Origin of the sequence: Pseudarthrobacter sp. 1C304 (assembly GCF_052245515.1) — a bacterium.
In the GTDB taxonomy this organism is placed as follows: Bacteria; Actinomycetota; Actinomycetes; order Actinomycetales; family Micrococcaceae; genus Arthrobacter.
The window spans coordinates 1-112735 of record NZ_JBQQCH010000003.1 but is presented as its reverse complement, the minus strand read 5'-3'; the positions used below and the strand labels follow the sequence as shown (position 1 = coordinate 112735).

Sequence of the window (112735 nt, the reverse complement as noted above, 5' to 3'; positions counted from 1 at the left end):
GGACCACCGGCGCGAACTTGGCTTCGCGGTAGTAGGACTCATCGGGCAGGCCCAGTCCGCCCTGGCCGGTGTACAGCAGCACGCGGTCCGGGTTTCCGGCGTCGGGCGCGGGATAGATGTAGAAGAGCCCGCCGACGTCGGCGCGGAACAGCCGCCCGGCCAGCGCCACGAGGGCTTCGGGCGACTCCGTGGCGAACACCTCGGCGAGCCGCCCCCGGATCGGGTCCAGCCCTTTGGCCTCCACCGCGGCCTCGTCCATGAAGCTGTTGAACAGGTCCCCGATCTTCTGCTCGATTCCAGTGGATTCCGCGCCGCGGGCGGCCGCATCCTCGATGATCTCCTTGACCGCGAGCTCCGCGCCGTCCCGCAGTGCGGTGAAGGTCCCCTCCAGGGGCCGGTCGTCCGGGATGTCGGTGCTGTTGAGCCAGGTGCCGTTGACATGCTGGTACAGGTCATCCTGCGGCCGCACACTGGAGTCGATGTTGGACAGGGCGATACCCGAAATTGGCACGGATGCTCCTTTGGGAAGCAGCCCGGCTGCCGCTGAATCAGGGACTGCCGGTCTGCATGGTGGACGTTACGGAGGTCTGGCTCCTTCATCTTACGCACCCGTGTTACTGTGAAAAGGTGCGCGCAGAACTGCTTCTTCTTAGCTGCCGCGGCGAGGCTTCAGACGCTATCTAGCGCAAGGCCCACCCTCGCTGCGGAGTTTGTGTTGCCCGGCCACCCTTTCACCAGGAATCACAGAAAAGGCCCCGATTGTAATGCGAAACGCACAGAAGCCCTCAGGAATGCCCGTCCACCGCTACGTCCCGTTCCAGGACCTCATCACGGTTGAGCTGCCGGACCGCACCTGGCCGGACAAGGTCATCACCGAGGCCCCCCGCTGGTGCGCCGTGGACCTCCGCGACGGCAACCAGGCCCTGATCGACCCCATGAGCCCCGCCCGCAAGCTGAAGATGTTCCAGCTGCTGGTCCGGATGGGCTACAAGGAGATCGAGGTCGGGTTCCCCTCCGCCTCGCAGACCGACTTCGACTTCGTCCGGCAGCTGATCGAGGGCAACCACATCCCCGACGACGTCACCATCCAGGTCCTCACCCAGGCCCGCGAGCACCTGATCGAGCGGACCTACGAGTCCCTGGTCGGCGCCAAGCAGGCCATCGTGCACCTCTACAACTCGACGTCGGTCCTGCAGCGCCGCGTGGTCTTCAACCAGGACGAGGACGGCATCCTGGACATCGCCCTGCAGGGCGCACGGCTGTGCAAGAAGTACGAAGAGACCCTCCAGGACACCCACATCACGTACGAGTACTCGCCGGAATCCTTCACCGGGACCGAGCTGGAGTACGCCGTCCGCGTGTGCAACGCCATCGCCGACGTGTTCGAGGCCTCCGCCGACAGCCAGGTCATCATCAACCTGCCGGCGACCGTGGAGATGGCCACCCCGAACGTTTACGCGGACTCCATCGAGTGGATGAGCCGTAACCTGCACCCGCGGGAGGGCATCATCCTGTCCCTGCACCCGCACAACGACCGGGGCACCGGCGTCGCGGCCGCGGAGCTGGGCTACCTCGCCGGCGCGGACCGGATCGAGGGCTGCCTGTTCGGCAACGGCGAGCGGACCGGCAACGTGGACCTGGTGACGCTGGGCCTGAACATGTTCGTCCAGGGCATCGACCCGATGATCGACTTCTCCGACATCGATGAGGTCCGCCGCACCGTGGAGTACTGCAACCAGCTGCCGGTGGCCGAACGCGCGCCGTACGGCGGGGACCTCGTTTTCACAGCCTTCTCCGGCTCGCACCAGGACGCCATCAAAAAGGGCCTGGAAGCGTTGCAGAAGGACGCAGCCGCGGCCGGCAAGGACGTCGCGGACTACCCCTGGCAGGTCCCGTACCTGCCGGTCGACCCGAAGGACCTCGGCCGCAGCTACGAGGCGGTGATCCGGGTGAACTCCCAGTCGGGCAAGGGCGGAGTCGCGTACCTGCTGAAGAACGAGCACAACCTGGACCTGCCGCGCCGCGCGCAGATCGAGTTCTCCGGCGTGATCCAGAAGCAGACCGACACTGTGGGCGGCGAAGTCAGCGGCGCACAGCTGTGGCAGGTCTTCCAGGACGAGTACCTGCCCTCCGGCGCGGCGGACCGGCAGTGGGGACGTTACGCCCTCGGCCCGTTCAGCACCGAGACGGACGAGGACGGGTCCATGACCCTGCACGCCACGCTCAAGATCGACGGCACCCAGGTCCACCGCACCGGCACCGGGAACGGCCCGATCGCAGCGCTGCTGAGCATCCTGCGGGAGGACGGCGTGGACGTCCGGGTGCTGGACTACAGCGAGCATGCCCTGTCCGAAGGCGGCAGCGCCCTCGCGGCCGCCTACGTTGAATGTGCCGTCGGGGAACGTGTGCTGTGGGGCGTCGGCATTGACGCCAACACCTCCACGTCCTCGCTGAAAGCCGTCATTTCGGCCGTGAACCGCGCCATCCGGGACGCCCGCGCCTAAGCCGTCAGGCGCCGCGCCGCCGGGATTTCCGGCGGCGCGGCGCTGCCGGACGGTGGCACGCTGAACTGCGGCGTTTCCCGAAAAGCGGAGTTTCCTGACATGCAGTGCGAAGATTAACCGTGGCCCAACCCTCTTCCTTTGCTTCCCGCGCGTACCGTGACGACGGCGTCGTGCTCCGTACGCACAAGCTCGGCGAGGCGGACCGCATCATCACCATCCTCACCAAGCATCACGGCCAGGTCCGGGCGGTGGCCAAGGGCGTCCGGCGGACGTCCAGCCGCTTCGGCGCCCGGCTGGAACCCTTTATGGTGGTGGACCTCCAGCTGATTTCCGGCCGCACCCTGGACATCGTCACGCAGGCCGTCGCCAAAGGCGCCTACGGCGGCGCCATCGCCGCGGATTACGGCCGCTACACCGTTGCCGCCGCCATGACGGAGACGGCGGAAAAGCTGACCGACGTCGACGGCGAAGCCGGCACCGCGCAGTACAACCTCCTGGTCGGCGCGCTGGCCTCGCTGAGCCGCGGTGACCACACCCCCGAACTTATCCTCGACTCCTACCTGCTGCGTGCCCTTGCCACCGGCGGCTGGGCGCCGAGCTTTACCGACTGCGCCCGGTGCGGGTTGCCCGGGCCGCACACCGCGTTCGCGGCGCCGCTCGGCGGCATGGTGTGCGCCGACTGCCGCCCGCCCGGTTCCCCCGCCCCTGCCGCCGAAACCGTGCTGCTGCTCGGGGCGCTGCTGACGGGGGACTGGGCGACGGCGGACGCGTCCGTTCCCATACACCGCCGCGAAGCGGCGGGCCTGGTGGCGGGCTACCTGCAGTGGCATCTGGAACGTGTCCTTAAATCCCTCAAACATGTGGAGCGAACGTAACTGTGGCGTTGGGAAAGTCTGTGTCCTTGGGAAAGAAGAATCCGGTCCGGCAGCGGAACACCCCCGTGGTGAGCCCCTACCCCCACCCCTCCGGAGCCGTCCCCCCGGCCATCCCCGCGGAGTTCATCCCGCGGCACGTCGCCATCGTGATGGACGGCAACGGCCGCTGGGCCAACCAGCGCGGCCTGCCCCGGATCGAAGGCCACAAAGCCGGGGAGCCGGCGCTGCTGGACGTGATGGCCGGTGCGATCGAACTCGGCATCGAGCACGTGAGTGTCTACGCGTTCTCCACCGAGAACTGGCGCCGCTCGCCCGAGGAGGTCCGCTTCCTCATGGGATTTAACAAGGATGTGCTGCGCCGGCAGCGCAACCAGCTCGACGAGTGGGGCGTCCGGATCCGCTGGTCCGGTCGGCGGCCGAGGCTGTGGGGCTCGGTGATCCGCGAGCTGGAGGAGGCCGAGGACTTCACCCGCGGCAACAGCACCTGCACGTTGAACATGTGTGTTAATTACGGCGGGCGCGCGGAAATCGCCGACGCCGTCTCCGCCATCGCGGAAGAGGTCGCCGCCGGGCGGCTCAAGCCGGGGTCCATCACCGAGAAGACCATCCAGAAGTACCTGGACGAACCCGACCTCCCGGACGTGGACCTCTTCCTGCGCAGCTCCGGGGAGCAGCGGCTCTCCAACTTCATGCTCTGGCAGTCGGCCTATGCCGAGTTCGTTTTCCTGGACACGCTCTGGCCGGATGTGGACCGGCGCACGCTGTGGGACGCCGTCGAGATCTACGCGCAGCGGGACCGCCGCTACGGCGGTGCCGTGGACGCGGCGCCGGCTGCGCCAGGGACGGTTTAGCGGCCTGAGCGGGGGAGTACCCGGCGCTCAGGCGGTGCCGGCGTCGTCCAGGACGTACGCGCGGAGCCAGCGCGCCAGCCGGGCATAAGCGTCGGCGCGGACGCGCGGGGCGGACAGGAACACGTCATGGAGTGCGCCGTCGATCCGTTCCAGGGTGACGGTGCGGCCCAGGCTGAGGGCGCGGAGCGCGATGGTGTTGACGTCCAGCACCGCGTCCGTGCGCCGCATGGATTCCTTCCAGAACATGCCGTTGGCGCTGGCCCCGGAAATCAGCACCAGGATGGGGACTTCGATTTGCAGTCCGCGCGCCACCCGCGACTGGCCCGCGAGGACCGCACTGAGCCAGCCGGCACGGACGGGGAACGCCCGGGGCGGGCGGTACGTGTCATCGAGCGTCCATTCGCCCTCGGCGGCACTGCTGATGCTCCGCCAGTAGAAGGAGCGTTCGGGAAGGCGGATCACCGCTTCGGGCCGGAACCGGGCGAGCGGTTCCACCATGGTGCGGGCCGCGCGGCGGACGGCAGGGCTGCCGTGCATTTCCAGCCACGGGCTGTCGAGGATCAGCTGCGAGACCAGCCCCGGGTGGCGGTTGGCCCACAGCGCGGCGATCAGCCCGCCGGTGGAATGACCCATGAGCGCCACGGTCGGGGCGGGTTCCGCTGCCGGATGCAGCGCGGTGATGATGCCGATCGCCGCGGTGATCTCGGCGTCGTAATCGTCCAGGTCCGCCACATAGCCGCCGTGGGTGCCGGCGGACAGGCTCCTGCCGTGGTTGTGCATGTCCAGGGCGTAAAACGCGAAGCCGCGGCCGGTCCAGAAGTCGGCGAGTTCCACGTTGAAGAAGTAGTCGCTCCAGCCGTGCAGGAACAGCACCGCCCTGGGCCGCCGCCCGCCGGGCACATCCCGGTCGGCGTCCGGGGCGGCTGGAGCATCAGTTTCGCCGGCGGAACCGGGGGCAGCGGGGCCGGGAAGGTGGCGGACCAGTGTTGCCGTCCGTTCGACGCCGTCCGGCCCGGCTGCCGGGAACGTGCAGGCTTCGAAGCCGTCGCCGAGGATATCCGGGACCCATCCGTCGCTGGTCATGGCTTCATGCTAGCCCCCGCAGGAAGGCGGGTTTGGTCTGGACCGCCGGAACCGGAAAACTAGAGCCATGCGCGTATATCCCACTTTCTTCCGGCTGGCCTTCTCATGGATGGACGCCGAACGCGCCCATAAAATCGGTTTCAAGGCCATCAGGGCCGTCCACAGCTGCGGCGCCGGGCGGCTGCTGCAGAAATTCACGGCCCCTGCGGCGTCCTTGCAGACACAGGCGTTCGGTCTCACGTTCCCGTCCCCGTTCGGCCTCGCTGCGGGCTTCGACAAGGAGGGCCTCGGCATTGAGGCCCTGGCCGAGCTGGGTTTCGGCCACGTGGAGGTGGGCACCATCACCGGACAGGCCCAGCCCGGAAATCCCTCCCCGCGGCTTTTCCGCCTGATCGCGGACCGCGCCGTGATCAACCGCATGGGGTTCAACAACGACGGCGCGGCAGCCGTGGCGCCCCGGCTGAAGTCCGCCCGGGCTGCCCTGCAGCGCCGCAACCCGGGGGTCCGCCCCGTCATCGGCGTCAATATCGGCAAGAGCAAGGTGGTGGAGCTCGAGGACGCGGTGGCGGACTACCTGGTGAGTGCCCGCAGCCTGGCCCCCGCCGCCGACTACCTGGTGGTCAACGTCAGCTCCCCGAACACACCCGGGCTGCGGCTGCTGCAGGACGTGGAGACCCTCCGCCCCCTGCTCACCGCGGTGGGGGAAGCCGCGGACACGGCTGCCGGCCGGCACGTCCCGCTGCTGGTGAAGATTGCCCCGGACCTCAGCAACGAGGACATCGACGACGTCGCCCGCCTCGCGCTGGACCTGAAGCTGGACGGCATCATCGCCACCAACACCACCATCGCCCGCACCGGTTTGTCCTCAAGCCCGGAGCAGGTGGAGGCCTGCGGCGCCGGCGGGCTCTCCGGGGCACCGCTGAAGCGGCGTTCGCTGGAGTTACTGGCCCGGCTGAAGGAGGCGACCGGGGGGAAGCTGGCCCTCGTGTCAGTGGGTGGCGTGGAAACCGCCCAGGACGTGCAGCAGCGGCTCGACGCCGGCGCCACCCTGGTGCAGGGATACACGGCCTTCCTCTACGAAGGTCCGTTCTGGGCCGCACGGATCAACAGGCTGCTCGCCAAGCACCCGTCCCGGCGCTGAGCCGCCGGCCCGCACGGGTCCGTACGGCCGTACAACAAAGCCCCCGGCAGTCCACTGGACTGCCGGGGGCTTTGTTGTACGAGTCGGGGGATCAGGCGGGGTATTCGCCGCGCTTGACGAGCGGCTTGGGAAGGCGCAGGCGGCGGAACTGCAGCGAGCGCATGGAGCCGTACCAGACGGTGCCGCGCTCCACGTCGCCGAACTTTTCGGTCAGCCGCTTCCTGAGCTTGCGGGAAAGAATGAACACGTCGACGAAGACGGCCAGGAACATCACCCAGAAGCCGCCCAGGACGTACACCATCTGCTCGCTGGACGCCGGAACCACCAGGGAGACCACCACGAAGATGAGGGCGCCGAACATCAGGTACTCGCCGAGGCTGAAGCGGGCGTCCACGTAATCGCGGGCGAAGCGCTTCTGGGGACCTTTGTCCCGCAACGGGAGGAACTTCTCGTCGCCGGTGTCCAGGGCCTGCCGCATTTTGGTCCGCTGCTCCTGGACGGCTGCACGCTCTGCGGCCTTGGAAGCCTTGCGGTCCTCCGGCACCAGCGGCCGCTTGCGGGCCGCCTCCTGGGCGCTGCGCTTGGGCGTGGGAACGCCCTTGCCGACGGCGGAGTCCCGGGCTGGTGCCCCGGCTGCCTGCTGGTCAACTATGTCCTGCGCCGTTGGCGCTTCTTTTTTACGTCCAAACACCCCTACAGAATACCCCGGGGCAGGGTGCGCGAGACCCGGACCACACGGTGCAGCCCACCCGATGCAGGACCACCCCTGCGCGGTTTGAGGTGATCCGCGACACGGGTAGTGTTCAGGCCATGACACCAACACCTGCGGGGAACCCGCAAACCGCTGCCGCCCGGACCCGGGACGTCGACACCGAGGCGCTCCGCCAGGCCGTCACCGAAGCCTTCGACACAACGATCGCCCAGTTGAAAGAGCTCGTCGCCATTCCGGGCATCGCCTGGCCCAGCTTCGACCCCGCCCCGCTCAATGCCAGCGCCGACGCCGTGGCCCGGCTGGTGCAGGCCAGTGGGTTCGGCGACGTGCAGATCCTTCGCTGTGACAAAGAGGACGGAACCCCCGGCGGCCCCGCGGTGGTCGCGCGCCGCCCCGCCGCGGCAGGCAAGCCGACCATCCTGCTGTATGCCCACCATGACGTCCAGCCCACCGGCGACCTGGCGCTCTGGGAAACGGAGCCGTTCACCGCCGTCGAACGCGACGGGCGGCTCTACGGCCGCGGCGCCGCCGACGACAAGGCCGGGATCCTGGCGCACATCGCCGCCTACTCCGCAGTGTCCCGCGTCCTGGGCGACGATCTTGGCCTGGGCGTCACGTTCTTCTTCGAAGGCGAAGAGGAAGCGGGCTCGCCGACGTTCCGCACGTTCCTGGAAACCCACCGCGAACTGCTGCGCGCCGACGTGATCGTTGTGGCCGACTCCAGCAACTGGAAGGTGGGCATCCCGGCGCTCACCACCAGCCTCCGCGGCCTGGTGGACGGCACCATCGAGGTCAAGGTCCTGGACCACGCCGTACACTCCGGCATGTTCGGCGGCCCCGTCCTGGACGCGCCCACCCTTCTGGCCCGGCTGATCGCCACCCTGCACGACGACGACGGGAACGTTGCCATTGAAGGGCTCGTCAGCCGCGACGACGCCACCGTTGACCTCTCCGAGGAGGAATACCGCGCCGACGCCTCCGTGCTCGACGGCGTCCGGCTCGCCGGCACCGGCACCATCGCCTCCCGGATGTGGACCAAACCGGCCCTGTCCATCATCGGGTTCGATGCCCCCGCCGTGGAGGTTGCCTCCAACACCCTCCTGCCGCGGGCCCGGGCCAAGTTCAGCCTGCGGCTGGCGCCCGGCCAGGATCCGGCCGCCGCCATGGACGCCGTCCGCCGGCATGTGGAAGCCAACGCACCGTTCGGCGCCCACGTGGTGTTCACCCCGGGGGAGAGCGGCAACCCCTTCCTCACGGACACCTCCTCCCCGGCTGCCGGCATCGCGATGTGGGCCCTCGGTGAAGCCTGGGGCGTGCCGGCGGTGGAAACCGGGATCGGCGGTTCCATTCCCTTCATCGCGGACCTGACCGAGCTCTACCCGGACGTGCAGATCCTGGTCACCGGCGTCGAGGACCCCGATTCCCGGGCGCACAGCGCCAACGAATCCCTCCACCTCGGCGACTTCCGGAACGCCATTGTGGCCGAAGCCCTCATGCTGGCCCGGCTCAACGCGGAAGGCCTGGCCTGAGCGGAGGGGCAGGCCCCCGCCCTCCCGGCTTCCCGGGGAACATCCGGCAGGCCGGGAGGGTTACGTCAGGAGTTAGAGCTACACGTCTGATCGACGTAGCATGTAGCTATAGCCCGTACCGTACAAGTAGGGGCGGGTGCCGCCACGGCGGTGCCGCCACCACCGTCGTTAGAAGGTAGGCCATGAGCACTACAACCAATGAAAACAGCACCGACACCACCGCCACGGCGGGCGGGGAACTGCCCACGCACGAGGTCCAGTTGACCGACGTCGCAGCCGGCAAGGTCCGCAGCCTGCTCGAGCAGGAGGGCCGCACCGACTTGCGCCTCCGCGTCGCCGTGCAGCCCGGCGGTTGCTCCGGCCTGATCTACCAGCTCTACTTCGACGAGAGGCTCCTCGACGGGGACGCCGTCCGCGACTACGACGGCGTTGAAGTTGTGGTTGACAAGATGAGCGTGCCCTACCTCAGCGGTGCCAGCATCGACTTCGAGGACACCATCTCCAAGCAGGGCTTCACCATCGACAATCCCAATGCCGGCGGCTCCTGCGCCTGCGGTGATTCCTTCCACTAAGGCCGGGCAATCTGCCCGGCCTTAGTGCCGCAGGAACCATAACGAGCGGACCCGGTAAAAAGGTCCCGACGCACGGCGCGGACATGTGGGCGAAAACTCGCGGGGAGCGGTAAGCTCTACACCGAGTAGTAAAACTTTTCGTGTGCCCAGACCGCCATTTGCGGCCCGGGCAACAGCAACAAGTAGGAAGGGCCGTCTGTGAGTTCGCAGAACCGAACCGGCAGCCGACGCAAACAGATCACTACGATCACTGGCTTGGCACTCGCCGGCGCGTTGGCTTTGACTGGATGTTCACCAGAGGTACAGAAAGGGTGGCTGCCCACTGAACGCGGCACCACCAACCACACTGACCGCATCATGGACCTCTGGGTCAACTCATGGATTGCCGCCCTGGTTGTCGGTGTCATCACCTGGGGCCTGATGATCTGGTGCATGGTGGCCTACCGGCGCCGTAAGGGCACCGTCGGGTTCCCCCGCCAGAACAGCTTCAACCTGCCGCTTGAGGTCTTCTACCTGACGATCCCGCTGTTTATGGTCCTGGTGTTCTTCTACTTCACCGACCGCGACCAGCAGGCGATCGACAACCGCGCCGAGCCGGCCGACGTCGTCGTTGACGTCCGCGGCAAGCAGTGGGCCTGGGACTTCAACTACAAAAAGGGCGACGTCATCCGCGAGGATGTCTACGAGGCCGGCGTCCAGGCGAACCTGAACGGCGAGGAAGTGGACAAGGAAAAGCTGCCCACTCTGTACCTGCCGGTCAACAAGTCGGTTGACCTGGAGCTCAACGCCCGCGACGTCATCCACTCCTTCTGGGTCCCCGCCTTCCTGCAGAAGCGCGACATGATCCCCGGAAAGACCAACTACATCCGGTTCACCCCCACTAAAGAGGGCACCTACGACGGCAAGTGCGCCGAGCTCTGCGGTGAGTACCACTCCGAAATGCTGTTCCGCGTGAAGGTCGTTTCCGAAACCGAGTTCCAGGCGCACCTGGAAAAGCTCCGCCAGGACGGCAACACGGGTCTCCTCGGCGAAGAGTACGACCGTCTCCCGGCCACGACCGAGAACAAGTAAGGGGAGCGCGAAGTGGCTACCACCTATTCCCAGCCCACCGGGATCCTCGAGGCTCCCGTAGTACCCAAGTCCAAGGGGCGCATCGTCGTCAACTGGATCACCTCCACCGACCACAAGACCATCGGGTACATGTACCTGATCGCGTCCTTCGTGTTCTTCTGCTTCGGCGGCGTTATGGCGCTGCTGATCCGCGCCGAGCTGTTCGAACCCGGCATGCAGATCCTGCAGACCAAAGAGCAGTACAACCAGCTCTTCACCATGCACGGAACCGTCATGCTCCTGATGTTCGCGACGCCGCTCTTCGCCGGCTTCGCCAACGTCATCATGCCGCTCCAGATCGGTGCCCCCGACGTCGCCTTCCCGCGACTGAACGCACTGGCCTTCTGGTTCTTCCTCTTCGGTTCCACCATCGCCGTGTCCGGCTTCATCACCCCGCAGGGTGCGGCATCGTTCGGCTGGTTCGCGTACGCGCCGCTGTCCAACACGACGTTCAGCCCCGGCGTGGGCGGTGACCTCTGGGTCTTCGGCCTGGCGCTCTCCGGCTTCGGCACCATCCTCGGTGCGGTCAACTTCATCACAACCATCATCTGCATGCGCGCCCCGGGCATGACCATGTGGCGGATGCCGATCTTCACCTGGAACATCCTGGTGACGGCCATCCTGGTTCTGATGGCGTTCCCGCCGCTGGCTGCGGCCCTCTTCGCCCTCGGTGCGGACCGCCGCTTCGGTGCCCACATCTTCGACCCGGAAAACGGCGGCGCGGTCCTCTGGCAGCACCTGTTCTGGTTCTTCGGCCACCCCGAGGTCTACATCATTGCCCTGCCGTTCTTCGGCATCGTTTCCGAAATCTTCCCGGTCTTCAGCCGCAAGCCGATCTTCGGTTACAAGGGCCTGGTCTACGCAACGATCTCCATCGCCGCCCTGTCCGTGACGGTGTGGGCCCACCACATGTACGTCACCGGTTCGGTCCTGCTGCCGTTCTTCTCCTTCATGACGATGCTGATCGCGGTTCCCACCGGCGTGAAGTTCTTCAACTGGATTGGCACCATGTGGCGGGGGTCTATCACGTTTGAAACCCCCATGCTCTGGAGCATCGGCTTCCTGGCGACGTTCCTCTTCGGCGGCCTCACCGGCATTATCCTGGCGTCCCCGCCGCTGGACTTCCACGTCTCGGACTCCTACTTCGTGGTGGCGCACTTCCACTACGTCGTCTTCGGCACGGTCGTCTTCGCGATGTTCGCAGGCTTCTACTTCTGGTGGCCGAAGTGGACCGGCAAGATGCTCAACGAGCGTCTCGGCAAGATCCACTTCTGGATGCTGTTCCTGGGCTTCCACGGAACGTTCCTCATCCAGCACTGGCTGGGTGTCGAGGGCATGCCCCGCCGTTACGCGGACTACATGCCGCAGGACAACTTCACCTGGATGAACCAGTTCTCCACCTACGCCTCGTTCCTGCTGGGCGCCTCGCTGATCCCGTTCTTCTGGAACGTTTACATCACCTGGCGCAGCAACGAGAAGGTCGAAGTGGATGACCCGTGGGGCTTCGGCGCCTCGCTGGAGTGGGCAACCTCCTGCCCGCCGCCGCGCCACAACTTCACCTCGCTGCCGCGGATCCGTTCGGAACGTCCTGCCCTGGACCTGCACCACCCCGAACTCTCCCAGACCTACACCGTCGAGTCTCCGGCCCCGGCCGCAGAAGCCCTCGGTAACGCCGACCAGAAGGACAACCCCTAGTGAAGATCGAATCAAGGATTTTTGGACTCGGAGTCTTCTTCTTCGTGCCGGTAGCCGTGATCTACGGCTTCCTCACGAACTGGTCCGAGTGGGTCGGCATCCTCGGGGTGCTGCTGGTCGGCGGCCTCGCCGGCATGATCGGTGCCTACCTCGCCTTCACCGGAAAGCGCGTCGGGATGCGTCCCGAGGACCGCAGTGACGCCGAGATCCACGAAGGCGCCGGCGAGCAGGGTCACTTCAGCCCCTGGAGCTGGTGGCCGCTGGTCCTCGGCCTGGCCTGCGCCGCCGGGTTCCTCGGCCTGGCGATCGGTTTCTGGATCGTCTACATCGCGGCCGGCATGGCAGTGGTCGCCCTGATTGGCTGGGTCTACGAATACAGCCGCGGAGACCACGCGCACTAAGGTCCGTCAGGACACCCGGATAGACAACGACGGCGGGCCCCACCATTTGGTGGGGCCCGCCGTCGTTGTGCTGTTTATGGTTCCAAGCTGTTTCGAGCTTCGCGGGGGATCAGCGGGCCCGGGCGGACTCCAGCAGCTCGCATAGCCCGTCCAGGGCCGCCCCGACGTCGCCGGCACTGTAGCCGTCCGGGACCGCGCCGGGGTCGACCGCCAGTTCCACCTCGCAGCCGCAGGGGAAGTCCTCCGTCATCACTTCAAGCAGCGAGCGGGCGTCGACGCCGGGCCTGCCGTCCTTGCTGATGGTGACGGGCAGTCCGGTCTCGTGGACGGCGCGGACGAAAAGCGCCGCCGGCCGGGCGTGCAGTCCGATGGATGCCTGCACAATTGCGTTCCGAACTGGCAACGGGGCTCCCTTTGGTTTTTTCAGAAGTGTCCTGCCGGCGGTACCGGCGCATTTAAGCCTAACGGCGGGGTGGGTCCCGGGCGAACCGGGGCAGCAGGTGGTCTAGACCTCGCTGGCAGGTGGCCTAACCTTGAGGTATGACTCATTCCGGAAGGCGGCGCTGTGGCGGCCTCTGACGCATCCCGCATGGCCGGGGAGATCGACCGGCACAACGGCACCCCCATTTACGTCCAGCTGCGCGAACTCATCAGAACCCACATCGCGGAGGCCTGCCCTCCGGGCTCGGCGCTGCCGTCGGAGCGCGATCTCGCCGAGCGGTTTGGCCTGGCCAGAATGACCGTTCGCCAGGCCATCGACGCCTTGGTGGGGGAGGAGGTCATTGAACGCGTGGTGGGCCTTGGCACCTTCGTGCGGAAACCCAAACTCGACCTGCAGGTAAAACTGACCTCCTACAGCGAGGAGATGCAGCGCCGCGGCATGGTTCCCGCAGCCAAGGTCCTCAGCTTTGAGCAGATCGGTGCCAGCGCCTTCCTGGCCCGCGAACTCCAGCTGGAGGAGGGGACGCCCCTGGTGCGGTTCCGACGGCTCCTGTTGGCCGACAACGAACCCATGAGCGTGGACGAGAACTTCATTCCGGCCCACCGCGTGCCCGGCCTGCTCGACGGCGAACCGCCCACGTCGCTCTACAACGTCCTCAGTGAACGGTACGGGCTGGTGATGGAGTGGGGGGAGGACATGATCGAGGCGACGGCCGCCTCCCCGTCGACGGCCCGCCTGCTCAACGTTGAAGTGGGGTCCCCGCTGTTGAAAATCCAGCGCCACGCCTTCGTGGCACGGTCCATGGTGGACTACTCGGTGTCCTACTACCGGGCCGACCGCTACAAGCTCTGGGTGCCCCTCCAGCGGCCCGGCGTACGCCCGACGCGCAACTACGCCTCCGGCTACCGCTCCTAGCGGCACAGGGGCTTCAGCGGCCGGGTAGAGGGATCCGCCGCCGGCCAGCCGGCAGTGGTCCGGCCAGCCGCCCCCAGACGCAGGAAGGCCCGGTCCTGGTGGACCGGGCCTTCCTGTTTGTCTTCGTGCCTGAGGGCGCTGGCTAGTGGCTGAGCGTCTTCTGCGAGGCGCCGGAGTCGATGGCCTCGTGCTCGCCGTGGTGGCCATGCGCGGCCGCCAGTTCTGCGGGCGTGGCCGGGGCGACCCGGTCCTCGAAGAACCACTTGGAGAACAGCGCGCGGCGCTTCTCCTTCTTGTCGACAACGCCATGCTCGTTCGGCTGGGCCGGAAGCGGCGACGGCGACTCGAAGCCAACCAGCTTGTAGCGCTTGTACTCATCCAGCGGAGCGTGGACCTCGATGAACTCGCCGTGCGGCAGGCGCACGATGCGGCCGGTTTCACGCCCGTGCAGGGCGATCTCGCGGTCCTTGCGCTGGAGCGCCAGGGCAACGCGCTTCGTGACGATGAAGGCGATGACCGGGCCGATGAAGAACAGTGCACGCAGCCAGTACGTCACATCGTTCAGCGACACGTGGAAGTGCGTGGCGATGAGGTCCGAGCCGGCCGCGGCCCACATGACGCAGTACCAGACGAAACCGGCCATGCCGATCGCGGTGCGGGTCGGAGCGTTGCGGGGACGGTCGAGGACGTGGTGCTCGCGGTTGTCCTTGGTGATCCAGCGTTCGATCCACGGGTACGTGAAGAGGACCGTGAAGAGGATGCCTGCCGGCACAAGGGCGGGGAGCAGGACGTTGAAGCTGAACACCTGGCCGAACCAGACCTGTTCAACCTGCCAGTCGCCGATGATGCCCGGCATGAGGCGCAGGGCGCCGTCAACGAAGCCGATGTACCAGTCAGGCTGGGTGCCGGCGGAAACAGGGGAGGGATCGTAGGGGCCATAGTTCCAGATCGGGTTGATGGTGAAGAACCCTGCCATCAGGGCAACGACACCGAACACGATGAAGAAGAAGCCGCCGGCCTTGGCCGCGTAGACCGGGCCGAGGGGGTAGCCGACGACGTTGCCGTCGTTGCGGCCCGGGCCGGGGTACTGGGTGTGCTTGTGCACCACGACCATAAAGAGGTGCAGCACGATCATCAGCAGGATGAGGGCCGGAACCAGAAGGATGTGCAGCATGTACAGGCGTCCGATGACGGCAGTGCCGGGGAACTCCCCGCCGAAGAGGAAGAACGAGATGTACGTTCCAACGACCGGGATCGACTTGATCACGCCGTCGATGATGCGCAGGCCGTTGCCGGAAAGCAGGTCATCGGGGAGGGAGTAGCCGGTGAAGCCGGCAGCCATCGAGAGGATGAGCAGCACGCCGCCCACCACCCAGTTCATTTCGCGGGGCTTGCGGAACGCTCCGGTGAAGAACACGCGCAGCATGTGAACCGACACGGATGCCACGAACAGCAGCGCGGACCAGTGGTGGACCTGGCGCATGAAAAGGCCGCCGCGGACATCAAAGGAGATGTTGAGGGATGAGTTGTAGGCCACCGACATCTCGACGTTCTTCAACGGGGTGTAGGAACCCTGGTAGTGCGTTTCCGCCATGGACGGGTCAAAGAAGAACGTCAGGAACGTGCCCGAGAGGAGCAGGATGACGAAGGAGTACAGGGCCACTTCGCCGAACATGAAGGACCAGTGGTCCGGGAAGACCTTCCGGCCGAATTCCCGGAGGATGCCGGAACCGCCAACGCGCTCGTCAACGAAGTTCGTGATGCGACCGCCTGAGGTCTTGGCGACGAAGGTGGGGGCATCAGGCGTTGATGTTGCGCTCATGCTGATCACGCTCCCAATAGCTAGGTCCGACTGGTTCATGGAAGTCGCTCGTAGCGACCAGGTAGCCCTCGGAGTCAACTGCGATGGGCAGCTGGGGGAGGGGCCGGCTGGCCGGGCCGAAGATTACCTTGCATTCCTGCGTGAGGTCGAAGGTTGACTGGTGGCACGGGCACAGCAGGTGGTGGGTCTGCTGCTCATACAGGGCAACAGGGCAACCAACGTGGGTGCAGATCTTGGAATACGCGACGATTCCGTTGTAGCCCCAGTCCTCGCGGCCCGGTGACGGGTTGAGGGACTCGGGGTTGAGGCGCATGAGCAGAACAACGGCCTTGGCCTTTTCGTTCAGCTTGCCCTCGTGAAGTTCGTTCAGGCCTTCCGGGATGACGTGGAAAGCGGAACCGATGGTGACGTCGGCGGCCTTGATGGGGGTTCCATCCGGGTCGCGGGTCAGGCGCTTGAGCTTGCCGTCCTGGGGCGCCCACATGGTGTGCGCCAGCTTGTCGTCCGGACGCGGACCAAGGTCACCGAAGATCGCGATGGCCGGCAGGGGAGCCAGCGCCACGGCGCCGAGCAGTGTGTTGCGGATCAGCGGACGGCGCTTGATGCCGGTTTCCTCGACGATGTCGTCAACGATCCGGACAGCTGCCTGGCGGTCGTCCTCGGTGCGGATCGCATGGCGCTCTTCGGAGACTTCATGGTCCGGCATGAGGGCCTTTGCCCAGTGCACGATTCCGGTGCCGATGCCCAGCATGGCAAATGCGGTGCCGAGTCCCAGCAGCGCATTCTGCAGCCGGATTGTCGCGATCGAGGAGTCATCGCCCAGATCGATGGCGAAGTACGCCACCAGGAATATCAGGGTGCCAACAACGGAGGTCCCGAAAAGTAGGGCCACCTGCCGTTCTGCTCGCTTTGCGGCCTTCGGGTCCGTGTCAGCCAGGCGCAAACGATGCGGAGGAATTCCAGGATCCTGGAACTTCTCCACCTCATTCTGACCAGCCGTAGCTACGGTGCCCGAGTGGTTCGGACTGCCGTCACTATGGTTGCCCATAATTCGCCTCATCCCTCTCTCGTCTCGGCGTATGCCGAGTTAGCTTTTCAATTCGAACTGCTGACGGGTCAGCAGCAAACTTTTACAGGTGTTACAGGTGGCTAGGACGTCCGGGACGTCAGCCAGATGGTGAAGGCGATGATGACGCCGAGGCCTGCGATCCAGACGAACAGGCCCTCAGAGACGGGACCCAGGGAGCCGAGGTCCGCGCCGCCGGGTGAACCGTTGGCTTCGATCTGCTTCAGGAAGGTGATGATGTCCCGCTTGCCCTCGGGGGAGAGGTTGGCATCGCTGAAGACCGGCATGTTCTGCGGCCCGGTCACCATCGCTTCGTAGATGTGCTTGCTGCTGACGTCGCCCAGGGCCGGAGCGAACTTGCCCCGGGTCAGCGCACCGCCGGCAGCGGCAGCGTTGTGGCACATGGCGCAGTTCACGCGGAACAGCTCGCCGCCCTTGGCGGCATCGCCCTGGCCGTCGAGGACGTTGGCTTCGGGGATGGACGGGCCGGGGCCGAGCGAAGCAACGTAAGCGGCCAGCTGGTGGGTCTGCTCTTCGTTGAACTGGACGGGCTTCTTGGGGGCCTGCGGCGCGTTCATCTGCATGGGCATACGGCCGGTGCCGACCTGGAAGTCAACGGCGGCAGCGCCGACGCCTACCAGGGAGGGGCCCGCCGGGGAGCCGCTGGCACCCATGCCGTGGCAGGTGGAGCAGTTGGCTTCGAAGAGCTTTTTGCCCTCTTCCGCGTCGTTTGCGCTGAAGCTGGTGGTGGCTTTGGCCTGGTTGACGTTGGTGGCAACGGCGTACAGCCCACCAGTGACCAGGAGGCCCATCAGCAGCAGTGCAATTGCTGCCAGTGGGTGACGTCGCTTCTGCGAGAGTGCCTTCACGTGGTGGTTCCTTTATTCGATCCTGCGTGGGCTCGAAGAGCCGCTTCTTGAAATTCTGCCTCTTGTAGAAAAAGAGTCAAGTCTTGCTACTTGAGGACGTAGATGACCAGGAAGAGGCCGATCCAGACGACGTCGACGAAGTGCCAGTAGTACGAGGTGACAATCGCGGAGGTTGCTTCGAAGTGTCCGAACTTCTTCGCCGCGAAGGACCGTCCCATGATGAGGAGGAACGCCACCAGGCCGCCGATCACGTGCAGGCCGTGGAAGCCTGTGGTGATGTAGAACGCCGAGCCGTAGGCGTTGGAGGAGAGTGAGACGTGCTCGGAGACGAGCATGGCGTACTCAGCCGCCTGGCCGGCCACGAAGAAGGCGCCCATGAGGAAGGTCAGGGTGAACCATTCGTTCATGCCCCAGCGGGTGAAGCTGAAGCGGCCGCCGGTCCTGCGCGGCTGAAGCCGCTCAGCGGCGAAGACGCCCATCTGGCAAGTAAAGGAACTGGCCACGAGGACGATCGTGTTGATGAGCGCAAAGGGGAAGTTGAGCTTGGCTGTCTCCTCGGCCCACATCTGTCCGGACGTCGAACGGAGTGTGAAGTACATGGCAAAGAGACCGGCGAAGAACATCAACTCACTGGACAGCCAGACTACGGTTCCTACAGAAACCATGTTCGGGCGGTTCAGCGTCGGGTGCGCCGGGGTACTGGGGGCATGGGTCGCAGATGTCACATAGACATTATGTCTATAAAACTCCCTCCTGCCCAACGCAAACCGCCTTTTCGGAGGACTTTTTCTACAAAGACGCGAAATCGCGCGGAAAAGTTCCCGGCCCCGTTCACATTGGTCATTGCGGCGCGCACCTCGATAGCATCAGGACGTGACTTCTCAGGCATCTGCACAGGCGGCAGGCAACACCTGGCCGCGGCTCATCAACGCACTCATCAACGGCACGGACCTCTCCGCCGGCAACACTGAGTGGGCGATGAACTCGATCATGTCCGGTGAGGCCACGCCGGCGCAGGTTGCCGGATTCCTTGTTGCTCTGCGGGCCAAGGGGGAGACCGTGGATGAGCTGGTGGGCCTGGTCGAGGCGATGATCGCCAACGCCAGCCCCATTGACATCGCCGGGCAGAAGCTCGACATCGTCGGCACCGGCGGGGACCAGCAGAACACGGTCAACATCTCCACCATGGCCGCGCTGATCGCGGCCGGTGCAGGCGCCAAGGTGGTTAAGCACGGCAACCGTGCCGCATCCTCCACCTCAGGCTCCGCGGATGTCCTCGAAGCACTCGGCGTCCGGCTGGATCTGCCGATCCCGCGTGTCGCGCGCAACGCGGAAGAAGCCGGCATCACGTTCTGTTTCGCCCAGGTGTTCCATCCCTCGATGCGGCATGCCGCCGTCGCCCGCCGTGAGCTTGGCGTGCCGACCGCCTTCAACTTCCTGGGGCCCATGATCAACCCCGCCCACGTCCAGGCTTCCGCGGTGGGCGTAGCCAATGAGCGGATGGCGCCGCTGGTTGCCGGTGTGCTCGCGAAGCGCGGCAGCCGCGGGCTGGTGTTCCGAGGGAGTGACGGGCTTGATGAACTGACTACCACCGGACCGTCCACCGTCTGGGAGATCCGGAACGGCGCTGTGACGGAGGAGATGTTCGATCCGGCCGACCTGGGGGTCCGCCGGGCCACCCTGGAGGAGCTGCGCGGCGGGGACGCCGCGGCCAATGCCGCCGTCGTGCGTTCCGTCCTGGCCGGCGGGCACGGTCCCGCGCGTGACGCGGCGTTGCTCAATGCCGCCGCCGGGCTCGTGGCCTTCGACCTTGACGCCGTCGGCGGCTTCAGGGAACGCATGGCCGCGGCGCTCAAGCGCGCGGAGGAATCGATTGAAACGGGTGCGGCTGCTGCCGTGCTGGACCGGTGGGTCGCACTCTCACGCAGCTGATGCGCCGCCGGGCGCAGCGCCTCTAGCGTTCCCCTTGAACGCAGGGGCGCTGGATGCTGTTCCTGAACGTCGGGCCCTACTGCTCGAAGCCGAGGGCGAAAGCCGCGTCCAGGTCGTGCTGGGAGTAGGCGCGGAACGCGATCTGGGTGGTGGTGTGCACCACGCCCGGCACCTTGGAGAGCTTGTCGGCGATGGCGTCCGCCAGATCCTCGTGCCGGGGCACCCGGGCAATGGCGATGAGGTCCCACTCGCCGGTCACCGAGTAGACCTCGCTGATGCCCTGGATGGCGGAGATTTCTTCCGCGGTCTCCGGGATGCGGGAAGCGTCTGTCTTAATCAGGACGAAAGCGGTGACCACGTGTGAACCTTTCCGGATCTGTTGCGCCGTTGCCGGCCCGGCCGGCAGCCCGTTGGCTCTCCGAGGCCTGGGCCATTTCCTAGCAAGCCTAGTCCATCAGGGGTTCCGGCGGCGTGTGTTGCGCCGCCGGACGGCGGCCGCCACGAGGCGGTATCCCAGCAGGAACACCCCGAGGCTGAGCAGGGCCACGATGACGAACGGCAGCACCACAGTCTGCCCGGTGACGGCGCGCAGGATCATGCCCAGGGCCACGGTCCCGAGCCAGACAGCGGCGCCGGCCGGCCAGACAGGCAGCGGTGCCCGCCAGAGCCGCAAAGTGAGCCAGGTCAGCGCCGCGCCCGCCAGGAACGGCCAGGCTGTCGCCAGGACCCCGGTGACAACGTCGCCGCGCTGGTGGGCGTCCCGGCCGATCGCCGCGAAGATCAGGATGAGTACAACGTCGGCGCACGCGGCCAGAACGGCGGTCCGCGGGGCAGCCGGCGCAGGTCCGGTCACAGCTGGACGGGGGAGCGGCGGGGTCGAAGAAGCCATGCTTCCAAGCGTAGCCGGGCCGGCTGGATGAACCTGCCGGCGGCGGTCCGGACCCGGAGGGCTCGCAACTGGCCATGCAGGCCATGCTGGGAATGCGGAAGCTGGACATCGCTGTTCTGCAGAAGGCCTAGGACCGAGGGTAGCCCCGGAGCGGACCCGGTGCCGCGGCGCTCCGGAGCCGGTAACCATTGCATCTTGCCGTCTGATCGCCCCAGGGTGTCCAATCCATATACACAGCCCCACGCGGTGCGGGTGCCGGCGGCCGGCCGGCGGACGGATGCACACCAGGAGGTTCCCATGCCTGCCAAAGACGCCAAGGTTCCGGCGAAGGCCGCCGCCCGGGGCACGTCCGAACTCCGCCGGGCCGACGCCTCCGACGCGCTCCCGCCCGAACACCCGGACCAGGTCCGCAACGTGGCGCTGGTGGGGCATTCCGGATCCGGGAAGACGATGCTGGCGGAAGCGCTGCTGGCCGCGACAGGCGCCATAGCGCGGAAAGGATCGATCGCTGAAGGCACCACGGTGGGAGATTCCGAGCCGGCCGCGGTCCACCAGCAGCGCTCCGTCGCGCTTTCCGTGATCCCGGTCCTGGCCGGGGGCGTCAAGGTGAACGTGCTCGATACGCCCGGCTACCCGGACTTCGTGGGGGAACTGCGTGCCGGGCTGCGGGCGGCGGACGCGGCACTGTTCGTTGTCTCCGCCGCGGACGGCATCGATGCGGCCACCACGGCACTCTGGGAGGAATGCCGGTACGTCGGAATGCCCCGGGCAGTGGTGATCAGCCGGATGGACCACCCCCGGGCGGACTTCGACGCCGCCCTCGCGGAGTGCCGGCGGGCCTTCGGCGACACGGTGCTGCCGCTCTACCTGCCTGTCACCCAGGGCACGGAAGTCACCGGACTGCTGGGTCTGCTCACGGGCACCGTCTCGGACCGGCCGGGTGGCGCGGCGGGTCCCGCGGTCCGGAACACCGACGACGTCGAACGCGTCGCCTCGGAGGCCGCCCGCGGCGCACTGATCGAGGGGATCATCGCCGAAAGCGAGGATGAATCGCTGATGGACCGGTACCTCGACGGCGAGGACATCCCCGCCGGGGTCCTGGCCAGTGACCTCGAGACGGCCGTTGCGCGGGGATCATTCCATCCGGTCATCGCCACCTCCGCCGAGACCGGCGTCGGCCTGGCGGAACTGCTGGACGTGGTGACACGTGCCTTCCCGCCGCCAACCCGCCACGCGCTCCCGAAGGTCACCGACCTTGAAGGCAACCCGGTTGAGGCTCCGGGCTGCGATCCCGCGGGTCCGCTGTTAGGGGAGGTGGTGCGGACCACCACCGATCCGTTCCTGGGCCGCGTCTGCCTGGTCCGGCTCTTCTCCGGCACACTGCGGGAGGACTCGGCCGTGCATGTGGCCGGGCACGGACTGGAAGACCGGGGCCATCCCGACCATGACAGCGACGAACGCGTGGCCCACCTGTATTCACCGCTCGGGGCCAGCCTGCGGCCGGTGCCGTACAGCGTGGCGGGGGACATCTGCGCCATCACCAAACTGGGACCCGCCGAGACCGGGGACACGGTTTCGGCCAAGGACATGCCCCTGCTGATCCAGCCGTGGGAGATGCCGGATCCGCTGCTGCCCGTGGCCGTCGAGGCAGCCTCCCACGGGGACGAGGATGTCCTGGCACGCAGCCTCGCCAAGGTCGCCGCCGGCGACCCGGCCTTGCGGGTGGAGCGGAACTCCGAGACGCACCAGCTGGTCCTGTGGTGCACCGGCGAGGCCCACGCGGATGTGGTTCTGGGCAGGCTCCGCGAGCAGGGCGTCAACCTGCAGAGCGTCGACGTCGTCACCCCGCTGCGGGAGACGTTTGCCGGGCCCGCTGCCGGGCACGGCCGGCACGTCAAACAGTCCGGCGGCCACGGCCAGTACGCCGTCTGCGATATCGAGGTGGAGCCGCTGGAGCGCGGCGCCGGTTTTGAATTTGTCGACAAGACGGTCGGCGGGGTGATTCCAGGCCCCTTCATCACCTCGGTGGAGAAGGGTGTGCGGGCGCAGATGCAGAAAGGCGTATCTGCAGGGTTCCCCGTCGTGGACATCCGGGTGACCCTGCTGGGCGGCAAGGCGCACAGTGTGGACTCGTCGGACGCGGCGTTCCAGGCAGCCGGGGCGCTGGCCCTGCGCGAGGCGGCCGCAGCGGGCCGGATCCAGCTGCTGGAACCGGTCTCGGCGGTGACGATCCGTGTGTCCGACGACCATGTGGGGGCAGTGATGAGCGACTTGTCGTCCCGCCGGGCCCGGCTGACCGGAACGACGTCCACCGGGAGGGACCTGACCGAAATCAGTGCCGAGGTGCCGGACCAGGAGCTGTTGCGCTACGCCATCGAACTGCGCGCCCTGACGTCGGGAAGCGGCCGCTTCAGCCGGAGGTACCTGCGGCATGAGCCGGTTCCGGCAGCAGCCGCCCGCACTGCCACGAAAGACTGAACGCCCGGCAGGCCGGACGACAGGGTGCCGAGAAATCTATTTGAGGACGTCGCTGAGGGGGACATACTTCAGGTTTGAGGTGTCGGCGCCGGAATTCGCTTCGTCGTGGACCACCAGCATGCCCTGTTCGAACCGCGGCCCGACATTCTCCATGGTGGCGGCCAGGCCGTCGGTGCCTGTCACGCCGTCGACGTCCCCGTTGCCGGCGACCTTGAAGGACTTCAGGAAGGCGTTGCTGCCGGCACGGTCGTAGATGGCGATGGTGGAGTCGCCCTGGCTCGAGACGAACAGGTACCCGGCGCCGTCCGCGCCGTAGGCGATGCTCATCCCCTCGACGTCGGCCTCCAGCCGGCCGTCCCCGACCGCGTCAACGGAGGTGCGCTCCGTCCCGGCGTCGGGCTCCGCCCCGTATTTCCAGATGCCCACGCCCTCTTGCCCGACGTACAGGTGCCCCAGTTCGTCGTCGGCGACACAGCTCTCCGTGATGCTGCTGACCGGGAGGGTCCGGACGGGGGTGGCGTCAACCTTGCCCGTGCTGTCCGCTGCCAGCTCGAACTGCTGCACGGAGCCGGCGCCGTTGGGTGTCACGAAGGCATAGAACTTTCCGCTGGCCCGGCTGTGGTACATGCAGAAACCGTAGTTGGGCGCCTCGGTGGCAATGCTGCGGGCCGCGACCGGCGCCAGGGTCCTGGTTGCCGGGTCCAGGGACCACAGGGCCAGCGTATTGTCCGTCCGGTTGTTGCCCCCCACCAGCACCGTGGAGGACCCCGACGCCGGGAACCCGGCCCTGAGGTCGACGTTGCCAATCATCCCGTCGGGGCGGAAGTGAACCATTTTTCCGTTCATGTCGAAGAGCCCGATGCCGCCGCCTGAGGTTGCCTTGTTATCCGCCACAACGAGGCTGTTGCCGGGGTCCGCGGGGTCCACCCAGATGGCGGAGTCATCGGAGATGTCGCCGGAACCCGGGAATGTTTCCGTCTCCAGCACGGGTGCCGCTGTTGGTTTCTCCAGGGCGGGCGCCGGGGTCCCGCCGTCGCCGGTGGTCGCAGTTGCACTGGGTGCAGCGGAAGTGGGCAGCGCCGGGGGAGGGGACGGGGTGCAGCCGGACAGGGCCGGTACGGACAGCGCCACCAGCGCGAGCATCGTCGCAAAAGGTCGGACATGCAGGGGCATGCGCGCTCCAGGGGCCGTGGGAATGTTCGCGTCAACGGAGTATGGGGACGCGGAGCTGCGGATGTCAAGGGGCCGATCAGCCGGCCATTTTCACGCCAGCAGCATCGAAGGGAAGGAAAGCCCCGCAGGAGGTATGTATCCGTTCCATTGGAGTCAGTCTTTGTCCGCATGGCCTGAACTCTCGGACAGCGAGACCATGGCTCCGCACCGGAGGCGGCGTGTTCTGGGTTCCCGGGCAGCTGAATGGAGCCGGCGGTGTTGGTGCCGTCAGGACGAACGAGTCCGCGAATTGTTGTGAGGTGTCCGGATCAGAATTCTGATCCAGGGTCAGGCGCTGGCGGGGGCAGGCAAGTACTGGGAGCGTGCCTGGATTGCCTGGCCGTAGGCAAGGGACAGCGCCCACGCCAGCGGGGTGCCCTCCGCGGGGCTGTAGGTCGGGGCTTGGCACCAGATGGTCAGGTAGGTCGCCTCGAGGACTTCCTGCGCCGGCTTCGCTTCCGGGATGATCCGGCGGATGAGGCCGTAGCAGCGAGCCGACGTTTGGGTGTAGAACCTCTCAAACGCACGTCGGTCGGCGGATGCCATGGCAGCAAGCAGACGAGCAAGTTCCACGTGTTGGTTGTCGTCCACGGGTGCCCCGGGACCTGCAGATATTGTCGCTGTCAAACTCACTCCACCATCAGGTCAAATTTCGCTAGTTTGTCTAGTGTTATGCATGCTTAGCAGTTTGTCCAGACCGCACGGTCGTCGGCGGCGGGGGATGGTGGCTGTGCACAAAATGCGGATCCCTGCAGGGAAAGCCCCGAAAGAGCCGCGGACCTATTAGCCTTCGCAGTTCCTCGAGCCTGTCGGCCACTCCGAATTCCAAACTGACGCCCGGTGCGTCGTCGAGCAGGCCTGGACCCCTGTAGCGGCGCGGATTTACATGCCGGCGCGGGCGGAGAAGGGGGAGGCATATCACGGGGTCCAAACCTGCAAACCCTGAAGGAGCGTCGATGCTAGTTGACATAATGTTGATTATCGGCGTTCTGATAACTCGCGCGGGAGGCCTTGACCGGGCGGGCTCCTGGCCGTTCCTGACTGCCGCAAATACAGTCTGTTCAACGGACCGTTCCATTGTCATCTGCGCCTGCCTCATTGAGAATGAACCATGACGGTCTACCTGAGGTCCCTCGAAACTGCTGTCCCGCCAACTGTCCTGGTCCAAACCGAAGCCCGCGATGTTTTCGCCGCTCAGCCGGGTCTCACGCGGCTCGGCACCCGGCTGGTCGCCACCTGCTTTGACTCCGCCGCCATCGACACCCGCTACACAGCCGTGGCGGAACTCACCAGCGAACGCCAGGCCGAAAACCCACAATTCTTCGACGCCGGCACGGGCCTGCTGCTCAGCCCCAGCACAAAGGTGCGCAACGATATCTTCGCCACGGAGGCCACCAAACTCTTTGTTGAGGCGGCCCGGAAGGCCCTCGACGCCAGCCCGGAAATCAGCTTACTTGACATAACTCACCTCGTGACGGTCTCCTGTACCGGGTTTTTCAACCCCGGGCCCGACTACAAAATCGTCCGCGCACTGGGCCTGAATCCCGCGGTGCAGCGCTACCATCTCGGATTCATGGGCTGCTACGCGGCGTTCCCCGCGCTGCGGGCAGCCAGGTCGTTCTGCGACGCCGACCCGGACGCCGTCGTGCTGGTGGTCTGCGCCGAGCTTTGCTCGCTGCATGTGCGGACCTCCAATGACCCGGACACCATTATGGGCTCGGCCCTGTTCGCCGACGGCGCGGCCGCGGCCATCGTGACCGCCCGCGAGTACCCGGAACGGCCTGCGCTGCTGCAGCTGGACCACTTCGAGACGGTTCTGACGCCGGTGGGTGAGGAATCCATGGCGTGGAACATCGGTGACGAGGGGTTCGAAATGGTCCTCGGCAACTACGTCCCGCACATTATCGACGACCACATCATCAGCGCCCTGGAGCCGCTTCTCTCCCGGGAGCCGCAGCTCCCGGGACTCCCCTACCGCGACATCCGGCACTGGGCCATCCACCCCGGCGGCCGCAGCATCCTGGACAAGGTCCAGTCCCGGCTGGACCTGAGCGACGAGCAGCTGGTGCCCGCCCGGGAAACCCTCCGCAACTACGGGAACATGAGCAGCGCCACCGTCCTGTTTGTCCTCCGGCACATCCTCGACCTGCCCCCGGCGGACGGCCCCGACGCCGGAGCGGAACGGATCTGCTCCATGGCCTTCGGGCCGGGGCTGACCGTGGAAACCGCGCTGTTCACCAAGCTGGCCAGTCCCGGCCACGCGGAGGCAGCACAGCGGGCCGCGCGGCGTGCGGAAGTCGCGGCGTCCGCGGCGGCGCAGCCGGAATCGGCGCTGGCCTGAGACCCGGTGGACCTGCTGCAGGCCCGGGCGGCCCACGCCGTCGAGGAGATGGACCTGCCGGGCTGTGACCCGGCCCGGCTGGACCGCACCTATGCCCAGTTCGCCGTCGTCAACCGGGCCGTGTCCGGCTGGCGGGGCATCTATGTCTCCCGGATCAGGCCCGGGCTCCGCCAGGGCACGCCGGCCACCCTGCTGGACATCGGCTGCGGGGGCGGAGACGTCCCGGTCATGCTGGCACACTGGGCAGCAAAGGACTCGCTCCGTCTGGAGGTCACGGCCATCGATCCCGATCCGCGGGCCAGCCGCTTCGCCGCGGCACGGCATGCGGCCGCGGGCGTGACGTTCCGGCAGGCGACGGCCGCCGATCTCGCCGCCGAGGGGCTGAGTTTCGACCTGGTGGTGTCCAACCATGTGCTGCACCACCTGGCGGAGGACGAACTGCCGGGATTTTTGGCCGAGTCGGCCGCTCTCTGCCACGGCACGGTCATCCACAACGACCTCCGGCGCAGCCCCGCCGCCTACGCCCTCTTCTACGCCGGCGCCCTGCCGTTCACCGGCTCCTACATCAGGCAGGACGGGCTCACGTCCATCCGCCGCAGCTACACCACCGCCGAACTCCAGGCGGCCGCTCCCCCGGGCTGGAACGTCCGCCGCCGCGCACCGTTCCGCAACCTGCTGGTCCTTGATGTGACGGGAGACGGGCGCGCAGCCGGGACCGCCCGTGGTTGATGTGCTGGTGATCGGCGGCGGACCAGTGGGACTGTTCATGGCGGCCCTGCTGCTCCAGGAGGGCGTCACCGTCCGGGTCCTGGAACAGCGCACCGGCGCCGAGCCGCACTCCCGGGCCATCGGGATCCATCCCCCGTCGCTGGACGCGCTGCAGGGCATCGGACTGGCGCCCGACCTGGTGGCGGAGGGGGTCCAGATCCGGCGCGGCCTCGCCCTGGCCGGCGGCCGGACACTCGCCGAGATGTCCTTCGCCGGGGTCTCGGACAGTTTTCCGTTTGTCCTCGCCCTGCCGCAGGCCCGGACAGCCGCGCTCCTGGAGCAGCGGGTCCGGCACCTCGACCCCGCAGCCCTCCAGCGCGGTGTGCGCGTGACGCACGTGGACGACGACGGCGGCCGGGTCACCGTCGATGCCACCTTGGGCGGGGCCCCGGTCCGGTATACGGCAGCCGTCGCTGTAGCCGCCGACGGCGTCCGGTCCGCCGTCCGCACCCAGTCCGGCATCCCGGTCCGGGCCAGGGACTATCCGGACAGCTACCTCATGGGCGACTTTGCCGACTCCACCGGCTTCGGCCCCGACGCGGCCCTGTTTCTCGAACCTGCGGGGATCGTGGAGTCCTTCCCGCTGCCCGGGAACCTGCGCCGCTGGGTGGTGCGGCTGCCTGAGCCCGGGACCGCCGGCGCGGCCCGGGACGCCGGCTGGCTCGTCGGGAGGATCCGCGAGCGGACCGGCATCGACGTGGATCCGGCGGGCAACAGCATGCTGAGCCGGTTTGAGGTCCGGTCGCGGCTGGTGCGCCGGATGGTGGCCGGCCGCACGGTGTTGGTCGGCGACGCCGCGCACGAGATCAGCCCCATCGGTGGCCAGGGCATGAACCTGGGCTGGCTGGACGCCGCCGCGCTGGCTCCCGTGGTCCTCGACTGGCTGCGCGGCGCGCCTCCGGTGGCGGCGTTGCGGGACTTCGAGGCCCGCCGCATGGCCGCCGCCGCCCGCGCCGCCCGCCAGTCCGAGATCAACATGGCGCTGGGGCGGCCCCTGCCGGGGCTGCGCTGGCAGGTGCGGTGCCGCGCCATCGCCGCGGCCGGGGCCGTACCCGCGGTGAACGGATTCGCGGCCCGCCGCTTCACCATGCAGTAAGCGGCGCCGCTCCACTGCCCCGGAAGGCCTCCGGGGATCTACGAGGGTGTGAAGTAGCAGTCGTAGCTGTCCTGGCTGGCCACCCGGCCGTCCCGCACCTCAAAAACCGAGACGATCCGTGCGCGGAGCACGTCGCCGGCGTCCCAGTGCGGCAGGTCCATCTGCGCGGTGGCCGTCCACTCGGCTTCCACCACCACGCGGCTGCCCTCACACGTGGTCCGCTGCACCTCGAAACGCTGCCCGGAGACGACGCCGCGGGCAGCGTCCGCCCCGGCCAGCACGTCACTGCGGCTGCGGGTCGCGCCGCCGGGAGCCAGCAGATGCGGCGCCTCACGCAGCACATAGTCCTCAGCCAGGAAGGGGGCAACGGCCGCCGCGCCGCCGCCTGCTTCCAGGGTGCGCAGCAGGCCGAGCACACAATTCAATGGGGTCAGCGCCACGGGGCTGGGAGATGTCATGGATCGACACTAACCAACCGCGCCCGCCCGCGCCGTTATTTCGACCCGGCACCGCCAAACAGGGCGGGAGCAGCGGCCACAGGAAAGCACAACCCATAGGGCGCTGCACCGGAATACACTGGCCCCATGGGCTGCTCCCCTCCCCTGCGCCGGGTCCCCCCGTTGCCTCTGCGCGCCGTCGTCCGTCCCGGCCGCCGGCACCGGAACTTTCCGCTCCTGCGCGGCGCAGCCGCGGCTTTGGCCCTTGCCCTGACCGTGTCCTGCAGCGCGGGCGGATCCGCCGGTATGTCCGCGCCGCCTGCCACCACACCGCCTGCCACCGCTACGACGGCGGCTTCGTCGGCTGAGCCCGGCCCGGTCACCGCCGGCATCAATCAGCTCCGTGACAACTACGGAAGCCACATCATCGCCATCCAGCTGACGAACACCACCGCCGTCCCGGTGACCGTACTCGGCGCGGCGCTCACCAGCCCGCTCTTCGCCGAAACCATCGAATGGCCGGCGACGCCCGGCGGGATCGAACTGCCGCCCGGCCAGCCCAAGATCCTGCCGGCCCAATTGCGCGATCCCGAATGCGGGCTCCAGGCGGCCGGCCCGGGCGACGGCGTAACCGTGAAGCTGCACCTCGAAGCGTCGACTGCGGCCACGGCCGCCGCCACGGTGTCCGCAGCCGACCCTTACGGCGTGCTGGGCCGGAACAACGCGGAGATGTGCCTCGCGGCAGCTGCCGCCGCCGTCGCCGGAATCCGGCTGGATCCCGAGCTGGTGGTGTCGGCCGACGGGCAAAGCGCAATCCTGGGGCTGGCCATCACGCCGCGGAATACCCCCGGCGCCGTGAACCCCGACTCAACCGGCACCCTCACGATCAACTGGATCGACGGGACCACCCTGATCGGCGAAGACCCCGCCGCCCCCTGGCCGCGGTCCGTTTCAGTCCATACCGGCGGCGTTCCCCAGCACTTCGGCCTCGGCATCCGGCCTGCCCGCTGCGATCCGCACGCGATCGCCGACGACAAAGTGGGGACGCTGATGCCGCTGAGGGTGTCCGTGGGCGGCCGGGACGGCGTCCTGAAGATCGACGCCGGCACGCTCCTGCGGGGACGCATTTACGAATTCATCACGGCTGCTTGCGGACGCCAGTAGTCTGGTGCCATGTCTCCTGACGCCAAGCCGACTGACTTCAGCGCCACCCGCATCCACGAAACCGTCCAGCAGATACTGACCGCGGGGGTGCTCCCCGCCATCGTCCAGGCCGGACACCCGGTGCTCCGGCAGCTCGCCGCGCCCTACGACGGACAGCTGAGCGACGCCGAACTGGGCCAGCTGATCGACCTGATGCGCAGCGTGATGCACAAGGCCCCCGGGGTGGGCCTGGCAGCGCCGCAGCTCGGCATTCCGCTGCAGCTTGCGGTGCTGGAGGACCAGTTCGAGGTCGACCCCGAGGTGGCCGCTGTCCGCGGCCGGGAGCCGCTGCCGTTCTTTGCCATGCTCAATCCCGCCTACGCGGCGCTGGGCGGGTCCTCCGTCGCCTTCTACGAGGGCTGCCTGTCCGTCAACGGGCTCCAGGCCGCCGTGGTCCGGCCCGAAGCGGTGCGGCTGGACTTCACCGCCCCGGACGGGAGCGTGCAGCAGCGGGAGTTCAGCGGCTGGCAGGCCAGGATCGTCCAGCACGAAACCGACCACGTGCACGGCATCCTGTATCTGGACCGCGCCGAGCTGCGGTCCATCAGCAGCAACGCCGAGTACTCCGCGCGCTGGGCGCAGCCGGACATCAGCCGCGCCCGGCAGGAACTTGGATTCCTGCCGGGCGGCTGAGCCGGTTCAGGCGCCGGCGGCAGGGGCGGGGTTCGCCGCCGTCGGCAGGTAGCGCGCCCACCACGCCAGGATCTGGTCGAACCGCTGCTTGCGGTGGTGCGGGGTTCCCGAACGTGAGAGCTCGTGGTTTTCCCCCGGGAAGACCAGGAACGCGGACTCCACGCCCAGCTGCTTGAGCGCGGTGAAGTACCGCTGGCCTTGCTCCACCGGGCAGCGGAGATCCTCTTCACTGTGGATGACCAGGGCCGGGGTGCGCACCTGGTCCACCCGCGCTATCGGGCTTTGCGCCGCCATCTGCTCGGCGGAGCGGCCCGTGTACTCGCCGCCGAAGAACCAGCCGATGTCGGAGGAGCCGGTGAAGCTGACGGGATCCAGGAAGCCCCGTTCCACAATGGCGGCTTTGAACCGGTGGTCGTGGCTGATGGTCCAGGCCGTGAGGTAGCCCCCGTAGGAGCCGCCCATGATGCCGACCGCGCCGGCGTCGAGCTCATCGAATTTGCCGAGCGCACCGTCGAGGAAGGCCAGCACGTCCTGCATGTCCAGGGTGCCCATCTTTTCCTTGATGGCCCGGCCGTGGGCCTGCCCGTATCCGGCCGAACCGCGCGGGTTGCACATCAGGACGGCGTAGCCGGCATCGGCGTAGACCTGCGCCTCGTCGAAGAGCGCGCCCGTGAACTGGGCAAACGGGCCGCCGTGGATGTTCAGCAGCACCGGGTGCGGGCCCGGGCCCGCCGGCCGCACCAGCCAGCCGTGGACCGGGTAGCCGTCGTCGGACGGAAACGTGAGTTCCACCGGCTCGATGACGCCGGCCTCGGAGCGAAGGGGCGCGGAGAAATCGGTCAGGACACGCAGCCGGCCGCCGTCGGCCACCGCCACGTCCCCGGCGGTCTGGGCGTCGGTGAAACTGACCACGAGCGATCCGCCGCCGGCGGCCGCTCCGACGACGGTGCGCGGGCCGTCCACCAGCACTTCCTGGCTCCCGGCGGCGGAGAACTCCAGCAGTTCCACGGTTCCGCGGGAGGTGTTCAGCACCAGCGCCGAGTCGGGTCCGCGCAGTTCGATCCTGCCGTTGGTGCCGAGGTCCATCGTTTCGACGTCACTGAGCCGCGTGGCCTCACCGCCGGCTGCGGGCATTACGTACAGCGCGGTGTTGCGGGCCACGAAGTCCTGGCCCGTGGCACCCATGTCCTGGGCGAGGAAGAACAGCCACTGCCCGTCCTGTGACTGGCGCACGGCGTGGACGGCCAGGCGGCCGGTGTTGGCAGGGGCGATTGCCTCCGGTTCCGCTCCCGTGTCCGCTTCTGTTTCCACTCCTGCGGGGTCTTCGTCCGCCGGAAGGCGGTAGATGCCGCTGACGAGGTCGGCGTCGCTGCCCTCATGCAGGGCAGCCGTGAAGTAGATGGTCCGGCCGTCGGCGCTGAACGATGCGCCGTTATGGTCCGTGGCTGCGGTGGTCAGCTGCCGCGCCGCCGGCAGCAGTGCGGCAGCACCTGCGGCCTGCTCCCCGGAACCGGACGGTTCAGTGGCCGCGGCCTTCAGTGCCCGCCCGGCGGGCGCCACCTTGGGTTCCGCGCCCGGCTCCGGCACTTCGACGAGGAAAAGCTGCACCGGCTTGTCCGCCGTGTACCCCACACCGTTCATCCGGTACTGGTAATCCGTGATGAGGCGTGCGTCCTCGCCGCCGGCGGAGACCCCGTCGGTGGTGCCGTACCGGCCGGCCTCCGGGGTGCGGGCGCTGTAGACGACGTGACTGGAGTCAGGCGACCACGCGAACGCCGTCACTCCCAGGGGCGCCGCCGTGACAAGCTGCGGCTCCCCGCCCGCGGCCTCCACGATGTGGAGCTGCGGCTTGCCGCCGGGCGCGGCGCGCAGGAACGCCAGCGAGTGTCCGTCCGGCGAGAAGGCGGGGGCCGTGTCGCGGAAACCGCGGGTCAGCCGGCGCGCTGGCTGTCCGCCGTCCCTGGAGGCGCCCAGGGGCACCATCCAGAGCTGGCCGACGTAGGCATCGGCGTCGAAGTCGGGGCGCACCACCGAGACCACGGCGCAGGTCCCGTCCGGGTGGACGGCAGGGGCGGAAACGGAATTCAGCAAGGGAAGATGTTCGGATTTCACGAGTGAGAGCCTAGCCCCAGTTCTCCAGGTAGTGAAATAGCTCACGTTCGCCCGGTGCCGGCGGTCCGGCCTGCTGGTGCCTGACTGGTGGTGCCTGACTGGTGGTGCCTGCTCGCACTGCTGCGCCGCCTCTAGGATGGACACTATGCCCCCCGCTTCTTCCGCCGCCCTGCTGTGCCCGGTCTGCCGCGACCGCCTGCGCTTCGACGGCGGCGCCCTGCGCACGCTGGTGTGCCCGGCCGGTCACAGCTTCGACGCGGCCAGGCAGGGCTACTTCAACTTCCTCGTGGGCAAAGGGACCGTTTTCGAGGCCGACTCGGCGGACATGGTGGCGGCGCGCTTCGACTTCCTGTCCGCCGGCCACTACCGGCCCCTCGCCGACGCGGTCGCGGACGCCGCCGTGCCGGCTTTCGCCGCCCGCACCCCCGGGACACCGGGAACGGTGCTCGACGCCGGAACCGGCACGGGCCACTACCTCCGCGTGCTGCTGGACCGGCTGGCAGCAGCCGGGACGCCCGCGGAAGCGGTCGGTCTGGACATTTCGAAGTTTGCGCTCCGCCGTGCCGCCCGGCTGAACCCGGAGGCCATTAACATCGTTGCCGACGTGTGGCAGCCCCTGCCGGTGCCGGACGGCGCGGTCGACGTCGTCACGGTCGTCTTCGCGCCGCGCAACGCGGCGGAATTCGCCCGGGTGCTCCGCCCCGGCGGCCGCCTCGTTGTGGTGACCCCCCGGCCCGGCCATCTGGCGGAAATCGCGGGCGAGGCCGGAATGCTCGGGATCGATCCGGCGAAGGAGGAGCGCCTCGCCGCCTCGCTGGAAGGATGGTTTGCGGCGCTTTCCACCGACAGCCTGGACGTGCCGCTCGCACTGTCCCCGGCCGACGTCGGCAGGCTGGCCCTGATGGGCCCGGCCGGGCACCACCTGGACCGGGAAGCCCTGGCGGCGCTCACGGCCAGGCTTCCGCCGGTGACCGCCGTGTCCGCACGGTTCCGCATCAGTGTCTTCGAACCGCGGCGCCATCACGGTCTGGTCACCTGAAGGTCACGAGTTGGCCACTTTCGCCCCGAGGTTTCTGCAACCCTCCGCCGCCGGGGCCGTTCGGCTTACGATGGAAGGACAGTTACTGAGGGTCTGCGCCTGCAGCCCCCGGGGACAAAGGGGGAAATGATGATCGAATGGCTGCCCGCAAACTGGTGGGCCCTCTGGCTCACGGCGTTCCTGGTGTTTGCCGTGGTGGAGATGATTACCCTCGACCTGTTCTTCATCATGCTCGGCGGCGGGGCCCTGGCCGGACTCGTCGCATCGATGGCCGGCGCTGACCTTGGCCTGCAGATCATCGCCTTCTGCGTGGTCTCCCTCCTGATGATCGGCTTCGTCCGGCCCGTCGCGCTGAAACACCTCCACAAAGGACCGGCCGACCGCCGCACCAATGTTGAGCGGCTCATCGGCGAATCCGCCCTGGTCATGGAGCCCGTCAGCGCCAGCGGCGGCCTGGTCAAGATCGGCGGCGACGTCTGGAGCGCCCGCTCTGAGACCGGGGTCCTGGTGCCCGGCCAGCACGCCGTGGTCAGCGCGATCGACGGCGCCACCGCGGTCGTCGCCCCGCAGCCGGAGACCGCCACCCAATAGCACGCACAAGAATTCCGGCGGCCGGCACCGGCACCGGGCATGCGGCGGGACACCGCCGCAGACCATGGCAAGACCAATCTGGGGAATAGGTGATGTATGGATATCGCAGTCGCAATCGTGCTGCTGGTGCTCGTTGCGTTCGTCATAATCGTGTTGGTCCGGGCGGTGCGGATCGTCCCGCAGGCCCGGGCCGGCGTCGTCGAACGGCTGGGTAAGTACCAGCGGACGCTGAACCCCGGCCTCACGATCCTGATCCCGTTCGTGGACCGGCTGCTGCCGCTGCTCGATCTGCGTGAACAGGTGGTCTCCTTCCCGCCGCAGCCTGTCATCACCGAGGACAACCTGGTGGTCTCGATCGACACGGTGGTCTACTTCCAGGTCACCGACGCCCGCGCGGCCACCTACGAGATCGCCAACTACATCCAGGCGGTGGAGCAGCTGACCACCACCACGCTCCGCAACGTTGTTGGCGGACTCAACCTCGAAGAGGCCCTGACCTCCCGCGACCAGATCAACGGCCAGCTCCGCGGCGTGCTCGACGAGGCCACCGGCCGCTGGGGCATCCGGGTCTCCCGGGTGGAGCTCAAGGCCATCGATCCGCCCCACTCCATCCAGGACTCCATGGAGAAGCAGATGCGCGCCGAGCGTGACCGCCGCGCCGCCATCCTGACGGCGGAGGGCACCAAGCAGTCCGCCATCCTCACCGCCGAGGGCCAGCGGCAGTCCTCGATCCTGAAGGCCGAGGGCGACGCGAAGGCGGCCATCCTGCGCGCCGACGGCGAGGCCCAGGCCATCCAGAAGGTGTTCGACGCCATCCACAAGGGAAACCCGGACCAGAAGCTCCTGGCCTACCAGTACCTGCAGACGCTGCCGAAGCTCGCTGAGGGGTCGGCGAACAAGCTGTGGATCATTCCGAGCGAAGTCGGCGAAGCCCTCAAGGGCATCGGCAGCGCCCTCGGCGGTGCCAAGGAGGGCCAGGCCGCGGACGGGCTGTTCGGCCCGGATTCCAACGGCAAAACGGCGCCTTCCGAGGCCCGCGCGGCCGCACCCGCCAGTGCCCAGGCGCCTGCGGCTGCTGCGGATTCCGCACCCGGTGCGGGGAGCGTCCCGGCCACACCGGAAGGCTAGGCAGCCGGACTACACGGGGAGGCATCCGCGCGACGGGTGCCTCCCCTTCTGCTGCCCGTCCCGGCCCGCCGCCGCCGGCGCGGCCCGGCGGCTTTACCGGGAGTAGCGGCAGCCGGTATAATTGTGTATTTGTCCGGCTGGTTCAGTCCGGTGGAACAATTCAGCTTCGCTAAACGTTGAATCCTGTGACGACTTTTCGAGTAAGCATCCAGTTTCGAATAAGCAACCAGACGCAACGAACAGCACACCACGAGTCCGGCGAGGCCTTACGGCCCCGGCCACCGCAGGGCATGGCCCTGCGAACCGAATAGAGGGAGAAAAGATGAGCGATCGCAGCCTGCGGGGTATGCGCCTCGGCGCACAGAGCATGGAGACCGAATCCGGTGTTGAACCGGCTCCGCGCCAGCGGGTCGAGTACCGCTGCGAGGACGGCGAGCAGGTGTTCGTGACCTTCTCCTCCGAAGCGGAGATCCCCCCGGTCTGGGTATCGAAGACAGGCAAGGAAGCCTTGCTGGTCGACGGCGAACGCCCCGTGAACCTCAACGAGAAGGCAGTCCGCACCCACTGGGACATGCTCCTGGAGCGCCGCTCGCTTCCTGAGCTGGAGCAGATCCTCGAGGACCGCCTCACCATCCTGCGTGAACGCCGCGGCGAACGGCGCTCCGCCTAGGCCGTTCCAGCCATCCACGGCATTACGTAAAAGGGCCGGTCACGTCGTCAACGACGACGTGACCGGCCCTTTGTCTATGCCTGTTTACTACGCCTGCGGCGCTCAGGCCTTCTTGCCGGGGAGCTTTCCGGCAAGGGTGTTCCAGCGCGCGGCCAGACCCCACTTGGTGACGTTGACCATGGCTTCGACCACGATGTTTCCGCTCATCTTCGAGGCGCCCAATTCCCGCTCCACGAAGGTGATGGGCCGCTCGACGATGGTCAGTCCCAGCTTGGCGACGCGCCACGCCAGGTCCACCTGGAAGCCGTAGCCCACCGAATCGACGGTGTTCAGGTCCAGCTTCTCCAGCGTGCCGCGCCGGAACGCCCGGAAGCCGCCGGTGACGTCCTTGATCTTCACGCCCAGCATGATCCGGGCGTACGTGCTGCCCACCCGGGAGATCGCCTGGCGGTACAGCGGCCAGTTGACGACGCTGCCGCCCGGCACCCAGCGGGACCCCATGGCAAGGTCGGCGCCCTGCTCTACGGCCTCGATCAGCTGCGGCAGTTGCTCGGGCTGGTGCGAGCCGTCGGCGTCCATCTCCACCAGGATGTCGTAGCCGGCGTCGAGGCCCCACTTGAAGCCCGCAATGTAGGCGGCACCCAGGCCCGCCTTGCCCGCACGGTGCAGGACATGGACCTGGCTGTCCTCAGCGGCCATGCGGTCTGCCAGCTCTCCGGTCCCGTCGGGGCTGTTGTCGTCGACGACCAGGACGTCGGAGGCCGGCACGGCAGTGCGGAGGCGCCCCAGCGTCTTGGGCAACGATTCCAGCTCGTTGTAGGTCGGGATAATGGTGAGGACGCGCACAGCGGGCCTTTCCTTGGAGGGAGCGGTCAAGCGCCGGACGGACCGCTGGCAGCGGAGAGCAGGCGCAACTGTCCATTATAGGCAGTCGCGGGGCCCGGCTTCGGCCGGCGCCGGTCCCCGGGGCAGGTCCACCCGCTTCGGGCCAGTTCCGGCGGGGCGTGCAAATACGCCGCCGGAACCGTTTTCTGCTGCGGAGTGGACCCGCCCCCTGGGAGTACCCATGGCCACAACCAGGGAAGCTGCCGTGAATGCGGCAACCTGGCACCGACCGGGGGACGTCCGGAGGCTGCGGTTTCCGCGACCCTCCGTGACCCTCAATGCTACGGGCGCCCCCTGATCTGTCAACTGGTCCGTGACCTGCCGTTTCGTCCATCGCCGCAGGTCAGGGGCCCCTTGATGCCGCTCAAGTTTCGGCGGCGGGCCGCTGGCCGCACGCGCCCGCCGCAGTGTTCTTCAGTCCGTGAGGGCGCCGCTGGAGAAGAGTTCCCGGCCGTCCCTGACGGTCTGCAGGCAGACGGGCTCGGCACCGGTGTCCAGGGCGGGCAGCAACGGCGTCCGGGCGCGGGGGTCGGTGCTCCAGGACTGGACCCGTCCGTCCGCCACCTGGACCATAAGCTCCTCGACCTCCCAGACGGCGAAGCTCGCAGGAGCGCCGGGCACCAGCTGGCCCGCCATCGGGTTACGGTACCTTGCGGCCCGCCAGCCTGCCCGCGTGTGGCCGAGGAACGCTGCGCGGGCGGAGATCTGTTCCGCCGGGCTGTTGTGCTGCAGGCAGGCACGGACGCTGGCCCAGGGACGCAGCGGCGTCACGGGGCTGTCACTGCCGAAGCACACCGGGACGCCGGCGGCGTAGAAGGATGCAAAGGGGTTCATGCCCCGCGCCCGGTCGCCCAGGCGCTGGCGGTAGAGTCCGTCGTCCCCGCCCCAGGCGGAGTCGAAGCCGGGCTGCACGCTGACCGTCACGGAGTACTTGGCCAGCCTGCTGATGGCGCCGGCATCGGCGAGCTCAACGTGTTCCAGCCGGTGGCCCGCGGCGCGGATTTTCTGTTCGCCCACCTCCGCTGCCGCCAGGTCCAGCGCTTCCAGCGCGGCGTCAAGGCCGGCGTCGCCAATGACGTGGAAGCCCGCCTGCACGCCCAGCAGGGAGCACGCCACCAGATGGGCCGCGGCTTCCGCGGGCGAAAGGTAGAGGCTGCCGCGCTCCCCCGCCGCGTCGCTGTAGTCCGCCCGCAGTGCGGCGGTCCGGGACCCGATGGACCCGTCCATGTTCAGGTCGCCCGCCAGGCCGAGCACGGGCACGCCCAGCCCGTCGAGGATGGAGCGGGCGTGGTCCTCTGACGCGGCCAGTTCGCCCCAGTAGGGCAGGATCTCCGGCACGGCGTCCGGACCCGCATTCCAGGCCGCGGCAAGCCGGAGGTCCTCGACGCCGCCGATGTGCGGCGCCGCCATTTCCGCCAGGGCGACATAGCCGTTGGCGGCCGCCTCGGCGAGGGCCCGCTGCTGGTAACCGCGGACCGCGGCGGCGGGGATCCGGCGTGCCGCCAGCCGGGCGGCCGTGTGCGCGGCGCGCTTGACCTGGCCCCCCGCTCCGGAGCCGTCCATCCCCTCGAGGCCCGCAGCCGCCGCCAGCGACGAGGAAACAAGCGCCGAATGCACATCAACGCGGGAGAGATACACCGGGCGGCCGCCGGAGGCGCGTTCCAGCTCCTCGCGTGAGGGCAATGCGGATTCGTCCCACTGGGTCTCGTCCCAGCCATGCCCCATCAGGGTGCCGGAACCGCTGGAGGCCGCGACGGCGTCCAGCAGTTCCCGCGCTGAGCGGACCCCGCCGAGCTGCAGGCCGTCCAGGGCAATGCCCGTCTCCGTCAGGTGGACGTGGGAGTCGACGAAGCCGGGCGCCAGGAGGGCGCCGTGCAGGTCGATGATGTCCATGGAGGAATCTGCGATCGACGTGGCAGCCTGTTCGGAACCGACCCAGGCGACCGTGTCGCCGTCGACCAGCATCGCCGTCGCGAAGGGGTCGGCGGCAGTGTAGACGGAACCGTTCCGGTACAGCGTGACTTTGCGCTGCGCAGTGGTGGCCGGGAAATCGGTCATGGGCAGGGAACTCCTTGGTTGCAGGCAGCCGGCACGGGCCGGCCGGGTTCGACGGCGGTGGATAGGCTCGGCGGTACGGCCGGCCGGGGCGCTCAGGCCACGGAAGAATAGGCGACGACGCCGCGCTTGATGAGTTTGATCGCGTCGCCGCACAGGCGCGCGAGCCGCGGGTCCAGGGACGGGATCTTTGCCAGCTGGTCCAGCAGGTCGATGACCTGCTTCACCCAGCGGACAAAGTCGCCCGCGGCCAGGTCCGTGCCGCTGAGGACGTCCTGCAGGTGCCGGCCCTTGGCCCACTTGAAGATCGGCCAGACCAGGCCCAGCTCCGGTTCACCGGTCAGCGGAAGCTTGTTGGCTTCCTCGATGTCCTCCAGCGCGGACCATTCCTGCACCACGATGTCGACCGCGGATTCGAGGGAGACGCTCGGCATTTTGGGCCGGAGACCGCGGTCCTCGCGTTTGGCCTGGTAGACCAGGACGCTGGCCAGGGCTGCGACCTCCGCGGCGTCGAGGTCGCTGAAGGCGCCCAGCCGCAGGGACTGGGAAATCAGCAGGTCCTTTTCGCCATAGATCCGGCGCAACCGCTGCCCGTCCGGGCTAATGGCGGGCACTCCGGCGTCGGAGGTTTCCAGGTAGCCGTAACTGGACAGGACACCGCACACCCGGTCGAAGGTCTTGGCGATGGTGTTGGTGCGGCCCTGGATCTGGCGGACCAGCCCGTCCGTCTCCTGGCGGAGCTTCCAGTAGCGCTCCGACCAGCGGGCGTGATCCTCCCGTTCGCTGCAGCCGTGGCACGGGTGTGCGCGGAGTTCGCGGCGCAGCTCGGCGATCTTCTTCTCCTGGTCCGGCAGCGCTGCGGCCCTCCCGAAGTCATCATTCCGGCTCGGCGGGGCCGGCGGCCGGTTTTCCCGGAGGGCGTTGCGGACCGAGGACGCGAGGTCGCGCCGCGACTTGGGCACCTTGGCGTTGAAGGATTTCGGGATCCGGACCCGGGTGATGGGGGCCAGCGGTCCTTCCACGTCCTGGGTGCCGATCCGGCGCAGCTGGTTGTCCAGCGTCATCACGGCGGGCCGCGGTTCGCGGGAGTGGTGGTCGGAGCTGAGCACCACGGCCAGGCCGGGCGCCTTGCCGGAGGGGACGTCCACGACGTCGCCGGGCTGCAGCCGGCTCAGGGAATCCTCGGTGACGGTCTTCCGGGCCCGGGAACTGGTTCTGGAGGCGTTCTTTTCCGTGTCGGTGAGCGCCCGCCGGATTCGGGAGTACTCGGTGAAGTCCCCCAGGTGGCAGCTCATCGCCTTGCTGAAGCCTGCCAGGGACTCCTCGCGGCTGCGCACCTGCTTGGCCAGCCCCACCACGGAGCGGTCGGCCTGGAACTGGGCAAAGGAGGATTCGAGGATCTCGCGTGCCCGGGCGCGGCCGAACTGTGCCACCAGGTTGATGGACATGTTGTAGGTGGGCCGGAAGCTGGAGTTCAGCGGGTAGGTGCGCCGCGACGCCAGGCCGGCCACCGAGGCCGGGTCCGTGCCGGGCTGCCAAAGGACCACGGCGTGGCCTTCGACGTCGATCCCCCGCCGGCCGGCGCGGCCGGTGAGCTGGGTGTATTCCCCGGCGGTGATGTTGACGTGCGCTTCACCGTTGAATTTATCGAGCTTCTCCAGCACCACGGAACGGGCCGGCATGTTGACGCCCAGCGCCAGGGTCTCAGTGGCGAACACCGCCTTCACCAGCCCGTCGACGAAGAGCTTCTCCACGACTTCCTTGAAGGTGGGCAGCATTCCGGCGTGGTGGGCGGCCAGCCCGCGCAGCAGCCCGTCCCGCCAGCTCCAGAACCCCAGGACGTCCAGGTCGTCCGGGGGGATGTCCTGGGCGGCCTCATCAACACGCCGGGCGATGATGAGCTGCTCCTGTTCGGTGGTGAGCCACAGGCCCGCGGCCACACACTGGGCGACGGCGGCGTCGCAGCCGGCCCGGGAAAAGATGAAGGTAATGGCCGGGAGCAGGTCCTGCCGGTCCAGGCTTGCGATCACCTGCGGGCGGCTTGCCTTCCGGACGGGGCTCCGTTGACCGGACTGCTGTGCGTCGTCCCGCTGGCTGTGCTGGTGGCGTTGCCGGCGCTGGTTGCGGCCGCCGTGGCCAAACCGGCCGCGGAAGTTCATCTGGCTCTCGGCACGCGCCATCGACAGCAGTTCGGGGTTGACCTCGAAGCCGGGCCGGCTGCCGGTGTCCGCCGTCGCCACGGTTGCGGAGGCGACGGTTGCCGCCGCCTGGGCGCTCCCGGCCGCCGGGGCGATCTCGTCAAAGGTGGTGTCCCCGGCGAAGAGGTCCACGATTTTCCGGCCCACCATGACGTGCTGCCAGAGCGGCACCGGGCGGTGCTCGGAGACAATCACGTCGGTCTGCCCGCGGACCGTATCCAGCCAGGCACCGAATTCTTCCGCATTGGAAACGGTTGCGCTCAGCGAAGCGACCTGGACTTCGCTGGGCAGGTGGATGATGACTTCCTCCCACACGGCACCGCGAAAACGGTCGGCCAGGTAGTGGACCTCATCCATGACCACAAAACCAAGGTCCGCCAGGGTGCTGGAGTCGGCGTAGAGCATGTTGCGGAGCACCTCGGTGGTCATCACCACCACCGGGGCGTCGCCGTTGATGCTGGTGTCGCCGGTCAGGAGGCCCACCCGGTCCGCTCCGTACTTGTCCGCCAGCTCGGAGTACTTCTGGTTGCTGAGGGCCTTGATCGGGGTGGTGTAAAACGCTTTGAGACCGCGCTGGAGCGCAAGGTAGATAGCGAATTCGCCCACAATCGTCTTGCCGGCGCCGGTGGGGGCAGCCACCAGGACTCCGCGTCCGGCCTGCAGGGAAAGGCACGCCTCGCGCTGGAAGTCGTCGAGTTCAAACGCAAGCGAGCGGAGGAATCCGCCCAGATAAGTTTTGGCTTCGGCGGCCCGCTCGGCACTTGCGCGGTAGCGTTCAGACGGCGATGCCGGCCCGGGTAGTGAAGACATGCTTCCAGCCTAGTGCGCGTTGGGCTAGAGATTCTCCAGTTCGGAGCTGGGAGTGGCATGGTCCGCGGTGGCTTCCGTCTCGGCGGCGCGTTTGACGGCGCGGCGTTCCCGACGGCGGTCGTTGAGCAGGCACAGCCCGATGGCGGCGAAGAAGAGGAGCAGCATCGGCCCGGCAAGGTAGAACATGCTCATGGCGTCTGCTCCCGGCGCGGCCATGGCGGCGAAGAGGCAGACCAGGAAAACAGTGATGCGCCAGCTCTTGACCAGCTGCTTGCCCTTGACGATTCCGGCCAGGTTCAGTCCCACGAGAATCACCGGCAGGAGGAAGGCGATACCGAAGGCCAGCAGGAGCCGGAGCACGAAGGACAGGTACACCTGGGCGCTGATGAAGTTGGAGCCGCCGGACGGCGTGAAATCGGTGAGCACCCGGACGGCGTTCGGCAGCACGAGCCACGCCAGCAGCACCCCGCCCACGAACAGGGGCACGGCGGCGGCCACAAAGGACAGAGCCAGCCGGCGTTCCTTCTTGTGCAGGCCGGGGACAATAAAGGCCCACAGCTGGTAGAGCCACACCGGGCTGGCGAGGATCAGGCCCAGGAACACGGAGACCTGGATCATCAGGTCGAAGGAGCTCGCGACGCCGTCGAAGTTCAGCGTCGCCTGCCGGCCCTCGTTCCGGTTCAGGTCGCTGATGGGCTTGATCAGCGCCTCGAGCATGGGCTGGTAGACGAGGAATCCGACGACGGTGGCCAGAACGACGGCGATCGCGGACTTGAAGAGCCTGTTCCGCAGTTCTTTCAGGTGGTCGAGGAGCGCCATCCTCCCCTCGGGGTTCGACCGGCGGCCCATGGTTACTGCCACGTGGTACTAGGCGCGGTTCGGCGGCGGAACGTCGGTTCCGTCACCGGTGCGGGTTTCCGTGCCGGCGGACTTCGGGTGATTGACGACGCGGCCTTCGACCGGCTCGGAGCCGTCAGCGGCCTCCGGGGTGCCATCCTTCTTCATCTCCCGGACCTCGGACTTGAAGATGCGCATCGACTGGCCAAGGCTCCGGGCCATGCCGGGCAGCTTCGGTGCAGCAAAAAGCACCAATGCCAGAACGATGATGATGATGAGATGCCAGCCTTCAAGCCTCATGGGGGGAGGTCCTTTCGTTGAAATACATCCTACGTCGATGTCTATCTGAATTCGATGTCGCGCAGCCGCTGGGGCTGCCCGCGTTCCGTCCTGCGCTGGATGCGCCGCTGGCGGCGGGCTTCCTGACGGGCAAACTTGGATGCGCGGTAATCATGTCGCATCTGCGCGGGTGACGCAAAAATTGCGGATCCGGGTTCCGGCAGCGGTCCGGACCGCTCCTCTGCGTCATCGCCGTCCGAACCTACGCGGCCAACATGAACACCGGATAAACCGATGGTGCCCGGGGCGGACGGCAGCGTGGAGAACCGTTCTGCCGCCTCCCCGAGGTCCTTGAGCGTCGCCATGAACTGCCGGTACAGCCGGGCTCCGAGCACAACGAAAAACAACAGGGACACTGCGACGAGCGCTATCCAGATTACGATCCAGGACCACCAAGGCATGCTGAGTAGTCTATCCGCCGCGCCCGCTAGTGCTCGTATTGGGCCCGTGCGGCGGAAAGCCACTGGCGGGAGGCCTCCGCCACCCCGGCCGGTTCCAGGACCCGGGCCGTCCCGCCGTGCTGGGCCACGAACATCGGCAGCCAGTCGGTGCTGCCGAACCGGATTTCAGCCAGCAGCCCGCCGTCGGGCAGTTCCGCGGTGCGCTCGGCGTAGTACTCGTCGGCGAGTCCGGCGCCGCGGCGGGTGAGCTCAAGCACCACCACTGCGTCGTCGTCGTTGGGAGTGAAGAGCTTCACCGGGACACTGCCGCCGGGTTCCGCCGATTCCGCCGCGGGACGGCCCGTGGGTTCCAGGGCCTCGATCCGGTCCAACCGGAAGTTCCGCAGGCCCTGCGCGGAGTGGCAGTAGGCCTCCAGGTACCAGGTGTTGTCCAGGGAATACAGCCGCAGCGGGTCGATGTCCCGTTCCGAGACGGTGTCCCGCAGCGGGGAAAAATACCGCAGCCGCAGCTGCGCGCCGCTCCGGATGGCTTCCCGTGCCGTTTCCAGGGCGGCCAGGTTGGCGGGGCCCACCTCGGGGGCGGACAGGGCCGCAGCCTTCAGTCCCTCCTCCCCCGCCGCCGCCATGAGCTTGAGCGTGACGGATTCCAGCGCGCCGCCCTCGGCCAGTTCCGGCAGGCCGTTGAGCGTTTCCAGCCCGGTCAGCAGGGCGCAGGCCTCCTCGACGGTGAAGCGGACGGGACGCTTCAGGTCGAGGTCCTGGCTGATGGTGACATGGTCGTCGTCCCACTGGATGTCCAGCAGGTCGTCCGGGTAGCCCTCGGGAAGGCCGGAGCAGATCAGGATGCGGAGGTCAGCTTCAAGCTCCTCGCGGGTGATGCCGAAGTTCGCGGCCACTTCGCTGATGTGGAGGCCCTGGTTGTGCACCAGGAACGGCACCAGCTGCAGCATCCGGGCGAGCTGGTCCTCGGAGGTGCGTTTGCGGGGGTGCCGGTGCGCGGCCCCTGAAAGGGAGGATACCCGCGCCGGGAAAGCGATGGCCGGGACGGGGGCCGAGGCAAACGCCGCTGCGGCTGCGAGGCGGCGCCGCACGGACGTCACCAGTTCAGGGGGCGAGACTGCGCGGACCCGGGGCCCGTAGGAGGCAAGCTCCTCCGCCAGGGTCTCTACGTCCCGGTACGGCACGCTGAGGCGGTCGCGGCCGGCCTGGGGCGGCGTGCCCGCCGTATCCGGCGCGGCACCTGTGTCTTTTGCGGCAGCGCGGGTGCGGAGCCCGTGCACCGCGCCTGCCGCGACGTCCACGACGGCGGTCTGGACCGGCAGTTCGGGGAGGGAGGCGAGTTCGTCGCGCACGTTGAAGTCCGACGGCGCGGTGAAGCGTTCCTTCGACAGGACGGTCACCGCCGAGGTGAAGCGGGAGAGCCGGAAGAAGCGTTTGTCCCCGCGCGCCCGGTCATGGCCGACGAGGTACCACTGGCCGAAGCGGCTGCCCAGGCCCCAAGGCTCCACCAGCCGCTCCTCTTCCTTGCCGGTGCTTACGGCGAGGTAGCGGAAACTGACCGGGTGCTGGGCGTGCATGGCAGCGACCAGGTCTTCGAAGGCCTGGCCGGCGGGACGGATCCTCGGCTGCACCCCGGGAGGGAGTTCGGCGTCGGCCAGGCCCCCGGAGGCCTGCAGCTTGCGGACGGCGTTGACCGCCGCGGAGCCAAGGGCGGCGTGTTCCCACAGCTGGGCCGCGAGGATGAGGACGGTGCACTCCGCCGGAGTGAGGCTCACGTCCGGAAGCCGGTTGGATTCCTTGCCGATCCGGTAACGGGTGGTGGCCGGATCGTCCGAGCCCCACCCCTTGTCCGTGACGGTCTCGACGTCGAAGCCGAAGTGCCGCAGCTCGTTCTTGTCCCGCTCGAACATCCGGCCGAATGCGACGTCGGTGCTGGTGGTGTCGTGGTAGACCTTGTCCCTCAGCTCGCTGCGGCGCAGGCCGTAGGTGGTGTTGAGGAGGGCGATGAGCAGGTTCAGGAGGCGTTCTGTACGTGAGGCTGACACCCCGCAAGGGTACTAAAGTCGCTGCCCGAAACAGACAAAAGCGCGGCAACAGCCGGAAGAAACTTTCCGATTGTTACCGCGCTTTTGGGTGGGCCCCTAGCGGACGGCCACGAGGTCCACGACGAAGATCAGCGCCTCGTTGGGGCCGATTGCTCCGCCGGCGCCGCGCGGGCCGTAGGCCAGCTCGGAGGGGATTTCCAGCCGGCGGCGGCCGCCGACCTTCATGCCCAGCAGGCCCTGGTCCCAGCCCTGGATGACCTGGCCGACGCCGACGCGGAAGTCCAGCGGTGCGCCGCGGCCCCAGGAGGCGTCAAACTCTTCGCCGGTGGACCAGGCCACGCCGACGTAGTGGGTGGAGACGGTGTCGCCGGGCTTGGCTTCGGCGCCGTCGCCCTCGATCAGGTCGGTGATGACCAGTTCGGTGGGGACGTCGCCTTCGGGGAAGTCGATTTCCGGCTTCTGGCGGTCGATGTTGCGCTGTCCAAATGACATGGTGGCTCCTTCTGGCGTGGCTTTGGGTAGGAAAGGTGTGGGGTTACTTGATGCCGAGGATGTCGACGACGAAGACGAGATCGCCCTTGGCGTCGCCCTGGCCCTCTGCGCCGTAGGCAAGGTCCTGCGGGATGACCAGGAGGACCCGTGAGCCCACGGTCTTACCGGTCAGGCCCTGGGTCCAGCCCTTGATCACGCCGGAGAGGGGGAAGGTGGCCTTCTCGCCGCGTTCAAAGCTGGAGTCGAAGACCTTGCCGCCGGCCAGGGCCACACCCACGTAGTTCACGGTGAGGGTGTCGGTTTCCTTGACCACGGGGCCGTTGCCCTTGATGAGGTCCTGGGACACCAGGGCGGTCGGGGCCGCTGCGCCTTCGACGGAGATCTCCGGGACGCCCTTGTCGTTTTCCTTGACGGTCGGCAGGCCGGCCGGCGGGGTGACAGTCTCACCCTCGGGCTTGTCCAGGACCTTGGGGGCGTCCTTGGCGGAGATCACCTTAACGACGAGGAGCTGGGTGGGCTGCGCTTCGGCACCCTCAGCGGCAGCGGCACCGGGCACGGCAAGCGCCAGGTGGGAACCGATCTTAGCGCCCACGAAGGCGTTGTAGATGACAGGGCTGTCGTTCTTGAGCTCGTCGGTCAGTTCGAGTTCCTCGGGGTCGTTCGGGAACGTGTCCTCGAGGGTGGAGCCGTCCTTGCCGCTGAGGGCGACGATGGAGATGGCGGCGATCTGGTTCGCCTTGACCCGGTCGCCATTGCCCTCGGTGACCACCTTGACGGTGGGTTCCTTGACCTCGAGGGGCTGGGTGAATTCGACACCGGGCGCCTTCTTGTCGCCGTTCTCCGTCAGCTTGATGGAGTCCAGCTTGGCGGTTTCGCCGGCGGACTGGCTGGTGGGTTCCGGTGCTGCGGGTTCGCCGCCGCCGCAGGCAGTCAGCAGCAGCAGTCCGGGAAGAAGAATTGCTAGTAGTCGGCGCACTTATGAACTTTCGTCGGGGCAGGATGGACGCCTCGCCGGGCAGCTGCCAGCGGCAAAGCAAGCGTGGCCGCGAAACGGCACTTCTCCAGAATAACGCGGAAAGCTGGGTGTCAGCCCATAGAGTCCAGGAGAGCGTCCACGCGTTCGTCGACGCTGCGGAACGGGTCTTTGCACAGCAGTGTCTGGTGGGCGCGGTCGTTGAGCTTCAGGTGCACCCAGTCCACGGTGTAATCGCGTCCCAGTTCCTGCGCCCGGCGGACGAAGTCCCCGCGGAGCTTGGCGCGGGTGGTCTGCGGCGGCGCGTCCACCGCGTCCTTGATCGCGGTGTCGTCCACCACGCGGCGCACGGCACCGCGGGACTGGAGCAGGTAGTACAGGCCCCGGGTGCGGGAGATGTCGTGGTAAGTCAGGTCCAGCTGGGCGATGCGGGGCGCGTCCAGCCCGAGGTTGTGCCGGGAGCGGTAGTTGTCCATGAGCTTCTTCTTGATGGCCCAGTCCACCTCGGTGTCGATCTTGGACGTGTCGCCGCTTTCGATCGCGTCGAGCGTGCGTTCCCAGAGGTCCAGGATCAGCGGGACGTGGGCGTTGTGGGCGCCGTTTTCTGCGACGAACGCCGTGACTTTGCCCAGGTATTCGCGCTGGATTTCCAGTGCCGTCAGCTGCCGGCCGTTGGCCAGCCGGACCAGGGCGCGGCCGCTGAGGTCGTGGGAGATTTCCCGGATGCTGCGGATGGGGTTTTCCATCCGCATGTCGCGCATGATCACCCCTGCCTCGATCATGCGCAGGATCAGGTCCACGGTGCCGACCTTGAGTAGCGCTGTGGTCTCGGACATGTTGGAGTCGCCCACGATCACGTGCAGCCGGCGGTAGAACTCGGCGTCGGCGTGCGGCTCATCGCGTGTGTTGATGATGGGCCGGGACCTGGTGGTGGCGGAGGAGACGCCCTCCCAGATGTGGTCGGCGCGCTGGGAGAACGCGAAAGTGGCCCCGTGCGGGGTCTTGAGGATCTTGCCGGCACCCGCAATGAGCTGCCGGGTGACCAGGAACGGGATGAGGATCTCGGCCAGGCGGGAGAATTCGCCGCGCCGCGGGATCAGGTAGTTCTCGTGGCTGCCGTACGAGTTTCCGGCGGAGTCGGTGTTGTTCTTGAACAGGTACACGGTGCCGTTGAAACCCTCCGCCGCGAGCCGTTCCTGCGCCTCGTCGACGAGGTCGTCCAGGATCAGTTCCCCGGCCCGGTCGTGCGCTATGAGCTGGGCCAGGTCGTCGCATTCGGCGGTGGCGTACTCCGGGTGGGAGCCGACGTCGAGGTACAGCCGGGACCCGTTGGTGAGGAACACGTTGGAGGACCTCCCCCAGCTGACCACCTTGCGGAAAAGGTAGCGGGCCACCTCCTCGGGGGCCAGCGGACGGGACTCCGGAGAGGAATAGGAAATCCCGAACTCGGTTTCGATGCCAAAAATGCGCTTGTCCATCTCAGTTCTCCTCAGCCAGCCATGCCGTGATGTCCTCGTCCTCGAGCCGGCGGAAAGCGCGGCGGGTGCCGCGGCTGCTTTCCGAGGCGCGGTCCAGGACGGCCACCTCCACAGCCGCCGCCGGCAGCGTGGCGGTTTCCTTGTCCGCGACGAGGCCGGCCAGCGCCAGTTTGATGGCACCGGCGAAATCGAGTTCGCCCTGCCAGCCCGCTGCGACGGCCTCGGAGACCCTGTCCGCCTGCCCGCCCATCACGATAAAGCCCTTCTCGTCGGCGATCGAGCCGTCGAAGGTCAGCCGGTAAAGGTGGTCCGCCTCCGGAGAGGAGCCCACCTCGGCGACGGCGAGCTCCACCTCGAAGGGCTTCTGCTCCGCCGTGAAAACGGCCCCCAGGCTTTGCGCGTAGACGCTGGCCAGACCCCGGGCCGTCACATCCTCGCGGTCGTAGGAGTAGCCGCGGACGTCGGCGTAGCGCACCCCCGCCTGGCGCAGGCTCTCGAACTCGTTGTACTTGCCCACCGCGGCGAAGGCGATCTTGTCGTAGATCTCGCCGATTTTGTGCAGCGACGGGGAGGGGTTCTCGGCCACCAGGGCGATCCCGTCGCGGCAGCTGATGACCACCACGGAGCGCCCGCGCGCGATGCCTTTCCGCGCGAAATCCGCGCGGTCCTTCATCAGCTGCTCGGGCGATACGTAGAACTGCTGGGTCATCTCAGGCCTCCCGCCGGGCCACGGCCCGGGATTCGATGATGGTGCCGGCGATGGCGGCGAGTTCCCGCTCCGGAACCCGGACGGCGCCTGACCGGTTGACGATGTAAACCACGGGCCACAACTGGCGGACGGGGTCCGGGCCGCCGGTGGCGGAGTCGTCGTCGGCGGCATCGTAGAGCGCCTCGACGGCGACGGCGACGGCGTCCTGCTCGGAGAGGTTGGGCCGCCACAGTTTCTTGAGCGCGCCGCGGGCAAACACCGATCCCGATCCGACCGAGTGGTGCTCCTGCTCCTCGTACCGGCCGCCGGTGACATCGTAGGAAAAGAGCCGGCCCACGCCGGCAGGGCGGTCGAAGCCCGCGAAGAGGGGGACCACGGCGAGGCCCTGCATCGCCATGGGCAGGTTGCTGCGGATCATGGCGCCCAACCGGTTGGCCTTGCCGTCGAGGCTCAGCAGGGTGCCTTCGATCTTCTCGTAGTGTTCGAGTTCGACCTGGAACAGCCGGGTGATGTCGAGGGCGATGCCCGCGGTGCCGGCGATGCCAAGCACCGAATACTGGTCCGCGGGAAAGACCTTTTCGATGTGCCTGCTGGCGATGACGTTTCCCATGGTGGCGCGCCGGTCCCCGGCCATGAGCACCCCGCCGGCGTAGCTGAGGCCGACGATGGTGGTTCCGTGCGGCACCTGGAGCGCCGGCGCACCGGTCCCTGCGGGGCTGCCCGCCGGAAGTTGCTGGCCGAACGGTAACAGGTCGGGGCGCTGGCGCTGCAGGTGTTCGGTGAAGGAGGACGTGGCGGTGGCTGCTACCTGGTTGGCGGTGGTTTCCTGCACTGGTGCACTCCCTCAACGTAGTGGATCAACGGCTTGCGGTCCTCAGCCCCGTTCGGCGCAGCCCCTGGCCGGCCGCGGCCGGGCTGCCCTATTGACCGCCCTTTTGGACGAACGCCCGCACGAACTCTTCGGCGTTGGACTCCAGCACGCCGTCGATCTCATCGAGCAGGTCGTCCACTCCCTGGGTGGCGGCTGATGCCTGTCCTTCCGCGGGTGCCGGCGGGGCTGCGGGGACGTCCTCGTCGACCTCGGTGTCCCGCGACTGCGGCTGCTGCTGCTCCTGGCCTGCCATTGCTTTCTCCTTCTGTCCGCCCCTCGTCGCGAGGGACTTCCTGTAAGCCATATTGCCACGCCCGGGGCTCCCGCGGGGCTCTTTGTGGTCAGGAACCGGGAGGGAGTCCCAGCAGTTCAGAGAGGAACGGCCCGGCTTCCCGGTGGCGGGCGAAAAGTCCGCCGGTGAGAGCTTCGGTTCCGCGCAGCGGTTCCCGGGTGGGGACCCGCTGGAGCCTGCCGCGGCCGGGGACATCGAAGATCACCGAGTCCCAGCTGGCGCCCACCACGTCGGCGCCGAAGCGGCTGACGCAGCGGCCCCGGAAGAACGCCCGCGTGTCCGACGGCGGTTCGGTGACCGCCCGCTGGATGGCGGCGTCGTCGACCAGCCGCTGCATGCGGTCCCGGGCCAGCAGCCGGTAGTACAGCCCCTTTTCGGGCCGGATGTCGGCCCACTGCAGGTCCACCAGGCCCAGCCGTGCATGGCCCCAGTCCAGCCCGTCGCGTTCCCGGTAGCCATCGAGCAGGGAAAGTTTGGCGAGCCACTCCACGGAGGACGCGGCCGCCGCCCGGTCGCTGCCCAGCTGGGTCAGGGTCGCGGACCAGCGTTCCAGCACCCCGTGGGTGTGCCCGTCCCCGTCCACGGCGTCGGCGACGCCGGTGTCCTGGGCGTGCTTTGCGGCAGCCTCGAAATAGATCCACTGGAGGTCCAGGGCGGTGATCCGCCGCCCGTCGAGAAGCCGCAGGGTGGCCGTGAGGGCCGTGTCGTGGCTGACGGCCTGCAGTGCGGCCACCGGTTCGTGCACTTCGATCCGGGGCGCCAGCCCGGCCTCAATGAGGCTCAGGACCATCGCGGTGCTGCCGAATTTGAGGTAGTTGGAGGCCTGGCTGAGGTTGGCGTCTCCGATGATCACGTGCAGCCTGCGGTACTTGTCCGCCGTCGCGTGGGGCTCGTCGCGGGTGTTGATGATGGGCCGGCGGATGGTGGTTTCGAGGCCCACTTCGGTCTCGAAGAAGTCGGCCCGCTGGCTGATCTGGTAGCCGGGGCGGGAGCCGTCCTGCTTCATGCCGACCCGGCCGGCCCCGCAGATGACCTGGCGGGTGACGAAGAACGGGGTCAGGCCGCGGACGATGTCGCCGAACGGCACGCTGCGCGGCATGAGGTAGTTCTCATGGGAACCGTAGGAGACCGACTTGTTGTCGGTGTTGTTCTTGTACAGGTTGATGGGAGGCAGGTCCGGGTCGGCGGCGAGCCGGCGCACGGCGGCGAGGGCCACGAGGTCCCCGGCGGCATCCCACGCCACAGCGTCCCGCGGGTTGGTCACTTCCGGGCTGGAGTACTCGGGGTGGGCGTGGTCGACGTAGAGCCGGGCGCCGTTGCCGAGGACCATGTTCATTAACAGCGTGCCGGACTCGTCCTCGCCGTCGGCCTCCAGTTCCTGGCGCCCGTAGGCGAGGGCCACGGCCTCGGCGTCGAGGACGGGAGGCTGGTCGGTGAGCTGTTCCGGTTCGGCCCGGCTCCGCTCCAGCGTCCAGCCCCGGGCGTCATGCAGCGGCTCCTCGTCCGTGTAGTCCCAGCGGGTTTCGGCGCCGCCCGCGGCACGCTGCCGGGTCACCTGGGCGTAGGCCTGGATCACCCGGGCGGACATCATGGTGGCGTTGGCCCCCGGCGCGGACGGCGCATGGATGCCGTACTCGGTCTCCGAGCCCATGACCCGCATGGCTCCGCCCGCGGGCAGCCCCCCGGGCACGCCTGCCGTCACAGGTACTGGCCCGTGCTCGGCATCGTCTCGATGGATTTGCCGGGCTCCTGCCCCGCCTTGCCCTGGACGATGGTGCGGATGTAGGTGATGCGTTCGCCCTTCTTGCCCGAGATCCGTGCCCAGTCGTCCGGGTTGGTGGTGTTCGGCATGTCCTCGTGCTCGCGGAACTCGTCGACGACGGCACGCAGCAGGTGATCGATCCGGATGCCCTTCTGGCCCACGGTGAGGAGGTCCTTGATGGCGTACTTTTTGGCCCGGTCCACGACGTTCTGCACCACGGCCCCGGAGTTGAAGTCCTTGAAGTAAAGCATCTCGGTGTCGCCGTTGGCGTAGGTGACCTCAAGGTACTCATTGGACTTGTCCGTGGAATACATGGCCTCGACCGTGCGCTGGACCATGGCGTCCACGGTGGCCTGGACGTCCCCATGGTGCTCGGCGAGGTCGGACTCGTGGAACGGCAGGTCCGCGGTGATGTATTTGTTGAAAATGTCCGCGGCGGCTTCCGCGTCGGGGCGGTGGATCTTCACCTTGACGTCCAGCCGGCCCGGGCGCAGGATGGCCGGGTCGATCATGTCCTCGCGGTTGGACGCGCCGATCACAATGACATTGTCCAGCCGCTCGACGCCGTCGATCTCGCTGAGCAGCTGCGGCACGATGGTGGTCTCGACGTCGGAGGAGATCCCGGTGCCGCGGGTGCGGAACAGCGAGTCCATTTCGTCGAAAAAGACCACGACGGGGCTGCCCTCGGAGGCCTTCTCCCGCGCGCGGGCGAAGATCAGCCGGATGTGCCGTTCGGTTTCACCGACGTACTTGTCCAGCAGTTCGGGGCCCTTGATGTTCAGGAAGTAGCTCTTCATGTCCGTCTTGCCGGTGCGTTCGGCGGCCCGGGCGGCGAGCGAATTCGCTACGGCTTTGGCGATCAGCGTCTTACCGCAGCCCGGCGGGCCGTAGAGCAGGATGCCCTTGGGCGCCTTGAGGCCGTGTTCGCGGTAGAGGTCCGGGTGCAGGAACGGCAGTTCCACAGCGTCGCGGATCTGCTCGATCTGCGGTCCCAGCCCGCCGATGTCCTGGTACGTGATGTCCGGCACCTCTTCGAGGACAAGGTTCTCCACCTCGGAGCGCGGGATTTTCTCGAGGGCGTAGCCGGTGCGCGAGTCGATCGAGAGGGCATCGCCCACCCGCAGCTTCTGTGCGAGCAGGGGGCCGGAAATCCGGACCACACGTTCTTCGTCCGCGCGGCCGACCACCAGCGCACGGTCCGTGCCGAGCATCTCTTTGAGCGTCACGAGGTCGCCGGCGCGTTCGTAGCCCAGCCCGGCGACCACCAGCAGCGCCTCGTTCAGGAGCACCTCCTGGCCAACGGCGAGCTGGTTGATGTTGACCAGCGGACTGATTCCCACCCGCATCTTGCGGCCGGCGTTGAAGATGTCCACCGATTCCTCGGTGGCGGCCTGCCCGCCGTTGACGGTGGACGGAAGCCGTTTCGGGTTCAGCTGGAGGATGGTGCCGAAGCTGTACGGCGGCTGGCCCTCCTGGTCGAGGGCATTTTTCAGCCGGAGGATCTCCTGCTTCGCCGTTTCCAGCATGGCCACGAGCTTGGAGTTGTTCTGCGTGGCGGCGGCAAGCTGCCGGTCAATATGCCGGAGCTTGTCCCGGAGGATATTGACCTGCCGCTCGGCCACGGACAGCTCGCTGGCGGCGTAGCGGTCAGCGTCGCCCTGCGTTCGTCCCGCGGCGGCCGCCGCGTCCTCTGCCGGCAGGCCCGGATCAGTGTTCGGAGTCTCCATCGTGCATCAGCCCCTTCCTACGCTTCTATTAAGACATTAGCCCCAAGAAGCCGGGTGCCGCTGAAGACTTCCGAAATACGGACTACTTCGTAATATCCGGATCGTCTTTGACGTTTGTCCCGGCGATCGCGTCGCGGGCGGCCCGCCGCAGCTTCTTGTCCGACACGGCGCGCTCCCCCACGGCTCCCGGGGTCCACGCGTTGACGTCCGCTTCGGCGAATTCCGTCTTGGACGGACGGCGCTTGACCGAGATGCCCGTGACGCCGTCGGCCAGCCGCCGGGTGACCAGGAGGAAACCGGTATGTGCCACCATCCGGTGGTCCGGGCGGACGGCCAGGCCTTCGAGGTGCCAGCCGCGGACCATGGACTCCCAGGCGTCGGGCTCAGTGAAACGTCCGTCGGCGCGGATGGCTTCGGCGGTGCGGGACAGCTGCGTCACGGTGGCGACGTAGTTGATCCACACTCCGCCCGGGGCCAGCACGGTGGCGACGGCGTCGAGGCATTCCCACGGAGCCAGCATGTCCAGGACCACCCGGTCCACGGAGCCGGGCTCTTCGGTGCGGACCACTTCCTCCTGGAAATCGCCGAGGGAGATCTGCCAGGCCGGGTGCGGGCCGCCGAAGATGGTCTCGACGTTGCCGCGGGCAATGTCGGCGAATTCCTCGCGGCGTTCAAACGAGTGCAGGTAGCCGTTGTCCCCCACTGCGCGGAGCAGCGAGATGGACAGCGCGCCGGAGCCGACGCCGGCTTCGACGACGCGGGCGCCGGGGAAGATGTCCGCCATGGTGACGATCTGGCCTGCGTCCTTGGGGTAGACGACGGCTGCGCCGCGGGGCATCGACAGCACGAAGTCCGAGAGGAGCGGCCGCAGGGTCTGGTACTGCTGGCCGACGTTGTTGACCACCACCGAGCCGTCGGGCTTGCCGATGATCTCGTCGTGGTTCAGGAAGCCGCGGTGCGTGTGGAAGGCGCCGCCGGCCTCGAGGCTGATCGTGTTCATCCGGCCGCGTTCGTCGGTGAGCTGGACGCGCTCACCTTCGCGGAACGGTCCGCGGCGGCGTGCGGCGCCGGCCGGGGATGCGGCACTCGCCGTGCCTGCCACTGTGCCGGCTGTTCCGGCGTCGTCCGGGCTGGTGCCGGCGGCGGTGTCGGTGCTCATGAAAATGTTCCTCGCTCTTGGAAAGCTCTGTGGCCGCGGCTGGTGCCGGCGGGCCGTGCCTGAGGGCTGGGCGCCCTGATGGGACAACCCCGTACGGGACAACCCCGTTCGGGAAGCCCCTATGGACAACAGGGCCGGAAATACACGACCGGCAGGTAACTCTACCGGTTTTGGCCGTACATCCGCTTGCCGGCTCCGGGTCCCTTGCCTGTGAGGGCCCCCACGACGGCGGACTGCCGCAGCAGCCCGGTGACGGTGCCGTCCCGGTCGACGACGGCGTATTCCAGCCCGTCGAGCTGGCCCAGGTACTGGATCAGCTCCTGTCCCCTGGACCACTCGGGCACGTAGGCACCCTCCCCGAGGGCGTAGGACACAGCCGTGAGGGGCGTCGCCGCGGTGGCGCCCTCGGGAACCGTGGCGAGTGCGCCGGCGTCAACCACCGCAGCGGGCCGTCCGTCCGGGCGGTAGAGGACCACGGCGGGAGCGGCGCCGGTGGCGGGATGGGGCGCCAGCGCCAGCACGTCCGCCACGGTGGCCGACTCGGGCAGGCCCACCGCGGGTTCCGCCAGTTCGCCGGCCGCGACGAGCGGCAGCCGCCCGCGCAGCCTGGCCTGCTGGATTGAGGCAGTGGCCCCCATCCAGAGGAAGGCGCAGACCAGCACCGTGATGAGTGTCAGGGAGAGGTCCGGTTCGCCGCCGCTGAGCAGGGGCAGCGCCACAAACCAGCCCACCAGGGCGACCACGATGATCCGGCCGCCCCAGCCGGCCGCCACGGTGCCCTTTTCCTGGCTGCCGGTCAGTTTCCAGACAGCGGATTCCACCAGCCGGCCGCCGTCGAGCGGCAGGCCGGGCAGCACGTTGAAGATGCCGATCAGCAGGTTGGCCCAGACAAAGATGTTCGTCAGGATGCCGGCGACGCCGGTCAGCCCGCCTCCGGTCAGCAGGAGCCAGCCTGCGCCGGCAAGGACGAAGTTCGCCGCCGGGCCTGCCATGGCGACCAGGACGGAGCGGCCGGGAGAGGCAGTGAAGCTCTGGAACTCGGTGTGGCCGCCCCAGAGGTTGAGGACAATTTTTTCTGTGGGCCAGTGGAACAGCTTGGCGGTCAGGGCGTGTGCGAGCTCATGCACGAGTACAGAGATCAGCAGCAGCAGCGCGTAGGCGAAGGCGACGAGGAAGGCGCCGCCGCCGAGCCGGGGATAGTCGCTCTGCAGGACGGGCCCGAAGACGATCACCGTGAACGCCGCGATGATGAACCAGGAGTAGGCGAGGAAGACGGGAATGCCGGCGATGCGCCCCAGCGGAATCCCCTCCTTGCGGACCGGTTTCTGCGGGTCCTGCCCGTTGCGGGTTCCGGCGTCAGCCATGGACCGGCTCCTGGGCGGCGGGGGCCTGGCCGAACGTGGCATCGGGGAATTCGTGGCGCAGGGCCACCAGCTCCTCGAGGTCGGCCACGGTGCGCCCCTCCAGGGTGTCCCACATGGCGCGCCGCGGATCGTGGGGCAGCGGCACGATGTGCGGGATGGCGACGGTCGGGACTCCGGAGGCGACGGCGGCCGCCACGCCCGGCTCGGAGTCCTCAAGCGCGACGCAGTGGTGCAGGCCAAGGTCCGGGTCCTGCTCCTGCAGCAGCGAGACTGCCGTGAGGTAGGCCTCGGGGTGCGGCTTGCCCTGGCTGACGGTGTCGCCGGTGACCAGGAAATCGAAGTAGGGCCGGGGCAGGCTGGCGACGATCTCCCGCGCCAGCGGCGCCTCGGACATGGTTACGAGGACGCAGCGGATCCCTGCTGTGTGCAGTTCCTCCAGCAGCTCCCGGGCGCCGGGGCGCCAAGGCACGGACGTGCGGACCTTGCGGATGACGTGCTGGGTGAGGGTGTCGATAATCTCCCGGCGCTCGAGCCGGACGCCGGCTTCCTGCAGAATGCCCGCGGAGAAGACCAGCGACTGGCCCACCAGCTGCATGGCCTTCTCATGGGACCACTGCCCGCCGTGCGCGGACACGAGGGCGTGCTCGGCCTCGATCCAGTAGGGCTCGGTGTCGACGATGGTGCCGTCCATGTCCCAGAGTGCGGCTTTGAGCAGGGGCTGGGACGCTGAGGATCGCATGGTTTCCAGTCTACGGTGCGGCCCTGTGCGGGTCCTGAGAGTACGCCTACGGCGAATATCGGCTGCCCCCCCGTGATTCCCGGCGCTTCATTCCATGCGTGGCGCGGGTGCTTGGACGTAGGGTGAGGGGATGAACAGCTTCGAGGTAGACCCAGCGGAAGCGGTCGGCGTGCCCGAGCCGGAACGGCTGCTGCAGCCCGTACCCGCGGGACAGCGGATCACGGTATTGCTCGCCGCCTTTGAAGGCTGGAACGACGCCGGCGAGGCCGCCAGTGATGCCTTGCGCTATCTCAACAAGCTCTGGGGCGGCAAGAAGGTCGGGTCGATCGACGCTGACGAGTACTACGATTTCCAGTTCACGCGTCCCACAATCCGGCGCACGGCGTCCGGGGAGCGGAAGATCAAGTGGCCCTCGACCCGCATTTTCAAGGCGAGTGTGCCGGACTCCAATGTGGACGTGATCTTCGTCCAGGGCACGGAGCCGTCCTACAAGTGGCGTGCCTACACCGCTGAGCTTTTGGTCCATGCCGAGGCGCTCCAGGTGGACTACGTGATCCTCGTCGGCGCCCTGCTGGCAGACGTGCCGCACAGCCGTCCGATTCCGGTGAGTGCCTCCACCGATGACCCCGCGCTGCGGGAACGGATGGACCTTGAGGCCTCGCAGTATGAGGGCCCCGTGGGAATTGTCGGGGTCCTCGCGGAGGTGGCCCTGCTGGCGGGGCTGCCCACAGTCTCGCTCTGGGCGGCTGTGCCGCACTACGTGGCGCAGGCGCCCTCCCCCAAGGCACAGCTGGCGCTGCTGCACCGGATCGAGGAGCTCCTGCAGGTACCGCTCGATACCCAGGAACTCGCCGAGGAATCGGACGCGTGGGAGCGGGGCGTTGATGAACTGGCCACCGAAGACCCTGAAATCGCGGCGTATGTCCGTCAGCTTGAGGAGGCGAAAGACACCGCGGACCTCCCGGAGGCCAGCGGCGAATCCATCGCCCGGGAATTCGAGCGGTACCTCAAGCGCCGCGGCAAGGACAAGCCCTAGGGCCAGCCGCTAGAGCTCGACGCCGAGCAGGGCGTTGACGGCGTCGCTCACCAGGGCGGCGTCCGCCGCGGATCCGGTGCGGGCCGCGGCAAGCGCCTTGGTGGCCCACTCATCGACAGCCGCGACGGCCCCTGGGGCATTGAGGTCGTTGGACAGTTCCGTGCGCATCCGCGAGACCAGCCCGGCAGCGGACCCCCCGGGGGCCGTGCCGAGGGCCTCGCGCCAAGTGCGCAGCCGGTCCTTCGCCGCAGCGAACCCCTCATCGGTCCAGGACCAGTCGCTGCGGTAGTGGTGGGCCAGGATGGCCAGCCGGATCGCGGCCGGCTCTTCCCCGGCGGCGCGGAGCCTGGAGACGAGGACCAGGTTTCCCTTGGACTTGCTCATTTTCTCGCCGTCGAGGCCCACCATGCCGGCGTGTGCGAAGTGTTGCGCCAGCGGCACTCCGGACAGCGAGTACGCGTGGCCGGCCCCCATCTCGTGGTGCGGGAAGACCAGGTCCGAGCCGCCGCCCTGGACGGTGAACGGGGCGGGGAGGTACTTCTGCGCGATCACGGTGCATTCGATGTGCCAGCCGGGCCGGCCAGCCCCGAGTTCCCCTCCCGGCCAGCTGGGTTCGCCCTCGCGGGCCACGCGCCAGAGGAGCGGGTCCAGGGCCTGGCGCTTGCCGGCCCGGCCGGGGTCGCCGCCGCGTTCGGCGAAAAGTTCCAGCATCTCGGCGTCGGACAGCCCGGAGACCGCACCAAGGGTCCAGGCATCCGTGGTCTCGGCCGAGTGCTTGCCGGCCGCTTCGACGTCATAGTAGACATCGCCGTCAGGTTCGCCGGCACCGCCGGCCACCCGGTAGGCCAGCCCGCGCTGCAACAGGAGCTCAATGGCCGGCACAATCAGCGGGATCGCCTCCACGGCGCCGACATACCGGTCCGGGGCCAGGACGTTGAGGGCTTCCATGTCCGTCTGGAAGAGCTCGATCTGGCTCGCTGCGAGGTCGCGCCAGTCCACTCCGGTGGCCGTGGCGCGCTCCAGCAGGGGATCGTCGACGTCGGTGACGTTCTGGACGTAGGACACCTGCTGCCGGCCGTCCCGCCAGGCGCGGTTGAGCAGGTCGAACGCGACGTAGCTGGCCGCGTGGCCCATGTGGGTGGCGTCATACGGGGTGATTCCGCAGACATACATTGACTGTTCGCCCGTGGCGACGAGGGTCACGACGTCGCCTTTGGCTGTGTCGAACAGGCGGAGGGCAGGCATGCTGCCGGGCAGCTGGGGAACGGGGCGGGAGATCCAGGACTTCACAGCCCAAGCCTAGTGCTAGGCGCTGATGACGTTAAAACCGAGCAGCACGTACAGGGCCAGGCCCAGCAGAATCCGGTACCAGACGAAGAGCCGGTAGCTGTGGGTGGACACATACTTCAGGAACCATCCGATGATGATGTACCCCACCACGAAGGCGACAGCGGTCGCGAGGGCCGTTTCCGGGAGGCTGTACGGGCCGGTGATGCCGTCCTTGGAGACCACTTTGTAGAGCTGGTAGAGGCCGCTGCCGAAGACTGCCGGGATGGCCAGCAGGAAGGAGTAGCGGGCCGCCGCCTCGCGGGTGTAGCCCATCAGCAGGCCCGCGGTGATGGTGCCGCCGGAGCGGGAGACGCCGGGAATGAGGGCCATCGCCTGTGCCAGGCCGTACAGGATGCCGTGCTTGTAGGTCAGCTGGGTCAGGTCGCGGTCCTGGCGTCCGACGGCGTCGGCGACGGCGAGGATCATGCCGAAGACAATCAGCATGGTGGCCACAATCCAGAGGCTGCGGAGGACGGACTCGATCTGGTCCTGGAACAGCAGGCCCAGGACAATGATCGGCAGGCTGCCCAGGATCACCAGCCAGCCCATCCGGGCATCGGGATCATTCCGGGGCACCTTGCCCATCAGGGACCCGGTCCAAGCCTTGATGATCCGCACGATGTCCCGCCAGAAGTACACCACCACAGCGGTTTCCGTACCGAGCTGGGTGATAGCGGTGAAGGCGGCCCCGGGATCAGCCGCGTTGGGGAGGAAGGAGCCGACAATCCGCAGATGGGCGCTAGAGGAAATCGGGAGGAATTCTGTCAGTCCCTGCACAAGGCCCAGAAAGGCCGCTTCAAACCAGTTCACGTTTATAGACCCTACGTCATGGAGCCAGCCGAATCCCCGTAAGCTTGCTGACATGCAGCAGCGTTATGTCGGCAACAGTGGGTTGCGCGTATCCTCCTTGGCCCTTGGAACCATGTCCTGGGCCCGGGAAACCGATGAGCAGGATGCTTCGGCGCTGCTTCGCACCTTTGTGGACGGCGGCGGCACCCTGATCGACACGGCCGCGTCCTACGCCGACGGCCAGGCCGAGGCGATGCTCGGCAGCATGCTGGGCGACGTCGTGGCGCGCTCCGAGGTGGTCATCTCCACCAAGGCGGGGCTGACGACGTCGGACGGCCGGCGCAGCGTCGACACCTCCCGGAACGGGATGCTGTCCGGACTGGACGCCAGCCTGGCCCGGCTGGGCACCGACTACGTGGACCTGTGGTTTGCCCACGCCTGGGACCCCAACGTTCCGCTGGAGGAGACCCTCTCCGCCCTCGAATTCGCGGTCCGCTCGGGCCGGGCCCGCTATGCGGGCGTCTCCAACTTTAACGGCTGGCAGACGGCGAAGGCCGCCGCAGTGGCAGGGTTCCCGCTGGTGGCCAACCAGTCCGAGTACTCCTTGCTGCGCCGCTCCCCCGAGACGGAACTCATTCCCGCTGTCGAGGACGCCGGCCTGGGTCTGATGGCTTGGGGCCCGGCAGGGCGCGGGGTGCTGAGCGGCAAGTACCGGGGGCACATTCCGGCCGATTCGCGCGCGGCCCACTCGCGGCTGGCCGGGTATGTGGAACCCTACCTGGAGGGTGCGGCGTCAAGGGTGGTCGAAGCCGTGGCGATGGCCGCGAAAGGACTGGGGCGCACCCCGTTGGACGTGTCCCTCAGCTGGCTGCTGGCCCAGCCCGGTGTGGCGACGGCCATCGTGGGCGCGCGCACCCCGGTGCAGCTCAAAGAAATCCTGGATTCAACGCTGGCGCCGCTTCCTCCACAGATCGCGCTGGCCCTGGAGGACGTGTCCAGTCCCGCCTGAGCGGGCCTGCCCGCGCCTGGCCTGCCCGCGCCTGCGGCGCAGTTCAGTCCTGGAGGATTTCCAGGTCTTCCTCGTCGTCGACATCCTCGTCGTCGTCTTCATCGCTGTCGTCTTCGATCACCTCGAGCGGCGTCACTTCGCCGTAGGCTTCGTAGAGCGCGTCCTCGTAGACTTCGAAGGCATCGGCTACGGCAAAGAACGCCGCCTCGACCGCGGGGTCCCCGGCTCCCCGGCGTGCCGACGCGCTGGCGAGGTGTTCTTCCAGCGCAGACGTCAGGGACTGAAGCGCGACACGCGGATCGATGCTCATGACTTCACGTTAGCCGGAAAAGGTAGAAAATGGAGAGCAATGAAGGAACATTTTCTGAGCAGCTCGGTCCGGCGGGAACGGGACTATGTGAGGCAGTACGAATACCTCGTACTGACGGTCAGTCCCGAGGATTCCCTGCCCGAAGCGCGCCGCCGCCTCGTGGAGCATTCCGAGTACGGCAAGTGGGAACTGGAGCGCAGTGTGCTGTACCTGGGCGGCGGCCGCCGCTTCTGGCTGCGCCGCCGGGTGACCCAGGTCCAGAGGACCGTTTAGGGTTCTGGAGTCCAAAGGACCGTCTAGGGTTCTGGAGTCCAGAGGACCGTCTAGGGTTCTGGAATCCAGAAGGACCATTTAGGTCCTACGCCGTCTCAAGCGGTCCCAGCCAGGCGTTGGCCACGGTGTTGTGCGCGGATTCGTCGTCCGAGGGGTGGAACATACCTGCCAGCACGTCCCGGTAGAGCCGTTCCAGTTCGGAGCCGCGGAAGTAGCTGGATCCGCCGGAGACCCGGATGGCCAGGTCCACCACAGTGCGGGCCGTCTCCGTCGCACTGACCTTGAGGCCCACCAGCTTCGGGAACCACTGGCCGCCGTGGTTGGCCAGCGCGTCGACGTCGGCGGCAACGCTGGAGAGCTGGGGGTACAGCGCGTCCATCGCCATGGCGGCGTCGGCCACCTTCCAGCGGATGTCCGGGTCCTGGGCGTAGCTGCGTCCGCCGTTCTTGAACGACGTGCGCCGCTTCACCGCGTCGACCCCCAGCGCCAGCGCACGTTCGCCGATGCCCGTGTACACCGCGGCCAGCAGCGTCTCGAAGCAGGCGAAGATGGCGAAGATCAGCGGATCGGCGTTGGGACCCACGGGAAGCTTCCGGAAGATCCTCTCCGCAGGCACCACGGCGCCGTCCAGCACCGTGGTGTTCGACTGGCTGGCGCGCATGCCCAGGGTGTCCCAGTCAGCCAGGATTTCGTAGCCGGGGGTGTCCCTGGTGATGAAGCCGTGGACCAGTTGTCCTTCGCCGTCGCCGGCCGAGGTGTCCTTGCCGAAAATCCCCAGCCGGGTCCATGCCGGGGAGAGGCTGGTGAAGATTTTTCGGCCGGTGAACGCGTAGCCGCCGCCGGCATCCGGGACAGCAGCGGTGCGGGAGTCGAAGAGGACCGAGTCGTTGCCCGCCTCGGAGTTTCCGAACGCGAAGATCTCGCCCTGCGCGGCTTCCTTGAGGACGAAGTCCAGCGAGGAGTCGCCGCGGGCGGCCAGGACGTGCGCGACGCCGGTCCACACGAGGTGCATGTTGACGGCCAGCGCGGTGGCCGGGGCCGCCGTCGCGAGGCGCCGCTGCAGCTGCGCCGCCTCCGCGAGCCCGAGGCCCAGCCCGCCGTCGGACGCCGGGACGAAGATCTTGAGGTACCCGGCCGCTGCGAGTTCCTCCAGGTCCTCGGCGAAAAAGGCGTTGTCGCGGTCGTACCCGGTTGCACGGCCGCGGATCCTTTCCAGCAGGGATTCGGGCAGGACGTCGGTCAGGAGATCGTCAAGGCGCATGGGCAGCTTTCAGCCTTAGTAGTTGGTGAGCAGGGTGTCCAGCACGCGGGCGCCGAACTTGAGGGAGTCGGTGGGGACACGTTCGTCCACGCCGTGGAACATGCCGGTGAAGTCCAGTTCATCCGGGAGCTGGAGCGGCGCGAAGCCGTAGCCGGTGATCCCCAGCCGGCTCAGGGACTTGTTGTCGGTCCCCCCGGAGAGCGTGTACGGCAGGACCTTGGCGCCTGGGTCCTCGGTGTGCAGGGCATCGATCATGGCGTCCACCAGGTTGCCGGCGAACGGAACCTCCAGGGAGACGTCGTTGTGGACGTAGCTGACGTCCACGCCGGCGCCGGCCAGCTCCCGGACGGTTTCCAGGACGTGCTCCTCCTGGCCGGGCAGGGTCCGGGCATCGATGAGGGCCTCTGCCGATTCGGGGATCACGTTGTGCTTGTAGCCTCCCTTGAGCAGGGTGGGGTTGGTGGTGTTCTGCAGGGTGGCGCCGACGAAGCGGGCCACCGTGCCGAGTTCCTTAAGGATCTTGTCGGGGTCGTCCGGATCGAATTCCACACCCGTGAGTTCTGTCACGCCGTCGAGGAACTGCCGTGTGGTGGGCGTGAGCTCCACCGGCCAGTTGTATTCCCCGATGCGGGACACTGCGCCGGCGAGCCGTGTGACGGCGTTGTCGGTGTTGATCTGGGAGCCGTGGCCGGCGCGCCCGTGGGCGACGAGGCGGAGCCAGGAGAGGCCCTTCTCGGCGGTCTGCAGGAGGTAGGTCCGCTGGCCGCCGATGGTGGCGGAGAAGCCGCCAACCTCGGAGATGGCCTCGGTGGCGCCGTCAAAAAGTTCCGGCCGCTTCTCGATGGCGTACCGGGCGCCGTAGGTGCCGCCGGCCTCCTCGTCCGCGAAGAACGCGAAGATCAGGTCCCGCTTGGGCTTGCGGCCGGTGCGGGCGAAGTTCCGCAGGACGGAGAGGATCATGGCGTCCATGTCCTTCATGTCCACGGCGCCGCGCCCCCAGATCATGCCGTCCTTGAGTTCGGCGCCGAAGGGATCCACCGACCACTGGTCGCGGAGTGCAGGGACAACATCAAGGTGCCCGTGGACCACAAGGGCGCTGGCGGACGGGTCCTCCCCGGCCAGCCTGGTCACCACGCTGGCACGGCCCGGGGCGGCCTCGAAGATTTCGGCGTCGAGTCCTACTTCGGTCATCAGTCCCGCGGTGTACTCGGCGGCCGCCCGCTCCCCCGGGCCGGAGCCGTCGCCGTAGTTGGATGTGTCGATACGGATCAGTTCCTGGCAGATCCTGACTACCTCATCCTCGGGCCTGATGTCAGTCATGTTTCACTCCTCGTGGCGGCGGCTCTGTTGTTGCTTCAGCCTACCCACACCTCCCTGCCGGGCCCCGATTATTTGTTTCCGGAAAAGTCGTGCTAGAGTCTTTCTCGCTGCTTCGGAGGAATCCAAAACGCTGAAAGGCGAAAAGGTTTACCGAATACCACCTGCGCGGGTGGCGGAATGGCAGACGCGCTAGCTTGAGGTGCTAGTCCTCGAAAGGGGGTGGGGGTTCAAGTCCCCCTCCGCGCACAACAGGAAAAGGCCCTGGAATCCCATGGATTCCAGGGCCTTTTTCGCGTGCAATACTGCGGACGGCCGTGCCCGCGGCGCCCCTCCCTATTTCAAGCCTGGGGTGCCGGCCTGCCGGGTTATTCGCTGCTGGAGCTGGGTTCCGGCCACTTCCACCGGCCTTCCGGCGTGATCTTGTACACCACTGCGCCGAACAGCAGGTCGCTCGTCCCGGCGGGGTTGCCACCGTGTTGGACGTACTCCGCCTTGGTTCTCCGTCCGCGGCGCTGCATGGCCGCCACACACCACCACAGGCCCGCGAGGCCGCCCAGTGCGATGATGCCCAGGAGCGCGTAGCCGTCCTCGACGCCGAGGCAGGCACCCGGGACGAAGGCCAGGCCGCCGGCGACTCCCGGCGCGGCCCGGCGCATGGGCCCGCCAGCCTGCTCAGGCTGCAGGGCCATCCTCTGAGTCACGTAGTCCGGACCGGACCGTGCCGACGAGGGACCGGAACCCCGGGTCGGACTGCAGCGCGTCCAGGAGAACGGGTCCGCGCGGGCCCGCCAGCGGAATGCGCCAGTTGGGATACTCCGTGCTGGTGCCGGGCTGGTTCTGGGTCCGGGTTTCGCCCACCGCGTCAACCAGCGCGACGCCCAGCAGGGCCGAGGGGGCCAAGGTGGTGAGGGCGTAGAGCGCCTCGACAGTACCCTGCGCGTCGCGGTGTCCGGCCTCTGGCAGGAGACCGCGCTCCTGCAGGAGATTGAACACGGCCTGCTGCTCCGCGGCGGCCTCGGCGCGCTCCTCGTGCACCGGGCGCCGCAGCAGGCCCAAGGATTCGCGCAGGGTGACGTGCTCCCCGGCGAGGTAGCCGGCAGTCGGGGGCAAATCATGGGTGTTGACGCTTGTCAGGCACTGCTGCCGGTACCGTTCCGGCGGGATCGGGCCGTCGTCGTCGTGCTCGAACCAGAGGATCGAGGTGCCAAAGATCCCGCGCTCCGCGAGGTAGTCCCGCACCCAGGGCTCGAACACGCCCAGGTCCTCGCCGATCACTATAGCTTCGGCCCGCTGCGCCTCCAGCGCCAGGATGCCGATCAGCGCCTCATGGTCGTAGTAGACGTACGTGCCGTCCCCCGGCCCGGCGCCGTCTGGAATCCACCACAGCCGGAACAGGCCCAGGATGTGGTCCACCCGGATACCGCCGGCATGACGCAGCACGGTCCGCAGCATGTCCCGGTAGGCGGCGTACCCGGATTCGGCGAGCCGGCCCGGATGCCAGGGCGGCTGGGTCCAGTCCTGGCCCTGCTGGTTGAACATGTCCGGGGGCGCGCCCACCGTGACGTTCCGTGCCAGCACCCCGGCTAGGGACCAGTCGTCCGCGCCGCCGGGCTTCACGCCCACCGCAAGATCGTGGATGACGCCGATCCCCATCCCCGACCGCCGGGCGGCGTGCTGTGCGGCCTCGAGCTGCTGGTCGCACAGCCACTGCAGCCAGCGGTGGAATTCAATCCGGCCGGAAAGCAGGGACCGTTGCTCCCGGCAGTAGGCGGTGTCCGGGGCGGACGCCACACCCGCCCATTCCGGCGCCCCGGGACCCAGCTTCTCGGAGAGGGCGCACCAGAGGGCGAAGTCATCGAGCCCCTGCCCCTGGCCGGCGCAGAAGTCCGCAAACGCGCTGGCCCGGGCCGGGTCACGCGGAACACCGAACACCAGCTCCAGGGCGGCGAGTTTAGCCGCGTAGCAGGCGTTCCGGTCCAGCAGTGCGGTGGAGTGGTTCGCGGCGTGCTGCTGCCCGGCCAGCCGCTCCACTTCGGACCGCCCTGCCGGGTCGAGGTAGCCGTATTCGGGGATTTCCTCCACACGGAGGTAGAGCGGATTGAAGTACCGCCTGGTGGTGGGCAGGTAGGGCGAGTCTTCGACCGGCGGCCGGGCCTCGGCGGCGTGCAGCGGATTGACCAGGACGAACCCGGCGCCTTCCTGCCCCGACATGGTGGCGAGATCCGCGAGGTCGGCGAAGTCGCCGATCCCCCAGGACCGCGACGAACGGACGGAGTAGAGCTGCGCCGTCAGGCCCCAGTTCCGCCGCCCGGCGAGCGCCGCGGTGGTCTGGAGCTGCGGGGGTGTCACCACCAGCGGGCATTGCGCGGCGGTACCCTCGTTCTCTGCCACCAGCTGGTGCCAGCCGAGGGGTACCGTGTCAGGAACTGCGAACGCCGCCCGGCCGGTGAGGACGCCGTCGACGTCGACCGGCGCATCCCAGTTGTCCCGCTGTTCCGCCGGGTACCTGCTGCCGTCCTCGGCGATGATCCACACGCTGACGGCGCTCCCGTGCGGGACGTGGACGTGGACCAGCAGCTCCTGTCCCTCGCGGGCGACGGCGATCGGAGGCAGGAGGCGGCGCCACGGTGCCAGCCGGGCCGCGGCAAGGGCCGCTTCCATCTCTGCCGCATCCCCGGCGGAAACGCCCAGCGCTGAGAGGACACCGCGCAGTGTGCTGTCCGGGACGGACCGCTCGACGCCGTCCCACCCCCAGTAGGACGTCCCCACGCCGTGCGCAGCCGCGAGCTGGCGCAAGAGTTCGGTGCTGCCGGGCCCGTTGTCGTGGTGCATGCCATCAGCCATGGGGCCACTCTAGACGCTGGATCCGCTCCCCGTCCCGGGCCGGTGGACGTGGGCTTCACCGACCAGTTCGTGCAGGCCCTCGACGGCGCGGGCCAGCGAGAGTCCGGGAGTGGCAACGATGAGCGGCATCAGGAGCGTGTTCTCCTTCTCCAGGTGGAGGGCGAAGATGTTCCGGATGGAGCCGGCGGCCACGGCGGACTCCACCCCGGCGGATCCCCGCAGTTCCTCAACCAGGGCGACGATCACCCGGTGCTCGGCCAGCATCCCATCCACCAGCAGCCGGCCCTCCGGGAGGTTGCGGGGCCCGCTGTACAGCGGACCCTCCTCGGCGAGCGTGTGCGGAACGAGGTCGTCCTCGCACCATTCCACCAGCACCTCATGGGCGCTGTGCTCCGCCACGGCATCCTGCTCCCGGACGGCGTGGACGAGCGTCTCCGTCAGGGCCGTGAGGCGCTTGAGCATACCCGCGTGGTGATGCTCCACCGCTGCGAGGGCTTCCGCTTCCTCATCGGCATTCTTGGGGCCGGTACCGGCCGCTGGCTGATCCATGACGTCTCCTGCGTCTGCTGACTTCCGACTGTGTTGACTGCACGCGGTCCTGACCGCACTCCGGAGGCTCTCTTCCCCACTTTACGGCCGGCCCCTGCCCGGGCACCGGGCCTTTCGGCCCGGACATCGGCCGGTCATCGGCCCGGGGAGGTGAGGCCGTGCCGCGGCTGGTCCCGGCGGCGGCTTTGGACGCAACCGCAGCGTCAGCGCTAGCCTTGCAGCCTATGGTCGACGTCGAAAAGTTCCGGTCCCTCCTCCAGGAGGAGCGCCGCCGCAAACTTGCCCTCCTCCCCGCGCTTGGCCGGGATATTTCCTCGGTGAACGCCGCCCGGCAGGATTCGAACGTCGACGACGAACATGACCCCGAGGGCGCGACCATAGCCTTTGAGCTCTCCCAGGCCTCGGCCCTCCTGGAGCAGAGCCGCCAGGGACTCGCGCAGGTCGAGGCGGCCCTGGAACGGATCAATGCGGGCACCTACGGCATCTGTGCCGTGTGCGGGGAGCCTATCGCCGAGGGCAGGCTCGAGGCCAGGCCCTGGACCCCGTACTGCATCCGGCACAGCGCCGGCCCGTCGGGCTCCGCCGGAAGACCTTCGGGCCCACGGGCATGAACAACGCCGCCGAGACCTGGTGGCAGCGGATCGTCGCCGGGTTCACGCACTCCCCTGCCCCTGCCGTCACAGGCACTGAACTGGCCCTGGTCATCCTCCTGGCCGTCGCCCTCTCCCTTCCGCGGGCAACCTGGCGGTACTTCGGGCTGCTGGCCACCGTGACCCACGAGCTTGGCCACGCGTTCGCCGCGCTGATGACCGGGCAGCGCGTCGGCGGCATCCGCCTGGGCCTGGACCACTCGGGCACCACCACCACGTTCAGCCGGAGGCCCCTGGCCGCCGTCTGGTCCACGTTCTGGGGGTACCCGGTCCCGGCCGTGGTGGGCGCGGCGATGGTCTGGAGCGGCTTCAATGGCTGGGGTCCGGCGGCGATGTCCGTCGGGACCCTCATCCTCCTGGCCTCGTTCCTCTTTATCCGCAACGGCGCCGGGCTGGTGATCACCGCCGCCGCGGTGCTGGCAGCCGTCCTGCTCGTATTGACCGTCCCGCCCGAATTCAACGGCCACGTCATGATCGTGCTGGGCCTGGCCTTGCTCGTCGCCGCCGTCCGGGATCTGGGCAAGGTGGCCACCGTGCACCTGAAGCGACGGGACCGGCTGGCGACGTCGGACGCGTACCTTCTTTCCCGTGCCACCCGGGTTCCCGCATTCGTCTGGATCGTGCTGTTTGCCGCCGTCGTCGGTGCCGCCTGGTGGGTTGCATGGCAGCCCATGTCGCAGGTGTTCGCAGTCCTGCCGTCCGCACCGTTGCAGGGACCCGGCGCCGCCCCGGCATAGGCTGGGACCATGAGCACACATACGGACGATCCAGGATTCAGCACGAAGGGTGCCTACGTCACCGGCGGCGCGGAGTTCACCCGGGACACCAACTACATCGAGGACCGGATCACCCGCGACGGCGCCCCCGGCGAGAACGGCGAGCCCGGCTGGCCGGTGGAGCCGGGCCGCTACCGGCTGGTCGCCGCACGCGCCTGCCCGTGGGCCAACCGGACCGTGATTGTGCGGCGGCTGCTGGGCCTGGAGGACGTCATCTCCCTCGGCCAGCCCGGTCCCACCCATGACGCCCGCTCCTGGACGTTCGACCTGGATCCCGGCGGCAAGGACCCGGTGCTCGGCATGGAACGGATCCAGGAAGCCTACTTCCGCCGTTTCCCGGACTATCCCCGCGGCATCACGGTACCTGCGATCGTCGACGTCGCCAGCGGCCAGGTGGTGACCAACAACTTCCCGCAGATCACCCTCGACTTTTCCACCGAGTGGACCGGCTACCACCGGCCGGGCGCTCCCGAGCTGTACCCGGAGGCCCTGCGCGCGGAGATCGACGCGGTCAACAAGAGGGTCTTCACCGAGGTGAACAACGGGGTGTACCGCTGCGGCTTCGCAGGCTCCCAGGAGGCCTACGACGCGGCCTATGAGCGGCTCTGGACCGCCCTGGACTGGCTGGAGGAGCGCCTCACCGCACAGCGGTACCTGGTGGGAGACACCATCACCGAGGCCGACGTCCGGCTCTTCACCACGCTGGTACGGTTTGACGCCGTCTACCACGGGCATTTCAAGTGCAACCGCCAGAAGCTCAGCGAGATGCCCGCATTGTGGGCCTATGCCCGTGACCTGTTCCAGACCCCGGGGTTCGGCGACACCATCGACTTCGTGCAGATCAAGCAGCACTATTACATCGTCCATGAGGACATCAACCCCACAGGAATCGTCCCCGCGGGTCCGGCACTGGACGGCTGGCTGTCCGCACACGGCCGCGAGGCCCTCGGCGGCCGCCCCTTCGGTGACGGCACGCCGCCGGGCCCGGTCACGGCCGGTGAGGAAGTGGCGCCGGGGAACGGGGCAGGCTGACCCGCGGGCACCCCGGGGTTCGTCCAGTTGTCGCAGCAACGTCCCGGCCCTAGGGTGAGCCGGATGACTACTACAGACGAGGCTACGCACGCAGGGGGACCCTCCCTGCCTTCGCGGCTCTGGCGGACCGTGTCCGCCAACATCCGCGCGGCGCTGCTTTGGCCCCGGCTGCAGCTGGCCCTGAAGGCAGGGCTGGCAGCGGGCATCGCCTTCGCGATTGCCCCGTTTATGCCCGGTTCCGCAGCGGATTACCCCTATTACGCGCCGCTGGGCGCGCTGGTGGCGATGTACGAGCACGTCGCCGGCTCGGTGCGGCAGGGTGTCCAGGCGCTCGCCGGTCTGGCGATCGGGGTGGGACTGGCCTTTGTCCTGTTTATCCTCGGCAGCCCGTCGCCGCTGACGGTCGGCGTCGTGATGGCGTTCGGCGTGATCCTGGCCGGACTCCCGAAGATCGGCGCGGGCCGGGACTGGATCCCGACGGCGGCACTGCTGGTCCTGCTGGTGGGCGGCCACGACCCGGACCAGTTCTCCTTCGGCTACCTCCTCCAGATGGGGGTGGGCGTGACGGTGGGCATCCTGGTGAACCTCCTGGTGTTCCCGCCGCTGCACTTCCGCGCCGCCGAGCTCAGCATCGCGGAACTGCGCCTGGCTCTCGCCCAGCAGCTCTGGGACATGGCCAAGGCCCTGAAGGAAAGCTGGCCCCCGGAACACGAAGACTGGGCAAAGCGTTCTGACGAGCTCGAAGCCTCCGCACGGTCCGTCCGCGTCGCCGTGGAGAAAGCGGACGCCAGCCGCCGGGCCAACCCCCGGCGCCGGCTCCACCCCCGGGACATCGAGCAGGACTACCGCAACCTGCGGGACCTGGAACGGGTGACGTTCCACGTCCAGGACGTAACGCAGGTCCTCTCGGACGTTATCTGGGCCAAAGACACCCCCTTTGTGGTCCCGGATGAATTTGCGGCCCCGCTCGCCGATGCCATGGCCTCCGTGGGCGATGTCCTGGAGGCGGTCGAGGAGGAGAGCCCGGAGCAGCAGGCGGAGAAGATCAAAGCGGCCGACGCCGGTATCCGGGACCTGACAGTGCGGGTCGGTGCCGAGGAGGCGGCAACCGACGCCCCGAGCGCCGTTGAATCGATCCTGCTGAGCCTGCACCGGGTGCTCCGGGTCGCGAAGTCGGGCGCAGCGGACCGGGCCTAACCGCCCAAACAACGACGGCGGTGCCCTCCCCTCTCCGGGGCGGGCACCGCCGTCGTCTTGTGGGGCCGGGTACAGCTAGAGCGCTGCGACCGATCCGCTGAAATGCTTGCGCCCGGACCGCGCGTTCCAGGCGACATAGTCCGAGCGCCGCCAGGGGCCGTCGTCGCCCTGCGTGGTGCTGATGTCCAGGGCCACGCGGGCCGGCAGGAACACCGGCGCCTCGAAGGACACGTCCCAGCTGAAGGCATCGCCCTTGGCGGCGCCGACGTCAGCCAGCGCTCTTGACGCCAGGTACATGCCGTGCGCGATGGACCGGCGCATCCCCAAGGCCTTGGCCGAGAGGACGCTCAGGTGAATCGGGTTGAAATCGCCGGACACGGCCGCGTAGGCGCGCCCGGTGTCCACACCCAGCTGCCACAGCGCCGTGGGGTCCGGCACCGCGAAGGCCGCCGGTGCCGGCGCGGCCGAGGGCTTGTCGATGCCGGGCAGATACACACCCTTTGCCAGGTAGGTTGAGACACCGCGCCAGCTCACGGCGTCCTCCCCTGTTCGGCGCACCTCGGTGACAACGTCCAGCTGGGTGCCGGCCCGGTGGCCGCGCAGGTCCTCGGACCACGAGCGGATGTCCAGGGCGTCGGTGAACCGCAGGGGCACGGACTGCACCACCCGGTTCTGCAGGTGGATCATGCCCAGCAGCGGCAGCGGGAAGTCGTCCCGGTTCATCACGCTCATGGCCAGCGGGAAGGCCAGGGCATGGACAAACCCGGCCGGCAGCACGTCGCTCGCGCTCTCGCCGATCAGGTGCTGGTACGCCGTGAGGTTCTCCACTGCCGCCTTGACGCCGCGGACCTCGTGCCGCGTCGCCGGCAGCCCGTTCCCCGGGTGCGTGCCCAGCACCCGGCGGCGGGCGGCGGTGGCGGCCGCGTTGACGTACAGCTTGGACAGCGACGGCATCTCGCCCAGGATGACGGGCTGCGCTGGGGTCATGCCCCCACCAGGTTCTGCCCGCAGACGCGCAGCACCTCGCCGGAGATGCCGCCGGCCGCGTCACTGGCCAGGAACGCGATGGCCTCGGCCACGTCGCCCGGCCGGCCGCCCTGCTGCAGGGAGTTCAGCCTGCGGGCGATCTCGCGGGTGGCGAAGGGGATCTTCGCGGTCATCTCCGTCTCGATGAAGCCGGGCGCGACGGCGTTGATGGAGCCGCCGTGCGTGCCGATCAGCGGAGCCGTGGCCCGGACCATGCCCATCACGCCGCCCTTGGAGGCGGCATAGTTGGTCTGGCCGCGGTTGCCGGCGATACCGCTGGTTGAGGCGACGGAGACGATGCGGGGTGAGCTCCGGAAGTGCTCCGACGCCAGGAGCGCCTCATTGATCCGCAGCTGCGCGGCGATGTTGACCGCGATCACCGAGTTCCAGCGGCCCTGGTCCATGTTGGCGAGCAGTTTGTCCCGCGTGATGCCGGCGTTGTGGATCACGATGTCCAGCCGTCCGTGGCGTTCCACGGCGTGGTCAATGATCCGCTGCCCGGCGTCCTCGCGGCTGATGTCCAGCTGCAGGGCCGTGCCATGGACCTCATTCGCCACCGCGGCGAGGTGGTCCCCGGCGGCCGGGATATCAACGGCAACCACCATGGCGCCGTCCCGGTGCAGGGTGCGGGCAATCGCGGCACCGATTCCGCGCGCGGCCCCGGTCACGACGGCGACCTTGCCCGCCAGCGGCTTCTCGGCGTCAGCCGGCAGCGCACCCTCGGCCGAGCGGACGGTGAGGAACTGCCCGTCCACGAACGCGGAGCGGCCGGACAGGAAGAACCGGAGCGCGCCGAGGGTGCTGGGGCTGGTGGTGCCGGCGCCGTCTGCGAGGAGGATCCCGTTGGCGGTGGCGCCGGCGCGGAGTTCCTTGGCCAGCGAGCGGAGGAGCCCGTCCACGCCCTGCCGCGCCGCAGCGGCGGCCGGGTCCGCAGCCTCGGAACCAGCAGCATCTGGGTTTGCAGCACTTGGGTTTGCAGCGTCCGCTGCGCTGCGGGAGATGGTGACGACGCGGGCATTGGCTGCCAGGTCGCGGAGGGAAGTGGCAGCGGTGAGTACCGGCTTCTCCAGGTCCTCCGGGCGGCTCAGCTCATCCAGCACCAGGATGATGGCGCCGAGCTTTTCTTTGGGCACTGCGTGGCGGCGCACATCAAGGTCCCAGGACAGGAGCGTGGAGGCCAGCGCATCAGCGCCGCTGCCGGCACCCTGCACCAGGATGGGCCCGGTAACCAGCGGCTGGCCCGGCGTGTACCGCCGCAGCGCCACTGGCTGGGGCAGTCCCAGTTTCCTCGCGATGTCCCGGCCGAGGCCGTGGCTCACCAAACGTGTGTATTTGTCGGTCATCGGTTCCCCCTAGTGTGCTTCAAGAATAGCGACGACGCCCTGGCCGCCGGCGGCGCAGATCGAGATCAGGCCACGGGCGGGCCGGCCGTCGACGCGGCCCTTCGCATGGAGCATCTTGGCGAGCGACGCAACAATCCGTCCCCCGGTGGCCGCGAACGGGTGGCCCGCGGCGAGGGAGGATCCGTTGACGTTGAGCCTGGACCGGTCGATGCTGCCGAAGGCTCCGTCGAGGCCGAGGCGGGTGCGGCCGAATTCCTCGTCCTCCCATGCGGCGAGGGTGCTGAGCACAGTGCCGGCGAAAGCCTCGTGGATTTCGAAGAAGTCGAAGTCCTCAAGGGTCAGTCCGTTGCGGGCGAGCAGGCGCGGCACGGCGTAGGCCGGCGCCATGAGGAGTCCGTCCTTGCCGTGGACGAAGTCCACGGCCGCCGCCTCGCCGTCAACCACGGTGGCCAGCTTGGGCAGGTCATGGGCGTCGGCCCATTCCTCGGAACCGAGCAGCACGGTGGAGGCGCCGTCGGTCAGCGGGGTGGAGTTGCCTGCCGTCATGGTTGCCGCGGAACCCAGGCTCTTGCCGAAGACGGGCTTGAGTGAGGCCAGCTTCTCCAAGCTGGTGTCCGCACGGAGATTGGAGTCCCGCGACAGGCCGCGGTACGGGGTCAGCAGGTCATCGAAGAACCCGGCGTCGTAGGCGGCTGCGAGGTTGCGGTGGCTGTTGAAGGCCAGCTCGTCCTGCGCCTCGCGGGTGATCTTCCACTGGGCCGTGGTGAGGGCCTGGTGCTCGCCCATGGAGAGGCCGGTGCGGGGTTCGCCTGTGCTGGGGGCATCGGGCGCGAGGTCCTTGGGCCGGAGCCGGCTAAGGACCTGCAGCCGCTGCGGCAGTGTTTTCGCGCGGTTCAGGTCGAGGAGCACCTCCCGGAGGCCTTCGCTGACGGCAATGGGAGCGTCCGAGGCGGAATCCACGCCGCCGGCAATGGCCGAATCAATCTGCCCGAGTTTGATCTTGTTGGCGAGGCCGAGGACCGTCTCCAGCCCGGTGGCGCAGGCCTGCTGCAGGTCATAGGCCGGAGTCTCGGCGGAGAGCGCGGAGCCCAGCACCGCCTCGCGGGTCAGGTTGAAGTCACGGGAATGCTTGAGCACGGCGCCGGCGGCAACTTCACCGATGCGCTCGTCCTGCAGGCCGAACCGGGCGATCAGCCCGTCGAGGGCGGCGGTCAGCATGTCCTGGTTCGACGACTTCGTGTAGGCGCCACCGGTCCGGGCGAACGGAATGCGGTTGCCGCCCACAATGACTGCCTTGCGGAGCTGAGGCGTTGCAGCCCGATCCGTTACCCGGCTGGCGGCCGGGGTCGTTGCTGCGCGGGTCGGGTCCTGAGGTCCGGGTGCGGACTGTCCGTTGACGGACATGGGCTGTCTCCTTCGATCAAAGCGGGTTACCGATACCCAGCGTACCTGATACGCTGGGTATCGTGAACATTTCCCAGACCGGTCTTCCCGGCGAACCCGCGGCCGACGCCGGCGGCACTCCAGCCGGCAGCGTGGACGGCCGCGCCTCCCGCTGGCAGTCGCACCGCGAGGAGCGCCGCCGGGAACTCATTAAGGCAGCCCGGAAAGCCGTGCATGGGCTCGGCAGCGATGCGTCAATGGAAGAGATTGCCGCCGCGGCGGGCACCTCGAAGTCCGTGTTCTACCGGTACTTCGGGGACAAAGCCGGGCTGCAGCAGGCCGTGGGCGAAGTGGTGCTGAGCCAGATGCAGCGCCGCATCCAGGAAGCAGCGCAGGGCGCCCAGACCCCCCGCGAGGGACTGTTTGCCATGGTGTCCGCGTATCTGCAGATGGCCGAAACCAGCCCGAATGTGTACACCTTCGTGACGCGCTACACTCCCGGCGACGCCGGGGCCGCCAACAGCACCGTCGCCACTACAGGCGCCCTGGGCCACTTCTTCGCTGCGGTCAGCGACATGATCGCCGGCCCCATGCGCAGCCACCTCGGCGACTCCGCCGGCCGGGAGGCGGCCATCGGATACTGGCCCAACGCGGCGATCGGCCTGGTCCGGAACGCCGGCGAACAATGGCTCGCCAGCCCGCCGTCTCCCGCCAAGCCCGACCAGGAGGCGATGGCCCGCCAGATCACCGACTGGCTCTGCCTCGGGATCGCGCCCGCTCTCCGGTCCGGTCCCAACTCCCCCGCTCCAGAACCGACCTCAGCACCGACCTCAGCACCGACCTTGTCAGAACCAAAGAAGGAATCGACATGACCGAACTGGCAGACCGCCCCGCGGGCGCCGAACGCACCACAGCAGGCCAGGGAACGCCCGGCCGCACCACCCCAAGCGCTGCGCAGGCAGCACCGGCCCCCACCGCAGAACCGGCGGTTCCCGCCGTTGACGTCGCCGCGCTGGGCGAGCTTCTGCTCGGAAAGTGGGCAGACATCCGCCGCGCCTCCCGGCAGCTTGCCGGCCAGCCGGAACTGCACAAGACGGAAGGCCTCACCCACACCGAGCACCGCCGGCGCGTCTTCGGCCAGCTCAAGATTCTCGTGGAGAACGGGGCCGTGCACCGCGCGTTCCCCGTGTCAGTCGGCGGCGCCGACGAGCACGGCGGCAACGTGGCCGGCTTCCAGGAGCTGGTCATCGCCGACCCCTCGCTTCAGATCAAAGCCGGTGTGCAGTGGGGCCTCTTCGGCTCCGCCGTGAACCACCTCGGCACCGAAGAACACCATGCCAAGTGGCTGCCCGGCATCATGAGCCTGGACATCCCTGGCTGCTTTGCCATGACCGAGACCGGGCACGGCTCCGACGTCGCCAGCATCGCCACGACGGCCACCTACGATCCCGCCGCCGAGGAATTCGTGGTGCACACCCCCTTCCGTGCGGCGTGGAAGGACTACATCGGCAACGCGGCCATCGACGGCCTCGCCGCCGTCGTCTTCGCCCAGCTGATCACCAACGGCGTCAACCACGGCGTCCACGCGTTCTACATGGACCTGCGTGACCCGGAGACCAAGGAGTTCCTGCCCGGCATCGGCGGCGAGGACGACGGCGTCAAGGGCGGGCTGAACGGGATCGACAACGGCCGGCTGCACTTCACCCACGTCCGGATCCCGCGCACCAACCTGCTCAACCGCTACGGCAACGTCGACGCCGACGGCACCTACACCTCGCCCATCGCCAGCCCGGGCCGTCGCTTCTTCACCATGCTGGGCACCCTGGTGCAGGGCCGGGTCTCCCTGGACGGAGCCGCCGTCACCGCCTCGAAGCTGGCGCTCAAGACGGCCATCCAGTACGCCACGGAACGCCGCCAGTTCAATGCGTCCTCGCAGACCGACGAGGAGGTGCTGCTGGACTACCAGCGGCACCAGCGCCGGCTGTTCACCCGGCTGGCCACGACGTACGCCGCCGGCTTCGCCAGCGAACAACTGCTGCAGAAGTTCGACGACGTCTTCTCCGGCCGCGCCGACACGGACGAGGACCGCCAGGACCTGGAAACGCTCGCGGCGGCGCTCAAGCCGCTGAGCACCTGGCACGCCCTGGACACCCTGCAGGAATGCCGCGAAGCCTGCGGCGGCGCCGGCTTCCTGATCGACAACCGGTTCGCCTCACTGCGGGCGGACCTGGACGTCTACGCCACGTTCGAGGGCGACAACACGGTTCTCCTCCAGCTCGTGGCCAAGCGGCTGCTGGCCGACTACGCCAAAGAATTCCGGACCGTGAACTTCGGGGTACTGACCCGCTACGTCGTGGGCCAGGCAACCGACGCCGCCATCCACCGGACCGGCCTGCGCGGCGTCGCGCAGTTCATGGCTGACTCCGGCTCGGTGCAGAAGGCCGCCATCGCCATCAAGGACGAGGCCAGCCAGCGCGCGCTCCTGACGGACCGGGTGCAGACCATGGTCGCCGAAGTCGGCTCCGCGCTCAAGGGCGCCAACAAGCTGCCGCAGCAGCAGGGCGCGGATCTGTTCAACCGGCACCAGAACGAGCTCATCGAAGCCGCCCAGGCACACGCCGAACTGCTGCAGTGGGAGGCCTTCACCGAGGCGCTGGGCCACGTCACTGATCCCGGCACCAGGAAGGTCCTGACCTGGCTGCGCGACCTCTTCGGGCTCTCCCTGATTGAGGCCAACCTGTCCTGGTACCTGATGAACGGCCGGCTGTCCATGCAGCGGGCCCGGACGCTGGGCGGCTACATCAACCGGCTCCTGGTCAAGATCCGCCCGCACGCGCTGGATCTGGTGGACGCCTTCGGGTTCGGCCCCGAGCACCTCCGGGCGGACATCGCCACGGGCGCCGAGAAGGTCCGCCAGGACGAGGCCCGGGAATACTTCAGGCAGCAGCGCGCCAGCGGCGACGCCCCGGTGGACGAGAAGATCCTGCTCGCCCGCAAGGGCCACGGAACCAAGGCCCAGGGAACCGGACCACGCGGCGCCTGATTCCGCCGGAACACCATAACGACGGCGCCGCCCCCGGTGAATTCGCCGGAGGCGGCGCCGCCGTCGTGTCTCGTGCGGAAAGGGGTCCTTAGGAACCCGCGGGGAGCACCGAACGGTAGACCTCGAGGGTGGTCTCCGTGATGGATTCCCAGGAGAAATGCTCCTCGGCCCTGCGGCGTCCCGCCTGGCCCATGGCGCGGGCCCGCTCCGGATCGGAGACCACCTCGGTGAGGGCGGCGGCGAACTCCGAGACGAACTTTTCCGGGTCCAGCGGTGTGCCGGTCCCGTCCGTGACCTGTTCGATGTCGACCAGCAGGCCGGTCTCGCCATGCTGCACCACCTCGGGGATCCCGCCGGTGGCGCTGGCCACAACGGCGGCGCCGCAGGCCATGGCTTCGAGGTTGACGATGCCGAGGGGTTCGTAGATGGACGGGCAGGCGAAGGCCGTGGCGTGGCTGAGGACCTGGATGAGTTCGTTGCGCGGCAGCATGCGCTCCACCAGGACCACCCCGCCGCGCTGGGCCTGCAGGCCCTCGATGAGGACGGCGGTTTCGGCGGCCAGCTCGGGGGTGTCGGCCGCGCCGAGGCACAGGACCAGCTGCACGTCCGCCGGGAGTTTGGCGGCGGCGCGCAGCAGGTACGGCACACCCTTCTGCCGGGTGTTGCGGCCTACGAAGACCACGCTCGGCCGGGACGGGTCAATCCCCAGCCCACGGACGACGTCGTCGCCCTCGTCGCGGTTCCAGAGGCTCACGTCGATACCGTTGTGCACCACCTTGACCTTGGCCGGGTCCACCTCGGGATAGCTGCGCAGGATGTCCTGGCGCATGCCCTCGGACACTGCAATGATGGCGGCCGCCGCCTCATACGCGGTTTTCTCCACCCACGAGGACAGGGCATAGCCGCCGCCGAGCTGCTCGGCCTTCCACGGGCGCAGCGGTTCCAGGCTGTGGGCGCTGAGCACGTGCGGAATGCCGTGGAGCAGCGAGGCAATGTGCCCGGCCATGTTGGCGTACCAGGTGTGGGAGTGCACCAGGTCGGCGCCGGCGATGTCCGGCACAATCCGCAGGTCCACGCCGAGGGTCTGCACGGCGGCATTCGCGCCGGCCAGGTCCTCGGGCACGGCATAGGAGGTCACAGACGCGCCGTGATAGCCCGGTTTCCGGGGCGCACCAAAGGCCCGGACCTGGAGATCGACGTGCTGGGCCAGAACGCGGCTGAGCTCGGCCACGTGGACCCCGGCGCCGCCATAGATTTCGGGCGGGAATTCTTTGGTCACAATGTCTATACGCACAAACCCCAAGGTAGTCGTTACGGTGGAACTGATCTAGTGTGAAGACGTTCGGGCGTGCCGGACTGTTTTGGGGAAATACAAAGGCGTTCAGGAGCGTTCACCATGCCGAATAGGAAAGTATTGGCCATCGTCCTCGCAGGCGGCGAGGGAAACCGGCTTATGCCACTGACGGCGGACCGGGCCAAACCCGGCGTACCGTTTGCCGGCAGCTACCGGCTCATCGACTTCGCGCTGTCCAACCTGGTCAATTCGCGCTACCTCCAGATCGTGGTCCTGACGCAATACAAGTCGCACAGCCTGGACCGCCACATTTCCGAAACGTGGCGCATGTCCACCCAGCTGGGCAACTACATCGCCTCGGTGCCCGCGCAGCAGCGGGTCGGCAAGAGCTGGTTCCTTGGCAGCGCCAACGCCATCTACCAGTCCCTGAACCTGATCCATGACGCCAACCCGGACATCGTCGTCGTCGTCGGCGCGGACCACGTCTACCGGATGGACTTCGCCCAGATGGTGGACCAGCACATCGCCAGCGGCGCCAAGGCCACTGTCGCGGCGGTCCGCCAGCCGCTGAACATGGCCGACCAGTTCGGTGTCATCGAAGTGGACCAGAACAATCCGGAGAAGATCGCAGCCTTCGTCGAGAAGCCGTCCTCCACGCCAGGACTCGCCGCCGACCCCACCCAGTTCCTCGCGTCCATGGGCAACTACGTCTTCAACGCCGACGCCCTGGTGGAGGCCCTGCACGTCGACGCCGAGCGGCTCGATACCAAGCACGACATGGGCGGGGACATCATCCCCTACTTCGTCGACAAGGGCGAGGCAGGGGTCTACGACTTCACGCTGAACGAGATCCCCGGCTCCACGGAACGCGACCGCACGTACTGGCGCGACGTCGGCACCATCGATTCGTTCTACGACGCGCACATGGACCTCATCTCGCCGGTCCCGGTGTTCAACCTGTACAACTCCGAATGGCCGATCTACACCCGGCAGAGCATCTCCCCGCCGGCCAAGTTCGTCCGCGGCCAGAAGAACACGGTGGGTACGGCCCTGGATTCGATCGTCGCCAGCGGCGTTGTCATCTCCGGCGGCATCGTGGAAGGCTCCGTCCTGTCCAATGACGTCTACGTGGGCACTTCCAGCCGCGTGCTGGACTCCGTGCTCATGGACAAAGTGACCATCGGTGAAGGCGCCGTGGTCAAGCGCGCCATCATCGACAAGAACGTCAAGGTCCCGGCGGGCGCCGCGATCGGCCTCGACGCTGAACTGGACCGGGCCCGCGGCTTCAAGGTGACCGATTCGGGCATCACTGTCCTGTCCAAGGGACAGGTGGTCCCGGAGCCGGGCGAGCAGGAGCGGGCCCTGTCGGCCGCCAACCTGATCCTGGTGCCGGACGCCGTGCGGGCTGCTACCGAGAACTGGCCCGCCCTGCGGGAGTCCGTGGACAAGGTGGCGGAGGTGCAGGCGGCAGCCGTCGGTGTGACGGGACAGCAGTCTTCCAGCGCCACGTAGCCCTTCCGGCAGGAGCGTGAGCCCGGCGGCAGCGTCCGCCGGGCTTCCTGCAGGCTGTAAAATTGTCGGAATGAGCTCCCCCGATCTGCCGTCCGATCTGACCGCCGAGGAAATCCAGACCTGCCTCAAGGTCCTGGACAGCATTCACCTCTACGACGAGGAGCACCCGGACTACCTCTCGGTCCGCCGGGCCACCGGCAAGATGTTCAAAGCCGTCAAGCGGCACCGCCGGGTCAGCAAGCGCGACCTGATCGCCGAGGCTGACCGTGCCGTGATCGCACAGACGGCGACGGCGGCCCCGGACCGGATCGACGACGAGACCCGCGGGAACAAGCTGGCCCCGTCCACCACCGGGAGCATCGCCGGGCACCTGATCAGGTCCAGGCCCTGCTATATCTGCAAGCAGCACTACACCCAGGTGGACGCCTTCTACCACCAGCTCTGCCCGGAGTGCGCGGCCTTCAGCCACAGCAAGCGCGACGCGACGACGGACCTCACCGGCCGCCGGGCCCTCCTCACCGGCGGGCGGGCGAAAATCGGCATGTACATTGCCCTGCGCCTGCTGCGCGACGGCGCGCACACCACCATCACCACACGTTTCCCCAAGGACGCCGCCAGGCGGTTCGCGGCCATGGAGGACAGCAGCGAGTGGCTGCACCGGCTGCGGATTGTCGGCATCGACCTGCGTGACCCGTCCCAGGTCATGGCACTGACCGATTCCCTGGACGCGGCGGGGCCGCTCGACATCATCATCAACAACGCGGCCCAGACCGTGCGCCGCTCGGGCAACGCCTACAAGCCCCTGGTCGACGCCGAGGACGAGCCCCTTCCCGCGGCCCTGCAGGCCGCCAACGGCGGGCCGGAACTGGTCACGTTCGGGCACGCCCACGACAAGCACCCGCTGGCCCTGGCGAGCAGCGTCCTGGACCACCCGGTGCTGGCCGGCGACGCCATCACGTCCCTGGCTTTGTCCACCGGCTCCGCCTCCCTGGAGCGCATTGCCGCCGGCACCGCCATCGACGCAGGCGGCCTGGTCCCTGACCTCGCCGCCATCAACAGCTGGACCCAGGTGGTGGACGAGGTGGATCCCCTGGAGATGCTCGAAGTCCAGCTCTGCAACGTCACGGCACCGTTCCTGCTGGTCAGCCGGCTCCGCGGCGCCATGAAGCGCTCGACCGCGCGGCGGAAGTACATCGTGAACGTCAGTGCCATGGAAGGCCAGTTCTCCCGCGCGTACAAGGGCCCAGGCCACCCGCACACCAACATGGCCAAAGCGGCGCTGAACATGATGACCAGGACCAGCGCCCAGGAGATGCTGGACGCCGACGGCATCCTCATGACCGCCGTCGACACCGGCTGGATCACCGACGAGCGGCCGCACCACACGAAGGTCCGCCTGATGGAAGAGGGATTCCACGCTCCCCTGGACCTCGTGGACGGGGCTGCCCGGGTCTACGACCCGATCGTGATGGGCGAGTCCGGCGAGGACCAGTACGGCGTCTTCCTGAAGGATTACAAGCCGAGCCCCTGGTAGCCGGGGCCACACCCCACAGGAGTCCGGCGCAGGCCAAGGGCCTTATGGCCCTGATGATGCACCGGGACTCTCCGTAACGTGGGTCCACATGAACACAGAGACCTCGCCTGCGCCCGATTTCGGACTGTCCCTCGACCAGTGCTGGGTGTTGCTGGACACCGAAGTCGTGGGGCGGATCGCCCTGATTGTGGACGGGCATCCCGAGATCTTTCCGGTGAACTTCGTGCTGGACCGCCGCTCCATCGTGTTCCGCACCGCCGGCGGCTCCAAGCTGTGGGCCGCCATGACAGCGAAGCCCGTGGCGTTCGAAATCGACGGATACGACGCCCACGAGCAGGCGGCCTGGAGCGTGGTGGCCCGTGGCGAGGTGCAGCTGATCGAGAGCCAGGAGGAGAAGGAAGCCGTCGACGGACGGCTGCTGGAGCCGTGGCAGCCGGGCGACAAGGACTTCTACGTGCGGCTGGCCCCCAAGGCCATGACCGGGCGCCGCTTCAAGGTCAACAAGCCGGACCTGTGGAGCACCCGCCTCGCCGACCCGCGCCGGGCCTCGTTCGAGTAGTCAGCGTTTGAGCAGTCGGCGCCCGGCCGGCCCGCGCCGCGGCGGCGCCTAGTTCGCTTTCGCCTTCTTCGGTTCCGGCTTCTTCGGTTCCGGGGAGTGGACCACCAGCACGGGGCAGTGCGCGTGGGCCACCAGGGCCGAGCTGACGGATCCGATCAGCATCCCGCCGAAGCCCCCGTGCCCGCGGCGCCCCACCACCATCAGGTCGGCGTCCCGGCTGGCCTCGATCAGGGTGTGCCGGGGGTGGCCTTGCACCAGCCGGGATTCGACGTTGGCCGGGGTTTCCGCGCCGAAAGCCTTCTCCACCGTCTCCTGCAGGATCTCGCCTGCGCGGACGTCAAAGTCGTCGATGCCCATGGCGATGTACCCGTCGTAGACCGGGGGGACGTCCCAGCTGGCCAGTGCCACCAGCGTGGCCGCGAGCGGTTTGGCAAGGCTCTGGGCCTGGCGCAGGGCCTCGACCGACGCCTCGGAACCGTCGACTCCCACCACGATTGTCCGGATGTCACTGGCTTCGGTCATTGCGGAACCCCCTTTGTTGGAAAGCTGGCGTTGGAGAGCTGGCGTTGGAGAGCTGGCGTTGGACAGCTGGCGCGTCCAGCCTACAGTGGTCGGCGGTCCGCGGATCCGGCTAGGGCCAAAAGTCATGGGGGCCCGGCACGCCCCGGCGGGACCAAGGACCCTTGCTCCGGACTCCGGCCTGGAGAAAAATTGCAGTCTCCGGGGATGCACAACAGCCCCGGAAGGGGGAACCGGAAAAAATTCCGGCGACGGCGGCACAGGCAACGGCGACAGCGGCACCTGGGTCGGCGACAATGGAAACAGCAGGCCCGCAGGCCCGGTCTGCGGGACAGGCTGGGGAGCACCGCACGATACACGGCAGCGCAGGCCGCCGGACGGGAGAATCATGATTGCCTGGTCAGACGCAGGTCTCGGCGCACCCGACGGGGAGAAGGCCGTCATCCGTGTCTTTATCCTCGACGACCACGAGCTGGTCAGGCGCGGCCTGCAGGAGCTCCTTGAGGGTGAGGGTTTCCAGGTGGTGGGGAGTTCCGGTTCCGCCGTCGAGGCGACCCGCCGCATACCGGCCCTCCACCCCGACGTCTGCGTCCTCGACGCCCGGCTCCCGGACGGCACCGGAATCGAGGTCTGCCGGGACGTCCGCTCGATCGACCCGTCGCTGAACTGCATCATCCTGACCAGCTTCGACGACGAACAGGCCCTCCGCGGTGCCGTGCTGGCGGGCGCCAGCGGCTACGTCCTGAAGGAAATCGGAGGCACGGACCTGATCGGGGCGCTGCGCCGGGCTGCCGCGGGAGAATCGCTGTTCGAGGACGGGGTCGCGGCGGGCATCGTGGAAAGCCTCGTGGAGGCCGACGAAGTAGACCCCCGGACGGCCTCCCTGACACCCCAGGAACGCAGGGTGCTGGAGCTGGTGGGCGGCGGGCTGACCAACCGCCAGATCGCCGCGGAAATGTTCCTGGCCGAGAAGACCGTCAAGAACTACGTCTCGTCGCTGCTGGCCAAACTGGGCTTCGAACGGCGCACGCAGGCGGCCGTCTTCATCGCCGGCCCGGCAGCGCAGGCACAGCCCGCCGGCCACACCGAGGCAGCCCGCGCACACATTGTGCGGTAACTGTACTGCCCAGGGAGGTTGGTTAGAGCGGCACCGACCACTCCAGGCTGGTTCCGGCCTCCGGCGCGCTGGTGATGATGCATTCGCCGTCGAGCATCCGCGCACGGTCTTCGAGGTTGGCCAGGCCGCGGCGCTTTTCCGGCTCATCGAAGCCGGCGCCGTTGTCCGTGATGACCACGGTGACCCTGCCCTTCATGACGCCCACCGACACCGAAATGGCGTCTGCGCCCGAATGCCTGATGGCGTTGCTGAGGCCCTCCGAAACGACGGCCACCACGTTGTCCGCCTTGTCCGGCGTGACGGCGTCCACCGGTCCGGTGAGGGTCAGCCGCGGGGTGAAGGGCATGGACTTCGCCGAACTGCGGGTCACCCGCCGGATCCGTCCGCTGAGCAGCTCCGTTTCCCCGCTGCTGCTCTTGAGCGAATAGATGGTATCCCGGAGGCTCCGGATCGCCTCGTCCAGCTCGCCGGTAATGGTGCGGATGCGTTCGGTGGCGAGTTCATCCTTCGTGAAACGGGTCAGGCTCTGCACGCTCAGTCCGGCCGCGAACAGCCGCTGGATGACCAGGTCATGGAGGTCGCGGGCAATCCGGTCCCGGTCCGTGAACACCAGAAGCTCCTCGCGGAGCCGGTGCACGCGGGACAGTTCCAGGGCAAGGGCGACATGCGACCCGAACACGGCACCCATCTCAATGTCGGTGCGGGCGAAAGGGAGCGCGTCACGGTCCCGGAGCAGCAGCAGGAGCCCATGGTGCGCGCCCTGGGTACTGAGCGCCACGGCCAGCAGGGGGCCGGGCGTCCCGCCGTCTGCATCGCCGAACACGGCCGAGGCATCCTCCAGGACCACAGGCTCGCCGCCGTCCAGGACGCTTTCGAGCAACGGCGAATCAAGGGTCAGCGCGCGCCCCGAGAACGTGGCGCCGTCCTTGCCGGCGACGCCGGCGACAATGTGGCCGGCGCCGTCCGTGGCCGGCGCCACCAGCAGCGCCAGCCGGGAGCCCGATTCCTGCAGCGCCCGGCCGGCAACAGGGTCCAGCCCCCCGGAGGTGTAGTCGCGGTCGCTGCCGAGGACCAGCCCGGAGACGTCCATGCAGGCCTCCAGCCACCGGGCCCGGCGCCGGGCGTCGTCGTAGAGGCGGGCGTTCTCGATCGCGACGCCCGCGGCGGCGGCCAGCGCCACCGCCAGGCCTTCGTCCTCGGCGGTGAAGTCGGTGCCGTCTTCCTTTTCCGTCAGGTACAGATTGCCAAAAACGACGTCGCGGACCCGCACCGGAACTCCGAGGAAGGACTTCATGGGCGGGTGGTTCGCCGGGAAGCCAAACGACTCGGGATGCTGGCGCAGGTCATGAAGACGGAGGGGCCGCGGCTCGGAAATCAGCAGGCCCAGCACGCCGTGGCCGGTGGGCAGCGGGCCGATCCGGTGGGCGAGTTCCTGGTCAATGCCGACAGTGATGAAGTGGCTGAGGGCCCGGTTGTCGCCGATAACGCCCAGGGCGCCGTAGCGGGCATGGAGAAGGCGGCAGGCGGACTGCACCACGCGCTCCAGAACCGCGTCAAGGCTGAGGTCCTCGGCCACGGCGACGACAGCTTCGAGCAGGCCGGCCATCCGTTCCTGGGACTGGAGCAGTTCTTCGGCCCGGGACACGAATCCCTTGAGCACACCATCGATCATGGGCTGCGGCTCCGTGGTGGTATGGTCCGGATCTCCCCCGAGTGTCTGCATACTCATGGCCCCAATTCGTTACAACGGACACACCGGCCGTCGGCGCTGACGTCGGTGTTGCCAGAATACCCCGTCACAGGCCCAAAGGCCCGGGGCGTGACCCGATATTGCCGTCGATTGTGACCTTTTCCCCTACCTCGCGGGCGGGCTCCTGGCGTACGCTCGGGGCCATGAGCAATGATGCGAACCAGGGCAAACACCAGCCGGCCTACGAAGTTGAGACCCTCGACCACCACGAATGCTGGCGGCTTTTACGCGGCGTTTCCGTGGGCAGGCTCGCGGTCTGGGTGGATGATCATCCCGACATCTTCCCCATCAACTACAAGGTGGACCACGGAACGCTGGTGTTCCGCACGGCCGATGGAACCAAGCTGCAGTCGGCCACCGGCGACACACCGGTGGCCCTCGAAGCCGACGGGGTCGAGGCGGACAGCGGCATTGCCTGGAGCGTGGTGGTCAAGGGCCAGGCAGCCCCCGTGCAGAACCAGCAGGAAGTGCTGGACACCGTAGGCCTTCTCCTCTTCCCCTGGCAGGCAGGCAAAAAGGAACACTTCGTCCGGATCACCCCGGACACCGTGACGGGACGCCGTTTCAAGGTGGTCCCGCCGCTGACGTGGTGGACGCCGCTGGACGACGCCACCCGCTCCGGGTTCGAGTAAGACCGGCCCCGGCCCCGCGCGTCAGGCGAGCCGGGTGATTTCCACGGTCACATTGAGGGAGGAACCGCCCCCGCCGGAGAGGATGCCCTTGAGCGGGGGCACATCCCGGTAATCCCGGCCCCGCGCGACCGTCACGTGGAAGTCGCCGGCCGGCTTGTGGTTGGTGGGGTCCCAGCTCCGCCATTCGCCGTCCCACCATTCCAGCCAGGCGTGCGACTGCCCCGCGACCGTCTCGCCGATGTCCGCGGACGAGCGCGGGTGCAGGTAACCGGACACGTAACGGGCCGGGATGCCGCGGCTGCGGAGGGCGGCGATGGCAAGGTGAGCCAGGTCCTGGCAGACGCCCTGGCGCTGGTTCCAGGCCTGCTCGGCATTGGTGGTGACCCCGGTGGAACCCTTCATGTAGGTCATCTCGCCGCGCATCCATTCAAAGATGGCCATGGCCGCGTCGTGCGGGTTCTTGCCCTCGACGACGCCGGGAACGATTCCGAGGACTTCGGCGCCCGGCCCGGTGAGCTGCGACTGCGGAATCCAGTCGCTGAACTTGTTGACCGTCTCCGGAGCGGCGAGGACATCCCAGCCCACAATGTCCGACTCGGCCGGGATGCGTTCCACCCGGTGGACCTCCACGGTGGTGGTGGACAGGACTTCCAGGTGTTCGTGCGGCATCTGCATGTCGAACGCCGTGACCCGGGTGCCCCAGTAGTCGCGGTAGCTGCTCAGCGCCGCCTGGGACGGGGAAACCTTCAGGGAGGACTCCAGCACCACCTGCTGGGGATCCGTCAGCGGCGTCATCCGTGCCTCGTTGTAGGACAGCGTGACCCGCTTGTTGTACTTGTACGCGGTCTTGTGCGTAATGCTCAGCCGGGTCATGAAACTTCTCCCACCCAGGCCAGTTCGTCCGCCTGATTGAAGTACTTACGGGAAATGGCGTCCGACGCCTGTGAGACGGCCTTCTGCACGCGCTCCATGTGTTCCGGCAGCTCCGACATCAGGTCGTCGGTGCGGTGGAACTCGAGGAAGGTGCGGGCCTGGCCCACGATCCGGCGGGCGTCGTTGATGAAGCCGACGCGCTGCGCCGAGGGGTCCAGCTTGGCGAGGCACTCGTCGGCGTCCCGCAGTGCGTACACGATGGAGCGCGGGAACAACCGGTCCAGCAGCAGGAACTCGGCGGCATGCTGGTCGCCAAAAGCCGCACGCCGGGTCCGCAGGAACGACTCGTAGGCACCGGCGCACCGGAGCATGTTCACCCAGGACATGCCCGCGGACAGCACGTCGCGGGTGGACAGCATCCGCGCAGTCATGTCGGCGCGTTCCAGCGATCGGCCCAGGACCAGGAACTGCCAGCTCTCGTCGTGGCTCACGGTGGTGTCCGCGAGGCCACTGACCATGGCAGTGCGTTCCAGGACCCAGTTGCAGAAACGGTAGGTGCCCACCACGTCCTTGCGGTGCTGGTTGAGCCCGTAGTAGGTGGTGTTCAGGCTCTCCCACAGCCCGGAGGACACGGTTTCCCGGGCCCGGCGGGCGTTCTCCCGCGCAGCGCCGAGGGAGCCGGCGATGGACGTTGCGCTCTGCTTGTCGTACGCGAGGGCGTTGAGCAGCTCGGGAAGGCCGAAGTCCTCGCTCTGCGCCCGGGCGCCCATGACGGCCAGGAGTTCCTGCGCCACGCTGCGCTGCTCCTCCATGGGCAGGTGGTTGAGCCGCTCCAGGTGGACATCGAGGATCCGGGCGGTGCCGTCGGCCCGCTCCACGTAGCGGCCGATCCAAAACAGTGATTCGGCGATCCGGCTAAGCATTCGCGGTTACCTCCAGCGCATGGGAAATCTGAATAGGGCAGGACAGCAGGACTTCGCACCGCACGGTGCCGCGGCTCATTGCTGCTGCTCCTTCTGGCTGTCGCGCCAGTTGCTTTCAACGGGCCACACCGAGACACGTTCACGGACCGTGATGGCCGGGCGCGGCAGGGCCTCCACCGGCACCTCCGGGGAATCGGCCAGGACCCAGGTGTCCTTGGAGCCGCCGCCCTGGCTCGAGTTCACGATCAGTGAGCCCTCCTTAAGCGCCACCCGGGTGAGGCCGCCGGGCAGGACCCAGACGTCGTCGCCGTCGTTGACGGCGAAGGGGCGCAGGTCCACGTGCCGGGGGCCGAACTTGTCGCCGCTGAGCGTGGGAACGGTGGACAGCTGCAGGACCGGCTGCGCGATCCAGCCCCGGGGGTCCGTGACGATGCGTTTGCGCAGCGCCTCGAGTTCATCCGCGGAGGCATCCGGGCCGATGACCAGGCCCTTGCCGCCGGAGCCGTCCACGGGCTTGACCACCAGTTCGTCCAGCCGGTCGAGGACCTCTTCGCGGGCTTCCTTTTCTTCCAGCCGGAAGGTGTCCACGTTGGCGATCACGGGTTCTTCGCTGAGGTAGTAGCGGATCAGGTCCGGGACGTAGCTGTAGACCAGCTTGTCGTCTGCGACACCGTTGCCCACGGCGTTGGCGATGGTCACGCCGCCGGCGCGGGCCGCGTTGACCAGGCCGGGGCAGCCGAGCATGGAGTCGGCGCGGAACTGCAGCGGATCCAGGAATTCGTCGTCGATGCGCTTGTAGATCACATCCACACGCTGTTCGCCGGCGGTGGTGCGCATGTAGACACGGTTGCCGCGGCAGATAAGGTCGCGCCCCTCGACCAGTTCCACGCCCATCAGGCCCGCGAGCAGGGTGTGCTCGAAGTAGGCGCTGTTGAAGACGCCGGGGGTCAGGACCACCACGGTGGGGTCGTCGACGCCGGACGGCGCCGTTTTGCGCAGGGCCGACAGGAGCCGCCGGGGATACTCCTCCACCGGGCGGATCAGCTGCTGGCCGAAGGCCTCGGGCAGGCCCTTCGCCATCGCGCGGCGGTTTTCCAGGACGTAGCTGACGCCGGAGGGGACGCGGACGTTGTCCTCCAGGACCCGGAAGGTCCCGGCGGCGTCACGCACGACGTCGATGCCGGAGATATGCACGCGCACCCCGCCGGCCGGTTCGAAGCCGTGCACCTGGCGGTGGAAGTGCGCGCTGGTGGTGACGAGCTGGCGCGGGATCACGCCGTCGGAGACCACTGCCATCTTGTCGTAGACGTCATTAAGGAACGCCTCAAGGGCGCGCACGCGCTGCGCCACACCCTTTTCCAGGACCGTCCACTCGTCAGCCGGGATGACCCGCGGCACGATGTCGAGCGGGAAGGGACGCTCCTCCCCCGCGAAGTCGAAGGTGACGCCGCGGTCCAGGAAGGTGCGCGCCATGGAATCGGCGCGGGCCGTGACGTCGGCCAGCGACAGTTCACGCAGGGCTCCGGCGACCTGCCCGTACGACTTCCGGGCTTGCTGCCCGGGGGTGAACATCTCGTCGTAGGCGCCGGTGCGGTCGGCGGCCACGGAGTAATCCTGGAATAGGTCAGACATGGTTCCTAGACAATCACTTTTTTGTTGCGAAATCATTTCCGTCCGCCCGTGCGGGGCGCACGCTGTGCCGGTAGCGGCATTTCCGCCCGGTTGAGGCAAGGTAGGTGCGTGCCTGTCTTTCCTTCCACACCGCGGCCGGGCCCGGTTTCGGCCCTGGTGCCGGGCCTGCTGGCCGCCGCGGCCGCCGTCGTCCTGGCCCTGGCCGTCCACACCCTGGTTCCGGTCCTCCCGGCCATGACGCTGGCCGTGGCATTCGGCCTGCTCGCCGCGAACATCCCCGGGCTCTCCGGCTGGACATCGGGGCCGGGACGGGCCGGGCTGGACTTCGCCGGGAAGCACCTGATGCGCGCCGGAATCGTGATCCTGGGCCTGAAAGTCAGCCTGGGTGACGTGCTCGGCCTCGGCTGGGTGTCGCTGCTGCTGATCACGGGCGTGGTGCTCGCCGCCTTCGCCGGGACCTACGGCATCGGCAGGCTGTTCCGGCTGCCGCCGCACGTCTCGCTGCTGGTTGCCACCGGTTTTTCCATCTGCGGGGCGTCCGCCATCGGGGCCATGGCCGCCGTGCGCCGGATCCGCCAGGCCGACACCGTCCTCCCGGTGGCTCTGGTCACCCTGTGCGGCACCCTGGCCATCGGGGTGCTGCCGCTGCTCATCCAGCCGCTGGGCCTCAGCCCGGAGGTCTTCGGCGCGTGGGCCGGCGCCTCGGTGCACGACGTCGGGCAGGTGGTGGCCACCGCCCAGACCGCCGGGGCCTCGGCGCTGGCCGTCGCCGTCGTCGTCAAGCTCACCCGGGTGATCCTGCTGGCGCCCATCACCGCCGCCGCGGGGCTGCACCACCGCAGCACCGCGGGCGCCGCCGCAGGCGTGAAGCGCCCGCCGGTGGTCCCGCTGTTTGTGCTCGGGTTCGTCGCCTTCGCGGCCCTGCGCTCCACCGGGTGGCTGTCCCCCGCCGCCCTCGACGCCGCCGCCGTCCTGCAGGACATCGCCCTCGGAATGGCCCTGTTCGGCCTCGGCTCCGCGGTCCGTGTGGGCCAGCTGCTGCACACCGGAGCGCGGGCGCTGCTGGCGGCCCTGGCGTCCTGGCTGCTGATCGCCGCACTGGGCCTGGGCGCCGCGGTCCTCATGGTTAGATAGCTGGGTGCCGAACCAGAACCTGCGCCGCGATGAAGCCGCAACCCGCTCCGCCCTGATCACCACCCACAGCTACGACGTCACCCTGGACGTCCGGCAGGCTGCCGATCCGGACGTCCCCGGCTACCAGAGCCGCAGCGTGATCACCTTCTCCGCGGCCCGGCCTGGAGCGTCCACGTTCCTGGACTTCATCGGCAGCGACGTGCACAGCGTCCTGCTCAACGGCACGGAACTTCCGGTCGCCGACGTCGTGGACGGCGCCCGGATCCGGCTGGACAACCTCCAGGCGGAGAACCAGGTGACCGTGACGGGGACGGCGCGGTACAGCACCTCCGGAGAAGGCATGCACCGCTTCTTCGACCCGGCCGACGGCCAGTGCTACCTCTACACCCAGTACGAGCCCGCCGACGCACGCCGGGTGTTCGCCAACTTTGAACAGCCGGACCTCAAGGCGGAATTCACCTTCCACGTTCTGGCACCGTCCGCGTGGCAGGTGTCCTCCAACGGGACCGGAACCCGGCGGGCGCCCCTTCCGGAGGACCCCGGCACCAGCTGCTGGGACTTCGCCCCCACCCGGCCGATGTCCACGTACATCACCACCGTCCTGGCCGGCCCGTACTTCAAGGCCGAGGATTCCTGGTGCGGAACGCTCGGCGACGGCACCACCCTTGAGGTGCCGCTGGCCCTGTACTGCCGCGCCTCCATGGCGCCGTCCTTCGACACCGCAGCACTGATGGACCTCACCAAGGACGGCCTGGACTTCTTCAACCGCCTCTTTGACTTCCCGTACCCGTGGGGCAAGTACGAGCAGGCCTTCGTGCCCGAATACAACCTCGGCGCCATGGAGAACCCCGGCCTGGTCACGTTCACGGAAAGCTACGTCTTCACCTCCCGGGCGGCCGACTCGCAGTACCAGGCCCGCGCGAACACGCTGCTGCACGAGATGGCGCACATGTGGTTCGGCGACCTGGTCACCATGCAGTGGTGGGACGACCTGTGGCTGAAGGAGTCCTTCGCGGACTACATGGGAACCCTCGGCGTGGACCGCACCACGGACTGGGACACCGCGTGGGTGAACTTCGCCAACAACCGCAAGGCCTGGGCCTACGTGCAGGACCAGCTGCCCACCACGCACCCGATCGTCGCCGACATCCCCGACCTCGAGGCGGCCAAACAAAACTTCGACGGCATCACCTACGCCAAGGGCGCCTCGGTACTCAAGCAGCTGGTGGCCTATGTGGGCTTCGACGCGTTTATCGAGGGGTCGCGCCGGTACTTCAAGGACCACGCCTACGGCAACACCACCCTGGCCGACCTGCTAGCCGCGCTCAGCGCCGCCTCGGGCCGGGACCTCGCGGCTTGGGCCCGCCAGTGGCTGCAGACCTCCGGCATCTCGACACTCACGCCCGGGATCGAGGAGCACGACGGCGTGTTGGGCACCGTGACCCTCCACCAGGAGGCCGAGGATCCGGCGACGGGCCGGCAGGAGCCGCGGCCGCACCGGCTGCGCATCGGCCTGTACGACCTGGATGGGACCGGGGCCCTGGTCCGCACCGGGAGTGTCGAAACCGACGTCACCGGCGCCCGCACCGAGGTGGCCGGGCTCGCAGGCCGGCCGCGGCCCGCCCTGCTGCTGGTCAACGACGAGGACCTCAGCTACGCCAAGGTCCGGCTCGACCCGCAATCCGAGGCGACGGTCCGCAGCTCGCTCGGTGCGCTCACTGATCCGATGGCCCGGGCCCTGTGCTGGACCGCGCTATGGGACTCGGCCCGCGACGCCGCCACCCCGGCGTCCCTGTACGTCGACGCCGTCGAGCGCTTCGGCCCTGCCGAGTCCGGGATCGGCGTGCTGCTGGCCGTCCTGGGCAACGCATCCACCGCGATTGAACGCTACGTGCCGGCCGGCGCCCGGCCGGCCGTGCGCCGCCGCTTCCTGACCTTCGCCGCCGACCAGCTGCAGCAGGCCGCACCGGGTTCAGACCAGCAGCTGGCATGGGCCCGCACGGTCGCTGCGACCAGCCGGTACGACGTCAGCCAGCTGGACCTGCTCCGCGGCATCCTTGACGGCAGCACGGTCATCGAGGGCCTGGCCGTGGACGCCGAGCTGCGCTGGAATTTCTGGCACGCCCTGGCCGCCAACGGCGAAGCCACCGCGGACCAGCTCGGGGCGGAGCTGGCACGCGACAACACCGCAGCCGGCAGGGCCGGGCATGCCACCGCCCTCGCGGCCCGGCCTGACGCCGGCGTCAAAGAGGCAGCCTGGCAGGAGGCGGTGCACGGCACCTCCCTCTCCAACCAGCTGCTGAGCGCCACTATCGCCGGTTTCAACACGGCCCCGGCAGCACAGCTGCGCGGTTTCGTTGACCCGTACTTCGAATGCCTGGAGGATGTGTGGGCCGGCCGCACCATTGAAATCGGGAGCCGGATCGTCCGCGGGCTCTACCCGGCGGGGCAGGATGTGGACGGGCAGGATCCGGACAGTACCCCGGACACCCACCCGGTGATTGTGCAGACGGACGCATGGCTGGCCGCGCACCCGGAGGCGCCGCGGGCCCTGCGCCGCATCATCATCGAACAGCGCAGCCATCTGCACCGCGCCCTCACGGCGCAGGCCCTGGCCGCGAACCACGCGTCGACTGCTCCGTAACCGCCCTTTTGGGGGCTCAAAACGGCAGTTACGGAGCAATCGACGGGGTCGTGGGGGCTTACGGGACGCGGTGCAGCCACTCCGGTGTGCCGAACTTGGCTTCCACCCGGCGGTGCGCGGCGGCGATCTCCGCGTCCGTGAGTTCCGACGGAGTCGCCGAGTAGCGCTCGGCGAAGACGTCCATCATGGAGGCGACAATCTCTGCCCGCGCCAGGCCGGTCTGGCGGCGGAGCGGGTCCACCCGCTTCTTGGCGCTCCGGGTCCCCTTGTCGGAGAGCTTCTCCTTGCCGATCCGCAGGACCTCCACCATCTTGTCCGCGTCGATGTCATAGCTCATGGTGACGTGGTGCAACATGCCGCCGTTCGCGAGCCGCTTCTGCGCGGCACCCCCGATCTTCCCCTGCTCGGTGGCGATGTCGTTGAGCGGCACATAGAAGGCGCTGACGCCGATCTTCTCAAGCGCGGCCATCACCCAGGCGTCCAGGAACCCGTAGGAGTCGGCAAAGCTGATGCCGTCCACCAGGGTCTGCGGCAGGTACAGCGAATACGTGATGCAGTTGCCTGCCTCCATGAACATGGCTCCCCCGCCGCTGATGCGGCGGACCACGCTGATGCCGTGACGCTCGACGCCGGCCGGATCCAGTTCGTTCCGGACGGACTGGAAGCTGCCGATAACCACGGACGGTTCCTCCCAGTCCCAGAAGCGCAGCGTCGGGTTGCGGCGGCCCGCACCCACCTCCTCGGTGAGGACCTCGTCGAGGGCCACGTTGATGTGGGTGGGCAGCACGGAGGGCCCGATGATGTTCCAGTGGTGGTCGGCCCAGCCGGTGGCCTTGGCCAGGGCGCGGCGGACGGTGACGGCCACCGCGTCGGCGGAAAATCCGAACAGCACCGCATCGGCGGGCAGGGCGGCCGCCACAGCGCCCGCGATGTCCGCCGCGGCGGACTCGGCGGGGAGGCCGGTGAGCGCCTGGTTGATCGCCGGCAGCGCCTCGTCCGGCTCCAGGAAAAAGTCCCCGCTGAGCGAGACGTTCGTGAGGACTCCGCCGGCGACGTCGAAGTCGGCCACCACCAGCTTGCCTCCGGGAACCTTGTACTCCCCGTGGCGGCGGGTCCCGCCGTCGTCAGCGCTGCTGGGGCCGGGCACGGGGTTCAGGGAAGTCATGCCGTTAATCCTGCCACGCGGCGCGCGGGGCCGCGGACGCCGGGACGCAAAAAGCCCGCACCGTTGCCGGTGCGGGCTTTCCACAAGACCTTGGGGGAAGTATTACTTCTTGCCGCCGAAGCCCTTGAAGCGAGCGTTGAAGCGCTCGACGCGGCCTGCGGAGTCCATGATGCGCTGCTTGCCCGTGTAGAACGGGTGGGACTCGGAGGAGATTTCGACGTCGATGACCGGGTAGGTGTTTCCGTCTTCCCACTCGATGGTCTTCTTGGAAGACACGGTGGACTTGGTCAGGAACTTGACGCCGGAAGCCAGGTCGTTGAAAACAACAGCTTCGTACTTCGGGTGGGTATCAGACTTCATAATGGGACCTTTGTTCACGCAACTGGATTTTGCCAGCTGCCAGGTATGAATGGGATGGCCGGCGGAAGTGACCGGACGGCCAGCTATCCATTATAGCCGATCGACGGCGGACTGACGAACGCCTGGTAGCCCCTGCCGGCGCACCCTTGCCGCACGTCAACGGCACGCCTTATGGCCTTTGGGAGGTCCGGTCAGGCCCTGGACCGCAGCTCCCAAAAAGCGACGGCGGACGCGGCCGCGACATTGAGTGAGTCCACGCCGGCGCGCATGGGGATCTTGACGGCCAGGTCGACGGCGGCGAGGGTGGCTTCACTCATCCCGGCGCCCTCGGTGCCGAGGACGAGGGCCAGTTTGTCCGGCCGGCGGGCCGCCAGGTCATCGACGTCCACGGCGTCGCCCGTGAGCTCCAGGGCAGCGACGGTGAAGCCGTGGTCCTGCAGCACCCGCAGGTCCCCCGGCCAGTCCTCCAGCCGGGCCCACGGCACCTGGAACACCGTTCCCATGCTCACCCGGACGCTGCGGCGGTACAGCGGGTCCCCACAGCGGGGGGACACCAGGACGGCGTCGATCCCCAGCGCCGCGGCGGAACGGAAGATCGCGCCGACGTTGGTGTGGTCCACGATGTCCTCCAGGACGGCCACCCGCCGGGCGCCGGCGAGGAGCTCCGGCAGCGGCACCGGTGCCGGGCGCTGCATCGCGGCCATGGCCCCGCGGTGGAGGTGGAACCCGGTGATGGCTTCCAGGAGCGCGGCGGAGCCGATATACGCAGGCACGTCCGGGTACCGCTCGAAGACGTCCGCGAGGTCCTCGACCCATTTTTCGGCGAGGAAGAAGGAGCGCGGCCGGTGTCCCGCCGCGAGGGCGCGGCGGAGCACCCGGGAGGACTCCGCGATGTACATGCCCTCGACGGGCTCCCGCAGCTTGCGCAGGTGCACATCCGTGAGCTGCGTATAGTCCGACACGCGCGGGTCGTCAGCGGAGTCGAGGTGGTGGAAGGTCACTGGCGGGCCATTTCAGTCGGGAGCATTTACTGGAAGAGGTTCGCGACCATAAATCCGAGGGCCACGAGGCCCAGGACGAAAATGACGCCGCGCAGAACCACCGGGGACAGCCTGCGCCCCACCTTCGAGCCGATCACTCCGCCGATCAGCGAACTGACGGCAATCAGGCCGACCACGGTCCAGTCGATCCGGTCGAAGGCGAACAGCAGATACGAGGCTGCGGCCACCACGTTGACGCCCAGGACCAGGATGTTCTTCATGGCGTTGGCGTTCTGGATGGTGCCCGTCATAAAGACGCCCAGGATTCCGACCAGCAGGATGCCCTGGGCAGCCACGAAGTACCCGCCGTAGACCCCGGCGAGGTACACGAGGACCACCAGGAGCACGCCGTGGCTGCGGTCGCGGATGGCGTGTTCGGGGTTCTGCTCCCGGTTCCGGACCCACTGCTGCAGCCGGGGCTGGAACGCGACCATCAGCAGCGCCAGCACAATCAGCACCGGGGCGGCGTAGTGGAACACTTCCTCCGGCAGGTGCAGCAGCAGGTAGGCCCCGGTGATGCCGCCCAGCAGCGAGGCGGGCAGCAGCTTCAGCAGCTGGCCGCCGCGTCCGGTGAGTTCCTTGCGGTAGCCCCAGGCGCCCGCGGCATTGCCGGCCACCAGGCCCATCGCGTTGCTGATGGAGGCGGTGACGGGTGCGTAGCCCAGGGCAATCAGCACCGGGAAAGTCACCAGGGTGCCGGAACCGACCACACTGTTGATGGTTCCTGCCCACAGCCCGGCGAAGAAAATAAAGACGCTGTTAAGGTACTCCACGCGCTGTCAGCGGCCCGCTCAGCGGCGGGCGGTGGCCGTGTACCGGCCGGCGGTGACACTGACGTCCAGGGGCATGCCGAACGTTTCGCTCAGGTTTTCCGTGGTGAGGACGCTCTCGATGGGTCCCTGGGCCACCACGCCGCCGTCGCGCATCAGCAGGGCGTGCGTGAAGCCCGGCGGGACCTCTTCCAGGTGATGGGTCACCAGCACGATGACCGGGGCGTCCTCGTCACGGGCCAGGGCACTCAGCCGGTAGACCAGGTCCTCGCGGCCGGCCAGGTCCAGCCCCGCGCCGGGCTCGTCCAGGAGCAGCAGCTCCGGATCCGTCATCAGCGCCCGGGCGATCTGGACGCGCTTGCGCTCCCCCTCCGAAAGGGAGGAGAACGGCCGGTTGAGCAGCGGGCCCATGCCCCACTCATTCAGCAGGGCGAAGGCGCGGCGTTCGTCGTCCTTCTCGTAGCCCTCGCGCCACCGGCCGGTGACGCCGTAGGCGGCGGTCACGACGACGTTGAGGACCTTTTCCTGCTCCGGGATCTGGTTGGCCAGGGCAGCGGAGGACAGCCCGATCCGGGGCCGCAGTTCAAAGACGTCGACGGCGCCGAGGATCTCCTCCAGGACGCCGGCCATGCCGCTGGTGGGGTGGATGCGGGCCGCGGCGATCTGCAGCAGTGTGGTCTTGCCGGCGCCGTTGGGGCCAAGGATCACCCAGCGCTCGCCTTCCCGGACCTGCCAGTCGACCTTGTCCAGGAGGGTTTTTGCCCCACGGACAACGCTGACGGCGGCCAATTCAAGAACATCACTCATAGGAGTAGACACTAGGACATAAAAGCGGACGACTGATAACCGGAACGCCGGGCCTGACCTGCACTCCCACGTGCGGCGCGCGGGCGCGTCACCGGTGCGCAACGGATTCGGGCCGCCCTTCGTGCGATCGCTAGGATTGCAGGCATGGATCTGAACGTGACCGCAGTGAGCTATGCCCCGAAACTGACCGCTCCGGAGGTGCAGCGGCTCCGTTCGGCGCTTGCCGCCTCCGGCGTGGCGCTGGAGGAGGGAACCACCACCGGTGACACCCGGTTCGAGGTCTATACGGCGGACGGCAGCTTCGCCCCTGCCGCCGGCCCCGCGGCCGGACCAGAACAGCAGGCGGCGGCACTGGCCGGGCTGCGCCGGGCCGTTGCGGCCGCCGGGCCCGCCGACGGGGACCTGGCGATCGTCCCCGCGTCGCTGCGCAGCGCCCAGCGGAAGTTCCTCATCATGGACGTGGACTCCACGCTGATCCAGCAGGAGGTCATTGAACTTCTAGCCGCCTATGCCGGCAAGAAGGAGGAAGTCACGGCCGTGACGGAGGCGGCCATGCGCGGCGAGCTGGACTTCGCCCAGAGCCTGCACGCCCGGGTGGCGGTGCTCGCCGGGCTGCCGGCCGACGTCGTTGATTCCGTCCGCGCCGAGGTCAAGTTGAGCCTGGGGGCCGCTGAGCTTGTTGCCGCCTTCCAGGCCGCCGGGCATGTGGTGGCCGTGGTGTCCGGCGGCTTCAACCAGATCCTCCGCCCCATCGCGGAGGACCTGGGGCTGGACTACTGGATCGCCAATGAGCTTGAAATCGTGGACGGGGCGCTGACCGGGAAGGTGATCGGCGATGTCGTCGACAGGGCGGCGAAGGAAAGGTACCTGCGGGCCTGGGCGGCCAAGGAAGGCATTCCGATGGAGCACACGATTGCCGTGGGCGACGGCGCCAACGACCTGGACATGCTGGGCGCCGCAGGCATCGGGGTGGCGTTCAACGCCAAGCCGGCGGTCCGGGCCGCGGCGGACGCCGCGGTCAACCTGCCGTACCTGGACGCCGTGCGGCACATCGCCGGGGTCTGACGGTGCACTAGAGGCCGTACAGAAGGACCGGCGGCGGCCAGTAGGACGGAAGGCCGGGGCAGCTGCCCCGGCCTTCCGTCCTACTGGATCCCGGTCTTACCGGATCCCGGTCTGACCGGGATCCGGCCTTACCGCATCCGCGGTGGTTAGTTGCTGCCCTTGGTGAAGTAGTCGGAGCCGCCGACGTATTCGGTGTGCCCGGTCTCGACGCCGGCGGTGGCCATCTTGGCGACCTCCGCGGCGAACTCCGTCACCGAGTACAGCTTCCCGGCCTCGGCGCGGCGTGCCTCGATGGCACCGGGGTTGGAGCGGTCCAGCAGGGTGGCCGTGACCGTGCCCTCGATCATGTCGCCGGAAACGACCACCAGGGAGATGCCCTTGGCGGCCAGGCCCGGGACGAGTTCGCGCAGTGCGTCCTCGCCGGCGCGCTTGCTGCGGGCCACGGGCTCATAGTTCTCCATGGTGGGAACAGAGTTGATGAAGTGGGCCTGGTGGCTTGTCACGAAGACCACCCGCGATCCCTCGGCCATCAGCGGCACGGCGGCGTTGAGCATGTTCACCTGCGCGTCGCGGTTGAGCTTGAGGGCGTAGCCCTCCTCCATGCCGGATTCCATCCCGCCGGACGCGTTGAGGACCAGGACATCAAGCGAGCCGAAGTTCTCCATGGCGGCGCTGGCCAGGGCCTGCACGCCTTCCTGGGTGGTGAGGTCCGCACCAACGGCGGCGGCGCGGCCGCCGGCCGCCTCGATCTCCGCGACCACCTTGTTGGCGCGCGGCGCCTTCTGGCGGTAGTTCACGACGACGGCGGCACCCTCGGCGGCCAGGAGCTTGGCGACTTCAGCACCAATGCCCCTCGATGAACCGGTGACGATCGCGGTCTTGTTATCCAGCAGTCCCATACGAGCTCCTTTGTTCCAAACGTCCAAAAACGGTGGGTCTGCACTCAATCATGCCAGCGGGCCCCGGGTTTCCAGTTGTCCGGGTCCCACAAAGAAGCTGCGGCAGGCTGTTACGGAACCGCCCCCGGGCGTAGGCTCACGCGCATGGGATGGCCAATGGCAGAGCGCCAGGAGCTTCCGTGCCTGAGGGAGTGAGCAGGGAGTGAGCGCGGAGTCGACGCCGGAGGAGGTCTTCAGTGGCTCACCACGCGGCCTGGAGCTGTTCCATGAGGTGGAGAAACTGCTGGCAGGAAACCCGCCGGCGGCAATCCGGGCCACCAAGAGCCAGGTGGCCTTCCGGGCCCGGCGCGGCTTCGCCTACCTGTGGTGGCCGGGCCGTTATGTGGATTCCGACGTTCCCGCCGTCCTGTCGATTGCGCTGCCGCGGCGCATCGATTCCGACAGGTTCAAAGAAGTGATCAACCCGTCCCGCGGTGTCTGGATGCATCATCTGGAGCTGCACACCGGGGACGAGTTGGACGCCGAGGTCCTGGCCTGGCTGCGGGAGGCGCAGTCTGCGGCAGGCTGAGGACGGCCCGCCAACCTCGCGGGCGGCCGGCGCGCAAACGGGGCGGCCGGACCGGTGCCGACCGCCCCGTTGCGCGGGCGCTGTTGTAGCCGACTACGTGTGGTCGATCCTGATCTTCTTGGCCGTTGCCTCCGGGGCGGCCACGGGCGCAGGGGCGCGCACCTCCAGGACGCCGTCTTTGTAGGTGGCGGTGACGTCCTCTTCCCTTGCCCCCGGTGGCAGCGCAACACTGCGGGCGAAGGATCCGTACCTGAATTCTGAGCGGTAGCCGTCTTTGCCCTTGTGCTCGGACTTCTCCTCACGTTCGGCGCGGATGTGCAGCATGCCTTCGCTCACGGAGACGTCCACATCCTTGTCAGGGTCAATCCCCGGCACCTCGGCACGGACCACCAGCGTGGTGCCTTCCACGAACTGTTCGACTTTGATGGACGGCGTCATGGTCAGGTCCCCGTCAAGGAAACGCTTGATCGGTTCCAGTACGTCCGACGGCACCCACTTGTTAAGTTCAGCCACGATTGTCCTCCCGGATCCACGGCCCTGCCCGGAATGGTCAGGGGTTGTAGGCCCATTACACACCCGGGAGCACTCGAAACGAAGGGCTGAAAGTCCTAGTGGCCCATGCCCAGGCCGCCGTCGACCGGGATGACGGCACCTGAGATGTAGGCGGCCTCATCGCTGGCGATCCAGCGGACAACGTTGGCCACCTCGGAGGCCTCGGCGAAACGGCCGGCGGGGATGTTGGACAGGTAGTCCTTCTGGGTTGCCTCCGGCAATTCGGCCGTCATGTCGGTGTTGATGAACCCGGGCGCCACCACATTCGCGGTGATGCCGCGGCCGCCGAGTTCGCGGGTCAGGGAGCGGGCGATCCCGACCAGGCCGGCCTTGGATGCCGAGTAGTTGATCTGGCCCGGCGCGCCGTAGAGCCCCGAGACAGAGGAAATCAGGACCACGCGGCCCTTACGTGCCCGGATCATGCCCTTGGAGGCGCGCTTGATCACCCGGAACGCGCCCGTGAGGTTGGTGTCGATAACCGAGGTGAAATCGTCTTCGCTCATACGCATCAGGAGCGTGTCCTTGGTGATGCCGGCGTTCGCCACCAGCACCTCCACGGGACCGTGGGCGGCTTCCACTTCGGCGAACGCCGCATCCACCGAGGCTTCGTCCGTGACGTCTGCCTTGACGCCGAGAATGCCCTCGGGGAGCGCTGATTCGCTGCGGTACGTGACGGCCACCTTGTCACCGTTGGCGAGGAAGGCCTCGGCGATCGCGAGGCCGATTCCGCGGTTTCCGCCGGTGATCAGGACACTGCGGCCGGTGGTTGCTGTTTCAGACATGGTGGGGCTCCGGAATTCTGCGGCGGACGGCGCCGCGCTGGGGGCGGGATTTTCCTGCCTCCGATCTTAGCGCCCGGCCGGCCCGCGTTTGGGCGGCCCTGCCGTTGGTGAGAGAATTGCGTTAAGCCTTGGGAGCGTGATCTGACAGCCGTGACACTCAAAAACCGATCCGGTGCGCCTGTGCCCGGGAATCCGGACGTTCCGTCCGGAAATCCCGAGGTCCACAGCATCACGGACGCCGCCACGGCGCATTCCGAAGAGATGCGCCAGCGGATGATCAAGTACGCCGTGGCGATGGGGATCCGCATGGTGTGCCTGGTCCTGATTTTTGTGGTGGACGGCTGGTTCAAGGTCCTGCCGGTCCTCGGCGCCGTGTTCCTGCCCTGGATAGCTGTCATCATTGCCAACGGCAGTGACCAGGCCGAGGTCCACGCCGACTCACTGCTCGACTATGCGCCGCTGGCCCAACTCGACGCGCCGGCCGCCCCGGATGCACCGGAGCCGGAGGACCCGTCCATGACGCTGCTGCAGGGCGAACTCGTCGACGACGACGAGGCCCCGGAGGACGGGCCGGGTTCCGCCCCGGGAGACGCCGGTACCGGCGATAGACACGGACGGGCGGCATCATGAATCTCTTTGACCTCACCGGGAACGGCGGAGCGGCCGGGCCTGCGGAAGCCGTGTGCTCCCGCAAGGCATGCCGGAACGGCGCTGAATGGCAGCTGCTCTGGAACAACCCCAAGATCCACACCCCGGAACGGCGCAAGATCTGGCTGGCCTGTGGAGAGCACCGGGCCTGGCTCGAGGACTATCTGCAGACCCGCGGACTCTGGAAAGAAACGTTGGCACTGGACCCGGCAGGCAAGGCACGCTGAATGTACCGTTTTCTCTTTTCCAGCAAATGGCTGGGCTATCTGTTGCTGGCCGCGATCTTCGCGGCTGCCTGCGTCGGGCTGGGCCGCTGGCAGATGGACCGCCGCGCCGAGACCCTCGCGGAAATCAACCGCGTCACCTCCAACTACTCCGCAACGCCGGTCCCCTTCGCCGAGGTCAAGGGCCAATTCAGCGCCCTCGCCGCGGACCGCGAGTGGACGCAGGTGGAGCTGAGGGGCAGTTACGACGTCGACGGGCAGCGCATCGTCCGCAACCGGCCGCTCAACGGCCAGCCCGGCTACGAAGTGGTGGTTCCGTTCCGGGTGGAAACCGGGGAGACCGTGGTGATTGACCGCGGCTGGCTGCCGATCGGCAACAACAACCCGGGCCGCCCGGACTCTGTCCCGGCCCCGCCGCAGGGCACCGTGACCGTCGTCGCCCGCCTCCGGCCCGCCGAGCCCGATCTCCAGCGCGGCGCCCCCGACGGGCAGCTGGCCTCGATCGACCTCACCGCCTATTCACGCCAGCTTGGCTATCCTGTCCTGACGGGCGCCTACGGGCAGCTGGCCTCGGAAAGCCCTGCGGCTGCGGCCATGCCGTTCCCGTTCCCGATGCCGTCCACCGAAGAAGGCACGCACCTCTCCTACTCGCTGCAGTGGTTTGCTTTCGGTGTGCTGATGTTCATCGGCTTCGGCTACGCCGCCCGGCAGCAGGCCCGGAACGCCGCCATCGACGCTGAGGACGCCGAAGCGCAGGGCGTGGATCCGGACGGCGGCGTGATGCATTCCAGCGGTCCGGTTGCCCGCCGCCGCCCCGCCGCCCGGAAGCGGAGGAACCCGACCGCGGAGGAAGAGGAAGACGCCATCCTGGATGCCCAGGGGTTCTGACATGGCGGCAGGCATCTTTCCGGAGCCGGTGGCCAGGGTGAAGCACGCGCTGGGCGCGCTCGGGGCCAGGGACACCGTCACGGTGCTTGAGTCCGAGGTTCCGACGGCGGCAGCGGCGGCAGCCGCCCTGGGCTGCGACGTCGCGGCCATCACCAACAGCCTCGTCTTCGATCTGGAGGGCGCCCCGCTGCTGATACTGGCCAGCGGCGCGGCCCGGGTGGACGTCGGGAAGGTCGCCGCCCGGCTGGGCACGGGACGGATCCGCCGCGCCTCCCCCGGGTTCGTGCTGGAACACACCGGCCAGGAAATCGGCGGAGTGGCCCCGGTCGGCCACCCGGAAAAGATCCGGACCCTGCTGGATGAGTCCCTCTCAGCCCACGCCGTCCTTTGGGCCGGCGCCGGAGACCACCACTCGATGTTCTCGATCAGCTACGAAGAGCTCCAGCGCATCACCGGCGCTCGGGAGATGCCGGTCCGCTAGCGGAGCGACGCGTTTGATTTGTGTAGCGTGCGTCTAAGCGAGGAACGAGCGAGCACGCGGCAAATCGAGCGCGGTGCGAAGCGGGAGGCGACCAACGACCGGCCTACGCCAGCGTGATCAGGTCGAGGTAGTCCTCGTTCCAGTGGTCTTCCACGCCGTCGGGCAGCAGGACCACCCGCTCCGGATTGAGCGCCTCCACAGCGCCCTCATCGTGGCTGACCAGCACCACGGCGCCGGTGTAGTTGCGCAGGGCGCCGAGGATTTCGGTGCGGCTGGCCGGGTCCAGGTTGTTGGTGGGCTCGTCCAGCAGGAGCACGTTTGCGCTTGAGGCCACGATGGTGGCAAGGGCCAGGCGGGTCTTTTCGCCGCCGGAGAGGACACCGGCGGGCTTGTCGACGTCGTCCCCGGAGAACAGGAACGACCCCAGGATGCCGCGGACTTCGGAGTCGTTCATGTCCGGGGCGGACGAGCGCATGTTCTGCAGGACCGTGCGGTCGACGTCGAGCGTCTCGTGCTCCTGGGCGTAGTAGCCCACCTTCAGGCCATGGCCCGGGATGATCTCGCCGGTGTCGGGCTTGTCGACGCCGGCCAGCATGCGCAGCAGCGTCGTTTTGCCGGCACCGTTGAGGCCCAGGATGACCACCTTGGAGCCGCGGTCGATCGCGAGGTCCACGTCGGTGAAGATTTCCAGCGAGCCGTAGGACTTGCTCAGGCCGTCCGCCGTCAGCGGGGTCTTGCCGCAGGGCGACGGGTCCGGGAAGCGCAGGGCTGCCACGCGGTCGTTTTCGCGGACCGCCTCGAGCCCGCCCAGGAGGCGTTCGGCGCGCTTGGCCATGTTCTGCGCGGCGACGGCCTTGGTGGCCTTGGCGCGCATCTTGTTGGCCTGGTCCATCAGGACCTGGGCCTTCTTTTCCGCGTTGGCGCGTTCGCGCTTGCGGGCACGCTCGTCGGTTTCGCGCTGCGTCAGGTACCGCTTCCAGTCCATGTTGTAGAAGTCGATCTGCGCGCGGTTGGCATCGAGCAGGAACACCTTGTTAACAGTCGCTTCGAGCAGTTCGGTATCGTGGCTGATCACGATCAGGCCGCCCTGGTGGTTCTTGAGGAACTCCCGGAGCCACGCGATGGAATCGGCGTCGAGGTGGTTGGTGGGTTCGTCGAGGAGCATGGTTTCGGCGTCCGAATACAGGATCCGGGCGAGCTCCACACGGCGGCGCTGGCCGCCGGAGAGGGTCTTGAGCGGCTGGTTCAGCAGGCGGTCCGGCAGGGCGAGGTTCGAGCAGATCGCAGCGGCCTCGGCCTCGGCCGCGTAGCCGCCGGCGGCCAGGAACTCGGACTCCAGGCGGTCGTAGCGGTTCATCGCCTTCTTCTGGACCGCGGCGTCCTCGCTGGCCATTTCCTCGTGGGCCAGGCGGAGCTTGCCGACGGCGATGTCCAGGCCGCGGACGGACAGAATCCGGTCCCGGGCGAGCTGCTCCATGTCCGGGGTGCGCGGATCCTGCGGCAGGTAGCCGATTTCGCCGCTGCGGGTGACCTTCCCGGCGGCCGGCAGGCCCTCACCCGCGAGCACCCGCGTGAGCGTGGTCTTGCCTGCACCGTTACGGCCGACCAGGCCGATCTTGTCTCCCTTGTCGATCCGGAAGCTCACCTGGTCCATGAGGAGGCGGGCGCCGGCGCGCAGTTCGAGATCCTGGACGGTAATCAATGCAGATAAGGCCTTTCACAACAGGGAACGCCGCGGCACACCGGTGGAACTGGAAGCGTGCCGGGACAGGAGGGCCGAGAGAACGGCCCCTTCAAGTCTACCGGCCCGCCCCCAGCCCCGTGACACCGGACCGAGACACCGCCCCATGACAGCGGGCCGGGCAGTGCGGCGGCACTGCGGCGGCAGTGCCCGGCCGGGCGGCGGACGCCGGACGGACCGGCCTTTGGCGCCGCCCTCCAGCAACCGGGCCGCCGCTTAGTGGAGCCCCTACAAAAAACACCTCCCGCCATGCTCGTACAGTCAGAAAGCAGAGAAGCATGTCCCCGCCCCCGCACGAAGAGGTATTCCCATGACACCGTCCGACGCCCCCGCTGCGGCCGCCTCCGTCCGGCGGCGCGCCCGCTGGAACGCCACCGACTTGGGGCTGATCGCGGTTTTCGCGGCGCTCGTGGCCGGTTCCGCCCTGATCGCCGCCATCCCCGTGGGAGGCCTCGGGGTCCCCATCACCCTGCAGACCCTCGCTGTGATGCTCACCGGCCTGGCGCTGGGCCCCGGCCGGGCCTTCGCCGCCGTCGGGCTGTATGTCCTTCTTGGCCTCGCCGGGCTGCCGATCTTCAGCGGCGGACGCAGCGGCCTCGGGGTCCTTGCCGGCCCGTCGGCAGGCTACATCGTGGGCTTCGTGTTTGCGGCCACGGCGGTGGGCTGGCTGGCCGTCATCGTGTTCCGCCGCACTGCGGGCCGCCTCCGCAGGTTCCGCGCCGTCCTTCTCTTCGCCGCCCCGATGCTGAGCAGCATCATCTTCGTCCACGGCCTGGGCATCCTCGGGATGATGCTGAACGCGAAGCTGGACTTCTCCAAGGCCTTCCTGGCCGACCTGGCCTTTTACCCGGGGGATGTGATCAAGAACGTGCTGGCTGTGACCATTGCCCTGGCGCTGCACAAGGCTTTCCCGGACCTTCTCGTCCGCCGGTCCCTGCCGGCCGGCGCCACCGTCCGCCCCGCCGGGACGCCGCAGCCTGCCGACTCCGGGGCGGACAGGCGGCCGTGAGCACCATCGTCCTGGACCGGGCCGCGGTGCGGGTCGCCGTCGACGGCCGGCCCGCGCCTAAAACCCTGCTCGAGGACGTAAGCCTGCAGCTCACCGAGCAGCGGATCGGCGTGATCGGCGCCAACGGCTCCGGCAAGTCCACCCTGCTGCGGCTCCTCAACGGGCTCGTCGCCCCGAGCAGCGGCACCGTCACGGTGGACGGCGCCGACACCGTCCGGGAGGTCCGGGAGGTGCGGCGGCGCGTCGGTTTCGTGTTCACGGATCCGCTGTCGCAGCTGGTCATGCCGACCGGCCGGGAGGATGTTGAGCTGTCCCTCCGGCGCTCGGTCCGGAACTCCCGGGAGCGCAGCAGCCAGGCGGAGGCCACCCTGGACCGCTTCGGACTGCTTCCGCTGGCCGACCAAAGCATCTACGAACTCTCCGGCGGGGAACGGCAGCTGCTGGCCCTCGCGGCGGTCCTCGCCGTGGACCCGGCCGTGTTGGTGCTGGACGAGCCGTCCACCCTCCTGGACCTGCGCAACCGGGAGCTGCTGCGGCGGACCCTGGCCGGGCTCCGCCAGCAGGTCATCCTCTCCACCCACGACCTTGAACTGGCGCTGGACCTGGACCGGGTCCTGGTGGTCGACGCCGGGGCCGTGGTGTTCGACGGCGGCGCGGCAGCCGCCGTCGGCCACTACCGGGCGCTGTGCGCCTTGGGGCCGGACGTCGGGACCGCGCCGGGAACGCCGCGCCTGGAGCAGCGGTGAGCAGCCACGGATTCCTGCTGGCCAACTATGTGCCCGGCGACTCCGTGCTGCACCGCGCGCCGCTGTGGCTGAAGTTCGTGCTGGTGCTGGGCTGCGGCATGGCGTCGTTCCTGATCGTGGACTGGGCCGTGGCGGCCGCGGTGCTGGTGCTGATGTGCGGCCTTTTCCTGCTGAGCGGCGCGGGACTGCGGAGGCTGTTCCGGGCGGTCCGGCCGGTGCTGCCGGTGCTGGCTGCGATCGGCCTGTTCCAGTGGTGGCAGCTGGGCGGTGCCACGGCGGCGCGGATTGTCCTCAACGTGCTGGTCTGCATCGTGGCGGCGTCGATCCTCACCGCCACCACGCCGGTGCAGCGGCTGCTGGACGGGGTCGCTTCCCTGGCCGCGCCATTCCGGCGGTTCGGAGCGGATCCGGAGCGGTTCGCGCTGACCATCGCCATCATGCTGCGCAGCATTCCGTTCATCGCGGGCGCGTACAGCGACGTCCGCGATTCCGCCCGTGCCCGGGGGCTGGAGCGCAACCCCCGGGCCCTGGTCCTGCCGGTCTTCATCACCACGGTCGCTTTTGCCCGGCAGACGGGCGACGCCCTCGCAGCCCGAGGCCTGGGCGAGGCCGAGGACGAGCCGGTCCCCCCGGGGGACATGCCCTCCCCTGACCCGGACCACCGGACATAAGCCCACTATGCGCACGGGCCACGCCGAAGAATGGGCATGTCCCACGGAGCACGCTGGAGAAGAAGGAGCAGCAGCTAGGCGAACCTGCGGTATTCCAACAGGGCGGCGGTGCCCATGCCGCCGGCGATGCTGATCATGGCCAGTGCCAGTTGCCCCCCGGCCGGGTTGCGGCGGGCCTGCGCCAGCAGCCGGGTGACCAGCACCGCACCGGATGCCCCGTAGGCGTGCCCCAGGGCCAGGGCGCCGCCGTCGAGGTTGGCGCGTTCCGGCGGGATGCCCAGCATGTCCAGGCACGCCAGGGTCTGGGACGCGAACGCCTCGTTGAACTCGACCAGCCCCACCGCGGTCGCCGGAACTCCGCACCGCCCGAGCAGGCGTTCGGCCGCGGCGGCCGCCCCCATGCCCAGCAGTTCCGGATCCACGCCGGCCGTGTCCGTGCCGCGGACCAGCAAACCGTCGCCGGCGCCCAGTTCGCGGGCTCGTTCCAGCGACGTGACCACGACGGCGGCCGCGCCGTCCGCGTCGAAGCAGGAGTTCCCCGCCGTGACCGTGCCGCCCTCAACAAACGCGGCAGGGAACCGGGACAGCACCGCGGTTGTGAGGCCCCGGCGCGGACCGTCGTCGGACACGACCGTCCGCTGCCCGTGCGGCCCGGCCACCCCGGACAACGGGACAATCTCGGCATCGAAGTGCCCCGCAGCGGCGGAGGCCAACGCGCGCCGGTGGCTGCGGAGGGCCAGCTCGTCCTGCCGTTCGCGGCTGATCCCGTACTGCGTGGCCACGTTCTCCGCGGCCACTCCCATGTCCGGATCGCCGAGGCGTTCCGGCACGAACTGCGCACGGGAGAAGAACTCGGGGTCTCCGTGGGAGGTGCGGCGGGCACGCAGCGGCGCCGTGCTGATGCTTTCCACCCCGCCGGCCAGGTAGAGGCCGCCCCCGCCGGCCACGAGGCGGGACGCCAGCACTATCGCGTCGAGCCCGGAGCCGCACTGCCGGTCCACCGTCAGTCCGGGCACGCTGACCGGCAAGCCGGCCTCCAGCGCCGCCAGCCGAGCCACGTTCCCGCCACCGCCCACAGCGTTGCCGATCACCACGTCCGCCACCGACTCCGGAACCGCCCCGGCGTCGGCCAGCAGGCTGCGGAGCACGGGGGCCAGCAGGTGGTGGGCCTGGACGGTTTTGAGGGCGCCGTTCGCCCGGCAGATGGGGGTGCGCCGGGCGGCAACGATCACCGGCTGCCGGTCAGCCGGGAGTGACAGCGCCGGCAGTGGCGCCCCCGGGAGGGAAGCCTGCGCGGCGCGCGGGGGCTGCCGGTCAGCCAAGGCGCCGGATCCGCGGGTCGTGGGTGGCAATCCAGTCGAGCAGCAGGTCCCGGCTGAGCTTGCCGCGGTCCGTCAGGGGAAGTTCGGCCAGGGCAAAGTACTCCAGGGGCCTCTTGTTGCGGGCCAGCGCATCCTCCACGCCCGCCCGCAGCTGGGTGGCGGTCACCCCGCCGTGCGACGGCACGATGCCGGCCACCACCTTCTGGCCGCGCAGATCGTCGGGGAGGCCGGCGGCCACGGCAGCGGCCACGCCGGGCACCGAGGCCAGTGCCAGCTCCACCTCGTGCGGGTAGACGTTGGTGCCGGCGGTGATGATCATGTCCGAGCGGCGGCCCAGCATGTGCAGGGTCCCGGTGTCGAGGTAGCCCTGGTCCCCCACCGTGTGCCAGCCGTCAAAGCTTTGCAGCGCCTGGCCGTCGTCGCCCCACAGGTAGCCGTCGCTGACCATGCCGCTGCGGACGCAGATGTTGCCGTCGGCGCCGTCGGGCATCGGCTGCCCACTGTCGTCGAGGATGCGGATTTCGACGCCGGGAAACGGCTTCCCGATCCCCGTGCCGCGCTGCTCCGGCGGCTGCCCGGGCGGGAGGCCGGCGCCGGACACGAAGCTGAGCTCCGAGGCGCCGTAGTACTCGAAGATAGTGGCGTTGGGTGCCCATCGGCGGGCGGCTTCCAGGGTCCGCGCGTCGAGCTTGGAGCCGGCGCAGATGATGCTGCGGATGCCTGAGGCGTCCACTCCGCCGCTCAGTCCCCGTTCGCTGAGGAGCCGGAGCATCGTGGGAACGAGGACCAGCCGGGTGATGCCGTCATGGCTGACGGCGGCGTGGGCGTCGCCGACGTCGAACCGGGCAAGGGTGTGGAATTCCGACCCGGCGTACAGGCATTCGGCCAGGGCGTAGAGGTTGAGGCTGGCCGCGAGGGGCCCGGGGGCCAGCGTCCGGTCGTCCGCAGCCAGACCGAAAAACTCGATCGACGCGTCGAAGGACTGCTGCCAGGACCGGCGCGAACGGGTGAAGGCCTTCGGGACGGACGTGGTACCGGAGGTCAGGCCGATCAGGAACGGCGTGCCCGGGGGCCCGTCGGCCAGGTCCGGCCGGTCCACGCGTGCGGCGTGTCCCATGCATGTTGCCGCACCGGCTGCGGCTGACGTTGCCGGCAGGCCGCGGAACCGGTCCCGGATGCTGTCCTGCAGCTGCTGCGGCCATGTCGGGTCGAGCACGGCGCACTGCCGCTCCCCCGCGACGGCGGCGGCGAACGCGGCGGCGAAGTGCAGCGAGTTCTCCTCCGACAGCACGGTCACCACAGGCGCGTCCGGCACCAGGTCCGCGGCCGCATCCCGCAGCTCCTCCCAGCTCAGGCGCTGCCCGGCCACGACGACGGCGGTCGCGTCGGGGCGGTCGTCGGCCCAGCGCTGGAGTCTGTCGAGGAAAGGCATCGAACCAACTTTACCGGCCGGGGGCGGCCGGGGCGCCGGCACGCGATATTGTGACAGCATGAGTTTCAATGACAACGTCCAGCTGGACCCCTCACAGGTCCAGGACCGGCGCGGCATGGGCCGCGGCGGAAAAGTCGGGATAGGCCTTGGCGGCGGCATCATCCTGCTGATCGCCTCCCTGCTCGGCATCAACCCGAGCCTTCTGGAGGGCCTGGGCGGCACCACGCAGGAGTCCGGATCCCAGAGCCAGGGTACCGCCCCGGCCTGCGAGACCGGCGCCGACGCCGACGCCCGGCTCGACTGCCGCATCACCGGAACCGTCAACAGCCTGAACGCCTTCTGGCCGGCCTACCTGGCCCAGTACAACAGGCAGTACCCGCAGCCCGGCACGGTGATCTTCGAAGGAGGCACCAACACTGGCTGCGGCGCAGCAACCTCCGAGGTGGGCCCGTTCTACTGCCCGGCGGATTCCACCGCGTACTTCGACCCGGGCTTCTTCCAGGAACTCGTGGACCGCTTCGGCTCCTCCGGCGGACCTTTGGCGCAGGAGTATGTGGTGGCCCACGAATTCGGCCACCACATCCAGAACGTGCTGGGAAACCTGGACCGGGCCCAGCAGGACCCGCAGGGCCCGGAGTCCGGCGCCGTCCGGGTGGAACTGCAGGCTGACTGCTACGCCGGCCTGTGGGTCCGCTACGCCACCACCCAGGAGGATCCCAACACCGGGGTGCCGTTCCTGGAGCCGCTGACGGAGCGGGACCTGCAGGATGCCCTCTCCGCCGCGTCGGCCGTGGGTGACGACCGCATCCAGCAGGCCGCTACGGGCCGGGTCTCCCCGGAAGCCTGGACTCACGGCTCCAGCGCCCAGCGCCAGAAGTGGTTCTACCAGGGCTACTCGACCGGCGACATCAACCAGTGCGACACGTTCGCCGTCGCCACCCCGTGACCTACCTGATCCCCTGACCCTGTGACCGCATAGAAGCGGGAACTACGACGGCGGCCGGCCACCTTCTGGAAAGG

At 68.3% G+C, this 112735-nt stretch carries 107 protein-coding genes and 1 tRNA gene (1 of these 108 cut by a window edge); 48 read left to right on the top strand and 60 right to left on the bottom strand.

Features of this window, described 5'->3' with window-relative positions:
• Positions 1-511, bottom strand: the beginning of a protein-coding gene (locus tag ACTWQD_RS08060; protein WP_443195635.1) for a M13 family metallopeptidase. Its footprint begins 1442 nt before the window's first position; the window shows 511 of its 1953 coding nt (coding positions 1-511); its start codon is at positions 509-511; the stop codon falls past the left edge of the window.
• Between the two features lie 253 nt (positions 512-764).
• On the opposite strand from ACTWQD_RS08060, the gene leuA reads away from it, so the two are divergent.
• The 3 genes from leuA (at position 765) to ACTWQD_RS08045 (ending at position 4230) form a co-directional block, all read left to right on the top strand.
• Positions 765-2504, top strand: coding sequence for a 2-isopropylmalate synthase (gene leuA, locus ACTWQD_RS08055; RefSeq protein WP_443195634.1), 1740 nt, complete (start codon positions 765-767; stop codon positions 2502-2504).
• A 119-nt stretch (positions 2505-2623) separates the two neighbouring features.
• Positions 2624-3379: a DNA repair protein RecO gene (gene recO / locus ACTWQD_RS08050; RefSeq protein WP_443195633.1), complete on the top strand. Its 756-nt coding sequence runs from the start codon at positions 2624-2626 to the stop codon at positions 3377-3379.
• Between the two features lie 20 nt (positions 3380-3399).
• Positions 3400-4230: an isoprenyl transferase gene (locus tag ACTWQD_RS08045; RefSeq protein WP_443195632.1), complete on the top strand. Its 831-nt coding sequence runs from the start codon at positions 3400-3402 to the stop codon at positions 4228-4230.
• Between the two features lie 27 nt (positions 4231-4257).
• On the opposite strand, the gene ACTWQD_RS08040 is transcribed toward ACTWQD_RS08045, so the two are convergent.
• Complete coding sequence (locus ACTWQD_RS08040; RefSeq protein WP_443195631.1) at positions 4258-5313, bottom strand: alpha/beta hydrolase; 1056 nt, start codon at positions 5311-5313, stop codon at positions 4258-4260.
• A gap of 67 nt (positions 5314-5380) precedes the next feature.
• Here ACTWQD_RS08040 and ACTWQD_RS08035 point away from each other — a divergent pair, with 67 nt between their 5' ends.
• The gene (locus ACTWQD_RS08035; RefSeq protein WP_443195630.1) at positions 5381-6454 is read left to right on the top strand and encodes a quinone-dependent dihydroorotate dehydrogenase; all 1074 of its coding nucleotides are present in this window, start codon (positions 5381-5383) and stop codon (positions 6452-6454) included.
• A 91-nt stretch (positions 6455-6545) separates the two neighbouring features.
• Here the strand turns inward: ACTWQD_RS08035 and ACTWQD_RS08030 are convergent, their stop codons facing one another.
• Positions 6546-7145: a DUF3043 domain-containing protein gene (locus tag ACTWQD_RS08030; RefSeq protein WP_443195629.1), complete on the bottom strand. Its 600-nt coding sequence runs from the start codon at positions 7143-7145 to the stop codon at positions 6546-6548.
• A gap of 119 nt (positions 7146-7264) precedes the next feature.
• Between ACTWQD_RS08030 and ACTWQD_RS08025 the strand changes: the two genes are divergently transcribed.
• The 5 genes from ACTWQD_RS08025 (at position 7265) to ACTWQD_RS08005 (ending at position 12473) form a co-directional block, all read left to right on the top strand.
• Complete coding sequence (locus ACTWQD_RS08025; RefSeq protein WP_443195628.1) at positions 7265-8695, top strand: dipeptidase; 1431 nt, start codon at positions 7265-7267, stop codon at positions 8693-8695.
• 182 nt (positions 8696-8877) lie between these two features.
• Positions 8878-9267 carry a HesB/IscA family protein gene (locus tag ACTWQD_RS08020; protein ID WP_066437830.1) on the top strand — a complete coding sequence of 130 codons (390 nt, stop codon included), beginning with the start codon at positions 8878-8880 and terminating at the stop codon, positions 9265-9267.
• Between the two features lie 198 nt (positions 9268-9465).
• On the top strand, positions 9466-10338 hold the full coding sequence (gene ctaC / locus ACTWQD_RS08015) for an aa3-type cytochrome oxidase subunit II (protein ID WP_443195627.1): 873 nt from the start codon (positions 9466-9468) through the stop codon (positions 10336-10338).
• Between the two features lie 12 nt (positions 10339-10350).
• On the top strand, positions 10351-12072 hold the full coding sequence (gene ctaD, locus ACTWQD_RS08010; protein WP_443195626.1) for an aa3-type cytochrome oxidase subunit I: 1722 nt from the start codon (positions 10351-10353) through the stop codon (positions 12070-12072).
• Complete coding sequence (locus ACTWQD_RS08005) at positions 12072-12473, top strand: cytochrome c oxidase subunit 4 (protein ID WP_443195625.1); 402 nt, start codon at positions 12072-12074, stop codon at positions 12471-12473. The genes ctaD and ACTWQD_RS08005 overlap by 1 nt, the downstream gene beginning before the upstream one ends.
• A gap of 109 nt (positions 12474-12582) precedes the next feature.
• Here ACTWQD_RS08005 and ACTWQD_RS08000 read toward each other — a convergent pair whose 3' ends face one another.
• A complete protein-coding gene (locus tag ACTWQD_RS08000; protein WP_443195624.1) occupies positions 12583-12876 on the bottom strand; it encodes an HPr family phosphocarrier protein in 294 nt (97 codons plus the stop codon).
• A 186-nt stretch (positions 12877-13062) separates the two neighbouring features.
• Here ACTWQD_RS08000 and ACTWQD_RS07995 point away from each other — a divergent pair, with 186 nt between their 5' ends.
• Positions 13063-13830, top strand: a complete 768-nt coding sequence (locus ACTWQD_RS07995; protein ID WP_443195876.1) for a GntR family transcriptional regulator — start codon at positions 13063-13065, stop codon at positions 13828-13830.
• Between the two features lie 142 nt (positions 13831-13972).
• Here the strand turns inward: ACTWQD_RS07995 and qcrB are convergent, their stop codons facing one another.
• From qcrB to ctaE, 4 genes are all read right to left on the bottom strand, one after another.
• Positions 13973-15652, bottom strand: a complete 1680-nt coding sequence (qcrB, locus tag ACTWQD_RS07990) for a cytochrome bc1 complex cytochrome b subunit (RefSeq protein WP_443195623.1) — start codon at positions 15650-15652, stop codon at positions 13973-13975.
• On the bottom strand, positions 15630-16700 hold the full coding sequence (gene qcrA, locus ACTWQD_RS07985; protein ID WP_443195622.1) for a cytochrome bc1 complex Rieske iron-sulfur subunit: 1071 nt from the start codon (positions 16698-16700) through the stop codon (positions 15630-15632). Before qcrA ends, qcrB begins: the two co-directional genes overlap by 23 nt.
• Positions 16701-16801: 101 nt before the next feature.
• Positions 16802-17587 carry a cytochrome bc1 complex diheme cytochrome c subunit gene (gene qcrC / locus ACTWQD_RS07980; protein ID WP_443195621.1) on the bottom strand — a complete coding sequence of 262 codons (786 nt, stop codon included), beginning with the start codon at positions 17585-17587 and terminating at the stop codon, positions 16802-16804.
• Positions 17588-17673: 86 nt separating this feature from the next.
• Positions 17674-18312 (bottom strand): aa3-type cytochrome oxidase subunit III, encoded by a 639-nt coding sequence (gene ctaE / locus ACTWQD_RS07975; RefSeq protein WP_443195620.1) that lies wholly within the window; start codon positions 18310-18312, stop codon positions 17674-17676.
• Positions 18313-18460: 148 nt separating this feature from the next.
• Between ctaE and trpD the strand changes: the two genes are divergently transcribed.
• Positions 18461-19519 (top strand): anthranilate phosphoribosyltransferase, encoded by a 1059-nt coding sequence (gene trpD, locus ACTWQD_RS07970; protein WP_443195619.1) that lies wholly within the window; start codon positions 18461-18463, stop codon positions 19517-19519.
• Positions 19520-19595: 76 nt separating this feature from the next.
• On the opposite strand, the gene ACTWQD_RS07965 is transcribed toward trpD, so the two are convergent.
• Both ACTWQD_RS07965 and ACTWQD_RS07960 read right to left on the bottom strand, forming a co-directional pair.
• Positions 19596-19877, bottom strand: coding sequence for an Lrp/AsnC family transcriptional regulator (locus ACTWQD_RS07965; protein ID WP_066437869.1), 282 nt, complete (start codon positions 19875-19877; stop codon positions 19596-19598).
• Between the two features lie 96 nt (positions 19878-19973).
• Positions 19974-20408 carry a DUF3054 domain-containing protein gene (locus ACTWQD_RS07960; protein WP_443195618.1) on the bottom strand — a complete coding sequence of 145 codons (435 nt, stop codon included), beginning with the start codon at positions 20406-20408 and terminating at the stop codon, positions 19974-19976.
• Between the two features lie 297 nt (positions 20409-20705).
• On the opposite strand from ACTWQD_RS07960, the gene ACTWQD_RS07955 reads away from it, so the two are divergent.
• The gene (locus ACTWQD_RS07955) at positions 20706-22886 is read left to right on the top strand and encodes an elongation factor G-like protein EF-G2 (protein WP_443195617.1); all 2181 of its coding nucleotides are present in this window, start codon (positions 20706-20708) and stop codon (positions 22884-22886) included.
• Positions 22887-22922: 36 nt separating this feature from the next.
• On the opposite strand, the gene ACTWQD_RS07950 is transcribed toward ACTWQD_RS07955, so the two are convergent.
• Positions 22923-24059: a phytase gene (locus tag ACTWQD_RS07950; RefSeq protein WP_443195616.1), complete on the bottom strand. Its 1137-nt coding sequence runs from the start codon at positions 24057-24059 to the stop codon at positions 22923-22925.
• A 327-nt stretch (positions 24060-24386) separates the two neighbouring features.
• A complete protein-coding gene (locus tag ACTWQD_RS07945) occupies positions 24387-24671 on the bottom strand; it encodes a sigma factor (protein ID WP_443195615.1) in 285 nt (94 codons plus the stop codon).
• 538 nt (positions 24672-25209) lie between these two features.
• On the opposite strand from ACTWQD_RS07945, the gene ACTWQD_RS07940 reads away from it, so the two are divergent.
• Genes ACTWQD_RS07940 through ACTWQD_RS07930 form a run of 3 tightly spaced genes read left to right on the top strand, consistent with a single transcriptional unit; the run spans position 25210 to position 28303 of the window.
• Positions 25210-26439, top strand: a complete 1230-nt coding sequence (locus ACTWQD_RS07940) for a type III polyketide synthase (protein ID WP_443195614.1) — start codon at positions 25210-25212, stop codon at positions 26437-26439.
• A 6-nt stretch (positions 26440-26445) separates the two neighbouring features.
• Entirely contained in the window at positions 26446-27168 is a 723-nt protein-coding gene (locus ACTWQD_RS07935; RefSeq protein ID WP_443195613.1) for a class I SAM-dependent methyltransferase, read from the top strand.
• On the top strand, positions 27161-28303 hold the full coding sequence (locus ACTWQD_RS07930; RefSeq protein ID WP_443195612.1) for an FAD-dependent oxidoreductase: 1143 nt from the start codon (positions 27161-27163) through the stop codon (positions 28301-28303). Before ACTWQD_RS07935 ends, ACTWQD_RS07930 begins: the two co-directional genes overlap by 8 nt.
• A gap of 38 nt (positions 28304-28341) precedes the next feature.
• On the opposite strand, the gene ACTWQD_RS07925 is transcribed toward ACTWQD_RS07930, so the two are convergent.
• A complete protein-coding gene (locus tag ACTWQD_RS07925) occupies positions 28342-28761 on the bottom strand; it encodes a nuclear transport factor 2 family protein (RefSeq protein ID WP_443195611.1) in 420 nt (139 codons plus the stop codon).
• Between the two features lie 126 nt (positions 28762-28887).
• On the opposite strand from ACTWQD_RS07925, the gene ACTWQD_RS07920 reads away from it, so the two are divergent.
• Both ACTWQD_RS07920 and ACTWQD_RS07915 read left to right on the top strand, forming a co-directional pair.
• Positions 28888-29904 carry a hypothetical protein gene (locus tag ACTWQD_RS07920; RefSeq protein ID WP_443195610.1) on the top strand — a complete coding sequence of 339 codons (1017 nt, stop codon included), beginning with the start codon at positions 28888-28890 and terminating at the stop codon, positions 29902-29904.
• 9 nt (positions 29905-29913) lie between these two features.
• A complete protein-coding gene (locus tag ACTWQD_RS07915; protein WP_443195609.1) occupies positions 29914-30576 on the top strand; it encodes a peptide deformylase in 663 nt (220 codons plus the stop codon).
• A 6-nt stretch (positions 30577-30582) separates the two neighbouring features.
• On the opposite strand, the gene ACTWQD_RS07910 is transcribed toward ACTWQD_RS07915, so the two are convergent.
• Complete coding sequence (locus ACTWQD_RS07910; RefSeq protein WP_443195608.1) at positions 30583-32688, bottom strand: S9 family peptidase; 2106 nt, start codon at positions 32686-32688, stop codon at positions 30583-30585.
• 145 nt (positions 32689-32833) lie between these two features.
• On the opposite strand from ACTWQD_RS07910, the gene ACTWQD_RS07905 reads away from it, so the two are divergent.
• From ACTWQD_RS07905 to ACTWQD_RS07890, 4 genes are all read left to right on the top strand, one after another.
• The gene (locus tag ACTWQD_RS07905; protein WP_443195607.1) at positions 32834-33727 is read left to right on the top strand and encodes a methyltransferase domain-containing protein; all 894 of its coding nucleotides are present in this window, start codon (positions 32834-32836) and stop codon (positions 33725-33727) included.
• 129 nt (positions 33728-33856) lie between these two features.
• Positions 33857-34318 carry an NfeD family protein gene (locus tag ACTWQD_RS07900; RefSeq protein ID WP_443195875.1) on the top strand — a complete coding sequence of 154 codons (462 nt, stop codon included), beginning with the start codon at positions 33857-33859 and terminating at the stop codon, positions 34316-34318.
• 96 nt (positions 34319-34414) lie between these two features.
• Complete coding sequence (locus ACTWQD_RS07895) at positions 34415-35446, top strand: SPFH domain-containing protein (protein ID WP_443195606.1); 1032 nt, start codon at positions 34415-34417, stop codon at positions 35444-35446.
• A 322-nt stretch (positions 35447-35768) separates the two neighbouring features.
• Positions 35769-36116 carry an RNA polymerase-binding protein RbpA gene (locus ACTWQD_RS07890; RefSeq protein ID WP_056429445.1) on the top strand — a complete coding sequence of 116 codons (348 nt, stop codon included), beginning with the start codon at positions 35769-35771 and terminating at the stop codon, positions 36114-36116.
• Between the two features lie 102 nt (positions 36117-36218).
• On the opposite strand, the gene ACTWQD_RS07885 is transcribed toward ACTWQD_RS07890, so the two are convergent.
• From ACTWQD_RS07885 to ACTWQD_RS07800, 18 genes are all read right to left on the bottom strand, one after another.
• Entirely contained in the window at positions 36219-36962 is a 744-nt protein-coding gene (locus ACTWQD_RS07885; RefSeq protein ID WP_443195605.1) for a polyprenol monophosphomannose synthase, read from the bottom strand.
• Positions 36963-37415: 453 nt separating this feature from the next.
• The gene (locus ACTWQD_RS07880; protein ID WP_443195604.1) at positions 37416-39059 is read right to left on the bottom strand and encodes an amidohydrolase; all 1644 of its coding nucleotides are present in this window, start codon (positions 39057-39059) and stop codon (positions 37416-37418) included.
• 92 nt (positions 39060-39151) lie between these two features.
• Positions 39152-42064, bottom strand: a complete 2913-nt coding sequence (locus ACTWQD_RS07875) for a DEAD/DEAH box helicase (protein WP_443195603.1) — start codon at positions 42062-42064, stop codon at positions 39152-39154.
• A 24-nt stretch (positions 42065-42088) separates the two neighbouring features.
• On the bottom strand, positions 42089-42925 hold the full coding sequence (gene tatC, locus ACTWQD_RS07870) for a twin-arginine translocase subunit TatC (RefSeq protein ID WP_443195602.1): 837 nt from the start codon (positions 42923-42925) through the stop codon (positions 42089-42091).
• A 6-nt stretch (positions 42926-42931) separates the two neighbouring features.
• Entirely contained in the window at positions 42932-43201 is a 270-nt protein-coding gene (gene tatA / locus ACTWQD_RS07865) for a Sec-independent protein translocase subunit TatA (RefSeq protein WP_443195601.1), read from the bottom strand.
• A 41-nt stretch (positions 43202-43242) separates the two neighbouring features.
• Complete coding sequence (locus ACTWQD_RS07860; protein ID WP_443195600.1) at positions 43243-43641, bottom strand: hypothetical protein; 399 nt, start codon at positions 43639-43641, stop codon at positions 43243-43245.
• A 26-nt stretch (positions 43642-43667) separates the two neighbouring features.
• A complete protein-coding gene (locus tag ACTWQD_RS07855; protein WP_443195599.1) occupies positions 43668-45686 on the bottom strand; it encodes a helix-turn-helix transcriptional regulator in 2019 nt (672 codons plus the stop codon).
• Between the two features lie 96 nt (positions 45687-45782).
• Positions 45783-46178: an FKBP-type peptidyl-prolyl cis-trans isomerase gene (locus ACTWQD_RS07850; protein ID WP_443195598.1), complete on the bottom strand. Its 396-nt coding sequence runs from the start codon at positions 46176-46178 to the stop codon at positions 45783-45785.
• Positions 46179-46221: 43 nt separating this feature from the next.
• Positions 46222-47154 (bottom strand): FKBP-type peptidyl-prolyl cis-trans isomerase, encoded by a 933-nt coding sequence (locus ACTWQD_RS07845; RefSeq protein WP_443195597.1) that lies wholly within the window; start codon positions 47152-47154, stop codon positions 46222-46224.
• A 110-nt stretch (positions 47155-47264) separates the two neighbouring features.
• Positions 47265-48629: a Pup--protein ligase gene (pafA, locus tag ACTWQD_RS07840; RefSeq protein ID WP_443195596.1), complete on the bottom strand. Its 1365-nt coding sequence runs from the start codon at positions 48627-48629 to the stop codon at positions 47265-47267.
• 1 nt (position 48630) lies between these two features.
• Positions 48631-49338 carry a proteasome subunit alpha gene (gene prcA, locus ACTWQD_RS07835; protein ID WP_443195595.1) on the bottom strand — a complete coding sequence of 236 codons (708 nt, stop codon included), beginning with the start codon at positions 49336-49338 and terminating at the stop codon, positions 48631-48633.
• A 1-nt stretch (position 49339) separates the two neighbouring features.
• Entirely contained in the window at positions 49340-50170 is an 831-nt protein-coding gene (gene prcB, locus ACTWQD_RS07830) for a proteasome subunit beta (protein WP_443195594.1), read from the bottom strand.
• Between the two features lie 88 nt (positions 50171-50258).
• On the bottom strand, positions 50259-50462 hold the full coding sequence (locus ACTWQD_RS07825; RefSeq protein WP_024365265.1) for a ubiquitin-like protein Pup: 204 nt from the start codon (positions 50460-50462) through the stop codon (positions 50259-50261).
• A gap of 88 nt (positions 50463-50550) precedes the next feature.
• Positions 50551-52161 carry a depupylase/deamidase Dop gene (gene dop, locus ACTWQD_RS07820; protein ID WP_443195874.1) on the bottom strand — a complete coding sequence of 537 codons (1611 nt, stop codon included), beginning with the start codon at positions 52159-52161 and terminating at the stop codon, positions 50551-50553.
• Between the two features lie 38 nt (positions 52162-52199).
• A complete protein-coding gene (gene arc / locus ACTWQD_RS07815; RefSeq protein WP_443195593.1) occupies positions 52200-53990 on the bottom strand; it encodes a proteasome ATPase in 1791 nt (596 codons plus the stop codon).
• Positions 53991-54072: 82 nt separating this feature from the next.
• A complete protein-coding gene (locus tag ACTWQD_RS07810) occupies positions 54073-55149 on the bottom strand; it encodes a tRNA (adenine-N1)-methyltransferase (protein ID WP_443195592.1) in 1077 nt (358 codons plus the stop codon).
• Between the two features lie 161 nt (positions 55150-55310).
• Complete coding sequence (locus ACTWQD_RS07805) at positions 55311-56513, bottom strand: site-2 protease family protein (RefSeq protein WP_443195591.1); 1203 nt, start codon at positions 56511-56513, stop codon at positions 55311-55313.
• Entirely contained in the window at positions 56506-57252 is a 747-nt protein-coding gene (locus ACTWQD_RS07800; RefSeq protein ID WP_443195590.1) for an HAD family hydrolase, read from the bottom strand. Before ACTWQD_RS07800 ends, ACTWQD_RS07805 begins: the two co-directional genes overlap by 8 nt.
• Positions 57253-57382: 130 nt before the next feature.
• Here ACTWQD_RS07800 and ACTWQD_RS07795 point away from each other — a divergent pair, with 130 nt between their 5' ends.
• Entirely contained in the window at positions 57383-58288 is a 906-nt protein-coding gene (locus ACTWQD_RS07795; protein WP_443195589.1) for a PAC2 family protein, read from the top strand.
• Positions 58289-58297: 9 nt separating this feature from the next.
• On the opposite strand, the gene mshC is transcribed toward ACTWQD_RS07795, so the two are convergent.
• Complete coding sequence (mshC, locus tag ACTWQD_RS07790; protein WP_443195588.1) at positions 58298-59578, bottom strand: cysteine--1-D-myo-inosityl 2-amino-2-deoxy-alpha-D-glucopyranoside ligase; 1281 nt, start codon at positions 59576-59578, stop codon at positions 58298-58300.
• 15 nt (positions 59579-59593) lie between these two features.
• Positions 59594-60427 (bottom strand): undecaprenyl-diphosphate phosphatase, encoded by an 834-nt coding sequence (locus ACTWQD_RS07785; protein WP_443195587.1) that lies wholly within the window; start codon positions 60425-60427, stop codon positions 59594-59596.
• Positions 60428-60479: 52 nt separating this feature from the next.
• Here ACTWQD_RS07785 and ACTWQD_RS07780 point away from each other — a divergent pair, with 52 nt between their 5' ends.
• Complete coding sequence (locus ACTWQD_RS07780; protein WP_443195586.1) at positions 60480-61415, top strand: aldo/keto reductase; 936 nt, start codon at positions 60480-60482, stop codon at positions 61413-61415.
• A 43-nt stretch (positions 61416-61458) separates the two neighbouring features.
• Here ACTWQD_RS07780 and ACTWQD_RS07775 read toward each other — a convergent pair whose 3' ends face one another.
• Positions 61459-61725: a hypothetical protein gene (locus ACTWQD_RS07775; RefSeq protein WP_443195585.1), complete on the bottom strand. Its 267-nt coding sequence runs from the start codon at positions 61723-61725 to the stop codon at positions 61459-61461.
• Positions 61726-61764: 39 nt separating this feature from the next.
• Between ACTWQD_RS07775 and ACTWQD_RS07770 the strand changes: the two genes are divergently transcribed.
• Positions 61765-61998 (top strand): DUF5703 family protein, encoded by a 234-nt coding sequence (locus ACTWQD_RS07770; RefSeq protein WP_024366712.1) that lies wholly within the window; start codon positions 61765-61767, stop codon positions 61996-61998.
• 85 nt (positions 61999-62083) lie between these two features.
• Here ACTWQD_RS07770 and ACTWQD_RS07765 read toward each other — a convergent pair whose 3' ends face one another.
• Both ACTWQD_RS07765 and ACTWQD_RS07760 read right to left on the bottom strand, forming a co-directional pair.
• Positions 62084-63259, bottom strand: coding sequence for an acyl-CoA dehydrogenase family protein (locus ACTWQD_RS07765; protein WP_443195584.1), 1176 nt, complete (start codon positions 63257-63259; stop codon positions 62084-62086).
• Between the two features lie 15 nt (positions 63260-63274).
• Entirely contained in the window at positions 63275-64579 is a 1305-nt protein-coding gene (locus ACTWQD_RS07760; RefSeq protein WP_443195583.1) for a M20/M25/M40 family metallo-hydrolase, read from the bottom strand.
• A gap of 163 nt (positions 64580-64742) precedes the next feature.
• On the opposite strand from ACTWQD_RS07760, the gene ACTWQD_RS07755 reads away from it, so the two are divergent.
• Positions 64743-64825, top strand: a tRNA-Leu gene (locus tag ACTWQD_RS07755).
• Positions 64826-64944: 119 nt separating this feature from the next.
• Here ACTWQD_RS07755 and ACTWQD_RS07750 read toward each other — a convergent pair.
• Genes ACTWQD_RS07750 through ACTWQD_RS07740 form a run of 3 tightly spaced genes read right to left on the bottom strand, consistent with a single transcriptional unit; the run spans position 64945 to position 67972 of the window.
• The gene (locus ACTWQD_RS07750) at positions 64945-65268 is read right to left on the bottom strand and encodes a hypothetical protein (protein WP_443195582.1); all 324 of its coding nucleotides are present in this window, start codon (positions 65266-65268) and stop codon (positions 64945-64947) included.
• Positions 65252-67423, bottom strand: a complete 2172-nt coding sequence (gene malQ, locus ACTWQD_RS07745) for a 4-alpha-glucanotransferase (protein WP_443195581.1) — start codon at positions 67421-67423, stop codon at positions 65252-65254. Before malQ ends, ACTWQD_RS07750 begins: the two co-directional genes overlap by 17 nt.
• Before the next feature lie 9 nt (positions 67424-67432).
• A complete protein-coding gene (locus ACTWQD_RS07740) occupies positions 67433-67972 on the bottom strand; it encodes a hemerythrin domain-containing protein (RefSeq protein WP_443195580.1) in 540 nt (179 codons plus the stop codon).
• Between the two features lie 224 nt (positions 67973-68196).
• Here ACTWQD_RS07740 and ACTWQD_RS07735 point away from each other — a divergent pair, with 224 nt between their 5' ends.
• From ACTWQD_RS07735 to ACTWQD_RS07720, 4 genes are all read left to right on the top strand, one after another.
• A complete protein-coding gene (locus ACTWQD_RS07735) occupies positions 68197-68583 on the top strand; it encodes a TraR/DksA family transcriptional regulator (protein WP_443195579.1) in 387 nt (128 codons plus the stop codon).
• Entirely contained in the window at positions 68580-69359 is a 780-nt protein-coding gene (locus ACTWQD_RS07730) for a M50 family metallopeptidase (protein WP_443195578.1), read from the top strand. The genes ACTWQD_RS07735 and ACTWQD_RS07730 overlap by 4 nt, the downstream gene beginning before the upstream one ends.
• 9 nt (positions 69360-69368) lie before the next feature.
• On the top strand, positions 69369-70430 hold the full coding sequence (locus ACTWQD_RS07725; RefSeq protein WP_443195577.1) for a glutathione S-transferase family protein: 1062 nt from the start codon (positions 69369-69371) through the stop codon (positions 70428-70430).
• Between the two features lie 63 nt (positions 70431-70493).
• Complete coding sequence (locus tag ACTWQD_RS07720; RefSeq protein WP_443195576.1) at positions 70494-71627, top strand: aromatic acid exporter family protein; 1134 nt, start codon at positions 70494-70496, stop codon at positions 71625-71627.
• Between the two features lie 75 nt (positions 71628-71702).
• Here the strand turns inward: ACTWQD_RS07720 and ACTWQD_RS07715 are convergent, their stop codons facing one another.
• From ACTWQD_RS07715 to ACTWQD_RS07705, 3 genes are read right to left on the bottom strand one after another with little or no spacing between them, the layout of a single operon-like run.
• Positions 71703-72614: a MaoC family dehydratase gene (locus ACTWQD_RS07715; RefSeq protein ID WP_443195575.1), complete on the bottom strand. Its 912-nt coding sequence runs from the start codon at positions 72612-72614 to the stop codon at positions 71703-71705.
• Positions 72611-73996, bottom strand: coding sequence for a 3-oxoacyl-ACP reductase (locus tag ACTWQD_RS07710; RefSeq protein ID WP_443195574.1), 1386 nt, complete (start codon positions 73994-73996; stop codon positions 72611-72613). Before ACTWQD_RS07710 ends, ACTWQD_RS07715 begins: the two co-directional genes overlap by 4 nt.
• Before the next feature lie 9 nt (positions 73997-74005).
• Positions 74006-75400 (bottom strand): acetyl-CoA C-acetyltransferase, encoded by a 1395-nt coding sequence (locus ACTWQD_RS07705; protein ID WP_443195573.1) that lies wholly within the window; start codon positions 75398-75400, stop codon positions 74006-74008.
• 62 nt (positions 75401-75462) lie between these two features.
• Here ACTWQD_RS07705 and ACTWQD_RS07700 point away from each other — a divergent pair, with 62 nt between their 5' ends.
• Both ACTWQD_RS07700 and ACTWQD_RS07695 read left to right on the top strand, forming a co-directional pair.
• Positions 75463-76251, top strand: coding sequence for a TetR family transcriptional regulator (locus ACTWQD_RS07700; protein ID WP_443195572.1), 789 nt, complete (start codon positions 75463-75465; stop codon positions 76249-76251).
• Positions 76248-78422 carry an acyl-CoA dehydrogenase family protein gene (locus ACTWQD_RS07695; protein WP_443195571.1) on the top strand — a complete coding sequence of 725 codons (2175 nt, stop codon included), beginning with the start codon at positions 76248-76250 and terminating at the stop codon, positions 78420-78422. The genes ACTWQD_RS07700 and ACTWQD_RS07695 overlap by 4 nt, the downstream gene beginning before the upstream one ends.
• 88 nt (positions 78423-78510) lie before the next feature.
• Here the strand turns inward: ACTWQD_RS07695 and glgA are convergent, their stop codons facing one another.
• Positions 78511-79716: a glycogen synthase gene (gene glgA / locus ACTWQD_RS07690; protein ID WP_443195570.1), complete on the bottom strand. Its 1206-nt coding sequence runs from the start codon at positions 79714-79716 to the stop codon at positions 78511-78513.
• Between the two features lie 102 nt (positions 79717-79818).
• Between glgA and glgC the strand changes: the two genes are divergently transcribed.
• The 3 genes from glgC to ACTWQD_RS07675 all read left to right on the top strand — a co-directional run bounded on the left by glgC (position 79819) and on the right by ACTWQD_RS07675 (position 83321).
• Positions 79819-81228, top strand: a complete 1410-nt coding sequence (gene glgC / locus ACTWQD_RS07685; RefSeq protein WP_443195569.1) for a glucose-1-phosphate adenylyltransferase — start codon at positions 79819-79821, stop codon at positions 81226-81228.
• A 70-nt stretch (positions 81229-81298) separates the two neighbouring features.
• Positions 81299-82762 (top strand): SDR family NAD(P)-dependent oxidoreductase, encoded by a 1464-nt coding sequence (locus ACTWQD_RS07680; RefSeq protein ID WP_443195568.1) that lies wholly within the window; start codon positions 81299-81301, stop codon positions 82760-82762.
• Positions 82763-82850: 88 nt separating this feature from the next.
• Entirely contained in the window at positions 82851-83321 is a 471-nt protein-coding gene (locus tag ACTWQD_RS07675; protein ID WP_443195567.1) for a pyridoxamine 5'-phosphate oxidase family protein, read from the top strand.
• 48 nt (positions 83322-83369) lie between these two features.
• Here the strand turns inward: ACTWQD_RS07675 and ACTWQD_RS07670 are convergent, their stop codons facing one another.
• Entirely contained in the window at positions 83370-83843 is a 474-nt protein-coding gene (locus ACTWQD_RS07670) for a universal stress protein (RefSeq protein WP_443195566.1), read from the bottom strand.
• Positions 83844-84228: 385 nt separating this feature from the next.
• On the opposite strand from ACTWQD_RS07670, the gene ACTWQD_RS07665 reads away from it, so the two are divergent.
• Positions 84229-84957 carry a response regulator gene (locus ACTWQD_RS07665; protein WP_443195565.1) on the top strand — a complete coding sequence of 243 codons (729 nt, stop codon included), beginning with the start codon at positions 84229-84231 and terminating at the stop codon, positions 84955-84957.
• A 22-nt stretch (positions 84958-84979) separates the two neighbouring features.
• Here ACTWQD_RS07665 and ACTWQD_RS07660 read toward each other — a convergent pair whose 3' ends face one another.
• On the bottom strand, positions 84980-86680 hold the full coding sequence (locus ACTWQD_RS07660; RefSeq protein WP_443195873.1) for a GAF domain-containing protein: 1701 nt from the start codon (positions 86678-86680) through the stop codon (positions 84980-84982).
• Between the two features lie 170 nt (positions 86681-86850).
• Here ACTWQD_RS07660 and ACTWQD_RS07655 point away from each other — a divergent pair, with 170 nt between their 5' ends.
• Positions 86851-87339, top strand: coding sequence for a pyridoxamine 5'-phosphate oxidase family protein (locus ACTWQD_RS07655; RefSeq protein WP_443195564.1), 489 nt, complete (start codon positions 86851-86853; stop codon positions 87337-87339).
• Positions 87340-87360: 21 nt separating this feature from the next.
• Here the strand turns inward: ACTWQD_RS07655 and ACTWQD_RS07650 are convergent, their stop codons facing one another.
• From ACTWQD_RS07650 to ACTWQD_RS07640, 3 genes are all read right to left on the bottom strand, one after another.
• The gene (locus ACTWQD_RS07650; protein WP_443195563.1) at positions 87361-88212 is read right to left on the bottom strand and encodes a transglutaminase family protein; all 852 of its coding nucleotides are present in this window, start codon (positions 88210-88212) and stop codon (positions 87361-87363) included.
• A complete protein-coding gene (locus ACTWQD_RS07645) occupies positions 88209-89135 on the bottom strand; it encodes an alpha-E domain-containing protein (protein WP_024366688.1) in 927 nt (308 codons plus the stop codon). The genes ACTWQD_RS07650 and ACTWQD_RS07645 overlap by 4 nt, the downstream gene beginning before the upstream one ends.
• Before the next feature lie 75 nt (positions 89136-89210).
• On the bottom strand, positions 89211-90767 hold the full coding sequence (locus ACTWQD_RS07640) for a circularly permuted type 2 ATP-grasp protein (RefSeq protein WP_066438036.1): 1557 nt from the start codon (positions 90765-90767) through the stop codon (positions 89211-89213).
• Positions 90768-90875: 108 nt separating this feature from the next.
• On the opposite strand from ACTWQD_RS07640, the gene ACTWQD_RS07635 reads away from it, so the two are divergent.
• Together ACTWQD_RS07635 and pepN are read left to right on the top strand one after the other, a co-directional pair.
• Positions 90876-91901 (top strand): YeiH family protein, encoded by a 1026-nt coding sequence (locus ACTWQD_RS07635; RefSeq protein ID WP_443195562.1) that lies wholly within the window; start codon positions 90876-90878, stop codon positions 91899-91901.
• Positions 91902-91905: 4 nt separating this feature from the next.
• Positions 91906-94545, top strand: a complete 2640-nt coding sequence (gene pepN, locus ACTWQD_RS07630) for an aminopeptidase N (protein WP_443195561.1) — start codon at positions 91906-91908, stop codon at positions 94543-94545.
• Between the two features lie 58 nt (positions 94546-94603).
• On the opposite strand, the gene ACTWQD_RS07625 is transcribed toward pepN, so the two are convergent.
• The 5 genes from ACTWQD_RS07625 to ACTWQD_RS07605 all read right to left on the bottom strand — a co-directional run bounded on the left by ACTWQD_RS07625 (position 94604) and on the right by ACTWQD_RS07605 (position 98687).
• Positions 94604-95710, bottom strand: a complete 1107-nt coding sequence (locus ACTWQD_RS07625) for a lipoate--protein ligase family protein (protein WP_443195560.1) — start codon at positions 95708-95710, stop codon at positions 94604-94606.
• A 102-nt stretch (positions 95711-95812) separates the two neighbouring features.
• Entirely contained in the window at positions 95813-96070 is a 258-nt protein-coding gene (locus tag ACTWQD_RS07620; protein WP_024365679.1) for a type B 50S ribosomal protein L31, read from the bottom strand.
• Between the two features lie 191 nt (positions 96071-96261).
• On the bottom strand, positions 96262-97071 hold the full coding sequence (locus ACTWQD_RS07615; RefSeq protein ID WP_443195559.1) for a TrmH family RNA methyltransferase: 810 nt from the start codon (positions 97069-97071) through the stop codon (positions 96262-96264).
• Positions 97072-97097: 26 nt separating this feature from the next.
• Positions 97098-97883 (bottom strand): sulfite exporter TauE/SafE family protein, encoded by a 786-nt coding sequence (locus ACTWQD_RS07610; RefSeq protein ID WP_443195558.1) that lies wholly within the window; start codon positions 97881-97883, stop codon positions 97098-97100.
• 18 nt (positions 97884-97901) lie between these two features.
• Positions 97902-98687: an ABC transporter ATP-binding protein gene (locus ACTWQD_RS07605; protein ID WP_443195557.1), complete on the bottom strand. Its 786-nt coding sequence runs from the start codon at positions 98685-98687 to the stop codon at positions 97902-97904.
• Between the two features lie 144 nt (positions 98688-98831).
• Here ACTWQD_RS07605 and serB point away from each other — a divergent pair, with 144 nt between their 5' ends.
• Positions 98832-99752 (top strand): phosphoserine phosphatase SerB, encoded by a 921-nt coding sequence (gene serB, locus ACTWQD_RS07600; protein ID WP_443195556.1) that lies wholly within the window; start codon positions 98832-98834, stop codon positions 99750-99752.
• Between the two features lie 146 nt (positions 99753-99898).
• On the opposite strand, the gene ACTWQD_RS07595 is transcribed toward serB, so the two are convergent.
• Positions 99899-100651 (bottom strand): SDR family oxidoreductase, encoded by a 753-nt coding sequence (locus tag ACTWQD_RS07595; protein ID WP_443195555.1) that lies wholly within the window; start codon positions 100649-100651, stop codon positions 99899-99901.
• A gap of 202 nt (positions 100652-100853) precedes the next feature.
• Here ACTWQD_RS07595 and ACTWQD_RS07590 point away from each other — a divergent pair, with 202 nt between their 5' ends.
• Positions 100854-101219: a DUF5655 domain-containing protein gene (locus ACTWQD_RS07590; protein WP_443195554.1), complete on the top strand. Its 366-nt coding sequence runs from the start codon at positions 100854-100856 to the stop codon at positions 101217-101219.
• A 93-nt stretch (positions 101220-101312) separates the two neighbouring features.
• On the opposite strand, the gene ACTWQD_RS07585 is transcribed toward ACTWQD_RS07590, so the two are convergent.
• Both ACTWQD_RS07585 and ACTWQD_RS07580 read right to left on the bottom strand, forming a co-directional pair.
• Positions 101313-101732, bottom strand: a complete 420-nt coding sequence (locus ACTWQD_RS07585; RefSeq protein WP_443195553.1) for an Hsp20/alpha crystallin family protein — start codon at positions 101730-101732, stop codon at positions 101313-101315.
• A 95-nt stretch (positions 101733-101827) separates the two neighbouring features.
• On the bottom strand, positions 101828-102553 hold the full coding sequence (locus ACTWQD_RS07580) for a beta-ketoacyl-ACP reductase (protein ID WP_443195552.1): 726 nt from the start codon (positions 102551-102553) through the stop codon (positions 101828-101830).
• Positions 102554-102703: 150 nt separating this feature from the next.
• Between ACTWQD_RS07580 and ACTWQD_RS07575 the strand changes: the two genes are divergently transcribed.
• The 4 genes from ACTWQD_RS07575 to ACTWQD_RS07560 are packed head-to-tail and all read left to right on the top strand — an operon-like array spanning position 102704 to position 104794.
• Complete coding sequence (locus ACTWQD_RS07575) at positions 102704-103183, top strand: DUF3099 domain-containing protein (protein ID WP_443195551.1); 480 nt, start codon at positions 102704-102706, stop codon at positions 103181-103183.
• Positions 103180-103428, top strand: coding sequence for a hypothetical protein (locus ACTWQD_RS07570; RefSeq protein ID WP_443195550.1), 249 nt, complete (start codon positions 103180-103182; stop codon positions 103426-103428). Before ACTWQD_RS07575 ends, ACTWQD_RS07570 begins: the two co-directional genes overlap by 4 nt.
• On the top strand, positions 103429-104313 hold the full coding sequence (locus ACTWQD_RS07565; RefSeq protein WP_443195549.1) for an SURF1 family cytochrome oxidase biogenesis protein: 885 nt from the start codon (positions 103429-103431) through the stop codon (positions 104311-104313).
• Position 104314: 1 nt separating this feature from the next.
• Positions 104315-104794, top strand: a complete 480-nt coding sequence (locus ACTWQD_RS07560; RefSeq protein ID WP_443195548.1) for a YbaK/EbsC family protein — start codon at positions 104315-104317, stop codon at positions 104792-104794.
• Between the two features lie 103 nt (positions 104795-104897).
• Here ACTWQD_RS07560 and ACTWQD_RS07555 read toward each other — a convergent pair whose 3' ends face one another.
• A complete protein-coding gene (locus ACTWQD_RS07555; RefSeq protein ID WP_066438073.1) occupies positions 104898-106496 on the bottom strand; it encodes an ABC-F family ATP-binding cassette domain-containing protein in 1599 nt (532 codons plus the stop codon).
• Positions 106497-106845: 349 nt separating this feature from the next.
• Here ACTWQD_RS07555 and ACTWQD_RS07550 point away from each other — a divergent pair, with 349 nt between their 5' ends.
• The 3 genes from ACTWQD_RS07550 to ACTWQD_RS07540 are packed head-to-tail and all read left to right on the top strand — an operon-like array spanning position 106846 to position 108961.
• Positions 106846-107544, top strand: a complete 699-nt coding sequence (locus ACTWQD_RS07550) for a biotin transporter BioY (RefSeq protein WP_443195547.1) — start codon at positions 106846-106848, stop codon at positions 107542-107544.
• Complete coding sequence (locus ACTWQD_RS07545) at positions 107541-108290, top strand: energy-coupling factor ABC transporter ATP-binding protein (RefSeq protein ID WP_443195546.1); 750 nt, start codon at positions 107541-107543, stop codon at positions 108288-108290. Before ACTWQD_RS07550 ends, ACTWQD_RS07545 begins: the two co-directional genes overlap by 4 nt.
• Positions 108287-108961 carry an energy-coupling factor transporter transmembrane component T family protein gene (locus ACTWQD_RS07540; protein ID WP_443195545.1) on the top strand — a complete coding sequence of 225 codons (675 nt, stop codon included), beginning with the start codon at positions 108287-108289 and terminating at the stop codon, positions 108959-108961. The genes ACTWQD_RS07545 and ACTWQD_RS07540 overlap by 4 nt, the downstream gene beginning before the upstream one ends.
• A 74-nt stretch (positions 108962-109035) precedes the next feature.
• Here ACTWQD_RS07540 and ACTWQD_RS07535 read toward each other — a convergent pair whose 3' ends face one another.
• Together ACTWQD_RS07535 and ACTWQD_RS07530 are read right to left on the bottom strand one after the other, a co-directional pair.
• Complete coding sequence (locus ACTWQD_RS07535) at positions 109036-110229, bottom strand: thiolase family protein (RefSeq protein WP_443195872.1); 1194 nt, start codon at positions 110227-110229, stop codon at positions 109036-109038.
• Between the two features lie 46 nt (positions 110230-110275).
• Positions 110276-111715 carry a class I adenylate-forming enzyme family protein gene (locus tag ACTWQD_RS07530; protein WP_443195544.1) on the bottom strand — a complete coding sequence of 480 codons (1440 nt, stop codon included), beginning with the start codon at positions 111713-111715 and terminating at the stop codon, positions 110276-110278.
• Between the two features lie 58 nt (positions 111716-111773).
• On the opposite strand from ACTWQD_RS07530, the gene ypfJ reads away from it, so the two are divergent.
• Positions 111774-112661 carry a KPN_02809 family neutral zinc metallopeptidase gene (gene ypfJ, locus ACTWQD_RS07525; RefSeq protein ID WP_443195543.1) on the top strand — a complete coding sequence of 296 codons (888 nt, stop codon included), beginning with the start codon at positions 111774-111776 and terminating at the stop codon, positions 112659-112661.
• Positions 112662-112735 lie beyond the last annotated feature (74 nt).

Excerpts from the sequence above, each read along its gene's own strand:
- ACTWQD_RS07580 (WP_443195552.1), bottom strand. The coding sequence starts at position 102,553 with ATGTCTGAAACAGCAACCACCGGCCGCAGTGTCCTGATCACCGGCGGA.
- malQ (WP_443195581.1), bottom strand. The coding sequence starts at position 67,423 with ATGGCTGATGGCATGCACCACGACAACGGGCCCGGCAGCACCGAACTC.
- ACTWQD_RS07760 (WP_443195583.1), bottom strand. The coding sequence starts at position 64,579 with ATGACTGACATCAGGCCCGAGGATGAGGTAGTCAGGATCTGCCAGGAA.
- ACTWQD_RS07915 (WP_443195609.1), top strand. The coding sequence starts at position 29,914 with ATGTCTCCTGACGCCAAGCCGACTGACTTCAGCGCCACCCGCATCCAC.
- ACTWQD_RS07725 (WP_443195577.1), top strand. The coding sequence starts at position 69,369 with ATGAGCACACATACGGACGATCCAGGATTCAGCACGAAGGGTGCCTAC.
- pafA (WP_443195596.1), bottom strand. The coding sequence starts at position 48,629 with ATGGACAAGCGCATTTTTGGCATCGAAACCGAGTTCGGGATTTCCTAT.
- ACTWQD_RS07940 (WP_443195614.1), top strand. The coding sequence starts at position 25,210 with ATGACGGTCTACCTGAGGTCCCTCGAAACTGCTGTCCCGCCAACTGTC.
- ACTWQD_RS07770 (WP_024366712.1), top strand. The coding sequence starts at position 61,765 with ATGAAGGAACATTTTCTGAGCAGCTCGGTCCGGCGGGAACGGGACTAT.
- serB (WP_443195556.1), top strand. The coding sequence starts at position 98,832 with ATGGATCTGAACGTGACCGCAGTGAGCTATGCCCCGAAACTGACCGCT.
- ACTWQD_RS07810 (WP_443195592.1), bottom strand. The coding sequence starts at position 55,149 with ATGAGCACCGACACCGCCGCCGGCACCAGCCCGGACGACGCCGGAACA.
- ACTWQD_RS07550 (WP_443195547.1), top strand. The coding sequence starts at position 106,846 with ATGACACCGTCCGACGCCCCCGCTGCGGCCGCCTCCGTCCGGCGGCGC.
- ACTWQD_RS07730 (WP_443195578.1), top strand. The coding sequence starts at position 68,580 with ATGAACAACGCCGCCGAGACCTGGTGGCAGCGGATCGTCGCCGGGTTC.
- ACTWQD_RS07665 (WP_443195565.1), top strand. The coding sequence starts at position 84,229 with ATGATTGCCTGGTCAGACGCAGGTCTCGGCGCACCCGACGGGGAGAAG.
- ACTWQD_RS07995 (WP_443195876.1), top strand. The coding sequence starts at position 13,063 with ATGGCCGGGGAGATCGACCGGCACAACGGCACCCCCATTTACGTCCAG.
- ACTWQD_RS07875 (WP_443195603.1), bottom strand. The coding sequence starts at position 42,064 with ATGTCTTCACTACCCGGGCCGGCATCGCCGTCTGAACGCTACCGCGCA.
- ACTWQD_RS07735 (WP_443195579.1), top strand. The coding sequence starts at position 68,197 with ATGGTCGACGTCGAAAAGTTCCGGTCCCTCCTCCAGGAGGAGCGCCGC.
- glgC (WP_443195569.1), top strand. The coding sequence starts at position 79,819 with ATGCCGAATAGGAAAGTATTGGCCATCGTCCTCGCAGGCGGCGAGGGA.
- ACTWQD_RS07750 (WP_443195582.1), bottom strand. The coding sequence starts at position 65,268 with ATGGCCCTGCAGCCTGAGCAGGCTGGCGGGCCCATGCGCCGGGCCGCG.
- qcrA (WP_443195622.1), bottom strand. The coding sequence starts at position 16,700 with ATGGGCAACCATAGTGACGGCAGTCCGAACCACTCGGGCACCGTAGCT.
- ACTWQD_RS07680 (WP_443195568.1), top strand. The coding sequence starts at position 81,299 with ATGAGCTCCCCCGATCTGCCGTCCGATCTGACCGCCGAGGAAATCCAG.
- ACTWQD_RS08020 (WP_066437830.1), top strand. The coding sequence starts at position 8,878 with ATGAGCACTACAACCAATGAAAACAGCACCGACACCACCGCCACGGCG.
- ACTWQD_RS07740 (WP_443195580.1), bottom strand. The coding sequence starts at position 67,972 with ATGGATCAGCCAGCGGCCGGTACCGGCCCCAAGAATGCCGATGAGGAA.
- ACTWQD_RS07660 (WP_443195873.1), bottom strand. The coding sequence starts at position 86,680 with ATGCAGACACTCGGGGGAGATCCGGACCATACCACCACGGAGCCGCAG.
- ACTWQD_RS07825 (WP_024365265.1), bottom strand. The coding sequence starts at position 50,462 with ATGGCAGGCCAGGAGCAGCAGCAGCCGCAGTCGCGGGACACCGAGGTC.
- ACTWQD_RS07775 (WP_443195585.1), bottom strand. The coding sequence starts at position 61,725 with ATGAGCATCGATCCGCGTGTCGCGCTTCAGTCCCTGACGTCTGCGCTG.
- ACTWQD_RS08035 (WP_443195630.1), top strand. The coding sequence starts at position 5,381 with ATGCGCGTATATCCCACTTTCTTCCGGCTGGCCTTCTCATGGATGGAC.
- ACTWQD_RS07655 (WP_443195564.1), top strand. The coding sequence starts at position 86,851 with ATGAGCAATGATGCGAACCAGGGCAAACACCAGCCGGCCTACGAAGTT.
- ACTWQD_RS07795 (WP_443195589.1), top strand. The coding sequence starts at position 57,383 with ATGAACAGCTTCGAGGTAGACCCAGCGGAAGCGGTCGGCGTGCCCGAG.
- ACTWQD_RS07710 (WP_443195574.1), bottom strand. The coding sequence starts at position 73,996 with ATGACCGACAAATACACACGTTTGGTGAGCCACGGCCTCGGCCGGGAC.
- ACTWQD_RS07715 (WP_443195575.1), bottom strand. The coding sequence starts at position 72,614 with ATGACCCCAGCGCAGCCCGTCATCCTGGGCGAGATGCCGTCGCTGTCC.
- ACTWQD_RS07560 (WP_443195548.1), top strand. The coding sequence starts at position 104,315 with ATGGCGGCAGGCATCTTTCCGGAGCCGGTGGCCAGGGTGAAGCACGCG.
- ACTWQD_RS07625 (WP_443195560.1), bottom strand. The coding sequence starts at position 95,710 with ATGACTTCCCTGAACCCCGTGCCCGGCCCCAGCAGCGCTGACGACGGC.
- ACTWQD_RS07895 (WP_443195606.1), top strand. The coding sequence starts at position 34,415 with ATGGATATCGCAGTCGCAATCGTGCTGCTGGTGCTCGTTGCGTTCGTC.
- ACTWQD_RS08025 (WP_443195628.1), top strand. The coding sequence starts at position 7,265 with ATGACACCAACACCTGCGGGGAACCCGCAAACCGCTGCCGCCCGGACC.
- ACTWQD_RS07640 (WP_066438036.1), bottom strand. The coding sequence starts at position 90,767 with ATGTCTGACCTATTCCAGGATTACTCCGTGGCCGCCGACCGCACCGGC.
- ACTWQD_RS07880 (WP_443195604.1), bottom strand. The coding sequence starts at position 39,059 with ATGACCGATTTCCCGGCCACCACTGCGCAGCGCAAAGTCACGCTGTAC.
- ACTWQD_RS07705 (WP_443195573.1), bottom strand. The coding sequence starts at position 75,400 with ATGTCCGTCAACGGACAGTCCGCACCCGGACCTCAGGACCCGACCCGC.
- ACTWQD_RS07805 (WP_443195591.1), bottom strand. The coding sequence starts at position 56,513 with ATGGCTGACGCCGGAACCCGCAACGGGCAGGACCCGCAGAAACCGGTC.
- ACTWQD_RS07890 (WP_056429445.1), top strand. The coding sequence starts at position 35,769 with ATGAGCGATCGCAGCCTGCGGGGTATGCGCCTCGGCGCACAGAGCATG.
- tatA (WP_443195601.1), bottom strand. The coding sequence starts at position 43,201 with ATGAGGCTTGAAGGCTGGCATCTCATCATCATCATCGTTCTGGCATTG.
- ACTWQD_RS08040 (WP_443195631.1), bottom strand. The coding sequence starts at position 5,313 with ATGACCAGCGACGGATGGGTCCCGGATATCCTCGGCGACGGCTTCGAA.
- ACTWQD_RS07645 (WP_024366688.1), bottom strand. The coding sequence starts at position 89,135 with ATGCTTAGCCGGATCGCCGAATCACTGTTTTGGATCGGCCGCTACGTG.
- prcA (WP_443195595.1), bottom strand. The coding sequence starts at position 49,338 with ATGACCCAGCAGTTCTACGTATCGCCCGAGCAGCTGATGAAGGACCGC.
- ACTWQD_RS07950 (WP_443195616.1), bottom strand. The coding sequence starts at position 24,059 with ATGCCCCTGCATGTCCGACCTTTTGCGACGATGCTCGCGCTGGTGGCG.
- ACTWQD_RS07675 (WP_443195567.1), top strand. The coding sequence starts at position 82,851 with ATGAACACAGAGACCTCGCCTGCGCCCGATTTCGGACTGTCCCTCGAC.
- ACTWQD_RS07850 (WP_443195598.1), bottom strand. The coding sequence starts at position 46,178 with ATGTCATTTGGACAGCGCAACATCGACCGCCAGAAGCCGGAAATCGAC.
- ACTWQD_RS07570 (WP_443195550.1), top strand. The coding sequence starts at position 103,180 with ATGAATCTCTTTGACCTCACCGGGAACGGCGGAGCGGCCGGGCCTGCG.
- ACTWQD_RS07800 (WP_443195590.1), bottom strand. The coding sequence starts at position 57,252 with ATGCGATCCTCAGCGTCCCAGCCCCTGCTCAAAGCCGCACTCTGGGAC.
- ACTWQD_RS07620 (WP_024365679.1), bottom strand. The coding sequence starts at position 96,070 with ATGAAGTCTGATACCCACCCGAAGTACGAAGCTGTTGTTTTCAACGAC.
- ACTWQD_RS07670 (WP_443195566.1), bottom strand. The coding sequence starts at position 83,843 with ATGACCGAAGCCAGTGACATCCGGACAATCGTGGTGGGAGTCGACGGT.
- ACTWQD_RS07955 (WP_443195617.1), top strand. The coding sequence starts at position 20,706 with ATGCCTGCCAAAGACGCCAAGGTTCCGGCGAAGGCCGCCGCCCGGGGC.
- ACTWQD_RS07530 (WP_443195544.1), bottom strand. The coding sequence starts at position 111,715 with ATGCCTTTCCTCGACAGACTCCAGCGCTGGGCCGACGACCGCCCCGAC.
- ACTWQD_RS07565 (WP_443195549.1), top strand. The coding sequence starts at position 103,429 with ATGTACCGTTTTCTCTTTTCCAGCAAATGGCTGGGCTATCTGTTGCTG.
- arc (WP_443195593.1), bottom strand. The coding sequence starts at position 53,990 with ATGGAGACTCCGAACACTGATCCGGGCCTGCCGGCAGAGGACGCGGCG.
- ACTWQD_RS07595 (WP_443195555.1), bottom strand. The coding sequence starts at position 100,651 with ATGGGACTGCTGGATAACAAGACCGCGATCGTCACCGGTTCATCGAGG.
- ACTWQD_RS07860 (WP_443195600.1), bottom strand. The coding sequence starts at position 43,641 with ATGCCTTGGTGGTCCTGGATCGTAATCTGGATAGCGCTCGTCGCAGTG.
- ypfJ (WP_443195543.1), top strand. The coding sequence starts at position 111,774 with ATGAGTTTCAATGACAACGTCCAGCTGGACCCCTCACAGGTCCAGGAC.
- ACTWQD_RS07650 (WP_443195563.1), bottom strand. The coding sequence starts at position 88,212 with ATGACCCGGCTGAGCATTACGCACAAGACCGCGTACAAGTACAACAAG.
- qcrB (WP_443195623.1), bottom strand. The coding sequence starts at position 15,652 with ATGAGCGCAACATCAACGCCTGATGCCCCCACCTTCGTCGCCAAGACC.
- ACTWQD_RS07605 (WP_443195557.1), bottom strand. The coding sequence starts at position 98,687 with ATGAGTGATGTTCTTGAATTGGCCGCCGTCAGCGTTGTCCGTGGGGCA.
- ACTWQD_RS07780 (WP_443195586.1), top strand. The coding sequence starts at position 60,480 with ATGCAGCAGCGTTATGTCGGCAACAGTGGGTTGCGCGTATCCTCCTTG.
- ACTWQD_RS07720 (WP_443195576.1), top strand. The coding sequence starts at position 70,494 with ATGACTACTACAGACGAGGCTACGCACGCAGGGGGACCCTCCCTGCCT.
- ACTWQD_RS07765 (WP_443195584.1), bottom strand. The coding sequence starts at position 63,259 with ATGCGCCTTGACGATCTCCTGACCGACGTCCTGCCCGAATCCCTGCTG.
- ACTWQD_RS07960 (WP_443195618.1), bottom strand. The coding sequence starts at position 20,408 with ATGGCTTCTTCGACCCCGCCGCTCCCCCGTCCAGCTGTGACCGGACCT.
- dop (WP_443195874.1), bottom strand. The coding sequence starts at position 52,161 with ATGCGGGTCATGGGCTCGGAGACCGAGTACGGCATCCATGCGCCGTCC.
- ACTWQD_RS07905 (WP_443195607.1), top strand. The coding sequence starts at position 32,834 with ATGCCCCCCGCTTCTTCCGCCGCCCTGCTGTGCCCGGTCTGCCGCGAC.
- ACTWQD_RS07925 (WP_443195611.1), bottom strand. The coding sequence starts at position 28,761 with ATGACATCTCCCAGCCCCGTGGCGCTGACCCCATTGAATTGTGTGCTC.
- ACTWQD_RS07900 (WP_443195875.1), top strand. The coding sequence starts at position 33,857 with ATGATCGAATGGCTGCCCGCAAACTGGTGGGCCCTCTGGCTCACGGCG.
- leuA (WP_443195634.1), top strand. The coding sequence starts at position 765 with ATGCGAAACGCACAGAAGCCCTCAGGAATGCCCGTCCACCGCTACGTC.
- ACTWQD_RS07920 (WP_443195610.1), top strand. The coding sequence starts at position 28,888 with ATGGGCTGCTCCCCTCCCCTGCGCCGGGTCCCCCCGTTGCCTCTGCGC.
- ACTWQD_RS07695 (WP_443195571.1), top strand. The coding sequence starts at position 76,248 with ATGACCGAACTGGCAGACCGCCCCGCGGGCGCCGAACGCACCACAGCA.